This window comes from Glutamicibacter nicotianae, assembly GCF_006539525.1.
In the GTDB taxonomy this organism is placed as follows: Bacteria; Actinomycetota; Actinomycetes; order Actinomycetales; family Micrococcaceae; genus Glutamicibacter; species Glutamicibacter nicotianae.
The window spans coordinates 57,208-152,952 of record NZ_BJNE01000008.1 but is presented as its reverse complement, the minus strand read 5'-3'; the positions used below and the strand labels follow the sequence as shown (position 1 = coordinate 152,952).

Genomic DNA, 95,745 nt, shown 5'->3' with positions numbered 1-95,745 from the left:
ACTGCTTCGCTCCGGAGCAACTTTTCCAACTTACCAGAGTTCCTGATCCGATCAAAATCGGTGGAAAACCTTGAGTGGAAAGTGATTGGCTGCCGGGTAAACATTCGGTAGATTCCGTGGTGTTTCCGTTCCGGCAACAGATAAAAACTATACACAGGTTTTCAGGGCTCCGCAAATCGATCAGGAGCGTTCTAGGTCACATTCATCTCGCTGTTCTAGTCTGGGCTCATGAGCGACCTACAGAAACTTCTTGGATTCCGCGAACCCATCTTCAATGCATCTATGGCTGGCGCCGCCGGAGGAGCCTTGGCTGCCGCTGTATCCAATGCTGGCGGTGTTGGAATGATCGGCTCGCCAGCATCTCCCACAGCGGATTGGGTTGAACAGCAGGCACAATTCGTGGAACCCCTGAGCACTCCATGGGGCGTGGGCTTCATGGCTTGGGCTCTGGAAGCGGATTTGTCCCCGCTGGAGGCTTTCCTGGAGCAAGGACCTTCATTGGTGGTCCTAAGCTTCGGCGATGTTACCCGGGCAGCGGCGGTAGCCCATGAGGCCGGGGTGCTGACTGGCATGCAGGTAGGCAACGCGGCAGATCTGGAACGCGCCATGGCTGATGACATCGACATCATCATTGCCCGTGGGGCAGAAGGTGGCGGACACGGCCGCAATGAAGCTGGAACCCTGCCGTTGCTGCAGCTGGCAACCTCCCAGCACCAGAAGCCGGTGATCGCGGCTGGCGGCATCGGCACCGCGCGGGGTGTCGCCGCGGTGCTTTCAGCTGGCGCCGAAGCCGCCTGGATCGGCACCCGCTTCCTTTCGGCAACAGAAGCCAGCGGGCACGAGAACATGAAGAGCGCAGTGCGCAACGCGGGCCTGGATGGCACTATCTATACGCGTGCCTTCGATATCGCCCAGCAACTGCCGTGGGCACCGGAATTCGGCGGTCGCGCACTGCGCAATGAGTTCAGCGACAAGCACGAGGACCTGTCCGGCTGGGAGCCGACGGAAGCGCTGCGCAAGCAGATGATCCACGCCCGTGCCGAAGCGCTGACGGACATCGCTCCGGTCTACGCCGGCGAGGCAGTGCAGTTCGTGGACGCTGAGCAGCCAGCCGCCGAGGTCATGCGGGAACTGGGCGGCTTCCGCCAGATCCTCGCCGATGCAGCACGGCGCTTTGCCTAGATCGGCTGGTTGTCGATCAGCCGGACATTGCCCACCTTCGCCGCGACAAGGACCAGGCCTTCTCCGGTGAAGGGGGTGTCCTGGCAGTTGAATGCCAGTTCTTGCAGGGTATCCGGGTTGACGACGACGAAGTAGTCGAGCTCCACCAGCGGTTCCATCTGGTACATTCCGATCGCATCTTCGATGTACAGCGGCTCGTTTCGTGCCGCGCGACCTGCAATCAGCTGAATCGAACGGTGCAGCACCAATGCCGCTTCCTTCTCTTCCTCGCTGAGCAATGCATTGCGGCTGGACAGCGCCAGGCCCTTGTCGCTGCGCACGATCGGCACCGCACGCAGCTCTACCGGGTAATCCAGGTCGGCAACCATGCGGCGGATCAGCACCAGCTGCTGGGCATCCTTCTGGCCGAAGTAGGCGCGGTATTCGCCACGGCGCGGGTCTGCCAGGTGCAGCAGCTTGGCAACAACTGCCAGCATTCCATCGAAGTGGCCCGGGCGCGAGGCGCCTTCATACATTTCGCCCAGTGCGCCGGAGTCCAGCTTCACCAACGGCAGGCCGGCGTGGTAGATCTCGGAGGCTTCCGGGGCAAAGACGATATCCACCCCGGCAGCAGCGGCCAGCTGGACATCGGCGTCGAGCTGGCGCGGATACTTCGCGTAGTCGTTGGCATCGTTGAACTGCAGTTCATTGACGAATACTGAAATGACGACGAGTTCATTTTCTTCACGGGCTGCCTTGAACAGCGAAGCGTGGCCGCTGTGCAGGGCTCCCATGGTGGGCACGAAGCCCAGCGACCCCGGGTTGGCTGCGGCCATAGCGGCCTTCAGCTCGGCACGGGTCTTGACAATCTTCGGGGTATTCACGCTATCTATTCTAGAACTCGCAGGAGCTCTTCCAGCGTGCTCTGGGAGATCAGGCCGCGATCGGCCGCGCGCAGTGCCGTCGCCCGCGAGAGGCTCCGGTAGGAATTATTCGTTTCTGCCGGGTCGTCGGCCAACGCCTGCAGGTGCGCGGTCACGGTTCCGCGATCGCCGCGGGCCACCGGGCCGGTCAGCGCGCCGGCTCCGGAACGCAGCGCGTTATCCAGGCTCGCGTACATCAGGGCTCGCAGGGTATTGGATGGCTCTTCCACGCCGATGCGGCGCAGGATATCGGCCGATTGCGCCGTGATGGTGTTCAGGTGGTTTGCCGCATGGGCCAGGGCCGCGTGGTAGCTGACCCGGTCCTGCTCGGCGATCACCACGGGCTCTCCGCGCATCTCCACCACCAGCGCCTGGGCGACCGGCAGGATGGCCTCGTCGGCGGTGACCGCGAAGACGCAGTCGGTCAGCCGCTGCAGATCCATGCTCATCCCGGTGAAGGTCATTGCCGGGTGGATTGCCAAGCCGAAGGCGCCGGCGTCCATGGCCGGCTGCAGGATCGAGGTGCCGTAGCGCCCGGCGGTGTGGGCGACCAGCTGCCCCACGGAGAAATGCCCGCCCGCGGCCAGCCCGGCCACGAGTTCGCCGAGCACATCATCGGGCACCGCAAAGAGCACCAGCTCGCTGCGGCGCAGGATTTCTGCCGGGTCCAGCAATTCCACGCCGGGCAGCAAGGCGTCGGCGCGATCGCGTGAGGCCTCCGAGACTGCATGGATGCCGGTGATCCGGTGCCCGCTGGCCGCCAGCGCCGCACCGAGCACGGTGCCTACCTTGCCGGCCGAGATGATGCCGATTCCCAAGCGTGGTGCGTCCACTTCTACCTTTCAAACCAGGCGCCGGGTCTGCGCCCGGATAAATTCTGCCGCGGTGTCCGCATCAATCTGATGCACGTATCCGGTGATGCTTCCGCCAGCACTGTGCAAGCGGACACCGGCCAGTCTACGGCCTCGCTCCCACGGCCCCTGTATCCAGCTCATGCCCTGCACCCGGTTATGCGGCACGAAACTGGCTTGGCGCGCCAGCCAGCCGTACCGGGAAATCACCGTAGTTCCGGTGGCCAGGAACCCCTGGTGCTTCCATGCCCCGGGCGATAGCGGCTTGGCGCGTTCCGGGGAGCCGATGAAACCGTGCTCGGATCCGGTGCTCACCGCCGTGGCCAGCACCTCGCGCTGGTTCTCGACGCCAAGGTCCGGCAGCAGGATCCCCATGATGCGGGCGACCGACTCGAAGTCGCCCACCGGGAGCACCTGCAGGTTGTCGGCGTCATCGCTCTTGGTGCCCAGCACGTTGACCTCCACCTTGTACCAGCCCAGCATCCGCCAGAAGAAGGGGGCCGTCACCGAAATGGCCTGGACCCGGCCGGAGGGAATGGAGTGCTGGCGGGTGTCGGCCAGACCGTAGCTGATCCGCATGCCGGTGTCCGAGGCACTGGCGGTGAAGTTCCAGCCCTGGTTCAGCTGCTTGTAGAACCAGCTGCCGAAGGCCAGCACCGAGGGCACTAGGCCGGCGATGATTCCCTCGACCCCGGAAATCCACAGCACCAGCATCGACAGGCAGGCCAGCAGGCCGATGATCACCGGCAGCTGCAGGAACAGCGAGGCGATCAGCCGACCGATGGGCACCTTGGCCATCAGCGGCGATGCTTGCATGGCAGGCTGCGGATCGGCAGGCGCGGGCGCATCTGCCGCAGCCTGTTCGGCTTCTGGGGCATGCGCGGGTCGTCCGCCGCGGGCCCGCTGGAGGATGACCTGGCGCAACGCGTGGGCGTCGGCCTTGCGCAGGAAGGAAAGGCGCAGCACCGACTCGGAGGAATCGGCCACGTCGAAGCGCAGCTCGGCAAGTCCCAGCAGCCGGGCAACCAGCGGCTGGGCGATGTCGATGCCCTGCACCTTGTCGATGCGCGCCTGCTTCTGGCTGCGGAAGAGCATCCCTGAATTCACGTACACGTGCGTGCTGGTGAGCTTGTAGCGGGTGAAGTACCAGGAAAGGAAGTAGAAGATGAGCACCACGAGCAGGGCGATGCCGGCGCCCGCGACGGTCCAGATCAGCCTGTCGCCGGAAAAGCGTTCAGCCCAGGACAGTTCGTCGGTGTTCTGCCAGTAGATGTAGACCAGGCCGATGATGGCCAGCCAGCCGTGGACGAAGGGGCTGGCCGGGTGCACCCGCTGCCATGGCTCGGCGCTGTCACCGGCGGCCGGTTCCACGGACTGGCTCATAGCATCTGCTCTTCGCCGGCGGCCACGAGCCGTTCGCGCAATTCCTGGCCTTCGCGCTCGGGCAGCCCGTAGACGTGCGCGGTGGCGCCGGTGCCTGCGGTGTTCAGCGTCAGCTGGCACAGGCCGTAGCGGCGCTCCAGCGGTCCGCTGTTGACCTCGACGTACTGCATCCGGCCGTAGGGAATGACTACCTGCTTGCGCCACATCACACCGGAGCGGACGATGAAGTCTTCCTCGCGTTCGAGGTAGCCCAGTGCGGCGACCTGGCGGCGGATGATGCGCAAGGCCAGCAGCGCCAGCAGCAGCACCAGCAGGATCGGGGCGAGGACCAGCCACAGCGCAATGCCGGCTCCGGTTGCCGCCAGCACGGCAGGAACCAGGGAGGCCAGCAGGATCACGCCCCAGGTGATCGCCCAGGTGGTGAGCTTGACCTTGGCATAGTCCCGGTGGGCTGGGGTGAAGCTACTCGGTGACCACGGAGTCGCTGTTGCCATCGGTATCCTCCGGTGGAAGTTTGCACAGTTGCTGAACAATATACCCAATAACCACCATGAGGAGCCCGGCACCGGCCAGCACCAAGCCGCGGGTCAGGGTGGGGGTCATGCCGGTGGCCGCCCAGAGCATGATGATGGCTGGAACATGCCAGCCGGCGATGACCGCGCCGGCATAGGCCGAGGCCTGCGCCAGCACCAGAGTGCGGGCCGCGGCGATCGGCTCGAAGTCGGCCTTGCCCTGGGTGGAACGCTTCACCCGGATCCCCAGGAACAGCACCACCGCGCAGACTGCGCCCAGCGAGTACAGCGCCGAGTAGTCGAGCACCGGCGCGTACCGGCCTGCCGAGGTGAGCAGGCGCAGCGCAATCCAGCCGGCCGCGGCTCCGAGCCCGGCGCACGCGAACAGCCAGCGCAGCTTCAGCTTCGTCATAGCCGGATGATGTCTTTCGTGTCGGCGGCTTCGGCGGCCAGGCGGGAGACCAGTTGCCCCTCCAGCACCGCGTCCGGATCCATCCAGCTCCACGGGGCCAGCACGAAGCCGCGGATCGCGGCGCGCGGGTGCGGCAGGGTCAGCCGCTCGTCATCAAGGCGCAGCTGGTCGTAGGCGATCAAGTCCAAATCCAGGGTGCGCGCTTCCCAGCGCACCTCGCGGGTGCGGTGGTGCTTGGCTTCGATGGACTGGCACAAATCCAGCAGCTCATGCGGCGAGAGCCGGGTGCGCACCTGGACTACCTGGTTGGTGTAGTCCGGCTGGTCCGGCGGGCCGCCAACCGGCTTGGTGATGGCCAGCGGGGAGACCTTGAGCAGCTCGGTTTCCGCACCGAGTTCCTGCACCGCGGCGGCCAGCGTGGCCTGCGGGTCGCCGAGGTTGGCGCCCAGCGCGATGATCGCGGTGTGCTGCTTCTGGTGCCGGGTCAGCGAGATCGTGACATCGCTGAACGGCACCGGGATCGGTGCCTGCGGCTTGTGCACCACCACGTCGATGGTGGCCACGGACGGGTAGGCGGCGAGGATCGCCTCGGCGATTTCGCTGCCCAGCTTCTCGATCAAGTCCCACGGGCCGGCCTTGATCTGCTCGACCACCAGCTCGCTGACTTCGCCGTAGTGCACGGTGTCCAGCACATTGTCGCTGGCTGCCGCCCGCGTGATGTCCACGTGCAGCACCACGTCGATGATGAATTCCTGGCCGTCGCGCTTCTCATGCTCGAACACGCCATGGTAGCCGGTGGCCGAAATTCCGTAGATGCTAATGCGATCCATAGGCCTGCACGACTTCGATGGCGTCGCGGCTGCCGGCGACATCGTGCACGCGCACCGCCCAGACCTTGTCGCGGGCGCCCAGCACGGTGGTGGCGGCAGTCGCCGCATCGCGTTCCAGCGGCGCCCGGCTCTTGGAGCCCTCGGCCAGCAGCTCGCCCAGGAAGCGCTTGCGGCTGGTGCCGATCAGCACCCGATGGCCCAGCTCTTCGATGGCAGGGACATTGGCCAGCAGCGCCCAGTTGTGCCCGGCATCCTTGGCGAAGCCCAGTCCCGGGTCGATGATGATCTGTTCCGGGGCCACGCCCTTGGCGACGAACTCGTCGCGCAGGCCGCGCAGCTCGCCGATGACCTCTGCGACCACGTCCTGGTAGTTGGCCTCGGCGACCATGTTCTGCGCGGTGCCGCGGCGGTGCATCAGCACGTAGGGGACGCCGGTTTCAGCGATCAGCTCGGGCATGCCCTGCTCGTAGGTCAGGCCCGAGACGTCGTTGATGATGTGCGCGCCGGCTTCGATGGCCGCGCGGGCGGTGGAGACATGCATGGTGTCCACGGAGATCACCGCGCCGGCCTTCACCAGGGCTTCGATGACCGGGATGATGCGCTCCTGCTCGAGGGCTGGATCCACGTCCTTGGCGCCGGGGCGGGTGGATTCGCCGCCCACGTCGATGATGTCCGCGCCGGAGTAGAGCAGCTTCAGGCCCTGGTCGATCGCGGCATCGGTGGACAGGTACTTCCCGCCGTCCGAGAAGGAGTCCTCGGTGACGTTCAGGATGCCCATGACCAGGGTGCGGCCGCTGGGCAGGTCGGCCATCGTCTTCTTCTTGGACTTGCGGATGACGGGCAGGGGGCTGGTGTTCGGGCCGGTGCCCGGGATCGCTCCAAGCGACATGGGGTTCCTACTTTCCGAGGATCAGGCTCATGGCTTCGGCACGGGTGGCAGTCTCGCGCAGCTGGCCGCGCACCGCACTGGTCACGGTCTTCGCTCCGGGCTTCTGCACCCCGCGCATGGACATGCACATGTGCTCGCATTCGACAACGACAATCGCGCCGGCCGGGTTCAGGTGCTCCACCAGCGCATCGACGATCTGGGTGGTCAGGCGTTCCTGGACCTGCGGGCGGCGGGCGTACACCTCGACCAGGCGGGCCAGCTTGGACAGGCCGGTGACCTTGCCGCCCTTGCCCGGGATGTAGCCGATATGCGCCGAACCGTAGAAGGGCACCAGGTGGTGCTCGCAGGTCGAGTAGAACGGGATGTCCTTGACCAGCACCATCTCATCGTGCTCGATGTCGAAGGTGGTGGACAGGTGGTCTGCCGGTTGCTGGTGCAGGCCGGCGAAGAACTCCGCGTAGGCCTTGGCCACCCGCTTCGGGGTGTCGACCAGGCCGTCGCGGTCGGGGTCCTCGCCGATGGCCTCCAGGATCTCGCGCACGGCTGCCGCGATCCGCGGCTGGTCAATCTCTTTCAGTTCACTCACGCTTCGATCCTAGTCGGTCGAGGAAGCTGCGCGCTCCTTGGGGCTTAATATCGGGCCCTCGCTGTGCACCGGACGGGCCTCGTTGCTCAGCCAGACTTCGCGCTTCTCGCGCTTGACCAGGTCGGCGAAGATCTCCGCGATCTCCGCCTGGTTCAGGGTCTCGCGCTCCAGCAGGGCCAGGGCCAGGCGGTCGAGCACATGGCGGTTGGCGGTCAGCGCCTGGTAGGCGTCGTTGTGCGCCTGCTCGATCAGCTCGCGTACCTCCTGGTCCACGAGGTGGGCCATTTCGTCGGAGAATTCGCGGGCGGCGTTGCCCATGCCCTGCTCGGCTGCCGAGCCGGCCAGGCGCACCGCGCCGACCTTCTCGCTCATGCCGTATTCGGTGACCATCTTGCGCGCGGTGGCGGTGGCCTTCTCGATGTCGTTCGATGCTCCGGTGGACGGGTCGTGGAAGACGATCTCCTCGGCGACGCGCCCGCCCATGGCGTAGGCCATCTGGTCCAGCAGCTCGTTGCGGGTGACCGAGTACTTGTCGGATTCCGGAACCACCATGGTGTAGCCCAGCGCGCGGCCGCGCGGCAGGATGGTGATCTTGGTGACCGGTGCGGTCTGGTTCATCGCGGCAGCGACCAGCGCGTGCCCGCCCTCGTGGTAGGCAGTGACCTTGCGCTCGTGCTCGTCCATCAGCCGGGTGCGCTTCTGCGGGCCGGCCATGACGCGGTCGATGGCCTCATCCAGCGCGCGGTCGTCGATCAGGTTCGCGTTGGAGCGTGCGGTGAGCAGCGCGGCCTCGTTGAGCACGTTGGCCAAATCGGCGCCGGTGTAGCCCGGGGTCTTCTTCGCGACGGCGTTCAGATCCACGGTGGCGTCCATCGGCTTGCCCTTGGCGTGCACCGACAGGATCTGCTCGCGGCCCTTCAAGTCCGGTGCCTCCACCGGGATCTGCCGGTCGAAGCGGCCCGGGCGCAGCAGCGCCGGGTCCAGCACGTCGGGACGGTTGGTCGCGGCGATCAGGATGACGTTGGTGGTGGCGTCGAAGCCGTCCATTTCGACGAGCAGCTGGTTCAGGGTCTGCTCGCGCTCGTCGTTGCCGCCGCCGATGCCGGCGCCGCGGTGGCGGCCCACCGCGTCGATTTCGTCGACGAAGATGATCGCCGGGGAGTTGTTCTTGGCCTGTTCGAACAGGTCGCGCACGCGCGAGGCGCCCACGCCGACGAACATCTCGACGAAGTCGGAGCCGGAGATCGAGTAGAACGGGACCTGGGCTTCGCCGGCCACCGCCTTGGCCAGCAGGGTCTTGCCGGTGCCCGGAGGGCCGTAGAGCAGCACGCCCTTGGGGATCTTCGCGCCCAGGGCCTGGAACTTGGCTGGCTCCTGCAGGAATTCCTTGATTTCGTGGAGTTCTTCCACTGCCTCGTCGGCGCCGGCGACGTCCTTGAAGGTCACCTGCGGCATGTCCTTGGTGATCAGCTTCGCCTTGGACTTGCCGAACTGCATGACCTTGGAGCCGCCGCCCTGCGAGCGGGCGAGGATGAACCAGAAGATGCCGGCGATCAGCAGGAACGGGATGATGATCCCGAGCATCGACAGCAGCCAGTTGCTTTCCACCGGCTGGTCGGTGAACTTGCCCAGATTGGCCTTGTTGATCTCATCGACGACCTGTTCGGCGCGGGCGGTGGAGTAGTAGAAGCTCACCGTGGTGCCCTTGTCCACGCCGTCCACCTTCAGGGCGTCGCGCAGCTTCAGGTCGACACGCTGGTCGCCGTCGAACATCTTCGCTTCGGTGACATTGCCGCTGGTCAGCTGGTGCAAGCCGACGGAGGTATCCACCTTGGCAGAATTATTGCCAAAGACCATCGGCAGGAACAGCACCACTGCGACGACGCCGACCAAAACCCAAATGATCCAGCTGTTAAAAAGCTTCTTCGTTTTCATTGATCCGCCAGGCCCCGCGCCTGGCGCATCCCCCTCACGCACTGCTCTGGCGTCCGGGTCACGCCACCTTCGATACTTCTCAACGCCCCAATGGCGCGAAAAGTTCCCTACTGATAAATGTGCGGGGCCAAGGTGCCCACGCAATCCAGGTTGCGGTACTTTTCCGCGTAGTCCAGGCCGTAGCCCACGACGAATTCGTTCGGGATGTCCATGCCGACGTACTTGACGTCGATTTCCACCTTGGCTGCCTCGGGCTTGCGCAGCAGGGTGCAGATTTCCACCGATGCCGGGCCGCGGGATTCCAGGTTGGACTTCAGCCAGGACAAGGTCAGGCCGGAGTCGATGATGTCCTCGACGATCAGCACATGCTTGCCCATCAAGTCGGAATCCAGGTCCTTGAGGATGCGCACCACACCGGAGGACTGGGTACCCGAACCGTAGGATGACACTGCCATCCAGTCCATGGTCAGGTGGGAGTTCAGCGCGCGGACCAGGTCGGCCATGATCATCACGGCGCCCTTGAGCACACCTACCACGAGGATGTCGCGGCCTTCGTAGTCCTTGTCGATCTGCGCGGCGAGTTCCTCCACGCGGGTCTGGATTTCTTCCTTGGTGTACAGAACGTGCGCAAGATCGGCTTTGACTGCATTGGAATCCACGAGAATTCTCCTGATTCTAGAGGTGTGGTACTTACCTAGAGTGCCACATTTGGCGGATTGTTGTTTAGCCGGTTGTGGTGAAAACTATCACCGATTGCCGGCGGAAGGCGCTGATCGCGCCATCGAGCTGCACCGGACCAGCCGATTTGGACTTGGGGACGCCGAATCCGGCCAGCGCGCAGAGCGCCGCTGTTCGCTCATGGCCCACATTCCGGGCACCAGCTTCCATGGCGGCCAGGCGTAATACTCGCGAGCTGACGGCCACCGGCAGCTTGGCCAGTTCCGCGATCCGCAACCCGTGCTCCGCCTTGGCCGCCTGCGCCCAGGAATCCAGTGCCTGGGCATCGGCGGCGGCCAGGCTGGCGGTGCGCGCCAGGGCAACGGGGAGGTGCTCGCCGAGTTCCGCGCGCAGCAAGGGCAGGATCCGGTGGCGGATGAGATTGCGCCGGTAGCCGGTGTCCGTGTTGCTCGGATCTTCCCAGAAGTCCAGGCCCGCTTCCCGGCAGATCTGCTCGGTCTGCTCCCGGGACAGGTCCAGCAGGGGACGCCGGTAGGGTCCGCGGCGGGCCGGGATGCCTGCCAGCGAACGGGTACCCGATCCGCGCAGCAATCCGAGCAGCACCTGTTCGGCCTGGTCGTCGCGGGTATGCGCGAGCATCAGCGTCTGCGCGTTGTGCTGGACGAGGGCCTCCTCGAAGGCCTGGTACCTGGCCTTGCGCGCCGAATCCTCATCTTTCGAGGTCTCGACCCGGATCACCTGCACCGGATCCAGCCCCAGCTCGCGGCACTGCGCGGCGGCGTGCTCGGCCACCTCGGCGCTGCCGGCCTGCAGGCCGTGGTCGATGACCACCGCGCCGAAGGAACCAGGCAGCGTCGCCGCGGCAATGGCCAGGGCCAGCGAGTCGACACCGCCGGAGACCCCGATCAGGTTCAGCCCCGGCGCGCAGCTGGCCTGGATCGCGCCGCGGGCGAGGTGCAGGGCGCGGCTCATCGGGTGCGGGCCAGCCAGCGTTCGGGGTGGTCGAGTTCCTCGGAGCTGGGGAACAGCTCGCGGGCGGTGAAGATCTCGTTGAAGCCTTCATAGCCGATCTCATCGACGATATGACGCACGAATTTCGCCCCGCGCTTGTACTGCAGCGCCTTGGCATCCAGGCCCAGCAGCTTGCCCAGCAGGATCGCCAGGGCCGAGCGGTTCTCGCCGCGGGCTTCGAAGCGGCGGCGGATGGTCTTGATGCTGCGGATCGAGGTGACATCGTTCATCACCACCATGGCATGCCCCTCCAGCACCGACATGATGCTGGTCAGCTCGGAAACCTCGGACTTCATGGACTTCAGGCGTTCGCCCAGTGCGCCCATGGAATTGGTCGTGCCGGCCAGCGGCTCGAAGGCCTCGGCCAGCGTCTGCTTCATGACCTCGGGGATCCAGGGGGCATGCTCGAATTGCAGGCGGTGGGTCTGCTCATGGGTGGCGATCCACAGGTAGAAGTCGCGGGCGCTGACATTCAGTTCGCCGCGGATCTGGGTGATGGTCGGGGCATTGAGCAGCAGCCGGGGTCCGACGAACGGGTCGAATTGGCCCAGCACCCGGGTGCCGAGCACCGAGAGCACTGCGCCGAGTTCGGCGCCGGCGATCAGCGGTACCGCGCCGGGGACATCCTGGCGCATTGACGGGAGCATGGCCGCGAAGTTCTGGCTGACGGCCTTGGCCCAGCCTGAGCGGTCCACCACCAGGGTCTGCGCTGGCGCAGTCGAGGCCAGCCTGGAGACCTTCTCGGCTTCCACCAGGCCTTCGCCGGCGGCGATGCGCAGTTCCTCGACGATCCGGGCGGCATCCTGGGCCTGGATCCTCGGCCCGGCGGGCATCAGGGTTTTCGCGGCCTTGGCCGCCAGCTTCCAATCGACGAACTGGTTCATTTACTGCTCCTGAGCTTTCAGCTCCGGCAGCCACAACCGCGGATGGCGGTGACTGCAGAGTCAATGGTTGGCTTGTGGGGTGCGAGTGCTCCGTTGGGCTGGTTTGCATAGATCGAGAAGGCGAGCAGGCGCCCGTCTTCGGTCATGGTCATGCCGGTCAGCGTGGCCACGCCGGTCAGCGAGCCGGTCTTGGCACGGACCAGACCAAGTGTCGCGGCACCGTCCAGGCGGTGCATCAGGGTGCCGTTGTAGCCGGAGACTGGCAGCGAATAGACGAGCTCGCGCAATTCCGGCTTGCCGCTGGTGGCCGCCGAGCGCAGCACTGCGGTCAGCGCGGCGGGCGAGATCTGGTTCTTGGCGGCCAGGCCGCTGGCGTCCACCAGCGAAAGGCCACTCGCCCCGTGCTCGGCGGCTACCGCGGCGACGGCGGCTCCCGCCTGCTCGGCGGGCATCTGGCGCTTGAGCGCGACCAGCCGTCCCATGGTTTCGGCGATGTAGTTATCCGAGACCAGCAGCATGTGCTTGACGACATCACGCAGCGGCGCTGATTTCACCTCGGTGATCTGCTCGCCGCCGGCATAGGGTCCGCGGCCGCCCTCGGTCACCGTGATGCGCTCGCCCAGGGCCTGGGCGAAGACCTTGCGGACCTGCTGGGCGGCGTCGGACTGGTAGGCGGTGCTGGTGCTCTGCCCGGCACGCCCGGCGTAGTGCGCTATCGGGTAGACCTCGCCAATATTGTTCGAGGTGAACAACGACTTGTCCCAGTCCGGGTTGCTGTGCGCGTCGCCGAACAGCGAGTCGTCCAACCACAGCTCGACCTCGCTGATCCCGCGTTTTTCAAGCTCATCGGCGGTCTGCTTGGCCAAGGTCGCCAGTCCTGCATAGCCCTTGGGGTGCGCCGGGTCGGATTCCCCGTCGCCCAGCAGCACATCGCCCCCGCCGCGCAGGATCAGCGTTCCGCCATCGAGCAGCACGCTGGTGGACAGCTGGGTGCCTCCGCCCAGGGCGTCGAGGGCGGCGATGGCGGTGGCGACCTTCAGGCTGGAGGCCGGGGTGCCGTTTGCGGCGGCATTCTTGTCATACAGGACGTTGCCCGTGGCGACGTCCACCACCTGGGCGCTGAAGGAGGTCCGGTCGGGCTTGTCGGCAAGGATGGCGTCCAGCTTCGCGGCGAGGATCCCGGGGTCCGGCTGCACGGCTTCGGGGTCCAGATCCCGCACGGCGACTGGGGATGGCGCGGCCAGCTGCGCGCTGGCCGGGGTGTAGGAAGCTTCGGGCTCCCCGGTGAAGAATCGCGGGGCCAGGAGCATCGCGACGACGACTGCAACCACGGCAACAATCGCCACCCCCAGCGTTATGGCGCGTCGGGCGGCAGTGTTCATATGGTTACATTCCTCTCGCAGTTTTATCCATCAGGCGCAATGGGGCGATACCCTTATTAGCGGATATCCCTAAGACTAGTTTAGGAGTGTGCTTTTCATGAGCCACGACGTGACCATCGAGATCCCTACCGGATCGCGCGTCAAGTACGAGATCGACCACGAGACCCACCGCCTGCGCCTGGATCGCGTGCTGTTCACCTCGATGCAGTACCCAACCCATTACGGCTACTTCGACGATACCTTGGGCGAAGATGGCGATCCATTGGATGCCATGGTCTACCTCCCGGGTGTCGACCTGATCCCAGGCGTTGTCGTGGAAGCCCGCCCGATTGGCGTCTTCAACATGACCGACGATGGCGGTGGCGATGCCAAGCTGCTGTGCGTTCCTGCCGACAAGCGCTTTGACCACATCAAGGAACTTGAAGACATCGACGAATGGCTGATCAAGGAGATCGAGCACTTCTTCACCCGCTACAAGGATCTGGAGCCAGGCAAGTGGGTCAAGGCCGAGGGCTGGGAAGGCCGCGAGGCTGCCGAGGCCGAGCTGGCTCGCTCCATCGAGCGCTTCAAGGCATAGTCGCTGGACTTGAGCTGGATTGGCGGCGATCCCCATGCGGGGTCGCCGCCATTGCTTTGCGCTGGCGGGGTTAGGGCGCAACTGCATGCTGAACCTTTACTGAACCCTGAAAACATAGCTGAACCAGCGAGAATCTGCGGTTATCCAGACACCCCTGATCACTCCTGCAAACGGTGGCCTAACACTGATACCGGCTATCCAATCGCTCAGTCGAATCCTCCTCAGCGGCAGAAGCTGGGTTGCAACTATGCAAGGTTCAGCCGTAATTAAGATAAGAAGAAATTTCGATAATTCTGCAACATGGGACGGAACGAGGACTCATATGGATATTGCATCGATATTGATCATTTGTGCCGTTGTCGTGTTGTGCGCATTGCCATTCATTATCGGAGCATTCCGAGGATTAGACAGGCGTGCTGACGATTTTGAAGGCTCCGATCCTGAAATTTCTCAAGCGCTCCGAGACGCCAGGAAGAATATCGACCGGGGAAAAGGTTATTACGATCCAAGGTTGTAGATTCGTTGTTCGCTGAACAAAAGTGGTCTGGAACTTCTTTTGAGAAGTTCCAGACCACTTTTCAACACCGGTAAGCAAACAAAGAAGTCTCTAGAAGTACGTTCATCCGGTCTAGGCGTCGGGCAGCAGCGAGCTGAGCACGTCGCCCTGCGCGGCAACTTCCAGGGTCTGTACGTCCTTGAGCTTGCGCTCCACCGCCCGGGTCCGGGTGCCGGCATCGCGCACCGTGTTCTGCGCCGTGGCCAGCTGCTTGCCCAGCTTGTCCCAAACATCTCCGTACTTGCGGAATTCTTCCTTGGCTGCCGAGAGCACCTGCCACACTTCGCTGCTGCGCTTCTCGATGGCCAGGGTGCGGAAGCCCATTTGCAGCGAGTTCAGCAGGCTCATCAGGGTGGTCGGCCCGGTGACCAGCACCCGGTGCTCGGTCTGCAGCTTGCTGGCCAGCCCCGGGCTGCGCACCACCTCGGCGAACAGGCCTTCGGTGGGCAGGTACATGATGGCGAAGTCGGTGCTGTACGGCGGGGCGATGTACTTGCTGGAGATCAGCTTGGCCTGTTCGAGGATTGCCCGGTCCAGTGCCTTGCCGGCCGCGGCGATGGCCGCCTTGTCTCCGTGCTCCTGGGCATCGAGCAGGCGCTCGTAGTCTTCCTGAGGCAGCTTGGAGTCGATCGGCAGGTAGATCGTTCCGGCGTCCCGGCCGGGAAGGATCACCGCGAACTCGACCACCTCGCGGCTGCCAGGGACCACCGCCACGTTCTGCTCGTACTGCTCTGCGGTGAGGATGTCTTCCAGCTGTCGGGCCAGCTGCACTTCTCCCCAGGACCCGCGGCTCTTCACGTTGGTAAGCACGCGTTTGAGCCCGCCGACATCCTGGGCCAGGGACTGCATTTCACCCAGACCCTTCTGGACCATTTCCAGCCGCTTGCTGACCAGTTCGAAGGAATCCCCGAGCCGCTTCTCCAGGGTTCCCTGCAGCTTCTCGTCTACCGTTTCGCGCATCTTCTCGAGCTTGGCTTCATTGCCGGCGCGCAGCTTTTCCATTTCCTGCTGGAGCAGCACCTGGACCTGCAGATGGCGGTTCGCATTGGCTTCGGCCATCGCGGTCAGCTTGGCGTCGAGCTCGGTGCGCACCTCGCCCATGCCCTGGCGCAGTTCGGTGCGCTGGGTTCCCAGTTCCTGCCTCAGCTCCGCATTTCCAGCACGCACCGCGTCCTGGACCTGGGTGCCTTCGGAGCCCGAAGTCCTGCGAATCAGCAGCAGAGCAACACATGCCGTTGCAAGAATATTGAGGATGACGAGGACAAAAACCGCGATTATCATGAGCACCTAGCCAAGATCTGTCGAGCGAACCATTACCCCAGTCCTATCAGCGGACACCGACAGTTTGGGGACATAATGGGTTCATGCACATTCTGGTCACCGGTTTCGAGCCCTTCGGCAATGACGCATTCAATGCCAGCGGCGAGGCGGTCCGCCAGCTGCCAGCTCGACTTGGCGAGCACGAGGTGACCACCGCGATCCTGCCGGTGTCCTTCGCGGCCTCTGGGCAGGTCCTTGCGTCGTTGCTGGCCGAGCATCAGCCCGATGCGCTGATTTGCGTTGGCGAGGCCGGGGGCCGAGCCGCGATTACTCCGGAGCGCTGGGCGGTCAACGAGGATCATGCGCGCATTCCAGACAATGATGGAGAGCAGCCTCGCTCAACAGCGATCAGGGAGAACGCCCCGACGCGCGTGGAGGCGAGCATCAATCCAACGGCGGCCGCCCAGGCCCTGCTGGCCGCCGGCCTTGAGGCCAGCGTGTCCGAGGACGCCGGGCGTTTCGTCTGCAATCACGTTGCCTATGTGGCCTATTCCCAGCCAGTCCCGGCATTGTTCATCCATGTTCCTGCACTGCGCCCGCCAGGCATCTGGGCCACGGTAGGCGCCGAAACCGATGCAACGGCTATCCAGCAGCAGCGCTCAGGCCTGAGCGAGCTGCCACAGGCGCTGGGCATCGCGATACTGGGTGCACTGGGCTGAGTTGGCCCACTTTTCAACGACGCTTTGCCCTTCGTTAACTGGCACCGGGAATATGACCAACTGATACCTGCGGATTACTGTGGCGGTTCGGCGCGAGCTAGCCTTGAATCATCATGACCCTGCACAATCTCACCCCGCTCGATCAGCTGCGCGCCGGGAAGCTCCCGCTGCGCCTGGCAAATCTGTTCATCGGCCTGATGCTTTTTGCGCTGGCCATGGCGCTGCTGATCCGCACCCAGCTCGGCGTGGACCCATGGGATGTGCTGCACCTGGGCCTGGCCAACCACATTCCGCTGTCGCTGGGAACCATCGTGATACTTGTCGGCGTCGTGGTGTTGCTGGCGTGGATTCCGCTGAAGCAGTGGCCGGGGCTGGGGACCATCGCCAATGTGCTGCTTATCGGGCTCGGCCTAGATTTCTTCCTCTGGCTCATCCCCGATGTCCATGGCCTGGGCTGGCAGATCCTGACCCTGGTGGGCGCCATAGTCATCAATGGACTGGGCGGCGCACTGTACATCGGCTGCCATTTCGGGCCCGGGCCGCGCGATGGCCTGATGACCGGGCTGCATCTGCGCACCGGCAAATCGATCCGCCTGCTGCGCACGATCATCGAGGTGTGCGTACTGGGGATCGGCTGGCTGCTCGGCGGTCCGGTGGGCGTGGGCACGGTGGCCTATGCGCTGCTAATCGGCCCCGCCACGCAGTTCTTCTTCCGTTACACCACGGTGCGCCTGGACGCGCAGCGCGCGATCGCGGGCGCCTGAGGGGCGCTTAGCGTGCGGCCCGCTCCAGCACTTCGGCCAGCTGTTCGTGGCCACGGGCCCGGGCGAGCCCTGCCATCTCTGCGAGCACTTCCGGGCTGCCCACCGACCGCAGGTACTCGCTGGCCGCCGCACCCTCCCCCGCTTCCGCCGATCCATGGGTGGCAGTGGCGGCATCGAGCCGCTCGGCCTGCTGGAGCACCGCCTGCAAATCCGCTTCGTCGGATCGGGCTTCGAGCATCATGAGCCGCCCAAGCACCGCCGGATTGCCGATCTTGATCCGCTTGGCTCCCATCAGCTGCGAAAGCATCGGCGCGGAGAGGCCCAGCACCTGGGCCAGCGAGCGCTGGGACAAGGCATACTTTTCCATCACGTGCCCGAAACGCTCCGCCAGGGGGGCGCCATACAGCCTCCGCTGCTGTTCGATAGGACTGTCCATGGAAACAATCTTCGCACGGGGGTTTGCAATTGCAAACAAATGGCCTATATTTGCAATTGCAAACATCACCGCCGGAAGGAAAGCCTGATGCTTCGCCGACATCTACTCGCACCGCTCTTGGCGGTATTGCTGGCCGCCGTACCGCTGGCCGCAGTCCACGCCGATGAGCAAACCACCACCGAACCAGTGGTCGTCGTCATGGACTACTCCAGCTCCATGCTGGATAAGGACGCCGACTCCAAAGGCACCAAGCGGATCGACGCCGCCAAGACCGCGGCCAAGAGCCTGATCGACAATGCCCCGGAAGATGCCACGATGGGCCTGGTCGTCTACGGCTCGAAGTCCCCGGGCAAATGCGACGACATCACCACCGTGCAGAAACCGGGCGCCGTGGACAAGAAGAAACTGTCAAAGAAGATCGATGAGCTCAAGGCCGTGGGCGAAACCCCGATCGGCGCCTCGCTGCTCCATGCGGCCAAGGACCTGGAAGGCATCGAAGGGCCCAAGTCGATCATCCTGGTCTCCGACGGCGAAGAGAACTGCGACAAGCCGCCGGCCTGCGAGGCCGCCAAGGACCTGGCTGGACAGGGCATCGCCCTGACCGTGCACACCATCGGATTCAAGGTCAACGACAAGGCCCGCCAGCAGCTCGAATGCATTTCCGAGACCACCGGCGGAAGCTACGTGGATGTCGACGACGCGCAGTCGCTGGAAGAGGAGCTGACCAGCCGCACGCTGCGCGCCTTCCAGGGATACTCCACGGCCGGCACGCCCATCGAGGGCGGCACCCGCCTGCACGAGGCGCCGCTGATGGTCCCCGGCCAGTACCTCGACGAGCTGGAGAAGGGTGAAACCGACAGCTGGAACTCGAACGACGGCACGACCAAGTACTACAAGATCGGCCCGCTGCAGCCCGGGCAGTATGCTCATTTCTCCGCAACCATGATCCCCGAACAGAAGATCGACGCGGATGACGACGACCCGGCGAAGGTCATCGTCGAACTGGTCAACGGCCAGGGCTCGAAGTGCTCCTCGGGCGACAGCTACACGGTGGGCAGCGACGAGCTCGGCCGTCCGCTGGCCGCCTACACCCGCAGCCCCGAGTTCGTCCAGGACTCCAGCTACGGCTGCTTCGCCGACGGCACCGGCGAACTGTTCGCCAAGGTCACCCGCGAGGGCTCGCTGTTCCACGAGGACCCGAGGCCGTGGAGCTGCGCTATGTGCTGGAGCCTGCGGTGGATGCAGCGCTGCTGGGCGCCCCGGCAAGCGAGGAGGACAAGCCGCAGTCGGTCACCCTCACCGGAACGCCAGAGCCGGTCCTCGGCGGCTCGAGCTTCAACGACGCGCTGCCGGTGAAGTCCGGCACGATCTACTCCGACTCGGTGCTCAGCAGCGAGGCACGGTATTACAAGGTCCACGTGGGCAACGGCCAGAAGCTCAATCTCCGGCTGACCAGCGGGAACAACGAGGATGCCAGCGCCCAGGCCGTGACCATGGGCGTCTACTCCCCGGTGCGGGACGGCGTGGACATGCTCGGCACCGGCCGGCTCCACGAGAGCACCTCCGGGGAAACGATCACCCGGTCCATGCGCACCGCGGTGGACCAGTCGAACTATGACAGCTACATCGGCCGGTCGAACTACCTGGCCGGCGACTACTATGTGGTCATCTACTCGGACACCTGGGTGCAAAAGGCCAACGGCGTGCCCTATGACTACGAGCTGGCCGTCGACGTGACCGGCACCGAGAAGGAGTTCGCCGGTGCCGCCCCGATCTTCGAGGCCAGCGAGCAGCCCTCCGCCTCGCCCGAGGCCGGTGCCACGGAATCGGAAACCGCCACTGAAGCGGAAGCCGCCCCTGCATCATCGGCCGCCCCTTCCCCGTCCGAAAGCGAACCGCAGGCCGAAACCGCCCCGGCAGCCTCCTCGGCACCGTTGTGGCCCTGGTTCACCGGCGGCCTGGTGGGCACCGCCGCCCTGCTGGGCGCGGGAACCTTCCTCTTCCGAAACCGGGCCACGACCGCCCATGAGCACTCCGACGACATCGACCCGACCGTGCCAGGAGGCCGACCATGAGAATCCTTGCCACCCTGCTTTGTGCCGGACTGGCCCTGTCCGCGGCCGCCCCGGCGTTGGCTTCCGAAGCGAAAATCCTGTTGCATGAACCGGTCGGCCAGCAGGTCGACGGCGCACAGGACCAGGGATCAGCCCCGCAGCTGGAGGCCGGCCAGTGGGTCGACGAGCTGCCGACCACCGGCGACGACGCCGCGCTGTACTACCGGCTGCCGCAGATTGCCGACGGCGAACGGCTGCACGTGAGCGCGCAGCTGGTAGTCGATCCATCGCAGCAGCCCACCAGCCAGGAGAGCACCGAACTATCGGCCGCGCTGGTGCAGGCCAACGGGGACTGGTGCGACAGGGGCAGCAATTCCACCTCGCGCCGCAACATCGACAACCTTCCGCTGGTGGCACTGGACTCCCAACCGAAGAAGGCCGAGGGCTACTCGCGCTGCCTGGACCAGAACAACGACGAACTGTACCTGTCCCTGCAGCGCGATGGGCGCTGGCAGGATGATGCGCAGCTGCCGGTGCAGATCGCCGTCGTGGTGCAGCCGGCCCTGGATCCTGCCACGCTCACCGGCACCACCCCAGGTGATCTGCCGCCGGTGTCGGTCACGCTGGATGCCGAGCCGCAGGCAGTATCCGGCGGCAGCGGCTTCTCCACCGCGGCCGAACTGTCCTCCGGCGCCGCCTACTCGGACTCGGTGCTCCCCAATGAGGTGAAGTACTACAAGGTCCATGTGGCGCAGGGGCAACGGCTGAATTACCGGATGACCGTGCTCGACTCCCCCAATGCCAGCGCCAAGGAACTGGTCACCGGCACCTACAACCCGCTGCTGCAAGATGGCATCATGACCGGCACCGCCAAGCAGGAACTATCTGCAGACGATGCCGGCGCCTCGCTGACCCGCAGCCTGGCCACGACGGTGTCCCGCGACCTGCAGGTCGACGGCTCGCATCCGAAGCTGGGCTATCCGGGGGACTACTACATCACCGTGGCCGGCACAGCCTATGAGCCGCGCGGGCTGAACCCGCTGAACTTCGAGCTGGCCATCGAGGTTACCGGTGAGGCCACCGGCACCGATGGCTGGGAACCGGCGGCCCAGGCAGAATCCGGCGGCACTGCGGCGGGATCCGGCAGCTGGCTGCCGGGCAGCGCGCAGCTCGGCGCCCTGGCCGGCGGCGCGGCCGTGGCCCTGGCCGGCTACGCCGGCTTGTGGTTCTGGCGCCGGCGTGCCCAGGCAGCGGGCAAGCAGCGCGTCTAGCCTCCGGGCGGCCAGGCGGCCTCCACGCCAGCCACTGCGGCTGCCGCGGAGGCCGTTGCCGTGTCCGGCGAATGGCCGAAGACGAGCCACAACGAGAGGGCACCGAGCACCAGGGCCAGCAGCAGGGCGATCCACGGCAGCAGCTGGACCGCGGAGCGCGGGCCGCTGCGGGAAGGCTTCGGGGCCGGCGCTGGTGCTGGTTCAGCAGCGGGTTGCGTCTTGGATTGCGCCACGACTCTCGTCTCGGATGGCACCGCTGGTTGCGTCTCGGTGCCAGATGGCTGAGGTGCGTCCTGGGTTAGCTGCGGCGCGAAGTGGTCGAAGACCTCCAGGCGTTCTCCGGAGGCGACCTCGTAGCCGTCCTCGCGGCGCAACCCGGCCAGCGAGTGCGGCGCCCGGGCGGCGGCGGCACTGCGTTGCCGCGGATCACGGGAGAGCAGTCCGTCGAGCACTTCCTCGAGCTCCTTCTCGGCGCAGAAGCCGCCGGCGCGGCACCGTTCGGCCAGGGCATCGCCGCGCAGCTGCGGGTGCAGCAGCTGCACCGCCAGCACGCCCAGCGCATAAAGGTCCTGGAAGGGCTCGGGCTGGTGCCCGTCGGTCAGTTCGGGGGCAATGAACCCCGCGGTGCCCACCACCACGCCGTGCTCGGTCAGCCGCGGCTCGTCGCGGTGCGTGGCGATCCCGAAGTCGGCCAGACGCACCACCGGCACCCCGTCGCCGGTGGATTCGAGCAGGACATTGGCGGGTTTGACATCGCGGTGCACCCAGCCGGATTCGTGCACATGGGACAGCCCGTCCAGCAGCTGCAGCAGGATCTCGGCCACCAGCGGCGCGGAGAAGGCCCCGTAATCCTGCATTGCGGTATGCAGGTTGCCGCCGCGCATCAGCTCGGTGGCGATGACCACCCGGTCATCGACGGCCGCCCAGCCGTAGGGGGTGAGCAGGTGCGGGTGGTCGAATTTCACGCCCTGCTCGCGCACGAAGCGCAGGATCTCGCCGCTGTAGCTCTGCCGCATCAGCTTGGCGGCGCATTGCTGGCCGCGCTGCAGGTCGCGGGCGAGCCACACGGTCCCAGAGCCGCCCCGGGCGATCTGCTCGATGAGTTCGAACCGCCCCGCAATGATTTCGCCCGCCACCAACGCTCCTTCGAAGTTTCCGGTACCAGCTTAGCGGGGCGCGCCGCAGAGCGTCACTTCCTGCATTTGCAGGACAAATGCCTCCGGCACAGGCAATACTTGAAGCATGTTTGTCGTTGCGCTCAGCCCCCGGCCCCGCTCGGTCACCGATGTTGCCGCCGCCAGCGAGCAGCTGTGGCACCAGCTGGAGCAGGTCGACTCGCACGCACCGTTCACCGCGCTCAGCGGCCAGCTGCTGCTCGGGGTGCCTGATGGCCCCGATGCTGCAGTGGACGCGCTGCTGCGCGCGGCACGGCTGAACTTCTGCAATATCGGGCTGGGCATCGGCAGCCTGTATGAGCCGGTGCCCGTGGAGGCCGGCCTGGTCGAAGGCAAGGCGGTGCGGCGCGCGCTCGGCGCCCTGGAAGCCGCCAGCCACCGTGGCGAAAGGGTCCCGATCTGCGTGTCCTCGGGCAACGACGAGATGGACGGCGAGCTCGAAGGCCTGCTGCGCATGCTCGGGCATTGGATCCGCACCCGCACCGAGGCCGAATGGGCGGTTGTCGACCTGCTCACCCCCGGGGTGCGCGGGCAGCAGAAAGCCGTCGCCGAGATCCTGGGCATCACCCCGCAGGCGGTTTCCGCGGCGATCGTGCGCTCGGGCTACAACGACGAGCTGGGTGCGCGGGCGGCGATCGCCCGGCTGCTGGAGTACACCGACCAGCTGTAGCAGCGGCTGCTAGCCGGCCAGCAGACCTTCCAGGACGAGGGCCAGGCCATCGGCGTCAACGTGTTCGGTGACCTCGTCCGCGGCGTCCTTGACCTCATCCGGGGCCTGGCCCATGGCCACGCCGTGGCCGGCCCACTGGAGCATCTCGATGTCATTGCGCCCGTCGCCGACGGCCAGCGTGTCATCGGCGTGGAAATCCAGGACGGCGCGCAAGCGCTCCAGCCCGCTGGCCTTGGTGGTGCCATCGGCTGCAATATCCAGCCAGGCGGTCCAGCCCACCGAGTAGGTCACCCCGGAGAGCCCCAGGCTCTGCACTGCATGCCCGAATTCCTCTGCGGTGTTGTCGGTGGAGAAGACCACCACGCGCACTGCCTTGCTGTTCACCAGCTCGCCGAAATCCACCACCTTGCTCTCGGCGCCGAAGCTCATGTCGCCGAAGGTCTCGCTGGAAAGGAACTCGCCGCGCTCGTTTTCCAGGGCGTACTTGGCGTTGGGAAGCTGTTCGCGCAGCGCGGTGAGCGCTGACGAGGGGTCGAAGATCTCGCGGTGCAGGATCTCGACGCCGTCCTTTGACACCTTTGCGAGCACCCCGCCATTGCTGACCACGACGTAGCCGTGGTCGATGCCCAGTTCTTCCATGATGGGCAGGGCCGCACCCAGGGAGCGGCCGGTGGAGATGATCACTTCGTGGCCCTGGGCCACAACCGCCCGCGCGGCATCGCGCACGCGCTGGCTCATTTCGCCCTGGTGGTTGACGATGGTGCCGTCGACGTCAAGGCAAATCATCAATTTTTGCTTGGTCAGCCGGTCGTCGTTGCCGAGCTTAGTCATAACAGTCATGGCTCAAGTTAACCACCAGCGCAGGTATTTGGCGATGACCCAAGGCACAGCACCAGGTGAACAACCGGTTAAACGCAGGTGCCGGCCGCCCCGCGAGGGGAGGCCGGCACCTGCTCGGCACTGCCTACTTGAGCACTTCGAGTCCGCCGAGGTACGGCTGCAAGGCCTTCGGCACGTTGACCGAACCATCAGGGTTCTGGTGGTTTTCCAGGATCGCGACAATCCAGCGGGTCGTGGCCAGGGTGCCGTTCAGGGTTGCCACCGAACGGGTCTTGCCTGCCTTGCCGTCGACGATCTCGCGTTCGCGGACATTCAGGCGGCGGGCCTGGAAGGTGGTGCAGTTCGAGGTCGAAGTCAGCTCGCGGAAGGTGCCCTGGGTCGGAACCCAGGCTTCGCAGTCGAACTTGCGCGCGGCGCTCATGCCCAGGTCGCCGGCGGCGGTGTCGATGACGCGGTAGGCCAGCTCCATGCGGCCGAGCATGTCCTCTTCCATGGCCAGCAGCTTCTCGTGCTCCGCCTCGGCGTCCTCGACGCTGGCGTAGACGAACATCTCCAGCTTGTTGAACTGGTGCACGCGGATGATGCCGCGGGTGTCCTTGCCCGCCGAACCGGCCTCGCGGCGGTAGCAGGAAGACCAGCCGGCGTAGCGGATCGGGCCGTCGGACAAATCCATGATCTCGTCCGCATGGTAGCCAGCCAGAGCCACCTCGGAAGTGCCGACCAGGTACATGTTGTCGCGCTCGAGCTTGTAGATCTCGTCGTCGTGCTCGACGTCGAAACCGGTGCCCTGCATGGTTTCCGGGCGGACCAGGGTCGGGGTGATCATCGGAATGAAGCCGTGGTCCATGGCCACATCCAGGGCCATGTTCATCATCGCGATTTCCAGGCGGGCGCCGATGCCCTTGAGGAAGTAGAAGCGGGAGCCGGAGACCTTGGCGCCGCGCTCCATGTCGATGGCGTCCAGCTTCTCGGCGATCTGCAGGTGGTCCAGCGGCTCGAAGCCCTCGGCCTTGAAGTCGCGGATGGTTCCCACGTGCTTGACGACGGTGAAGTCGTCTTCGCCGCCGGCGGGGATGCCGTCGATGATCAGGTTGGGGATGGAACGCTGCAGCGCGGTGCACTTGGCGGCGGCCGTATCGGACTCGGCCTGGGCAGACTTGACCGCGGCGGCGAGCTCCTTGACCTCGGCAAGCAGGGCGGCGCGCTCGTCGCCCTTGGCCTTGCCGACCTTCTTGGAGAACGCATTCTGCTCGGCACGCAGGCGCTCGTAGGTGGCGATGGTTTCACGACGTGCCGTGTCAGCTGCCAGCAGCTGGTCGATTAACGACTCGTCGGCACCGCGCGCGCGTTGCGAGGCACGGTACAAATCCGGATTTTCGGTGAGCATTTTCAGGTCGATCACATGTTAAGGGTAGCAATCATGAGTACGATGAGAGCATTATGCAGACAAATCGTGTGATCGTTTTCTCTGCCGTGGTTGCTGCAGCTGCCGCCGCGGCGACCAGTTGGTATTCGGTGCGCAAGCTTTCGAACTACAGCAAGCCATTGGCCAAGCAGCCCGAAGCGGCCGCCCAGTCGGTCGCTGCAAAGGTGGCCCTGGTGATCAATCCTTCCAAGTCAGGTGCTGGCGAAGCGAGGGAAGCGGTGGCCCGTGTCTGCGCCGAGGCAGGACTGGAAGCGCCCCTGGTCCTTGAAACCACCAAGGAGAATCCCGGCCAGGACGCAGCCCGGGAAGCACTCGATGCGCAATGCGACACAATTATTGCCGCCGGCGGCGACGGAACCATCCGCGCCGTCGCAGAAGTGCTCGAAGGCACCGACGCGTCCCTGGGGATCCTGCCGCTGGGCACCGGAAACCTGCTGGCCCGCAACGTGGACATCCCCGTGGATGACCTGCATACCGCGGCGCTGGTCGCGGTACGCGGAATGGTTCGCCGGATCGACGTCGGGCATATGAAGCTGCAGCTGCTGGACGGCAACGAGGCAGACCATGCGTTCCTGGTCATCGCCGGCGTGGGCACCGACGCAGACCTGTTCGACGACACCAATGAAGAGCTGAAATCCAAGGTTGGCTGGCTTGCCTATTCGGAAGCCGGGCTGCGCCAGCTGCCGGGCCGGCGCAAGAAGGTCAGCTTCAAGCTCTCGGAGGACGAGAGCTGGCAGACCCGCAAGGTCCGTTCGGTGCTGTTCGCCAATTGCGGCAAGCTGCAGGGCCTGGATTTCGTGCCGGACGCCAAGATCGACGACGGCGTGCTGGATGCCGTGGTGCTCTCGCCCCGCTCGGCCGCGGGCTGGACGTGGATCCTGCTGAAGACCGCATTCCGCGCCAAGAACAAGATCCCGGTCATGAGCTTCTACCAGACCACTGGCGTGTCGCTGCGCTGCGATGAGCCGATGAATACCCAGATCGATGGGGACCCCACCGGCCAGGTCAATGAACTGCAGGTGTCCGTGAACCCGAGCGCACTGCGCCTGCGCGCCCCATAACTGCTGCTGATCCCCCGGCCGTTTCCCCTCCAGGAGGAACGGCCGGGGGATCACTGTGCCTAGACCCGGTCGCGCAGCGACTGCACCCAGGCGCGGGCCTCGCTGAAGGCCGCGTCGGAATTGTGCGTGTCCACGGATGCTTCCAGGCCTTGAGCCGCCGGGTAGGAACCGAGGAAGCGAAGCTTCGGGGACAGCCGGTGCAGCCCCGACAGCGCGGCGGCAACGCGTTCCTCGGCCACATGGCCTTCGATATCCACGGAGAAGAAGTACTCCCCCAGGCTCTTGCCGGTAGGCCGGGATTCAATGCGCGACAGGTTCACGCCGCGTGCGGTGAATTGCTCCAGGAGTTCCATCAGCGCACCGGGACGGTCTTCTGGAAGCGGCAGGATCAGCGTTGACTTGTCCACACCGGTCGGCTGCGGAATCCTTCCCGGGCGGGTGACCAGGATGAATCGGGTGACCGCTCCGACGTTGTCCTCGACGCCGCTCACCAGCACCTTCAAGCCGCGTTCCTGGGCCACCAGCGGAGAGCAGATCGCCGCATCATGCGGAGGATCCGCCTCTTCGAGGGCCAGGGCGCCGGCGGCTGTGGAGGAGGCCGGAGTGAATGCGGCACCGGGAATATTTGCTTCGGCCCACAAGCGGCACTGTGCCCAGGCATGCCCATGGGTGGAGATCTGCTTGATCTGCTCCAGCGAGTCGATGCCGGGGCGCACCGCCAGCACGAAGGTGATCGGAACCAGGATCTCGGAGACAATCTGCAGCGATTCGCCCTGGGCAATCGCGTCCAGGGTGGCCGAAACGCCGCCTTCTACCGAGTTCTCGATCGGCACCATCGCCGCATCTGCGGCACCTTCGCGCACCATGGACAGCGCCACGTTGACGTTGGAGGCGGGAATCCGCTGCGCATCGGCAGCCCCGGGAACCTGCAGGAGGGCCGACTCGGTGAAGGTGCCCGCAGGTCCCAGATAGGCATAGTTCATCGTACGGTTGGCTCCTGGCCGTTGTCCGCTTCCATTGGCAGGCCCGCTTCGATCCACGCATCCGAGCCGCCGGCAACATTGAAGGCGGTGTAGCCCATGGCGGTGAGCCACGAGGCGGCCTGGGCCGAACGGCCGCCAGTACGGCAGATGACGTAGGTGTCTACATCCGGGTCAAGCTCCGATACCTTCTCCGGCAGGGTGCCCAGGGGAATATGGGTGGCTCCGGCGGCACGGCCGGCTTCCCATTCGAAGTCTTCGCGCACATCGAGGATGAAGGCGTCCTTCGGGACATCATTGACCTGGACAGTCTCAAAATCGCTCACGGCTAGCATTCCTCTCACATAGGGTGTTTGCTTATAAGACTAGTCATTTCCTGCGTCGAAAGCCGACATGTTTCCCTCAAGCGCCCTGAAATTGCGAGACGAGCTGGCCCGCGGCGAGCGTTCAAGCCGCGAGGTGACCGAGCACTACCTCAAGCGCATCGAAGAGCAGGCGGACCTCGGTGCTTTCGTCCACGTGGCGGAGAATGCGATGGAGGCCGCGGCAGCGGCCGACGAGGCGCATGCCCGCGGGGAGATTGGCCGGTTGCATGGTCTTCCCACCGCGTTCAAGGACCTGAACGATGTGGCGGGGATGCCTACCACCTACGGCACCGCGGCCATGCCAGCGGCGGTGGCCGGACGCGACCACTCCTTGGTGGCCAGGCTTCGCGCCGAGGGCGTGGTGATCCTGGGCAAGACCCAGGTCCCGGAGTTCGGGCTGAGCAGCTATTCCGAGAACCTCATCGCTCCCCCTTCGCGCAATCCCTTCGATCCAACGCGCACTTCGGGCGGTTCCTCCGGCGGGCAGGCCGCGGCGATTGCCGCCGGCATGATTCCGCTGGGCCCGGGCTCCGATGGCGGCGGCTCGGTCCGCATCCCGGCGGCGGCCTGCGGACTGGTGGGGCTGAAGCCTTCCTTGGGGCGCATCCCCAGCGACATCCTCGATGGCTACACCGACCCCATGGGTGCGCCGAAATTAGCCGTCAGCGGACCGCTGGCCCATGATGCCCTGGATGCGGCTTTGCTGCTGGACGCCATGCGCGGGAAGGACCACTACCTGCCGTTGCTGCAGGGCAGCTACCCCCAGCGCCTGGATGGCCTGAAAATCGGGTACAGCACCCACTCGCCTTTTGAACCCGTCTATGAGATTGAGCTGTCGCAGGAAGCCCGGGCGGCCTTCGCCCAGGGGCTTGAACGCCTGGGCGAACGCCATCGCGTCCAGCCGGCGAACCTGCACTATGCCACCGACTATCCGGAAACCTTCGCGGCAGTGTGGACCAACGGGCTGAAATCCGTTCAGGTCTCGGATGATTCGCTGCTGGGAGAACTGGCAAGGGACTTCCGCCGGCGCGCCGCCGAGCGCTCCCTGGAGCAGAGCCTGCAGGCCGGGTCGCGGTTGAAGCAGATAGCGGCTGACTTCGTGCGCCAATGGTCCGCCTTCGATGTGGTGGCTACCCCTGCCATGGCGTCAATCCCGCCGAAGATCGGGTACTATACACAATCCACGGCAGATGTGGATTATATGTTGCAGTGCCAGTACACCCCCTACACGTCCATGGTGAACGTCGCCTCGGTAGCTGCCATCACCGTTCCGGTGGGCCGCTCCAATGAGGGGTTACCCATGAGTATTCAGCTGATTTCCCCGCGTTCCGACGAAGGCCTGCTGCTCGCGCTGGCCGCTCAGATGCAGTTGTGAGCTTTCCCATATAAGTAGGTACTCGCGTAGGCAAAAGCGAAAAATGTTACGTATGTCTACTGCAACAACGAGCACCAAATCTTCCGGGAAGACCTTCTTCGGTCATCCCGGTGCGCTCGCAAGCCTGTTCAGCGTCGAAATGTGGGAGCGATTCTCCTTCTACGGCATGCAGGGCTTGCTGGCCTACTACATGTACTACTCGGTCACCGACGGCGGCTTGGGCATGGACCAGGGCCTGGCCCTGTCGCTGGTCGGCGCCTACGGCGGCGCCGTATACCTGTCCACCATCCTGGGCGCCTGGCTCTCCGACCGCCTGTTCGGCTCGGAACGCGTCCTGTTCTTCTCGGCCATCGCGATCATGCTCGGCCACATCGGCCTGGCCCTGTTGCCCGGCTATGTGGGCCTAGTCGTCGGACTGGTCCTCGTTGCCATCGGCTCCGGCGGCCTGAAGGCCAACGCCGTAGCCCTGGTCGGCTCCCTGTACTCCAAGGATGATCCGCGCATCGATGCAGGCTTCTCCCTGTTCTACATGGGCGTGAACATCGGCGGCCTGCTCGGCCCGCTGCTCACCGGCTGGCTGCAGGTCAAGTACGGTTTCCACATCGGCTTCGCGGCCGCAGCTGTCGGCATGGCCATCGGCCTGGCGATCTACGCCATGGGCCGCAAGAAGCTGCCGGAATCCGGCCGCATCCCGAGCAACCCTTTGCCGGCCGCCGAGCGCAACCGCTACGTGGTCATCTTCGTCGCCGTGATCGTCCTGATCATTGCCGCATTCGCGTCCAAGATCGTGACCCCGCAGAATCTGGCAAGCACCATCGCCTACGTGGTGATCGCCGCGTCGATCGTGTACTTCGCATTGATCCTGCGCAGCAAGAAGGTCAACGCCACCGAACGCAAGCAGGTCTGGGCCTTCATTCCGTTCTACATCGGTTCGGCTGCCTTCTGGGCCCTGTTCCAGCAGCAGTTCACCTTCATCGCCGCCTACTCGGACCAGCGGCTGGACCGCCACCTGGGCAGCTGGGAAATGCCGCCGAGCTGGGTCACCTCGATCAACCCGGTCTTCATCATCATCTTCGCCGGCATCTTCGCCGCCCTGTGGACCAAGCTGGGCAAGCGCCAGCCACGCACCTCGATGAAGTTCGGACTGTCGCTGGTGGTTGTGGGCGCGGCCTTCCTGCTGTTCATCCCGCTGGAATCCTTCGTGAAGACTCCGCTGCTGGCGCTGGTCGGCATCCTGCTGCTGTGCACCTTTGCCGAGCTGCTGCTCTCGCCGGTGGGCCAGGCAATTGCCACCAAGCTGGCGCCGGCCGCCTTCGGCACCCAGATGATCGCCTTGTTCTTCCTCTCGGTTTCGCTGGGCACCACCCTGTCGGGTGTGCTGGCCGGCTACTACACCGAAGGCAATGAGATCCCGTACTTCATCGGCATGGGCGGCACCGCCGTCGTCCTGGGTATCGCCATGATGGCAGCTACCCCGGCCTTGAAGAAGCTGATGGGCTCGATCCACTAGGCATTCGGGCATGGAGAAAGCGGTTGGTTCAGATATGAGCCAACCGCTTTTTCATGCCCTGGAACTAGTGGAGGAACCCGAGGGAGAAGATCACGTCGTCGTAATACGAGCCGTAGCCGAATCCGGTGGACATCGCCCAGAAGAACCAGATGGCCAGCGCATATCCGAGTATGGCTAGGGCTAATCCGATCCATGAGGTGATCAGCCCGGCCAGGCACAAGCCCCGGGAAGCAGGTTCGCGCCGGTAGGCCAGGTGTCCGGTAATGACTCCGGCCAGCGGAACAAGGATAATGACAGAGAAGCCCAGCAACGACAAGATGCCGAGCACCAAGGAAGCCGTCGAGAGGCCGGCGGATTCTGGCGGTCGTTGGTAGGGGTTCTGCGGATACTGGTAGTAGCTCATTTGACTACCATTCTTCTACGAAACCGCGATAAGCGCATCAATCTGAAAGGCAATCTGTGGCACACCTCCGAGCTGGCCAGCCAGCCCAAGAATCGGACCTGATCAATCTGCAGGAGGTGCTCGATGCCTACAGCACCCTGGTTCCATCCAGCACCAACCCCGACCAGGCAGTCATCTTCGGCACCTCGGGACACCGCGGAAGCTCGCTGAACACCACCTTCAACGAAGCGCATATCGCCGCGATCACCCAGGCCGTGGTCGATTACCGCAACAGCGCGGGCATCACTGGGCCAATGTACGTGGGCAAGGACAGCCATGCGCTCTCCGAGCCGGCATACGGCACCGCACTGGAAGTGCTGGCAGGCAACGGCGTCAGAGTGCTGGCCGATGACGGGCTGACTCCCACTCCAGCGGTCAGCCACGCAATCCTGGTGCATAACGCCAGCGGCGGCGAGCAGGCCGATGGCCTGATCATCACGCCCTCGCATAACCCGCCGACCGACGGCGGCATCAAGTACAACCCGCCGCATGGCGGACCGGCCGAATCCGAAATCACCGGGCCCATCGCCGCACGGGCCAACGAGCTGCTGGCCAGCGGGCAGATCAAGCGCGGCGAGCCCAATGCCCAGCCATTCGACTTCCGCGAACTGTACATCGCCGATTTGGCGGAAGTGATCGATTTCAAGGCCATCGCGGATTCCGGAATTTCCATTGGCGCAGATCCGCTGGGTGGCGCTTCGGTGCACTACTGGGGCGAAATCGCCCGGCGCTATAACCTGAACCTCGAAGTGGTCAACGAGTCCGTGGATCCGCGCTTCGGCTTCATGACCCTGGACAAGGACGGGAAGATCCGCATGGATTGCTCTTCCGCCCATGCCATGGCCTCGCTGGTGGCCAACCGCGAGAAGTACGACATCGCGACCGGCAACGATGCCGACGCCGACCGCCACGGCATTGTCACCCCGGATGCCGGCCTGATGAACCCGAACCACTTCCTGGCCGTGGCCATCGACTACCTGCTCACCCACCGCCCGCAGTGGCCCGCCGATGCCCAGATCGGCAAGACGCTGGTCTCCTCGGTGCTTATCGACAAGGTGGTGGCCTCCCACGGCCGGGTGCTGCGCGAGGTTCCGGTGGGCTTCAAGTACTTCGTTGAGCCGCTGGCTTCGGGCAGGGTCGCCTTCTGCGGCGAGGAATCGGCTGGGGCAAGCTTCCTGGACTTCTCCGGCAAGGCGTTCAGCACCGACAAGGACGGCCTGATGCTGGCCCTGCTGGCCAGCGAGATCCGCGCGGTAACTGGCAAGAGCCCCAGCCAGCTGCATGCCGAGCTGGTCGAGCGCCATGGTCCCAGCTTCTACGACCGCTTCGATGCGCCGGCAAACCGCGAGCAGAAGGCCATCCTGGGCAAGCTGGATCCCTCGATGGTCACCGCCACCGAGCTGGCTTCGGATCCGATTACCGCCAAGGCCACGCAAGCGGCCGGCTTCCCAATTGGCGGTCTGAAGGTTTCCAGCGAGCACGCATGGTTTGCCGCGCGCCCGTCAGGCACCGAAGACATCTACAAGATCTATGCAGAATCGACAAAATCACCCGAACATCTGCAGCAGGTGCTGGCAGAGGCCCGGGTGATTGTCGATGCCGCCCTAGCTGGCTAATTCAGCTTCGCGGTCCATGGGTCGATTTCCACGGCTGGCTGCTTGCGGGTAGCCAGCCAGTGGCCCAGCCACAGCAGCAGGAAGATCGGCAGGCCGATGTAGCTGGAAGCCATCTGCAGCAGGTTTCCATCCAGGATGGCCTGGTAGTTCTGGCCGGCGATCACCACGATCAGGATCACGAAGGCAAGGATCGGGCCCAGCGGGAACAGCGGCGCCTTGTACGGGAGCTTCGCCAGATCCTGTCCGCTGGCAATATATGCCTTGCGGAACTTGTAGTGGCACACCGCGATGCCCACCCACGCGATGAACCCGGACAGGCCCGAGACGTTCAGCAGCCAGGTATAGGCCGAACCCTGCCCGATGATCGCGGTCAGGAAGCCGAAGAGGCCCACCGATGCGGTCATCAGCATGGCCGGCATGGGCACGCCGCGCTTGTTCAAGCGGGCGAAGATCTTTGGCGCCTTGCCGTCCAGCGCCATCGAATAAAGCATGCGCGCAGAGGCATATAGGCCGGAGTTGCCCGCCGAGAGGATGGCCGAGAGGATCACCGCATTCATCAAGGCCGCGGCGAAGGCCACGCCTGCCCGCTCGAAGACGAGGGTGAAGGGCGAGGTGGTGATATCCGATGCCTCGGAGGAGAGCAGCGAAGGATCCAGGTACGGGATCAGCATGCCAATCACGAAGATCGCGCCGATGTAGAACAGCATGATCCGCCAGAAGATCGCCTTGATGGCCCGAGGGATGTCGCGCTTGGGGTTCTCTGCCTCTCCGGCGGCCACGCCGATCAGCTCCGTTCCCTGGAAGGAGAAGCCGGCAATCATGAACACCGAGACGATCGACAGCCAGCCGCCAACGAATGGCGCCTCGCCCTCGGTCCAGTTGCTGAAACCTGGCGTGGAGTCGCCCAGGATGCCGAAGATCATTGCGACACCGCAGATCAAGAAGACCACTACGGTGATGACCTTGATCGCGGCCAGCCAGTACTCGCCCTCGCCAAAGGCCTTGGCGGACAACGCGTTCAGACCGGTGAGCAGCGCCAGGAAGACGGCAGCCCAGATCCATCCCGGAGTATCCGGGAACCAATAGGACATGATGATCCCGGCGGCTACCAGTTCGGCAGCCACGGTGATTGCCCAGTTGAACCAGTAGTTCCAGCCGATCGCGAAGCCGAAGTGGCGGTTAACGAAGACCGTCGCGTAGGTCTGGAAGGACCCGGCGACCGGAAGGCGGGCGCTCATTTCCCCCAGTGACTGCATCAGGAGCAGCACCATCAGGCCAATCAGCGCATAGGCCACCAGCGAACCACCGGGTCCTGCTTGCGCAATGGTGCCGCCGGACGCGACGAAAAGTCCGGTACCAATCGAGCCGCCAATGGCAATCATCTGCATATGGCGAGCTTTGAGGCCACGCTTCAGACCGTCTTGGGACGGTGCGGGCTCAGTCATGCGTTACATCTCCTGATGCTTGAAAATTTCCAACCTATCAATCCAAGCACCCTGACAAGCCACAACGCTATGAACCGCGCTACAGTAAGCGATCAATAATCTTTCGCTTAGCCCATGAATACGGAGGATATATTGCGCTCAGGGTGTCAACTACCGTCGTTTTGTTGAGTTCAGAGCGCATCTGCGAAAGCCGCTCGAATCCGTGCCTGCCATGGTAGGCCCCCATCCCGCTCGGTCCGATGCCGCCAAAAGGCAGGGTTGGAACGACCATCTGGACCAGCGGGGCATTATGCACGATTGAGCCGGCGCGCACCCGGTCGGAGAAGATCGACTGCAGCCGCGGGCTTTCGCTCATCAGGTAGGCAGCCAGCGGAGACGGCCTCCGGGCGATGAATTCGAGGGCCTCCTCGAAGCTTTCCACCTCGATCACTGGAAGAATTGGACCGAATATCTCCTCGGTCATCAAGCTTCCTTCAAGATCTGGATTGCGCATGATGCTCGGTGCGATGCGCAGTGTTTCCTCGTCATATTCGCCCCCGAAAACCACCTCGCCCTGCTCGAACATCGACAACAGCCGGTCGAAGTGCTTGCGGCTGACGATGCGGCCGTAGTCCGGGTGGGTCAACGGCTCCTTGCCGTAGAAGCTGGTGATGGCCTGGCCCAGGCGCTGGATGAGCTCAGTGGAGTCCCCAATGCTCAAGACATAATCCGGGGCCACGCAGGTCTGACCGGAATTCATGAATTTGGCATAGGCGAGGCGCTTTGCCGAAGCCAGCGAATCGTTTTCCACCACGGCCGGCGATTTTCCGCCCAATTCCAAAGTGGTTGGCGTCAGGTGCTTTGCCGCCGCGGCAGCCACGATCTTGGCCACGCGTTCACCGCCGGTGTAGAAGATGTGATCCCAGCGGGCGGCAAGCAGCTCGGTGGAGGTGTCCACTCCTCCCTCAACGACCGCATAAACACGTTCATCCAGGTAGACCGGGAGGAACTTGGCCAAGACGCCCGAGGTGGCCGGAGCCAGCTCGGATGGCTTGATCACCGCGGCGTTGCCGGCGGCAATGGCCGCGACCAGCGGTGCGAGTACCAGCTGGACCGGGTAGTTCCAGGCGCCGATAATCAGCACGACACCCAGCGGACGCGGCTCAACCTTGGCCATGGCCGGCTGCAGGGCCAGCGGAACTTTGACGCTGGTGGAATCCATCCATTCAGCGAGGTGGCGTTGGGCGAAATCTATTTCTGCGCGCACCACGTCGATCTCGGAGAACTTGGCCTCGGTGGCACTCTTGCCCAAGTCCTCGGCCAGGGCCTGGACGAAGTCTTCCAGATGCTCGTCGAGCATCTTTTCCAGGGCCTTGAGCTGTTGCAGGCGGAAGCGTCGCGGATGCGTGATCCGGGTGTCAGCAGAACGCCGCAAATGGCTCAGAACTGTTGCAATGCGCGATGGATGCTCGTCCACCGGAGGCGCGGAATCGCCGACCGGTTCGGGCAACGGCGTGGAAGTAAACAGACCCATGTTTTGAGCGTACGGCAACGAAGTGGATATTCACTGATTAATTCGCGAAGGGATTCAATATGTATCAAATAGTTGATACATTAATGGCCATGAGCCAGATCCCGGCGAGCGCCATATCCATCGCTTTCGTTGGCGCAGTCATATACCTGTGGTTGCGCTCCGTGGCGCATCGGCGTGAGGCACCGGCTATCGTCCGCGCCCAGTCGCACTCATTCTGGTGCGCATTGATCGCATTCTTCGCTTCGACTTCGTGGGATCTGCCTGAGACGTGGCGCATTCCCATGAACGGGACCGATTCGAGTTCGGTTTTCGCTGCAGCTCTCTCGCCGGGAATCTGGATTCTTCTCGTTTACCTCATTGGCTTGTTCACCTGGCCCAAGGAACTCCAGCCGGTGCGCACCGCCTCACTGGAGGCGCGCACCCTGGCGACGCCGTTCCCGAAGTCCCTGGGGATTTTCGTCGCGCTGTTGCTGCTGGCCGGGGTGGGATTGCTGTGGCCTGCTTCCCGCGTCGAAGGGAGCGTTGGCATCCCGGAGTCGGAAACCACTATGTTCGATTCTGATGGCAGCTACTCCTACACCTCTGCGGGCCCAACCGATGGCCTGCTGCCCGGAAACCAAATGCTCCCGGTCTTCATCGTGGCTCTGGCAGGTACCGTCGTGGCCGCCGGGGTGATTGCAGCAGTGATCCTGAACCGGCGCCCCTTGGCCGGCATCACCGCCGAAGACAACCAGGCCTTGCGCACGGTATGGCTCAACCGGTTGCTGCGCAATACCGGTATCGTGCTGCTGGCATTTTGCGTATCGGTGGCCAATTACTCGCAAGGCTATTCAACCGGTGGACCGTACGAGTTATTGAACTATGGCGCCCTTGCGGTGGCTCTTACGCTGTTCTTCTGGGGTCCGCGCACCACATTCTCGGCTCACTCCACCACCAGGGAACGGACCGCCTTCTCGCGCTTGCGAGATCAGCTCTTCGCATTGCAATACACCACGGCTACCCTTGCATTGCTCGCCGTTGCCATCGGCTGGTCATTCCTGCCCGTGGATGAGGAATTCCGGATGCCGACCAATGAACGAACTACGTGGATCCTGGTGCTCTTTGCCGGTGCGGCATTGCTCTACATCGTGCTCAATACGCTGTATCTGGGCTACGCCAGCAAGGTGGCTCGGCAGGCGAGTGCAGCACCAAAGCATCATGCACCCCTGCCCTTGTGGTCCTACATCGCCGCTGGCTTGCTGGTTGCCATCTGCGCTTACCTGCTATTGGATCCACCGCTGGAGACGCTTTGGGAGTTCGCTCCTCCGAACCGGGGACTAGTCATCGGGCTGTTGCTGCTGCTTGCGGCGGCGCATATGGGCTTCATCTGGTCCTGCCGCCGGGCGACTATTCCCTGGGCCGTCTCGCCAGCTGAAGAAATCTGGTATCGGCGGGTTCTGGAGCTGCGGTCGATGCGCGTTGCCACCAGCGCTGTGCTTGCCATGCTGCTGATCGGCTACGGCTTCCCTGCAGGCCTGGGGCTGTTTGCACTTCTGGTCTTCGTTGTCCCAGCGGTGATTTTCCTGGAGCGTCCTGGTACCGCGATGGTGCGTGCACAGCAGCCGACAGCAGCATCATGAGCACGCAAATCAGTGTCGACCTCGCGGCGGCCACTGCACCCTACGAGCAGATCCGCTTGCAGATCGCCTCGCTGATCACCCTGGGAGAATTGCCCGCAGGCAGCAAGCTGCCCACCGTGCGCGCACTGGCCACCGACCTCGGCGTTGCTGCCGGAACGGTAGCCCGCGCCTACAAGGAACTGGAAGCCGAAGGTCTGATCACCTCCCGGCGACGAGCCGGCACAGTGGTCAACGAACGGCTTCGGCCGGTAGATGCCAGCGAAGACTTGCTGGCCGCGGTGGATCACCTCTGGGCGCTGGCAGCCGCCCAGCAGGTCGATGCGGCCACGCTCAAGGCCTTGGTGGCGCGGCGCGAGCGTAAGTAACTTGTCCTTGGAACCGCTTGTGCGTACGCTCTATGGCAGTGACACGGGGTGTCGGAACAACCGACTGAGATGAGACCCGTTGAACCTGATCTAGTTCACGCTAGCGGAGGGATGTCGCATGGCTTTGCATGCAGTTGCCCAAGAATACCGGCAACAATCACCTTTGGTTTTCTGCCTGACCAACACCGTCGTAGCAAATTTCACCGCCAATGTCCTGCTGGCATCCGGCGCGTCCCCGGCCATGACGGATCTGCCCGGAGAGGCCGGCCCCTTCGCAAAGGCGGCTTCCGCCGTCTTGGTGAATCTGGGAACTCCAAGCACCGAGCAGCTGGCCGCCATGGAAGAAGCCGTGCAATCGGCGAGCGCAGCAGGCACCCCGTGGATCCTTGATCCGGTAGCGGTCGGCGCCCTGCCGGTGCGCACGGATTTTGCGCGGCGCATTGCCACCCAACGCCCGGCCCTGATTCGCGGCAACGCCTCGGAAATCCTGGCACTGGCCGGACGGCAATCGGCTTCACGCGGTGTCGATGCCTTGGATGACGTCTCTGCCGCCTTGGCGGCTGGACGCGATCTGGCCCAGCAGCATGACTGCGTGGTGGCCATTTCCGGCCAGTCCGATGCCATCATCGATGCCACGCGGACAGTCCTGGTGCACACCAACGGCATCGGCTTGACGCGGATCACCGGCGGCGGCTGCGCGTTGGGCGCGTTCTGCGCCGGCATGATTGCGGTCCACGATGACCCGTTCGAGGCCGCCATCGCGGCCCACGGCTTCTACGGGCTGGCCGCTGAAAAGGCCCTGGAGAACAGCACAGGTCCGGGCAGCTTCGCCGTCGCATTCATTGATGCGCTGTCCGCAACCGATCCAGAAGAACTTAAGACTTTGAAGCACGAGGAACTGAACCATGCATGATTACGGAGCCTACCTGGTAGCCAATACTGCCAGTTGCACCCCGCGCAGCACCCTGGAAGTGATCGAAGGCGCCGTCGCCGGAGGAATCCAGTGGATCCAGCTGCGCGCCAAGGATGAAACCGCCCGGGAATTCTTCGAGCTGGCCTGCGCGGCCGCCAAGCTCACCGAGGGCAAGGCCCAGTTGCTGATCAATGACCGCATCGACGTCTACCTCGCGGCGCGGGCTGCCGGTGCAGCCGTGAACGGCATCCATATCGGGCAGAAGGATGTGCCGGTGCAGTTGGCCCGGCAGATCATCGGCGAAGGCGTCATCGGACTGAGCGCTTCCAGCGATGAGCAACTGTCCCAGGCGAACAAGGACGCCGCGGTCATCGACTATCTCGGTGTGGGGGCCGTCCGCGCCACCCCGACGAAGAAGGACCATCCCACTCCCCTGGGCCTCGACGGCTTTGCGCGTGCCACGACGTTGGCCTCGCTGCCCTGCGTGGCAATCGGCGCCATTACCCACGAGGACGCGGCAGCCATCCGTGCCGGCGGCGGAGCGGGCATGGCAGTGGTCCGCGCCATCTGCAATGCAGAGGATCCGCAGCAGGCCAGCGCGCAGCTCGTTTCGGCATGGGAGGCCGCCAAATGAACATCTTGTCCATTGCAGGATCCGATCCTTCCGGTGGCGCCGGAATCCAGGCGGATCTGAAGGCCATTGCCGCCAACGGCGGCTACGGAATGTGCGTGATCACCGCCTTGACCGCGCAGAACACCCATGGGGTGTCCGGGGTGCAGGCGATCAGCGGCGATTTCGTCCTCGCCCAGCTTGAAGCCATCAGCGCGGATATCCGCATCGATGCAATCAAGATCGGGATGCTCGCCAACGCCGAGGTGATCCGCGCAGTCACCGGCTGGCTGGACACCGTGGATGCTCCGGTAGTCCTGGACCCGGTCATGGTGGCCACCAGCGGGGACCGCCTGCTGGATGGCGAAGCGGCGCTCGATTCGCTGCTGGACCGGGCCACGGTGATCACCCCGAACCTGCTGGAACTGGCCAGCCTGCTGCGCGAGCCGGTAGCCGCATCATGGGACGAGGTGCTGCGCCAGGCCCAGCGCCTGGCGGCCAAGCACGAGGCCCTGGTGCTGGCCAAGGGCGGGCATCTGGCCGGGGCGGACTGCCCCGACGCGCTGGTAGCAGCGGACGGGGTGCTCTGCGAGCTGCACGGTGCGCGCCATGCCACCAAGAACACCCACGGCACCGGCTGCACCCTCTCCAGCGCCCTGGCCACCCGCTTCGCGGCCACCGGAGACTGGACCGCCGCGTTGGAGCAGTCCAAGGCGTATCTGTCGGCGGCAATTGCGGCGGCCGACCAGCTGCAGGTGGGCAGCGGGCACGGCCCGGTCAACCACTTCGCCGGGTTCTTCGCCGGCGCTGATCCGATGGCCGGCTGGTGGGAGGACATCGCGGGCCTGCGTGCGGGCATCGACGAGCTGGCGTTCATCATGCAGCTGGCCGACGGCAGCCTGGAACGCGAGAAGTTCGAGTACTACCTTGCCCAGGACGCCCTGTACCTGCAGCGCTACGCCCAGGTGCTGGCGCAGGCCAGCGCGCTGGCCCCGGACCTGGATGCGCAGCGCTTCTGGGCCAAGGGCGCCGGCCAGATCCTCGAGGGCGAGCTGCAGCTGCACCGCAGCCACCTGGTGGAAGGGCTGGCGAACCCTTCGGCGACCACGCTGAACTACGTGAACCACCTGTCCTCCTGCACCGGGAGCTATGCGGAGCTGATCGCCGCAATCCTGCCGTGCTACTGGCTCTACCAGGACATCGGCAAGCGGCTGGCGGCGGCCAACCATGCCGGGCACCCCTACGGCGACTGGCTGGAGACCTATTCCTCCCCGGAATTCGACGAGGCCACCGCCCAGGCGATCGAGATGGTGCGCACCGCGTGGACGCTGGCCGACCCGGCGCTGCGCGAGAAAATGCGCCAGGCGTTCCTGCGTTCCAGCGAGCACGAGCTGGCGTTCTTCGCGCAGGCCCACGAGAACCGAGTAGAATTCTCTACGGCCTGAAACCCGCAGGGCCGGGAAGAGGAATCATGAGTTGGAGCATCCACGGCAACGGCAAGACCATCACCGAAGGCGAGGTAGTTGCCCCGGATGAGCGGCTGCATTGGCCGCAGACCGTTTCCATCGGCGCCCAGCACATCCTGGCGATGTTCGGCGCCACCATCCTGGTTCCGACGCTGACCGGATTCCCGGTCACCACCACCTTGCTGTTCACCGGCTTGGCCACCATCATCTTCCTGCTGATGACCAGGAACAAGGTGCCCAGCTACCTGGGTTCCTCCTTTGCCCTGATCGCCCCGGTGGTCGCGACCACCGGGTCGCACAGCATGTCCGGCGCCCTGGGCGGCATCGTGATGACCGGCGTGCTGCTGTTCATCGTCGGGCTGATCGTGCAGAAGACCGGCACCGGCTGGATCCACGCGCTGATGCCGCCGGTGGTCATGGGCACCATTGTTGCGCTGATCGGCCTGAACCTGGCCAGCGCCACCCTGGCCCCGATGAAGGACTTCCCGCTGACCACCTTCCTCACGGTGCTCTTCACCGTGGTGGCCACGGTGGCCTTCAAGGGCCTGCTGGGCCGGCTCTCGATCCTTGTCGGCTTGGTCTGCGGCTACCTGGTGGCGCTGGCCCAGGGCCAGGTGGACTTCTCCAAGGTGGGCGACGCCGCATGGTTCGGCCTGCCCGAGTTCCACACCCCGACCTTCCATTTCGATACCGCGCTGATGTTCCTGCCTGCGGTCTTCGTGCTGATCGCCGAGAATATCGGCCATGTGCGCACCGTGGGCGTGATGACCGGCCGCGACCTGTCGGCGTTCAACGGACGGGCGCTGATGGCTGATGGTGCCGCCAGCGTGCTCGCCGGCTTCGGCGGCGGCTCGGCGACCACCACCTACGCCGAGAACATCGGCGTCATGGCCGCCTCGCGCGTGTACTCCACCGCCGCCTACTGGATCGCCGCGATCGTGGCCATGTCCCTGGCCTTCCTGCCGAAGTTCGGCGCCTTGATCGGCACCATTCCGGTGGGCGTGATCGGCGGCCTGGGCATCGTGCTCTACGGCATGATCGGCATCGTCGGCGCGCGCCTGTGGATCGAGGCCAAGGTGGACTTCGGCAATCCGATCAACCTGATGACCGCCGGCACCGGCCTGATCATCGCGATCGCGGTGACCAGCGAAATCGCTTTCGGCCAGTTCCAGCTCGGCGGCATCGCCCTGGGCTCGATCGCCACGCTGGTGGTCTTCCACCTGATGAGTGCCGTGGCCAAGCTGCGCGGCAACGACTTGGCCGACGCGCAGAAGAGCGCGGAAATCTAGCAAGAAATATTTCGGCAGGCCGGCAGTGCGCGTTAGCGCACTGCCGGCCTGCTTTTTTGTACGGGAATTTCCGGGCTGGTCAGGCGTGAAGCAAAACGGTTGTTCAGGCCACGCAAATCGTTAAAGTAAGGAATCCTTCCAAATTGTGATTGATCTCCCAAGAAAATTCGGAAAATCTGGATTCTGCGGCGCTCGAATCCGATAGCATGGCACATTGTGACTGCGACAACACCAGACGGAAAACTCTCCGCGCGACTCATCTTCATCGCCCTCGGGGCGGCCTTGGGCGGGTTCGTTTTCGGATATGACTCATCAATCGTCAACGGCACCGTGGACGCCGTCGAGCACGAATTCGGGCTCAACGCGGTAACCATCGGCTTCACCGTTTCCTGCGCCCTGCTCGGCGCGGCACTGGGAGCATGGGTGGCCGGCCTGGTCTCCGAACGCGTGGGACGCGTGCGCACCATGCTCATCGCCTCCATCCTGCTGGCAGCATCGGCCCTCGGCTGCGGCCTGTGCTTCGGCGTGGCCGACCTGATCATCTGGCGCATCGTCGGCGGCATCGGCGTGGGCTTCGCCTCGGTGATCGCCCCTGCCTACATCGCCGAGGTCTCCCCCGCCGCGCACCGCGGACGCCTTGGCACCATGCAGCAGATGGCCATCGTGCTGGGCATCTTCGTGGCCTTCCTGGTCAGCGCGCTGCTGGTCTTCGTGATGGGCTCGGCAGATGCCGTCGGCCTATTCGGCTTGGCCGCCTGGCGCTGGATGTACCTGTCGCTGCTGGTTCCTGCGGCGCTCTACGGCCTGCTCTCGCTGCGGCTTCCGGAATCCCCGCGCTATCTGGTCGAGCGCGGCCGCTATGTCGAGGCCGCTGCCGTGCTGACCCGCGATATGGGCATGAAGGCCGGAGCCGATACCGAGAAGAAGATCGAGGAGATCCGCGCCACCGTGCACATCGAGCGGCGCCAGGCTTTCAAGGACCTGCTGGGACGCTTCGGCTTCCACCCGCTGGTGTGGGTCGGCATCCTGCTCTCGGTCTTCCAGCAGTTCGTCGGCATCAACGTGATCTTCTACTACTCCACCACGCTGTGGAAGTCCGTCGGCTTTGCCGAATCGGACTCCTTCACGATTTCGCTGATCACCTCGGTGACCAACGTGGTGGCAACAATCGTGGCGGTGCTGCTGATCGACGTGCTGGGACGCAAGCTGCTGCTCGCCATCGGCTCGGCCATCATGACCTTGTCGCTGGGCATGATGGCGGTGGCCTTCGCCCAGTCGGTCACCATCGACGGCGCCGTGTCGCTGCCGGGCAGCTGGGGCATTATCGCCCTGGTCTCGGCGAACCTGTTCGTCGTCGGCTTCGGCGCCACCTGGGGTCCGGCCGTATGGGTCTTGCTCGGCGAGATCTTCCCTAACTCGATCCGCGCCATGGCCCTGGGCGTGGCAGCCGCGGCGCAGTGGATCGCCAACTTCGCGGTCTCAACCACCTTTCCCGCGCTGGCCGAGGCTGGCCTGGCACTGGCCTACGGAATCTACGCAGGATTCGCGCTGCTGTCGCTGATCTTCGTGATCTTCCTGGTCAAGGAAACCAAGGGGCGCCAGCTGGAGGAGATGACCCTCTAGCGGCTGGCAGCACTTCACCGAAAAGGAGGCGCCGAACCGGCAACGGTTCGACGCCTCCTTGGCGTTTTAGCGCCTATTGCGCCGTGTAGCCACCGTCAACGGCCCAGACTGCACCGGTGACCAGACTGGACTCAGGCGAAGCCAGAAACCCGATGACGTTCGCGACTTCCTGCGGGGTACCGACCCTCCCCAACGGCTGGCGGCTGATCATTTGGGAACTTACTTCCGGCGGCAGCCGCCGGATAAGTTCGGTATCCACGTATCCTGGTGCCACGGCATTGACCCGGATCCCCTGGGCGGCGTAAGTCAGCGCCGTGGAGCGTACCAGGTTCGCCACCCCTGCCTTCGCTGCCGAATAGGCCGCTGAATTCGCCTGGCCGACCAATCCGAGGATCGATGAGATTGCCACGATGGAACCGGCGCCCTGCGGAACCATATGGCGCAGCGCATACTTCATGCTCAGCGCCGTACCTCCAAGGTTGATGTCCAGCACCCGGTTCCAGGCGGAACCGTCCAGCTCATGCAGCGGCCCCTTAGTTTCGGCGATGCCGGCGTTGGCGACCACTACCTGCACCGACCCGAGATCCCGCGCTGATACGAAAAGCCCAGCCACTGAATCTTCATCGGAGACGTCGCAGCGGACCGCCAGCGCTTGATGCCCTTCAGACCTGATTTCATCGGCGACACCCTCGGCCCTGCCGTCGATGTCCCCTATGACCACGCGATGCCCGCGCGAGGCAAGCAGCCTCGCGGTGGCGGCCCCGATGCCGGTTGCCGCCCCGGTAATTACTGCGATCCCGGCACTCACGGCTGGCGCACCTTGCGGGTTTCATCGGCCAGCTGGAGGATGTCGCGACCCAGCCGATAGCCGAATACCAGCGCAGGGCCGATGTGCGAACCATACCCCGGGTACCCTCCGCCGAAGACTGATACCGCGGTGGCGCCTACGGAGTACAGGCCTTCGATGCGGCTTCCGTCAGCGCGGACTACCCGGGAGCTCTCGTCCACATCGATGCCCGCGAACGTTCCGATGTCCCCCATCTGCACCTTTGCGGCGTAGAAAGGGCCCTTGGCCAGCGGGGCGAGGTTCGGGTTGGGCTTGTGCTCCATGTCGCCGCGGAAGTGGTTGTAGGCTGTGGAGCCACGTCCGAATTCGGTGTCATTGCCGGCGAGTGCGTCGCGGTTGAAGCGCTCAATGGTCTGTTCCAACCCCTTGGGGTCCACGCCGATCTGCTGCGCGAGGTCCGCGACAGTGCGGCCCTTGTTCAAGTATCCGATCCGGCGGAAGAAGCCGCGCGGAACCGGCCACGGCTTGGCGTAACCGATGCCGTACTTGTCCATGAGCCTCTTATCGCCGATGATCCAGGCGTAGACGTCTTGCTCGTTGGAGTGGTGGTCCAGCATCTGCCGGCCGAAGTCGTGGTAGCTCAACGCCTCGTTGCCAAAGCGCTTGCCGTCGCGGTCCACGGTGATCATGCCCGGCAGGCCAATCTGCCGCAGATGGGGGAAGAGCCGCTGCCCGCCGCCACGCAGATACTTGAAGACCGTGACCGGGGCCCAGGATGCTACCGAGGAAACGCTGTTGTTAATCCTGCCGCCAACGTCCATGGCCATGCGGGCCGAGGAACCGTCGTGTCCCTGGGTGGGGGTGAAGTGCTGCCCGCCGAGGGTGTCATGCGCAAAGTACTTCTGGCGCAGCTCGTCATCGGCTGAGAATCCGCCGCCGGCCAACACCACACCCAGTTTGGCGTTGACGATTCCCGCATGCTTGCCACCGAGCACCGCACCGGTGACCGAGCCGTCCGCAGCAGTGCACAGCTCCTGCACCGGGGTGCCAGTCCAGACGCGCACCCCGGCGTCCAGCGCAGAGCGGACCATGCGGACCATCAGCGCCGAACCGTTGGTGCGCTTGATCGGTTGGCCGTGCAGCGCGATGTCCGCCCAGGTTTTCAGCAGCTTGGCGGCAACATAGGTGAAGGACTTCGGGGACTGGTTGGCGTGCAAGAACTGGTTCAGGTCCGGACCCACCTGCGGCATGTAGCCGAAAACGGTGTAGGAGCTGAGGTAGGGCTGGATTTCCTTGCGCCGCTCGCCCAGCATGCGCACGTCGGCGTCGGAGGGCAGGATCGCCCGGCCGCCCAACTTCGCCCCGGGCAGGTCCATTTGGTAGTCCGGCGCCTTTTCCGGGTAGGAGAAGACCACGTCGGTGTCGTTTTCGAAGAAGTCGATGGCCTCGGGCACGGTGTCCAAGAAGCCTTCAACGCCCTTGGCGTTGTAGCTGTCCGGGGCCAGGGCCTTGAGGTATTCTTCCGCCTCGGCACGGGTATCGCCGGTAGCGGCAGCGCCTTTCCGATTACCGGGTACCCAGGACCAGCCTGCGGATAAGGCGGTGGTGCCGCCGAAGTGAGGAGATTTCTCCGCAACGATGACGTTCAACCCGTCGTGGGCGGCACGGATGGCGGTGGCCATGCCGGCCACACCGGATCCGACGATCAGCAGGTCGCAGTTGTAGGTGGTAGGCATATGTTGCTCCTATCGTTCGGAACCGACGGCCCGCAGGTAGGGCTCGCCGAGCTCGGCAATATTCGTGTGGGCGGTTTCGCGGGCGGACAAGGCTGCTATGGCGGCCAGCAGGGCGCAAACCGTTCCGAAGACGGCGACCGGAACCCAGCCGAACGCCCCTTCGGTCAACAGCAGGCCGCCGATCATCGGGCCGAATCCGGCCACGAGCAGTCCGAGCTGGTTTCCCATGGCCATGCCGCTATAGCGCACCGGGGTGGCGAACAGCTCGGCGAAGAATGACGGCCAGATCCCGTTGAATCCGGAGTAGAACACCGTCATGAACAGGAAGCTCGCCCCGAAGACCAGCCAGAGGTTTCCGGTGCCCAGTGCCAGGAAGTACAGGTAAAGGCTCACCGTGCTGCCGATCATTGCGGCCAGCATCAGCGGGCGGCGCCCGATCTTGTCCGATAGCCGGCCGCACAGCGGCATCGCCACCATTGACAGGCCGATGGCCACCGCATTGACCGTCAGGATCGAGGTGCGCTCGATTCCGCCATGCTGCACCGCATACGACAGGCCGAAGACCGTGAAGATGGTCTGCATGACCGAGAAAATCGACATCAGGAACACGCGCAGCACATCTGAACGCTGATAGCGCAGCACCTCGCGCGAGGGCAGCTTGCGCGGCTCGTCCTCAACGACCTGCTCTTCGAAGGCCGGGGTTTCCTCCAGCCTGGTCCGCACCCAGAAGGCCAGTGCCAGCACGAACACCGAGAGCAGGAACGGGATGCGCCAGCCCCAGCTCATCAGCTGTTCCTGGGGCAGGGCGGTGACCGGGATGAACACTAGCGTGGAGAGCACCATTCCGGAGGCGTAGCCTGTCATCACGAACGAGGTGAAGAAGCCGCGGCGGTCTTCCGGGGAGTGCTCCAGGGTCAACGAGGAGGCACCGGCCGACTCTGCGCCGGCAGAGAAGCCCTGAGCCAGGCGGGCAATCACGAGAAGGACCGTGGCCCATACCCCGATCTGCTCGTAGGTCGGCAACAGCCCGATACCTAGCGAAGCCATGCCCATCAGCATCAGCGTGAAGAGCAGGACATTCTTGCGCCCCAGCTTGTCGCCGAAGTGCCCCATGACCAGTCCGCCCAGCGGACGGGCGACATAGGCGACGCCGAAGGTCGCGAAGGCCGCGATGGTGGAGATGGCCGGGTTGCCCGCTGGGAAGAACAGCTGCGGGAAAACCAGGGCGGCGGCGGTGCCGTAGATGAAGAAGTCGTAGTACTCCAGAGTCGAGCCCAGGAAGGAGGCCAGCGCGGCCTTGACCGGGGTGCGCCGCGGCACGGACCGGCCGGGCTCGGTGTGTGGATGTTGCGCCACGTCGGGTGAGGTACTCATGATGTGTCCTTAGCTGTGCGATGGGAGAATCGAGGAATCCAGCTCGAAATCGACGTAGGCCAGATCCAGTACATTCGGCAAGGACAGCGGCTTGATCGCTTCGTGCAGCGGGTGGGTGTTGTAGACGGCGATGTCGCTGGCACTGTGGAAGTCCGCGACGATCACGTGGTCCCAGGAACGGTCGGTTTTCATGACATCGGGTCCGTGAACCAGGTTCAGCATGCCGGGGATGTTTCCCTTCATGGCGTCCAGGCCCGAAATCCAGCGTTCGCGGATCTGCGGGGTGAATCCCTCGGCGAAACGGAACATCACAATATGGCGGATCATCGGGCCACCGCGCTCAGATCCCGCGCGGAGTACTCGGCCGGTTGCCCGGCGAGGGCCCGTCCGGCCAGGTAGGCCAGGGTCATCAGCGGCCCGAGGGTCGCTCCTGCGCCAGGGTAACCGGCGGCGTAGGCGCTCTCGGTGGTGTTGCCCGCGGCATACAGGCCTTCGATCGGGAACCCGTCGACATCCAGCACCTGGCCGTTGCCGCCGGTGCCGATTCCGCCGCAGGTGCCGAAGGCGCCGTTGACAACTTCCATCGCGTAGTACGGTCCGTATTGCAGCGGGCCGAGGGAAGGATTGGGCCACCGGTTGTCGGAATCTCCCCAGTAGCGGTCGTAGGCCGAGGAGCCGCGGCCGAAGTCCGGGTCCTCGCCAAGCACCGCATGCTGGTTGAAACGCTCGACGGTGGCCGCCAGATTTGCGGCGGGGACGCCGATCTTCGCAGCAAGTTCCTCCAGGGTGTCTGCCTGGATCAGGTAATCCGGGGTCGGTTTGCCGGCACGGTGGTCCAGAATTCCATACCGCTGAAGGTAGGACTGGTCGAAGACGACGTGAGCCGGGGTATTCAGCGTCTGGTTGTTCGGCGAATCCCAAGACTGCAACACGCGAGCCAGGTCGTTGTAGTTCTGCGCCTCGTTGGCGAAGCGCTGTCCGTGGCGGTTGACCATGATGGATCCCGGGCCCTGGCGCTCGAAACGCAGCAGGGAACCCACCGGCTCGCCGTCGCGCAAAGTTCCGGTGACCGACATCGGAGCCCACCATGCTTCGCGGGTACCGCGGGTCATCGCACCGATGCGCTGGGCCATTTTCATCCCGTCACCGGTGTTCGTGGGCGGCGAGCACATGGTGTACAGGCGGGACGCCAGCAGCGAATCGGCCAGCGGCTTGTCCCATTCGAAACCTCCAGTTCCCAGCATCACGCCATGCGCGGCGTCGATGCTGGTGCCATCCTGCAGGCGCACCCCGGATACGCGGCCTTCATTGGTTTCCAGCCCGGCCACGGCGGCCTCCACGGCCAAGGTCACACCATTGTCCAGGCAAGCCTTGAGCAACATGGAGACCAGTGCGTGGCCTTTGGCGGCAATGCCGGCATCCTGCCGCGCAGACAGTTCGTCCCAAGGGAATTTGGTGAAAGCTCCCCAGTCCTCGTATTCCTGCATGGTGTAGGGGTGGCGCCCGTCGGTGCGCACGTGCGAGGCCAGCGTGCCGAGCGCTTCGCGGAAATTGAAAAGTTCCGGTTCGACGGTGCGTCCGCCGGATACCGCGCCGGGCAGGTCTTGGCGATAGTCAGGAAAGTTGTCAAGGAAAATGAACTTCACGCCGAGCTCGGTTTCGGCGAACTGCAGCATCGCATCACCGTAGTCCAGCGCGGCATCCAGCAGTTCGGGGCGTCCGCGTCCGCGGGCTACTGCCTGCACGTACTCGCGTCCCGCCTGCTTGGAATCCTCGATCCCCGCTTCGCGCGCATGATGGTTGTCGACTACCCAGAGCATGCCACCGGAAACTGCCGAGGTGCCGCCAAGCAGATCGCTCTTTTCCAGGACGATGACCGAACGGCCGGCCTTCGCGGCGGTGGCTGCGGTGGTCAGCGCGCCGGCACCGGAGCCGACGACGACCACATCGTAGCCGGGGAGTGGTTGCCGGATTTCCGGGTTAAGAATACGCATGGAGTGATCCCCTTCGATCGAATGCATTGCTGGAATGCAGACGATCATGACATGGGTCACACCAGGTGTTGTGCGGCATGTTTCATTCAACAGAGCACCATGCTCTGTTGAATGAAACACTTAGAAGGTTGCAGGCGTGCTACGGCGCTGGATCTCGCGCCCAGAGGGTTCGTAGCCCAGTCGGCGCGTTATGGCACTGGAAGCGATTTTCAGGTGCGGAACAATCAGGTTCAGGGACTCCGCTCCGCGCGGCACGATGGCCGACAGGGTGGCCACCGCATGGTTCTTTTCAGTGAAGATCGGCACCGATATGCCGCTGGACTCCGGGACGATGATGCCTTGCATGCTCACGTACCCGCGGCCGCGGATCTCGGCCAGAATGGCGCGCAGCCTCTCAGGTTCGGTGACGGTATCCTCCGTCAGCTTTTCCAGCCGGCGCGACAGGAACATCTCCTGCACTGCATCCTGCGCGTAGGCCATGAAAACCAGACCGGCCGAGCACCCGTGCACTGGTAGTCGCCCAGCGATCTTGGTGATGTTCACGGTAGCGTCATCCGCTGCCAAGCGCTCGATGTACAGCACATCGTTGCCCTCCAGGACACCCAGGGAGACGTGGTTGAGCCCATGGTTGATCAAGTCCTCCATGGACGGCAACGCAGCTTCGCGCAACGAGGATGCACGGGATCCGCGGGAGGCCAGCTCCCACAGCCGGTGCCCGTGGCGCAATTGGCCGCTAGCGTCACGCACCAGCAGCCCTTCTATCTCCAGCTCGCTGACCAGCCGATAGACCGTGGATACCGGCAGGTCGATCAAGCGGGAAAGCTCGCGCAGCCCCAAGGCTGGGGATTGCTCTCCGAAGGCGGACAAGATCCGCACTACGCGGTGGATTACCGATTCTCCGGATGGCGAGTTCGCCATGACGCACCTGCCTCTCTGCCTGCAACGAACCAAAATATACCGTTGAACGGAACATCGTGTCCCGTGGGCCGCACCGGCTCGTAGCCTGAGTCGCATGAACGCACAGATTTCTTCCGGCCGTGCCGCCGGCAAAGTAGTACTTATTTCGGGAGCCGCTCAGGGCATGGGTGCGTCCCACGCCCGGGTGTTGGCAAGCCACGGGGCGAGCGTCGTCATCGGCGACTTGCAGGAACAGGTCGGGCGCGAGCTCGCTGTCTCGATCAACGAGGAGACCGGGCGCCAGGCCGCGGTCTTCGCGCCACTGAATGTCACCAAGCTCGAGGACTGGGAAGAGGCGGTGCGCACCGCGGTGGAAGCCTTCGGCCGCCTCGACGTACTCGTGAATAACGCCGGTATCTACACTCCCGGATCGGTTGAAAGCGCCACCCTCGATGACTGGCACCGCACCCTTGACATCGATCTGAACGGCACCTTCTACGGCATGCGCGCGGCGGTGCCCGAATTGCGCAAGCAGGACACCTCATCCATTATCAACATCTCCTCCATAGCGGGGCTGACCGGATTCAAGAACCGGGCCGCATATTCCGCCGCAAAGTGGGCAATTCAGGGACTGACCAAGACCTCGGCGCTGGACTTTGGCCCGGACGGCATCCGGGTGAACTCGATCCACCCCGGCAGCGTGCAGACACCGCTGACCTCCGGTCTCCAGCGCGGCTTCGGCCAGGTGCCTGCAGGACGCGCCGCGCAGGTCGAGGAGATCAGCTCCCTGGTTCTCTATCTGGCCAGCGACGAATCGCGATTCGTCTCCGGCTCGTCGATCGCCATCGACGGCGGTGAGACCGCGGGCAACAACCTGCGCCAGGATTCCTAGACTCCGCCTACCAGGCCTTGTCGGGCACCTCCGCGCCGGCCTCCCGTTGCAGCGAGAGCACATGCTCCAGGCTTGGCCTGCCTTCCAGCAGCGGGCCCTGTCCGGCGAGCGCAACGCTGATAGCTTGCCCCGGCTGCAGGTCGACCTGCTGGCCGCGCACCCAGATCGGACGCGAGAATTCCCCATGCAGGGTGAACTCGATGGCTTCGGGGCGCAAGCACACGGAAATCCGCATGCCCCGCCACCCCAGGTTGAAACGCAGGGCCCGGAATCTCTCCGGGAGCCGCGGATCGAAGCACAGCCGGTCGTCATCGTCGCGCAGCCCGGCAAAGCCGTAGACCAGCGCCGACCAGACCCCGCCGGTCGACGCCACGTGCACGCCGTCAGCGGTGTTGCCGTGCAGGTTCTGGAGATCCACGTTCAGCGCATGCTCGAAGTACTCCCAGGCGAGATCCCGGTACCCCACCTCCGCGGCGAGGATCGACTGCACCGTGGCAGAGAGCGTCGAGTCTCCCGTGGTCAGCGGATCGTAGTAGTTGAAGTCGGCGAGCTTCTGCTCGTCAGTGAAATCGCTGGACCGCAGCCAGAGCGCCAGCACCGCGTCGGCCTGCTTGATCACCTGGAAGCGGTAGATCACCAACGGGTGGTAGTGCAGCAGCAACGGCCGCTTATCCGCACCGGTATTAGCCAGGTCCCAGACCTCGCGGTTCAGGAAGTGCTCGTCCTGCGGGTGGATTCCGACAGCTTCCGAATACGGGATGTGCATGCAGTCAGCAGCCTTGAGCCACAGCGCGAGCTCCTCGTCTTCCAGCGCGTGCCGGCTGGCCAGTTCCGCGTACTCGCGCGGATGCTCCTGGGCCATTTCGGAGAGCAGCTGGGCGCTGCGGCGCAGATTGAAGCGCGCCATGACATTGGTGTAGAGGTTGTCGTTGACCACCGCCGTGTACTCATCGGGCCCGGTGACCCCATGGATGTGGAAGCGCTCGTTGCCCGGCTCGCCGCGCCAGAACCCCAGCGAAGCCCACATGCGCGCGGTGCCCACGAGGATCTCGGCCCCGCCGGCCAGCAGGAATTCGTCGTCCTCCATGACCCCGAGGTACCGGTTGAGCGAATACACCACGTCGGCGTTGATATGGTACTGCGCCGTACCCGCCGGATAATAGGCGCTGGCTTCCTCGCCGTTGATCGTGCGCCAGGGGAAGAGCAGGCCTTCCTCGTTCATGGTCCGCGCCCGCCGGGTCGCTGCCGGAATCATCGAGACCCTGGCGCGCAGCGTATTGCGCGCCCATTGCTGGTTCGTGTAGGTCAAGAACGGCATCACATAGATCTCGGTATCCCAGAAGTAATGCCCGGAATAGCCGTTGCCGCTCACGCCCTTGGCGCTGATGCCCAGTCCGTCGGCCCGGCCGGCGGCCTGGGCGAGCTGGAACAGGTTCCAGCGGATCTTGCGCTGCAGCTCGGGCTCATCGGTATCCACCTGCACATCGCTGCGTTCCCAGTAATCAGCCATGAAGCGGCGCTGGGCGCGGAAGTGCTCATCGATCCCCAACGGCACCAGATGCTCCAAGGCCCGCTCCGAACGCAAGAGCATCTCCTGGGCCGGATGGCGCCGCGAGGAGTGGTAGACCGCGAACTTGGAAACGCGCACGCCTTGCCCGGCGTCCAGCCTGGCGCTGATCACTTCATCCGCGCGGTCATCGCGTACCTTGCGGTCCACGGACAGTTCTGCCTGCGTCCCGCCGGTGGCTGACACCTCGTGCTGGACCATTGCCGCTACCGACATCCCCGATCCGAGGACCTCGTAGGAGATGCCCAGCCGCGGCCCATCGCTGTGGATGCCGGCAGGGTGCAGCGGATTGGCACTCACCGCCTCGCTCTTGCGCGGGTCAACGGGGCCCAAGGCATCGGCTTCCTGCGGGGAAGCCACCTGCCGGCTGGAAGGATACCCGATCACCGAGGACTGGATCAGCACCTGGGCCGGGGCATCAAGCAGGCGCACATGCACGTCCTGCAGCGCCAGATGGCGATCGGTGAAGGAGATCATCGAGCGCGCGGTGACGGCCACGCGGTGGCCTTCTGCGGTTCGCCACAGGGTGTGCGCGGTCAGCGTCCCGTCAAGGAAATCCAGGCGCAGTTCGTCACGGACCATCTCGGTGCGGCCGACTTCCAGGGCCTCGTTATTGATGAAGACGCGCATGGTGCGGAAATCTGGGGCGCTGATCATGGTCTGGCCGGTTTCGGCCAGCCCGAAGGCGCTCTCGGCATGGCGTATTTCCCAGGTCTCATGCAGCCCGTTGATGAAGGTGCCGCCGGCCTGGTCCCCCAAGCCCAGTTGCGCCGCCCGCGCGCCAAGGAAGCCGTTGCCCAGGGAGAACACCGTGTCCTCGGCGCCGCCGCTTTCGCGCTGGTTCCCGCGCCACAGCGACCAGGAGTCTTCTTCCCAGGCCTTGGCGTCATGCTCGGAGACCAGCTCGGACAGGTCATGGACCACGAAATGGGCGCCGGCGTCCATCAGGGCCGCCTCGTTGTCTTCACGGGCCACGCCGATGACGCCGAAGCCTCCGGCACGCGCCGCGCTCACCCCGCTGGTGGCGTCCTCGATGACTGCGCATTCCTCCGGACGCCAGCCCAGATCCGCGGCGGCGGCCAGGAACGTGTCCGGGGCCGGCTTGCCTGCAAGCTGGCGTGCAGCGGCTTCCTGCCCGCCCATCACCAGGGGGAAATGGCCAGCCAATCCGGCGGCAGCCAGAACCATCCGCGCATTGCGCGAGGAAGACACCACCGCGACGTCCAGCCCGGCCTCCAGCACCTGCTGCAGGAAGGCCACGGAACCGGCGTAGGGGTCGATCCCGTCGCGTTGCAGCACCTGCGTGAACTTCTCATTCTTCATGTTCCCCAGGGCGCAGATGCTGTCCTCGCCGGGCTGATCGCTTTCCTCGCCGCGCGGCAACTGGATGCCGCGGGATTCGAGGATGGCGGCCACCGCGTCATAGCGCGGACGGCCGTCAAGCAGGTTGAAGTAGTCCGCGGTCGTGTACGGTGCCACGCCCGGGTGCTTGTCGAAAAAGCCGGTGAAAAGTTCTTCCCACGCCTTGCGATGCAGCAGCGCGGTCGGGGTGATCACGCCATCCAGATCGAAGAGGACGGCCTTGTAATCACGATGTCGGTACTGAGGACGAAAAGCGTTCACAATCGAAATCCTTCGAAAGAGGAGCGTATTACTGGCCGTAGTCCTTACCGTAGCAACTCAACGCGCTTGCTTCGACATACTACGATAAGAATGTGGCTCAGTGGATAGATGCATGGAATAGCGATGACTGGCGTGAGGCTACCGCCGAATGGATCGACGCTGCGTGCGAGGCCTACGGCATCGCGCGCACCGCAGGACCTGACTTCTGGCCTGCCGATCTGCACCAGATCCAGGCAACGGTGCAGACCGATGCCGCCGACCTGATCTTCAGCGCCAACGCTCCGGGGCTGGCCTCCGAGCCGGCCACCACGGTCGTTGCCGGCCAGCTGCTGCCCGACCGCGTGGTGATGCCGTTGGCCATCGACCGGATCGCCGGGTACATGCTCAGCCCGGACTACGGGCACACCCTGGCGGACCTGGGCGATTCGGTGGAGAACTGGGAGCTGGCCATGGCCTCGCTCGGCTCCTTCCAGGTCGCGCTGATGGGCCACGAGGACGAATTCTTCGATTCCGGGGTCACCGTGGTTGACCCGCAGTTCCTGCCCGAGCAGTACGAGCAGGCGCTGATGATGCACGTGTCATTGGACCCCTCCCACCCGCTGTATCTGGATGGTTCCAGCGCGGATAACCTGGTCTCGCATCTGGGTGCGCTGAAGAAGGCCACCGACGCCCTGCATGCCGGTGCGGTGCCGCTGAGCATCGAGCACGGCAACTTCGACTTGTCGCAGGTCGTGGTGCCAAGCGAAACCGGAGAGCACGGCCGCATCCTGAATCTGGGCTCCGCGCATTGGGCGCACCCCTTCTCCTCGCTGAACACTCCGCTGGCCGCCATGTGCGAAGCGTGGGATTGCGAAACCGGCGACGAGCGCGTGATGAAGGTGCTCTTCGCGTACCTGGACCAGTTCTCCGACTACGGCTCGCCCGATGAGCTCTACGACCTGATCAATCCGGCCTGCCTGGTTGCGCCGCTCTCGCAGCACGAGACCTGGCTGCGCCTGCTCTTGGATGCCAGCGACGATCACCTGCAGGAGCATGCCCCGGCCGTGCTGGGTACCCTGGATATCTCCTAGGGCATATTTCGCAGGCTCGGTTCAGGAGCCGAGAACCCGTACCAGCAAGGCCGCGTCATCGCTCATGATGGCGTCGGCCTTGCGGTCCATCAGCAGCCGCATTGTCGGCTCGTCATCGATGACCCAGACATGCACCTGCGCGCCGGCGCGGTGGACCGCCTTGATGAAGCGGCGCGTCGCCACCGGCAAGATGCCCTGCTTCAGCGGCACCTGGACTGCCCAGTAGCCCGCCAGCAGGCGCTTCGGAACCCAGCCCAGCAGGTGGGCGCACAGCCAGATGGCAACCATTTCGCGTTGCCCCGGCGAGCGCCGGATCGGCGCGGAGAGCAGGTGGCCCACCGCGGCGCTGCGTGCCGTGGAGAAGGATGCCAGGGCAATCTGCCCGTGGGCTTTCCGTCGCTCGATGAGCTCGGCCAGCGGCCCGATCACGTGCTCGTCCTTGACGTCCAGGTTCAGCGTGGCGTGCCCAAAGGCATCAAGCAGCTCGTCAAGCGTGCACAGCGGCTGCCCGCCGGCGCGGACCTCTGCCAGCTGTGCGTCGGTGAAGCCGTTGAAATTCCCGCTGGCGTCGGTGACCCGATCCAGGGTGTGGTCGTGGAAGAGGTAGACGGTGCCATCCGCCGAGGCGTGCACGTCCGATTCGAAGTGGGTGATGCCCAGTTCCGCGGCGCGCTGGAAGGCGAGCAGCGTATTCTCCTCGTTCCCTGTGCGCACCCCTCGGTGCGAAAAGGCGTAGGTCATTTCAGCAGGTCCTCGATGACTTGGGCTACCCCGTCCTCGGCCAGCGAGGGCGCGCGGAATCGGGCGGAGGCCAGCGTGGTGGGGTGCCCGGAGGACATCGCGTAGCCGTGGCCCGCGTATTCGAGCATTTCGATGTCATTGGGCATGTCGCCGAAGGCCATCACCTCGTCGGCGGCAATGCCCAGGCGCTGGCAGTACTCATGCAGCGTGGTGGCCTTGTGGATATCCACATGCGCCATTTCCAGCAGGGACACGTCGAAGGCCGAATGGGTCACCGAAACCAGTTGGGCCAGCTGCGGCCCGGCCGAGGCATAGAACTTGTCGATCGGCAGGTGCGGGGAGCGGGCAAGGAACTTCACGATGCCCTCGGAATCAATGGAGTCGCTGGTCAGATCCAGCACCGCCTGCACGCCGAAGTTGTGGTGGCGGTCGGCGAATCCTTCGCCCAGGTGCAGCCCCTTGGTGGTCTCCGCGGCGAAGGCCGCCTTCGGTTCCAGCTCCAGGATGATTTCGCTCGCCTTGCGCGCGGTGGCCGCGCTGAGCGTGCGCGACCAGATCACCTCATCCTGCTCCAGGTCGTAGAGCACCGCGCCATTGGAGCAGATGACCTTGCCCATCCCGCCGAAGGCATCGATGATCGGGGTGAGATAGCGGAAGGGGCGTCCGGTGACGAAGACAATCTGGATGCCGGACTCGCGGGCCTCGATGAAAGCGCGCTTGGTCCGCTCGGAAATGGTGCCGTCCTTGGCGACGATGGTGCCGTCGAGGTCCGACGCGATCAGCTTGATCATCTACAGCTCCTGGCGGCGCGGCGGATTCGCTCCGGCACGCTGCACGGTCACCGCGGCGGCCATGGCCGCGAATTCCAGGGCCTGGGACAACTCGCCAATCTGCAGCTGGTTCAGCTTCTCCCGGTTGGCCGCGCCAATCAGTCCGTGCTCGGCCAGCCAGCACAGCAGCGCCGCGGTGAACGTGTCGCCGGCCCCCACAGTATCGGTCACCTCGACCGAGGGAGCAGTGAATTCGGCGTCGCCGGCGCGGACCACTCCCCAGGAGCCGCGCGAGCCTGCGGTGGAAACCACGATCGCCGGACCCATGTCCAGCCAGGCCCGAGCCGAGTCCTGGACCGAGCGCATCGGGTACAGCCACTTCAAATCGATGCCGGAAACCCGCACCACGTCGGCCTGGCCGACGAAGCGCTCGACCTCGGCGACGGTCTGCGCATGGTTGGTCACCAGCGACGGGCGCAGGTTCGGGTCGTAGCTGATGGTGGCGTGGGTGCGCGCCGCCGAGAGCAGCGGGAGCAGCTCTTCGGGGCTGAACAGGGTGGCGATGGAGCCGGTGTGCACCAGCTCGGCGTCCTGGGCCAGCTCCGGACCGATGGTCGGCATCTGCCAGTAGGCATTGAACGCGAAGGCCGCGCCGCCGGCCGGGTCGAGGATGCCGTGGGCGATGACGGTGGCCTGGTCGTCGGCCCCGCCCAGGTAGGCCACGTTGTTCTCCTGCAGGTACTGCTCGATCTTCCGGCCCTTGTCATCGGCGCCCCAGCGGGAGATCAGGGTCCCCGGGTAGCCCAGCCGGGAGAGCGCCACCGCGACGTTCAGCGGGCTGCCCCCGACGAACTCCTGGGCTGGGGCAATGCCGGAGGCCAGGACGTCAACGAGGGCCTCGCCGATCACCGTCGGGTTCATGCTGCTCCTTCAGTAGTGCAGTGGGGACAGGGCCCGCACGCAGGCAGCCCATTGGCTGCTGTGCGGATCGATCCAGGTGTAGTGGTCGCCGTCGAACAGCGAGAAGCTGTGCTCCTGTCCGAGCGCAGCCGCTTTCTGGGCCGCGATGCGGGCAATTCTTGGCGGAACATCGCCATCGTCCCGTCCATGAAAGATTACGACACGGGCAGGCATTGGCCATAATTCCACCGGATTGCAGGCGCCCAGTGGCGCACCGCCGAGCATCTCCTCCACCGCGCTGTCGCTGAGCTTCAGCCGCTGGGCGGTTTCCAGGTCCAGCACCCCGGCCTGGCTGATCACCTGGGAGACCCGCTGGTCATGGGCTGCCAGCACGCAGGCCAGCTGGGCCCCGGCCGAATGGCCGATGAGCGTGATCGGCCCTTCTTCCTTGACCAGGCCCAGGGCGAGCCGGGCATCGGCCAGCATTTTCGCCGCACTGCCCGGCCCGCGCCGGTATTCGAGGTTGTAGGCGGGAATCCCGCGGGCAGCGAGATCCTGCGCCAAGGGCACGCCGAGGCTGGCCGTGTACTTCTCACGCCAGTATCCGCCGTGGATGATCATCACCGCTCCGCGGGCGGTGATGCGTTCGGGCTCGTAGAACTGGACGTACTGGTCCCGGTGCGCCCCGTAGTGCATGGCTGGCCGCCCGGCTAGTTGCCCGGGAAGACCGGCGAGCGCTTCTCGACGAAGGCGGACCGGCCTTCCACCGAGTCGGCGGTGTGGTAAGCCTGGAGGAACGCGTCGACTTCGCGACCCAGCCCCTGATGCGTGTCCAGCCCGTCCATCGAAACCATGGCGCGCTTGGCAATGGAGATAGCGGTGGGAGAGACCGCCGCGGCTTCTTCGATGGCCGCCACGGCGACGTCGAGCAGCTGCTCAGCGGGGACCACCCGGTTGGCCAGGCCGATGCGCAATGCTTCCTCGGCCTTGATGCGCCGCCCGGTGAAGATCAGCTCGCGGGCCATCGCGTTGCCCACGCGGCGCGGCAGGCGCACCATGCCGCCAAAGCCGGGCACCAGGCCCAGGTTGACTTCCGGCTGGCCGAAGCTGGCCCGCTCGGAGGCGTAGATGAAATCGCAGGCCAGCGCCAGCTCGCAGCCACCGCCCAGGGCGAAGCCATTGACTGCGGCAATGACCGGGACGTGCAGCGACTCCAGGCGCTCGGTCACGGCGTGCATCTGCTTGGCGTAAGCGGTGAACGTGGCCTCGTCCATGGAGTTCATCTGGACGATATTCGCCCCGGCGACAAAGGACTTCTCCCCGGCGCCGGTGATGATCAGTCCGCGGTATTCGTATCCGGTGGTCTCGAACCAGTCCAGGAAGGATTCAAGGTCGTTGACAACCTCTTTTGCCAGTGCGTTCAGCGACTTTGGCTGGTCTACGGTCAGGATGAGGGCCGAGCCTTGGGTGCTCAGGGTGAGGGTATCGAATTGCTTCATACCCCTAACTCTCTCACGTAACCTGCGTCACGTGATGGATTGTCAGTGGCGCTTGCGTGGCTTGGCCTTGGCCCCTTGCGGCTTCTTGGATGGGCTCTTGGCCTGCTGTTTTGCCTTGGCTTTGGCCCTTTCCTTGGCTTTCTTCTGCTCGTTGATGCGCTTGGCCTTCTGCTCCTGGTTGCGCACCGAATTCTGCCGCGAGGAGCTGGCGGTGCGTCCGCGCACGATGCCGATGAATTCCTCGAGCACTGCAGTGTCCTCAGTGGCGGTCGGCCAGGCGATGCCGACCTGGGTTGGCGAGCCGTCTTCGATGAGGCGCACCACCACGTCCTTGCGGGCGAAGAGCCGGGCGATTGACTGCGTGGTGCGCAGCACCTGGGCTCCAGAGGCCACGACCTCCATCGCTACCGGAATGCCGCCCACGGATTGAGGGTAATCGGCCAGGTCCAGTTGCGGAAACGACTCGACGATGTCCAGCGGCACTGATTCCTCGTAGTACTCCACATCGTGGTCCTTGCCCGCGCAGACCACTTCGAGCTCCTCATAGAGCGGGATGACGTGGCGCGTCGCGTCCTTGGGCGAATCCCCGCGGTAGCGCACGAACACCGCGTCGGCCTCGCCGGTGGCCAGCAGGTCCAGGATTTCCCCCTCATCAAGGCGCCAGGCTTTCAGCTCGATGGCCGGATAGCGCTCCTGGAAGCGGTCCATCCATTTGCCGGGGGTGACGCCGGTGACGTAGGCGATTCGAAGTTTCTGCACGGGTTAAGCCTACGCGCTGCCGGGTTAAATGGTGCAGGCGGGCACCGGTGCACCGGTGCCCGCCTGCGCTTGCGCAAGCTTGGAGGCCTACTTGTCGGTCTTCACGACCAGCACGTCGCATGGTGCCGAGTGGGCGACCGAGGAAGCAACGGAACCGAGCACGCGGCCCAGGCCCTTCATGCCGACGTTGCCGACGACGATCATCGAAGCCTTGCGGTCCTCGGCGTCGGAGATCAGCACGTCGCCTGGCTTGCCGTGTCCGGCAGCAGCGCTGATCTTCACGCCTGGTACGGCGTTCTTCACGTCGTTGGCCACGCGCTGGGCGAGCTTGCGGGCCTGCTCGGCGTCGTCCAGGATCCAGGTATCGGAACCGATGGAAACGACCTCGGTGTTATCCGATGCGTGAGCGGTGATGACCACCAGGTCAGCGTCCAGCTTGACGGCGAGTTCTGCGGCGCGGCGGGCTGCGCGCTGTGCGGTTTCGGAACCGTCGACGCCTACGATGATGGTTTCAGACATATTGTTCTCCTTCACATGAGTGATGTTTTAAGTGATGTAAGACACTTTATGGCCTTCAGGCCACTTTAGCCTGCAAAAAGTCCACGGCGCGCTGCCATGCGACGGCTGCCTGCTGCGGATCGTAGTTGCCGGCAGGGTTCTCGTCGTTGTGGAAGGCATGATTGGCGTCGTAGTAGAAGTACTGGACTTCCGCGCCTGATTCCCGGCGGATCTGCTCTTCCTGGGCCCTTGCCTGCTCTGGTGGATACATCTGGTCCAGGTTCGCGTAGTGGCCCTGGATGGCGGCGCGGACACCGGAAAAATCGTTGGGAACGCCCTGGCCGACACCGTAGAAAGGAACGGCCGCGGCAATTTTCTCGCCTTGCTGGGCTGCCATCTGCAGCACGAATCCGCCGCCCATGCAGAAGCCGATGACGCCGAGCTTCTGGCTGGTGACATGCTCATTGGCCAGCAGGTAGTCCACCGCGCCGCCCAGCAGCTGGGCACCGACTGCTTCCGGGAGCTGCGACATCATCTGCCCGGCTTCCTCGCCATCATGGGTGATCCAGCCGCCATAGAGGTCAGGGGCCAGCGCTACGAAACCCTGCGCAGCCAGCCGGTCTGCCACGTCGCGGATATGGTCGGTCAGCCCCCACCATTCCTGGATCACGATCACTCCGGGCCCCTTGCCGGACTCGGGCAATGCGAGATAGCCGTGCGCTTGCGTACCTGAAGAAGGGAAAGTCACGTTCTGGTGCGGGGTTTTTTCCGCCATGGTGCCTCCTGCTCTGCGATTTCCTCCAGTTTATGCAGGTCTAGGCGCGATTGGCATTGACCTGCCCCACATTGCGCAAAGTTGTTCTATTTTCCGAGCGTGACCTCGCCGATACGTTCCAGCGCGTCTACCACCAGATTCCAGAAGCCTTCGTGGTCCAGGTCCACTGCCACCGAGGTATTGCAGTCGGCGGAAGCCGGCGCACGGAAGTCCGTGACGGTCATTCCCAAGGTCAGCTCGCCACGCAGCTCGACGCTCACCGGCGCCTTGACGGTACGCACCACATCCGGGTCGATCACGTAGGCCACGGCGCACGGGTCATGCACCGGCGGCGCGTCGAAGCCCTGGTGGTCGCGGTAGGCCTGGGCGAAGAAGTCCATCAGCTCGCTCACGAAGGTCGATGGCCCGGTGCCGATCTTCTCGATGCGCTCGACCACCTCGGTGGTGGCCAGCGCCTGGTGGGTCAGGTCCAAGCCGACCATGACTACCGGCCAGGCCTCGTTGAAGACGATGTGCGCTGCCTCGGGGTCGATCTTGATATTGAATTCAGCCACCGCCGACCAGTTGCCGGTGTGGTAGCCGCCGCCCATCAGCACCACTTCGCGCACGCGTTCGACGATGCGCGGTTCCTTCCGGGCGGCCAAGGCGATATTGGTCAAGGCGCCGGTGGGCACCAGGGTGATTTCACCGGGTTCATGGCTCATCACCAGATCGATGATGACGTCCACTGCGTGGCGTTCATCAAGCTCGATGCTCGATTCCGGCTGCGCTGGTCCGTCCATCCCGGAATCCCCGTGGACCTCTCCGGCGGTTTCCACCTCGCGCACCAGCGGGCGGGCGCAGCCTGCCGCGAAGGGAATGCCGGTGATCCCGGCGATGGTGCCGACGGCCAGCGCGTTGGCAGTGACCTTGTCCAGGGTCTGGTTGCCGGCCACGGTGGTCACCGCCAGCAGCTCGATTTTTGGATTGCCATGGGCAAGAATCATTGCCACGGCGTCGTCATGGCCCGGGTCGCAGTCCAAAATGATCTTGCGCGGGGCATTGCTGTCCTGGGTCATGGATTCTTCTTTCGCTCTGCCGGCTGACGGCCGGCAGCTAAGTCGTGGAGGGCGGATAGTCATCCATTGATAATTCTTTCGCGCCCGCGCACTTTCGTCAAGCGCTTAACTAAAAGCGGTGGCGCACCGCGATTCCGACTACGATGGAGCCATGAAGAATGGTGAAAAGTCCGGCAACTCGCGCGCTCCGCGCCGCGTCACCGCAGCAATGGTCGCCGAACACGCCGGCGTTTCCACCGCAACGGTCTCACTTGTTGCCAACGGAAAATCAGCGGGCCGGGTATCGGCCGCGAATGAACAGCGCGTGCGCGAGTCAATTCGCGAGCTGGGCTACTTCGTCGACAGCATCGGCAGCTCGCTGGCCAAGGGCGTCAGCTCGCTGGTCGTCCTGGTGGCCCCGGACATCTCCAACCCGTTCTTCGCCAAGGTCATCGCCGGCGTGCGCTCGGTCCTGGCCAGCGACTACCAGCTACTGCTCTCGGTCACCGATGCCGGAGTCTCCCCCAGTGCCAGCGAGACCAGGAAGATCATGGGTCTTCGCCCGGCCGGGCTGCTGGTCCATGCCCCGAGCCAGGACTTCCTCGAAGAAATCTCCAGCACCCTTCCCCTGGTGGCCCTGGATGCCCCGGGCATCGATCCGGCGATTCCCGCAGTGAATATGGATGTCGCCCAGGGCGCGCGGGATGTCGCAGCCCATTTCGCCGCACAGGGACACACCAGGGCCGCCTACCTGGATGCGAGCACCGGCACCGAGACCTTGGCCGTGCGCCGCGAAGCGTTCTTGGCAGCGGCCAAGGAATACGGCATCGAGGTCCTGCCTGCTTCTGTCGCCAGCTCGATGATCGACGTCGCCGCGGCTTCGGCGGCTTTCAGCCAGCACTGGCCCACGTGGCGGGAAGCCGGCGTAACCGCGCTGGGATGCGCAACCGACAACCACGCGTTCGGCGTGCTGCATGCCTCCCGCCAGCTTGGCCTCAGCATCCCGCAGCAGCTTGCGGTGGCCGGATTCGACGATCTGCCCTACTCGGCGACTTCCAACCCATCCATCACCACCGTGGAACTCAATGCCCAGGAAGTCGGGCGCCAAGCCGCACTGAAACTGCGTGCGCTGCTCGATGGGAAATCCCCTGATCCACTGCAGACCACGCTGCCAAGTTCACTGGTTGTCCGCGGATCGACACTGGAAAACGCAGGAGGCTAACCGATGAACATGCGCAAATGGCCCGCCAAGGTCACGGCAATCATCGCCCTGCTCGTTGCCCTGGGCCTGATCGTCATGTCCAGCGGAGTGCTCAGCCTCTTTACCGGCCCGCCACCCCCTCCGGGGTCCGGCATCGAATCTGCCGCACGAAGCCTTCCGCTACTGGATGAGCTTTCCGCTCTTTGACACCCCGGGATCGGTGCACGAGGACAAGTCGAAGCAGCACGGGCGGCGCTTGCCATCGCGCAGCTTGGAAATGCTGACATCCACTCGGCGTTCACGCGTGGAAGGGTTCTTGGTCGCTTCGACCCAGCGGACCCATTCCCAGCGGGCCATCGGGGTGAGCCCCGCCCATACCTCTTCCAGATCATCGGCGTCATCCAGGGCGCCGGCCAAGTCCTGCGGGATCCTTGCTTCCGGCCAGGTTCCGGCAACGCGAGCCGCCAATTGCACTTGCTCCCCTGCGTCGGCCGATAGCTGCGGCATCCCCTGGCTATCGAGAGCCAGCCAGTGGCCACGGCGCCCGTCGGGATCAATCACGACCGTATGCCCCTCATGCGCCTGGAGAAGTTCTACCGCGACCTGTCCTCGGCTTGGCAACTTGTCGCTTGATTCCTGGTCGAATCGGAGAATTTTCCGGTCATTGACCAGATCTACAGTTCCCTGCAGTTCGAGGATTTCATTGGATGCTGGCACCAGAATCAGCCCTTTCAGTTGCTCAAGGGCAGTCTATGGCACAGCCGCATCCAACTTCCACGCGGCTAGACTGCTGTCATGATCCAACGCCCGGTGCTCGTCAGTTCCTGCCTTGCTGGCATCCCTTGCCGCTATAACGGCAAGGCCAAGGCCAACCCGGCGATCGTCGAAGCTGTGGCACGAGGAGATGCTGTTGCTGCCTGCGCCGAGGAATTAGGCGAACTGAGCACCCCGCGCCCGCCAGCAGAGATTTCCGGCGGCGATGGCAACGACGTGCTCGAAGGGCGGGCCGCCGTTCTCGATGTCAACGGCGAGGATGTCAGCCGGCAGTTCGTGGCTGGAGCCCAGAAGGTCGCAGATTTGGTCCAGCGCGAGGGCATCACCGAAGCGATTTTGCAGGATCGCAGCCCTTCCTGCGGCTGCGGGAGCATCTACGATGGCTCGCATTCCGGAAAACTTGTTGCAGGCGATGGGGTGCTGGCTGCGTTGCTGAAGCGCCGGGGCATCAAGGTCAGTGGATCTCCAGCAACCTGACACACCTTGGAAGATAACGATTCAGTTGCGCTTTTAATCAAGAAAATAACCCTCGATCCGAAGATCGAGGGTTATTTTCCATTTGTGCGCGAGGGGGGACTTGAACCCCCACGACCTTGCGATCACTGGCACCTGAAGCCAGCGCGTCTACCAATTCCGCCACTCGCGCTTATTCTGTTTTCGTTGCCTTCGTTCTTTGCAACAAGAAATAGCTTACACACACATTTTCCGTTCACCTAATCGAAACCCCCATTTGTGGCTAGCGACACATGGGAAACCTTTTTAGTGCCTTTATCGTTGATACTGACGCACTTGAGCCGTTCAAGGATTTTTCGGCATTTGCACAGCTGAAAACAGTAAGATCGAATATGAAGTTCTGCGTTCATAGCTCGGAAAGGATGACCGCAGGCTCGTAATAACCAGCCATGGACCCTAAGGAAGGAGCACGAATAATGGGCTTTCTCGACAATGTCGAACGCGGCTTAGAGAAGGTCGTCACTAGCTTCTTTCGTGGCACCAGCACCGCAGATCTAAAGCCAGTCGAACTGACTACCGCGCTACGCAATGACATGGACCGCGGAATCATGCCGATTAGCGAAGGCCGCAGCCTTGCGGCCAATGACTTCGTAGTCTCGCTGAGCACCAAGGACTACAACACCGCCAAGGGCTGGGGCCAGGGCGTCGTCAATGAAATGGCAAAGGTTACCGCCGAGCATGCCGCCACCCAGGACTATTCAGTTCATGGCGACATCATGATCCATTTCGTCTCCAATGATGATTTCAAGCCCGGTGAGATGGAAATCTCCAGCTCGGTCAAGGAATCCAGCTCACGCCCAGCGGCTTCGGCACCGGTCAAGGAGCGGGCATCCGCGCCAGCGGCACCGGCAGCTCCATCAGCAACCCCTCCAACCACCGCGCAGCCACGCCCAACGGTGCGTCCGATTGCAGAGATCCCCAAGAGGCCCGTGCAGAAGCAGGCCATCCTTGAGGTTGCCGGTCAGAGGTACGCCCTGCATCACCACTCGATCGTGCTGGGCCGTTCGGCCAGCACCGATATTCCGGTGGACGACTCCGGCGTTTCCCGGCAGCACGCTCGTGTCGAAACCCGTGGCAAGACCAGTTTCGTCGTCACCGATCTGGGTTCAACCAACGGAACCTACGTGGACGGCAAGAAGATTTCGGAAGAAACCCGTATATTTGACGGTTCGGTCATTACTATCGGACAGACGAAAATCGTCTTCCGGCTGATTACCTCGAACAACGGAGGCCGCGCGTGAACGATCTGGTTCTAAGCCTGTTCCGATTGGGCTTTTTGGTCCTCATCTGGCTGCTCGTTTTAAGCGTTGTCGGATCGATGCGCCGCGACTTGGCTATCGGTTCACGGGCCCGCACCGGCAAGCCCAGCGCTCGTGAACTGAAGAAGAACCCGGAACTGGCGGAACCAGAAGTCCCCGCGCGCAAGGCGGCCACCTCATTGGAAGTCGTCGAGGGCCCGCTGGCTGGCAGCAGCATTCCGCTACGCGGCCAGCCGATCATGTTCGGCCGCGCCCAGGATGCCACCGTAGTTCTCGATGACGACTACGCTTCGGGACGCCATGCCCGCCTGTTCCCCCAGGGATCACGCTGGTTCATCGAGGATCTCGGTTCAACCAACGGCACCTTCGTGGGTGACAACCAGCTCTCACGCGCCCAGGCAGTAGAGCCCGGCCAGCGAATCCGCATCGGGAAGACTGTCCTGGAATTGAAGGCCTAGCCTATGGCCCTCAAACTCAAATTTGCGGCGAAATCCGATGTTGGCCGGGTGCGCAAGAAGAATGACGACTCGGCCTATGCCGGCGAGTACCTGGCGGTCCTTGCCGACGGCATGGGCGGACACGTCGGCGGCGACGTCGCTTCGGCCTCTACCGTGCTCGATCTGGTGCATCTGGACCACGAAGCCACCGCGGATCCGCAGAATGCGTTGCCGGACGAAATCCAGGCCGCCAATCTGGTGCTCAATGAACTCGTCGGCGCCAATCCGAAGCTGTCGGGCATGGGCACGACCGTCACTTCCCTGCTGCTCTCGGGCGACACCCTGCACATGGCGCACATCGGCGACTCCCGCGCCTACCGCTTGAAGCACGGTGAGTTCGAGCAGATCAGCAAGGACCACACCTTTGTCCAGCGGCTCGTCGACGAAGGCCGAATCAAGCCGGCCGAAGCCGAGGTCCACCCGCATAAGAATGTGCTTTTGCGCGTGCTCGGCGACTCGGACGCGTCCCCCGAGCTGGATGTCGAGAAATTCACGGCAGAACCGGGCGAACGCTGGATGCTGTGCTCCGACGGACTCACCGACGCGGTGCCGGTTCCGGTGATCGAGCAGATCATCCGCACCACCGCCGACATGGATGAAGCGGTCAACGACCTGGTTGCCATCACGCTGAAGAATGGCGCGCCGGATAATGTCACCGTGGTGATGTTCGAGGTCATCGAGAACTCCGCCCTTGACGGCGAGGCGCCGGCCGAGCCGGAGCCCGCGCCGGATACCGGCCAGCTCACCATCGCCGCCGAAGGAGATGTCGAAGCCAGCGCATCGCTGCTTCGCCATGAGATTTCCCAGCGCCCCCACCTGCTGGTGGGCGCTGCCCAGCTGGCAACGCAGACCGGGCAAATCCCGGTGGTTACCCAGCACACCGGCGAACGACGCGCTGCAGCCTTGCTGACCCACCGTTCCCCGGCTGCCGGCGAGGTGCTCGATCCGCTGGAAGCTCCGGTGCAGCATCGACGCTGGCTGATGCCGATCCTGCTGACCCTCACGGCCTTCCTCGTCGTAGCCCTGGCCGTCTGGGGCTACATGTGGACCCAAACCCAGTACTTCGTGGGCGCCGTCGATGGCAAGGTCGCCATCTACAAGGGCGTCCCGCAAGAACTTGGGCCGATCTCGCTCTCCGAAGTCGACACCGTCAGCAAGGTGCCGCTGGAAGCCCTGCCGGAGTATTCGCGCCAGCGCGTTGAGTCGACCATCTCGGCCGAGAACCAGCAGCATGCCCAGATGATCATCCAGGAACTTCTGGTCACCGCGAAGCAGAACTGCCCGGTCACCGTTCCTGGATCCTCGGATTCCGCCAGCCAGCTCGAACTGCCCGCCTACTGCCAGGAGATAATGCAATGACCGAAGTGCAAACCGCACCGGTGCCTCGGCGCAATCTCGAGCTGCTGCTGGTACTTCTTGCCCTGTGCGTCGGAGGTGCCGCGTTCTATCTTGTCGGCAGCTCCACCGAGGACGTCGACAATACCGATTTCTACGTGCAGATGAGCATCCTGGCGGGGCTGTCCCTCACGGTCCACGTGCTGCTGCGCATCTTCGCAAAATATGCTGACCCGGTAATACTTCCGATCACGATTGCGTTGAACTCCCTTGGCCTAGCCATGATTCACCGCATTGACTTGGCAAAAGGAACTTCACAGTCGGCTCGCCAGCTGCTGTGGACAGCCATTGCAATCGTCATTGCATCGGTAGTCCTCTGGGCCATCAAGGATCACCGGATACTGCGGCGCTTCACCTATATCGCCCTGCTGGCATCCATTGTCCTGCTCTTGCTTCCGCTGATTCCAGGGCTCGGCGTAACCATTAACGGCGCCCGAATCTGGATCCGCATGGGAATGTTCTCCTTGCAGCCAGGCGAACTCGCGAAGATCACCCTGTCGATCTTCTTCGCCGGGTATCTCTCGTCGAACCGCGACTTGATCCTGATGGCCGGACGCAAATTAGGGCCGCTGCAGCTGCCTCGCCTGCGCGACATGGCTCCGATGGTGATTGCCTGGCTGCTGTCCATCGGCGTGCTCGTGGTGCAGCGCGACCTCGGCTCCGCGATCCTCTTCTTCGGCCTGTTCATCGTGATGATCTATGTGGCCACTGCCCGGATCTCCTGGGTGCTCATTGGCGCCTTGATGGTTGTCGCCGGCGGCGTGGTCGCGGGCCTGACCATGGGCCACGTGACCCGCCGCCTGGACGTGTGGCTAAATGCCTTCGACCCTGAGATCTACCAGGCCACAGGTGGCAGCATGCAGATCGTCGAGGGCCTGTTCGGCATGGCCGACGGCGGCCTGTTCGGCACCGGCCTGGGCGCTGGTTCGCCATACCGGGTGCCGCTGGCCAACTCGGACATGATCATTGCCTCCTTCGGGGAGGAAATCGGCCTGATCGGCGTGTCAGCGATCATCCTGCTCTACATGCTGCTGATCTCCCGCGGCCTGCGTGCCGCCCTGGGGTCTGCCGATACCTTCGGCAAGCTGCTGGCTGCCGGGTTGTCCTTCACCCTGGGCCTGCAGTGCATCGTGATCATCGGCGGCGTTACCCGGCTGATCCCGCTGACCGGCCTGGCCACGCCATTCATGGCAGCTGGCGGCTCCTCACTGCTGGCGAACTGGATCATCATCTCGCTGCTGCTATTGATCTCCCACAACTCGCGCCGCCCGAAGACCGGCGGCGTAGGACCAACCGATGAATTCGCATCTGCGAGCACGACCCTTACCTCAAGCACCAAGGCGGTGACGAAGAAGTGAATCATGCAATCAAGCGCGTTTGGGTTGCGCTAACCGTCCTGTTCGTCATCTGCCTGGGCGGTTTGAGCTATATCCAGTTCTTCGACGCCGAGTCGCTCTCGGAGAATGCGCTGAACAAGCGTGAGCTCTACCGCGAGTTCGACCTGCCCCGCGGGGCGATCCTGGTTGACGGCAAGCCGATTGCCGAATCGGTACCGACCGATGACGGCCAATTCGAATTCCAGCGCGTGTACAACGACGCGGAAACCTACGCCCACCTGACTGGCTACTATTCGCTGGCCAACGGCACCACTCAGCTCGAATCGCAGTTGAATGACTGGTTGACCGGCACGAGCTCGGATCTGCTCTTCGACCGGCTCTCTGCCATGTTCACCGGCACCCGTTCCGAGGGCGCCTCGGTCGAGCTGACCATTGACGGCCAGCTGCAGAAGACTGCCTTCGAAGCGATCCCTGAGGGCCTGAAGGCCACGATCATCGTGACCAATCCGAAGACCGGCGACATCCTGGCGATGGCTTCCAAGCCTAGCTATAACACGAACCGGCTGGCGGTGCACTCGACCGCCAAGGCGGCCGAGAACCTGAAGGAAATCAGCGACATCGATGGCCTGAGCCCCTACCGGAATCCGGCCATCAGCAGCTTGATCACTCCCGGATCATCGTTCAAGATCATCAGCACCGTCGCGGCGCTGGAATCCGGCAAGTTCGACATGGACACCCCCATCGACAACCCGGTATCGAAGAATTATCCGCATACGAACAAGCCATTGAACAACTTCAGCGAGGGCATCTGCGCGCGTGACACCCGCGCCAAGCTCGAGTTCATCTTCGCGCAGAGCTGCAACACCCCGTTCATCGAGATCAGCCAGACAGTCGGCAAGGATGCCTTCACCGAGGTGGCCGAGCGCTTCGGCTACGGCCAGCAGCTGAACATCCCGCAGAATGTCGTGCCGAGCGAGTTCCCGTCGGCCGAGGCATCTGAAGCACAGATGGCGCAGATGGCCATCGGTGAATGGGAAAACAAGGCTACCCCGCTGCAGATGAACATGGTTGCCATGGCCATCGCCAACGATGGCGTGATCATGAAGCCGAACCTGATCGACAAGGTCATTGCGCCGGATCTGCGGGTGATTGAGGATCCGAAGCCGGAGAAGTTCTCCACGGCCACCACCCCGGAAGTTGCCGAACAGCTCACCGAGCTGATGGAAGGCCCGGTGCTGCGCGGTACAGCGATGAACGCCCGGGTTCCCGGCGTGGATTTCCGTGCCAAGACCGGCACCTCGCAGCGACCCTCAGTGGACGGAGTCCGCATGGTGAATTCCTGGATGACCGGTTTCGCGCCGGCCGATGACCCGCAGGTGGCCATCACGGTCAATATCCAAGACGTAGATTACGACACCGGCCACAACACGGTTGGTGCACTGATGAAGACGATGTTAGAGGCGGTGTTCAACAAGTGAGGCCAGTAACCGGCACCACCTTGGGCGGTCGTTACAAGCTGACCGATCGCATTGCGATCGGCGGCATGGGCGAAGTTTGGAAGGCGCGAGACCAGGTCCTTGGACGTCTGGTCGCGATCAAGATCCTCAAAGAGGAATACACCGACAACGAGAGCTTCCTGACGCGTTTCCGCGTGGAAGCACGCCACACCGCGCTGCTGAACCACCCCGGCATCGCTGGTGTCTTCGACTACGGCGAGGAACAGGGCTCCGCCTATCTGGTGATGGAGCTCGTTCCCGGCCCGCCGCTGTCCACCATCATCGAACGCGAGCGCAAGCTCGAGGTGGACCGCACGCTCTCGCTGATCGCGCAGACCGCCCGCGCGCTAGCAGCAGCCCACGAGCACGGCCTGGTGCACCGCGATGTGAAGCCGGGCAACATCCTGGTGATGCCTTCGGGCGTCGTCAAGATCACCGACTTCGGCATTGCCCGCCTTGCCGACCAGGTTCCGCTGACCGCCACCGGACAGGTCATGGGCACCGCCCAGTACTTGGCTCCGGAACAGGCCACCGGCCAGATTGCCACCGGCAGCTCCGACATCTACGCCTTGGGCGTCATCGGCTACGAGTGCCTGGCAGGACGGCGTCCGTTCACCGGCGAATCGCAGATCGCCATTGCCCTGGCACAGGTCAACGACGCTCCCCCTGCCCTGCCCGACACCATCCCTGCCCCGGTTCGCCAGCTGATCATGTCGATGCTGGCCAAGAACCCGTCGGAACGCCCGAAGGATGCAACCGCACTGGCGAAGGCCGCAGATGCGCTGCGCGCCGGCGACACCAATACCGCTACCTTGGCGGTTCCCGGCATGCTGGCCACCGGTATCGCCACCGACGCGACCCAAGTGGTCAACATGGATGACGATGCCACCCAGGCGGTGCCGCAGGCCGATTCCGCCCCGACCATGACCAATGCCATGCCCACCGTGGTGGAACCTGCCCGCAATGCCAGCGGCTTCTCCGCTTCCAGCGCCGCTGCCGGCGGATTCGACGACGAGGACGTGGATACCCAGGATCCTGCTCGCGAGGCTGGCGCCAAGCGCAGCCCGTGGCTGGTCCCGCTGATCGTGATCATCGCGCTGGCTGCGGTGATCGCCTTGCTGGCATGGCTGATCCCTGCCATGAGCAGCGACAATGACAATCCGCCGACGTCGTCGCCGACGCAGAGCACCGAGCTGTCCGATTCCTCGTCTCCATCCGAGGAATCGACCGAGCCGACCGAGGAAACCACCGAAGCCTCGGAGACCTCCGACTCCCCATCGCCGACCCCGAGTGAAACCGTCACCTATGTAGATGTTCCGGCGTCGCTGATCGGCCAGGATATCGACACTGTGACCGCGGAACTCGAGGGCAAGGGCCTGGTCGTTGACGCGACCCCGCAGGAAACCAGCGAGTACGAGCCGCGCGAAGTGATTTCCCTGAACCCTACCGGCAGTGTTGCACAAGGCGAAACCGTTTCGGTGACCTATGCAATGGCCCCTGAAACCGTTGGCGTGCCATCGGTGACCGGCATGAGCTTCGAAGCCGCGCAGAAGCGCATCCAAGACGCTGGACTGGCCGTGGCCAAGGGCGAGGAACGCCCCGACCCATCCGTCGCCGGCACCGTGCTTGCGCAGGACGTTCCCGCCGGCAGCGAAGTCGAGCCGGGCACCACGATCACCCTGGATATTTCCACCGGTCCAGAAGAAACCGAGCCAACCGGGTCCGCCACCGAGTCGGCATCTGAATCTCCAGAAGCCGCAGAGCCGGAGCAAAGCGAAGCGCCATGAGTGAAGTCGAAGCTTTGCCTCCTGGCTTGCCGCGAATGATCAACGACCGCTATGAGATCGAATCGCTGATTGGCCGTGGCGGCATGGCGGATGTGTATCTCGCCACCGACCACGTGCTGTCGCGCAAGGTGGCGGTCAAGGTGCTGCGCCCGGATACCGCCGGCAACCCCATGGTGGTCAATAGATTCCGCCGTGAGGCCAAGGCCGTCGCTGGCCTGAGCCACCCGAATATCGTTGCCGTGTACGACACTGGCGAGCTGCCGGCCACCGAGTACAACCGTGAACGCCTGCCATTCATGGTGATGGAATACGTGACCGGACGTACCCTGAAGCAGGTGATCGCTGCGGGCGATGTCGATGGCTCCGTGGCAGTGCACATCACCCGCGGCGTTTGCGATGCCCTGGATCATTCGCACAACAACAACGTCGTCCACCGCGATATCAAGCCGGCCAATGTGATGGTGACCGATTCCGGCCACGTGAAGCTGATGGATTTCGGCATTGCCCGTGCCTTGGATACGTCGGCAACCATGACGCAGACCGCTGCCGTAGTGGGGACAGCCCAGTATTTCTCGCCCGAGCAGGCCCGCGGTGAACAGGTCGATTTCCGTTCGGACATCTACTCGGTTGGCTGCCTGTTCTACGAGCTGGTGACCCACCAGCCTCCATTTACCGGCGATTCGCCGGTCTCGGTCGCCTACCAGCACGTTGGCGAGATTCCCTCGGCGCCAAGCGAGGTCAAGCACGGCGTCGACCCGATCTTCGACCCAATCGTCGCCAAGGTCCTCTCCAAGGAACGCGACGACCGGTTCCAGAGCGCCGGAGCTTTCGCCTCGGCGTTGGAGGATGCGCTGAACGGCATCGAATTCCATGATGACGAGCCGGAGCCATCCACCTACACCTTGCCGATTTACGGCACCCACCATGAGGCTGAAACCGGCTTCATCGCGCAGTCTGCGCCACGAACGAGCCAGCACCCGGTCTTCGTGGAAGACGAGGCACCTGAGCCGCCTGCTCGGCACAAGTCCAACCGCGGCCTGATCATCTTGCTGACCGTCATCGCCCTGATTGCCGTGGGCATCGCCAGCTTCCTGGTGATCCGCTCGATCCAGGCGGAAGCTGAAAAGCGTGCCCCGATCGCAGTACCCGAGGTCCTTGAAATGTCCGAGGACGACGCAAGGGAATTGCTGCGCGATAACACCTTCCAGGTGCGTGTAGAGCGCGAATTCAGCGATGACGTAGAACAGGGCAAGGCGACCCGTACCGATCCGGAAGCAGGATCCATGGTCGCCAAGGAGTCCACGGTCGCCCTGTACATCTCCGACGGCTCAGAGCAGCGCACGATTCCCGAGGATCTGGCGAACCAGTCCGAGACAGCTGCCCGCGATGCCCTGCGCGAAGCAGGCCTGGAAGTTGGCGAAGTCAGCCGGGAGAACTCTGCAACGGTTCCCACCGACTGGGTCATCGGCACCAGCCCTGAGCTGGGGTCCAAGGTGAAGGCCGGCAGCGAAGTCGATTTGATCCTGTCTACCGGCATGGTGACCGTTCCGGTGGTGACCGAGATGAGCCGCGAGGAAGCTGAAGAAAAGCTCTCGGCAGATGATGTCGGGCTGGAAGTCCAGTTCATTGAGGTGGAAACCGATGACTACGCCGAGGGAACACTGTTCAAGCAGTCCCCCGAAGCCTCCGAGGACGTGCCCCAGGGAAGCCTGGTGAAGATTTCCGTGGCCAAGGCACCGCCAGCGCCCGAGCCTTCCGAAGAACCATCGTCTAGCGAGTCCGAATCATCGGATCCATCCGAATCCGATGATCCAACCGAGGATGCTTCGCCAACCAGCGATTCCCCGGCTCCTCCCAACGGGAATGGCCGGCCAGACCGGACCGGACCACCACGGGAAAATGACTGAGACTAGCCGTCAGCCAGTTATTCTCCGCTGAATAGCGGGCTCAGGGCAGCGGCCTTCTTGGCCGCGCCCTGCAGTCCTACGAACTCCAGCCAGTTGCCCAGCATCTGGTAACCCTGTTCGGTCAGCACCGACTCCGGATGGTACTGCAGGCCCCACAGCGGCGCTTCGCGGTGCGCCAAGCCCATGATGACTCCACCGGCGGTCGCCGCAATGATCTCCAGCTCAGCCGGGATGCTCTCGCGTACCGCTGCCAGGGAATGGTAGCGCGTCGCGGTGAACGGGTTGGCTACCTGGTTGAAGACCGGGTGGTTCTCGTGGTTGACCAGCGAGGTCTTCCCGTGCATCAGCTCTTCCGCGTGCGTGACCGTTCCGCCATAGGCCTCGGCGAGCGCCTGGTGCCCGAGGCAGACGCCGAGCATCGGCTTGCGCTGCGCTCCGCACCACTTGATCAGATCGATGCTGACGCCAGCTCCTGCAGGCTCTCCGGGCCCTGGGGAAATCAGCACGCCGTCGTAGTCTGCGGCCAGCTTGGTCGCTTCCTCAACGCTCAGATCGTCGTTGCGGTAAACGGCGGTTTCCGCGCCCAGCTCCTGCAAGTAGCCTACGAGGGTGTACACAAAGCTGTCGTAATTGTCGATCACAAGGATCTTGGTGCTGCTCACGGTGTGCTCTGGCCAATCGTTGAATCGGTAAATGGGCTGATGTACTGGTTCAGCCATGGGAAAACGTACATCATCAGTAATAGCACGATCGCGGCAATGAGAATCAATGCTTCAAGAATACGAAGCCACAAAGGGCCGGGCAGGTTTCTGAATATCCAGGCGTACATTTCTTCTCCTAGCTCGTTGCGTCAATGACCATGTCGCGGATTTCCTGCGGCGGTCCCGCGTCCAGGGGGCGCCAGTCGGTGAGTTCCGAGTAAGCGATCATGCGTTGCTGGGTCGAGTACTTCGGATGGCAGGTGGTCATGGTCAGGATCGACTTCGTTGGCTCCACTCCCCACTGGTGCGGGGTGGGCAACAGGACATCTCCGTTGGAGGGAGCCACAATCTCGGTAGCGTACCAGGTATAGGTGTAATACCCTTCGGCGGTCTGCAGATAGATCTTGTCGCCATCCTGCAGCTTGTCGATGTCCCAGAAGACCTGGCCATGGGTCTGGCGGTGGGCCGCGACAGCGAAGTTGCCCAGCTCCCCTGGCTGCTGCGTAGTCGGATAATGCCCGATGCCGAGGTTGTCGATCACGTGGTCTTCCACACCGTAGGTCACCGGGTGGTGCGAACCGTTAGCGCCGAAGCGCGGGAAGTACATGATGCCGAAGGTTTCTCCGGGAACCAATTCCGTGACCGGAGCCGGACCGTAGTCCTTCTCCTCTTCTTCTTCCTCATTGATTTCCGGCACCTTCACGTCGCCGAGTTCCTGCACGAGATTTGCGGTGACTTCCTTCTGGGCCTGTGCCGAGTCGATGTTCGTCCACCACAGTTCCCACACCACGTAGAGCATCAGCAGGATGCCAAGGGTAATCAGCAGCTCACCAAAGAACCCGGCGATACGGTTCCCTGCCGACGGTTGTCTACGCTGCATGCGACGACCCTGCGCTGTGGCGGTTCGGTTCACGGCGGTCTGGCTCCTTAGGCAAAAGAAATGCGCGAATCAGGTCAACTAACGTGGGCCGATGCTGGCCAAAACCCAGAGTTCCAGCGGGTAACGGCTAGTATTGAAGCTACGTAGGAATGCACTAAGCAGTTCTCAGCATTCTTGCACCCAAGCCTACCGGGAAGACCTGAAGGTCACCCACATTTACTACATTAAGCAGATGAAGCCGAGGGAGCATTCGAGTGCCGGAGTCAAAGCCACGACGCAAGAAGAATTCACAGCCGCAGGAGACGCGCCAGAACTCCCATGCCATCGATAAGCCGATGCCGGGCTGGTACAAGCCAGTCATGTTCGGACTGATGCTTCTGGGCCTGCTGTGGATCATCGTTTATTACGTTTCGCAGACCCTGTACCCGATTCCGAATATCGGCGGATGGAACATCGTCGTCGGCTTCGGAATCGCCATGGTCGGATTCTTCATGACAACAGGCTGGAAATAGGCCTATCGCCGGTCCCCTTGATGAAAGGGACCGGCGAAGCTGATTAATGGCGGCCGTTGCTATTAGTGGCTGACGGCTTTCAATCCGATGATGCAGCCGACGAGGCCGAGAATGAAGACCATCTTCAGCACGCTGAATGCTTCCTGCCCGGTGGCCATCGAGTAGATGACGGCAAGCGAGGCTCCAATGCCCACCCAAACGGCATACGCGGTGCCCACGGGGATCTCTTTCATTGCGTAGGCCAGTCCGCCCATGGAGATAACCAGACCAACGAAGAAGACGATGGTCGGAACGAGTTTAGAGAAACCCTCGCTCATGCCAAGAGCGACGGCCCATACCGCTTCAAACAGTCCAGAGACGATCAAAACTATCCAATGCATGCCAGATACTTTCTGGCCGTCTTGTCGCGTTCCGGGTACGGCTCCCTCGTCCGGGTCCAAGCAGTTATTGCTGGTGACCACCTCAGGCTAGCAAATGCAGGTCATGCTGTCTTGCGGCTGTGACCAATATGCCACCTATCCGCCTGAGGATTGGCGAATCCACCGCCCAGCGCTGAAAAAACAGTGGCACATCGATAAACCATTGCTCGTTGAGCACCTGCAGCCCCTTGGCTTTCTGCAGCTGCGGCTCCGGTACCATCCCCCATCCCATCCCTGCTTCGATGGCCGCAACAAATTGCACGGAGTCCGGTACATGGTGGATCTGTCCCGCCGGGCGCGCCTTGGCTCCGGCGGCCCGCTCGAGCATGAGGTGCTGCAAAGGATCCTCGCGATCAAAGACCACCATAGGGGTGCGAATCAGTTCATCCGCGCTCCCGGTGGGTACATGGCGTTGGGCCACCGTAGCTTTAGCTGCCGCGCGGTAGCGCATTGCCCCCAGCTTCTCGCTGATGCATCCCTGGATGTTCTCTTCAGAATTCGTGACCACTGCACTGACACGGCCTGTCCGAAGCAGCTCCAGTCCCCTGTTTTCATCCGTTCGCACAATTTCGCAGGAAAGGTCCTCAAATTTGGCGAGCTCGGAGAATACCGGACCGAACCATGTGGAAAGCGAATCCGCGTTGACTCCGATCGCGATCTGGACTGGTTTCTCCGAGGCGATCTCGTTTGAGAACTCTGCACTGAGCAAGGACATCTGACGCGCATAGCGCAGTACTTTGGTTCCTTGCTCGGTGGCAGCAACCGGTCGACTGCGAACTAGCAGAATTGCCCCCAAACGATTCTCCAGCGCTTTGATGCGCTGGCTGACCGCCGAGGCGGTAATCCCCAGATCAATTGAGGCATCATCGAAACTTCCCGCATCCACAACTGCCAGCAGGGTTTCAAGTTGTTCCACATCCATATTCACATAAGGAACTCTAATGTAGATTCAGGAACTTAAGTTCGACGCAGTTTAAGGATTTTCTTACAGTTTTTACATGTTCTCTGGACCCTTGTTCTTCGGCTTCACCACGGGCTTGTCCCTCATCATCGCCATTGGTGCGCAAAACGCTTTCGTCTTGCGCCAAGGAATACGGAAAGAACATGTTTTCATCACTGCGCTGGTGTGTTCGTTGTCAGACGCAGTATTGATTGCCGCCGGCGCCAGTGGCATGGGAGCACTGGTCGAGCGAGCGCCTTGGCTATTGATGATTGCGCGAATTGGCGGTTTCATCTTCTTGGCAAGCTACGCGATTTTCGCTTTCCGCCGGGCGTTGAAGCCCGAAGCGCTGAAGGTCTCTGCACTGCCTGGCGCAACATCGGTCGCTTCAATCGTCGGGACGACTTTGGCCCTCACCTGGCTGAACCCGCATGTGTATATCGATACGGTTCTGCTTCTGGGGTCAATGGCCACTTCCCAAGCCGCGGGCGCACCTCACTTCGCCATTGGTGCCATCCTTGCCAGCTTTACCTGGTTCTTCGCACTCGCCTATGGCGCGCGGTTCCTGGCCCCGCTCTTCGCAAAGCCGAAAGCGTGGCAAGTACTGGATATAGCCATCGGTTTCGTCATGCTCATCTTCGCGAGCATGCTGATCCTTCCAGTCTTCACCAAGTAATCCACAGGCTAGAACTTTTATCCACAGTCTTTGTGCACAACTTTAATGAACAGTTGTTCACAAAGTTATCCACAGCTGGGGAAAAATGGGGGATACTGAGTGGATTTCTTCAAGGCTACCAAGTCAAGTGCGCTTCCAGGGCGTGAAATCACATGCTTGTAAGTTATTAACACTGTGGATTTCCATTGTGGATAAGGCTTGGGTTCGCCATTTGCGCCGCGATTTGCCAGATTCGTTTAAACTTTCGAACCCAAAGTTATTAACAGACTTGGGGTTCGTATATGCACTATCTACAGGGGTTGTTTAAAAGTTATCCACAGTTGGGGACAAAGCTGTGAGTATTGCGTGCTTGAAGGCGAATACCCTTGATATCAAGGGGGAGCAGAGGTGTTAATAACCTTTATGCGCAGAGAGTTACATGCTTGTAAGTTATTAACAGTGTGGATAAGCAGTGTGGATAAACGGTTCGTCGTTTTTCGAATTACCCCAAGGGCCACTTCACAGCTTCGGTGGAAATGTAGACCGCGGCTAGCAACGCAATCGATAGGGCAGTGAGCAAAAGTATCTGCGTTCGCGCACGTTGTGGATTACTTCTCGGGATAAGCACGATGCAGCAGGCTCCGAGAATACCCAAAATCGCGCCGCCCAGGTGTCCCTGCCACGAGATACCGGAAATCACGAAGCCCAGAGCCACATTCAAGGCAAGGATGATTCCCATGGAGCGAAGTGCTTGCTTATTGGATCGGAACACGACGAAAGTCGCGAGGAATAGTCCCGCCAATGCGCCTGAAGCTCCGAGCGTGGCGCTGAGCGGATCGCTCAGCAGGAGAACTCCCAGTGAGCCGCCAAAGGCACTGAGCAGGTATAGCCAGGTGAAGCGCAGCCGCCCCATTCGCGGCTCTAGCATGGTCCCGAAGATGTAGACACCGTACATGTTCATGGCCAGGTGCAGGAAGGAACTCGTGGAGTGGGCAAAGGCGCTGGTTATCAGGCGCCATGGCTCATAGGCAGCCAGAGCGGGGGCGAGTACAAGCTGATTAGTGAATCCGGGGATGATCCACTGCAGCAGATACACCAGCACGTTCAGGCCGATGAACGTGTACGTGACAACAGGGGCGCCGGAGCGGGCCCGGCCACCGAACTGGGTTTTCTGCTGTGGCAGGTTCTTATTGGCTTGCGCTACGCAGTCCACACAGTGCACACCCACGGGTGCAGAGACCTGGCACTGCGGGCAGATCGGGCGCCCACAGCGGTTGCACGAAACATAAGACACCGTCTGCGGATGCCGAAAGCACGTAGGAGCAGCTTGGCCCTCTGGGGAAACCTGTCCGAAGGACATCGGTACCTGCCTTGCGTTGGGGGAGTAAGGATTAAATGCCCGAGGCCCCGGCAATGCCTGCTAGGAATCGCCGGAGCCTCGTGGTGGTGCGCCTGTGCTGTTACAGGGTCTCGATGTCGACCGAGTTGATGACGACGTCTTCCAGTGGCTTGTCACGGCCATCGGTAGCAACGGCGTTCAATGCGTCAACGACCTTGCGGGAATCTGCATCGACAACTTCACCGAAGATGGTGTGCTTGCCCTGCAGCCAGGTGGTAGGAACGGTGGTGATGAAGAACTGCGAACCGTTGGTTCCACGACCCATGCGGATACCCGCATTGGCCATAGCCAGCTTGTAAGGCTCGTTGAAGTTCAGTTCTGGGTGGATCTCATCATCGAACTGGTAGCCTGGGCCGCCGAAGCCCTGGCCCAGTGGGTCGCCACCCTGAATCATGAAATCGGAAATGATGCGGTGGAAGATGGTTCCGCTGTACAGCGGGGTGTTGGACTTCTTGTCACCGGATTCTGGGTGTACCCACTCCTGCTCACCGGTCGACAGGCCAACGAAGTTCTTTACGGTCTTCGGTGCGTGGTTGCCGAAGAGCTCGACAACGATATCGCCCAAAGTAGTGTGAATCGTGGCTTTATGAGTTGCGTTTGCGGTCATGCCCTCATTCTTCCATGATCTATGCTCGACCCGCTAAATACTGACGTACGCGTTGAGTGAAAATTTGGATGACTTTCAGGCTGCTATTCCGCTTATGCTGGCTACTTGGCATGGAACTGCCTACTCTTGAACTGTCGGTTAGTGTGAATTTCTTCGGATCGGGAGCAATGCATGAGCAAGAAGAGCAAAGCAGGAAAAGTACTAGCCGTTGGCTTGATTGCGGGACTTGTCGCGGTGCTGGTTGCCGTGTGGAAAGCCTCGAAGCCTATTGAGGATCCATGGGAGAACGAGCCGCTTCCTGCACAGCCGCACCAGCCTGCTGAATCAAGGGAAGCAAGCGTGGAAGAAATCCGCGAAATCCTCGAAGATGACAAGTAATCCTGGCTAGGCTTTAATTTTTGGTTGGGCTTGCCCTCGGATCACGAGGGCAAGCCCTACGAGTATCACCGCCAACCCGGCATAGGTAGCGATAGAAACTACCTGGCCTAAGAACAATGCCGCCAGGATTGCTGCTCCAGGGATCTCAAGCAGAATCAGCGTCGAAACGGTCAGCGGACCGAGCACGCTCAGCAAGTGATTCATGGCGGTATGGCCGAAGATCTGGGCGCAAAGCGTCAGCAGAATGATCCCTATCCATCCTCGAGCGTCAAAACCCCAGATAGGGGTCCCAGTCACGAGGCACAGGATCAATAGCACGACGGCGGTAAACGCATAGCAGCTCGAGGCATATGTTGCAGTTCCCAAGGTCCTTCGTGCCACGGATCCGGCCAGCGTGTATACCGCGGCCAGGATTCCGCCGGCCAAGGCCAGCAGATCGCCAATGATGGCGTCCCACCCCAGTCCCATATCGAAACCCGTGATGATGATGGCACCAAGCAGCGCAACGCCCATGCCAAGGAAAACCTGGGTCCGGTATTTGGTGCCGCGCAGAACCTGGTAAATCGCGATCCAGACACCTTGGATGCACACCAGCGCCGTACCGGCAGCCACACTGGTCAGCCGCATCGAATACATGAAGCATACGAAATGCAATGCAAGAGCCACGCCGGCAATCCCGGTGAAGAACCATTCCCGCCCGGTCATCTGCAGATAGGCTTTTGAATTTTTGCGCAGCGCCGGTGCGCTGAGCACAGCCGCGGCAGCACCATTGCGCCAGAAGGCCATGGAGAGAACCGGGACACCCGGGAAGGCAGCGATTATGGGGCCGGATGCCGAAATACCGAGGATTCCGACCAGGGCAAGCAAGATGGTCACCAACCCAGATTACAGTTTCCGAACGCAGGGGCTTCATTCATATGCCGAAGCCGGCGAAACCGGCGATTCCGTGGAAGAGTCAAAATATGCACAATTTGGCATATGAACTGCAAAACGCCATATTTTCTGTCTATTTTACCAGTTTTCTCCGCCAGTATGCAGCGATCAATGCGCCGGACAAGTTATGCCAAACAGAGAATACGGCACCCGGCAGCGCCGCCTCCGGCGAGAAGTATTGCTTCGCCAGCCCTCCGGCAAGACCCGAGTTCTGCATGCCGACTTCGATGGCAATCGTGCGCCGGGAATCCTCGGGAACCCGCAGGAGGATGCCGATGGCATATCCCAATGCCAGGCCCAGTGCGTTATGCAAGACTACCGCCACCAAGACCAGCAGCCCGGCCGTCACGATTGTCTGCGCGCTGCCCGCGACGATGACCGTCACCACGAATGTAATGGCCAGCACCGACAGCCATGGCAGCGCACCGCTGACCTTGTCCACGAACCGATTGAACAGCATGCGCAGGAAGATGCCCAGCACCACCGGGATCAAGACGATCTGGACAACACTGATTGCCATGGATCCCGCATCGACCGGCATGTACTGGCCAGCGAGCCACAAGGCCAGCGCTGGAGTCAGCAAAGGTGCGAGCAGGGTCGACACCGAAGTCATGGCGACGGACAGAGCAACATTGCCGCGAGCCAAGTACGAAACCACGTTGGAAGCCGTGCCTCCGGGAGCGCAGCCAACCAGAATCAGGCCGGCTGCCAATGCCGGTTCAAGTTGCAGCATCGTGGCTACCAGCCAGCCCATCGAAGGCATGATGATGAACTGCGCTGCGACACCGCCCAGTACCGGCAAGGGATTCTTGAACACCAACGCGAAATCCGGCATGGTCAAGGTCAGCCCCATGCAGAACATGATCACCATCAGCAGCGGATTGATCCAACTGGAAAGTCCCAAGAACGCTTGGGGCATGAGCATTCCGCATAATCCGCCGAGCAATATCAGCACAGGGAAGAGCAGTACCGCAATGCGGGAGTTTCTTTCGGTTTCTTTGGCGTTCGCCTCGACGGTGAAAGGGCTGGGCTGTTCATTTGGCACCTAGGTAGTCTGCCACTAATGAGGTGCCGCCACAACGAGACAACTGAAGTTAATCCTTTGCCCTAGCCATATTAACTTGGGTGTCACTGGCAATCCTCATGCTGGAGACGTGAAGGTAGCAATTGTCGCTGAATCGTTCCTTCCCCATTTCAATGGGGTGACCAACTCAATCCTCAAGACCTTGGACCACCTGAGGCAGACGGGCCGTGAAGCCGTCGTCATCACCCCCGCAGGCTCGCTGGCAGGGGAGTTGTCGGGCCACGGCGTGCCAAAGCTCTACCAGGGCTTCAAGATCCTCACGGTTCCTTCCATGCCGTTGGCCAGTTATCCGGAGGTGCGGGTCGCTACTACCAGCGTTAGCCGGCTGCGCAAATTGCTGGCTCGAGAGAGAGTAGATGTCGTTCATCTGGCTAGCCCGTTCATCCTGGGCTGGCAGGCGCTTCGCGCCGCACAACAGCTGGACTTGCCCACGGTGGCGCTGTATCAGACCGAGGTTCCAAGCTACGCGGCACGCTATAAGATGCCATGGCTTACCCAAAGGCTCTGGGAGCACGTCAGAGCGATCCACACCGGTGCGGACCTGACGCTGGTGCCAAGTACGTTTTCCTACCAGCAGCTCGAATCCCTGGGCGTCCAGCGCCTGGCCATTTCAGGCAGGGGAGTCGATACAGCCCAGTTCACGCCACGACGGCGCAGCGAGCACTTCAGACAGGCGGTCGCCCCGAATGAGGAGGTGGTCATTGGCTATGTCGGCCGGCTGGCGGCAGAGAAGCAGGTTGCCGACCTGCAGGCCTTGGCTGACCTTGAGAATACCCGCCTGGTGATTGTCGGTTCCGGCCCGCTCGAGGACGAACTGCGCAGCCTGCTCCCCAATGCCCACTTCACCGGTTTCCTTTCAGGGGAGCGCTTGGGCGAGGTCATGGCCTCGATGGACATTTTCGTCCATCCCGGAGCCTCGGAGACCTTCTGCCAGACCATTCAGGAAGCGATGGCCTGCGGCGTGCCTGTGGTAGCCGTAGGACGTGGGGGACCGCTGGATCTGGTGGATTCCTCGCGCACCGGTTGGCTCTACCAGCCGGGGAATCTTGATGAACTGCGCAGCCGCGTCAGCGACTTGGCGTACGACGATGCAAAACGCCTGGCTTTTGCCAGCGCCGCGCTGAGCAGTGTCCAGGATCGTTCTTGGCACGGCATTGGCCAGCAGCTGCTTGGGCACTATGAGCAGGTCCGGATGGCCAGGATCCGGCACTAGCTGGACAGAAAAGTCTTTCAGATGCGCAAAAGGCGGAAAGCTGTCGCTTTCCGCCTTTTGGCAAATGTGGAGCCTAGGAGAATCGAACTCCTGACATTCTGCTTGCAAAGCAGACGCTCTACCAACTGAGCTAAGGCCCCGTATTCAATTTTGAAGCTTCCGCCCCGTGATCAATTCAGCTGAACCAATCAAAAAGAATTAGCGGAAAGTTTTCACTTTCCGCCACTTTCTTTTGTGGAGCCTAGGAGAATCGAACTCCTGACATTCTGCTTGCAAAGCAGACGCTCTACCAACTGAGCTAAGGCCCCAAAAGCTTTAGGAAACTTTATCGGCTACCTGATGCCAGGTTTCCTTTGTTTCCGACGAAGCCTTCGCCTTCTTGACCAAGACTACTGCAGCAGTCGCGATCGATGCGAGAACCAGGAACTTTTTCATTGCTTCCTCTTTCTCTCCAGCAAGGTTTCCGTGGGCGTACCAAGACTTGAACTTGGGACCTCTTCGTTATCAGCGAAGCGCTCTAACCGCCTGAGCTATACGCCCTTGCTTTTGTTTTGTTCCCTTCGGAACGAAATAAAACTTTACCAGTGTTCCCCGAAAGATACAAATCGAGCCCGGGTGTCATGCATCACAGCACGAATCCCGGGCTCGACAAGGGGTGTTCCTAGTCGTCGGTGAGGGTAACCCCGGCGCCGCCGACCAGCGAAGCTGCAATGTTGTACAGCACCGCGCCAAGCATGGAGACCACGGAAATCACCACAACGTTCACCACGGCGATGATTGTCGCGTAGGAAGCCACCTGGCCCAGCGACATGGTGTCGCGCAGGTCGAAGTTTCCGTCGGCGCCGATGGCGTCGCGCATCAGCTGGTTGAACGAATCAAAGGTTCCGGTCAAGTCCAGTACGGCCCAGATGCCTACGGCTGCAACCACGGTGATCACGCCAAAGGCGACCGAGAGCAGGAAGGCCAGCTTAAGTACCGAGAAGGGTTCCACCTTGGATACCAGCAGGCGGGCCTTGCGGACCTTGGCCTTGGGGGCTGGGCGAACCAGGCGTTCCTGGCCATTGGCTGGACGCTGCTGGCCGGTTGGGCGCTGGCCTGCAGGGCGCTGCGGCGATCCCGCCGGGCGCTGGCCTGCTGGACGCGACTGTCCTGCCGCTGGTCGTGCACCGGCGCTAGCCGGGCGGGAGCCTGTACCGGTCGGAGCCGGACGCTTTACCTGGGTAGGTCGCGGCGCTGCGCTCTTCGGGGCACCGCCGCTGGGGCGTGGCGTCGAGGGCGTGCTCATGCGTTACCTCCGTTAGTGTTGTCTTCGTTTTCGGCGCCGGAATCAGTTTCTGGCGCAGCCGATGACTCGTCGATCGTGTTTTCTGCGTCCAACGTTACGGCATTTTCCTCCGAGTTCTCCTCGAGCCCGGTCTCAGAGTTCTTGGCAACGGCGAGGATGCGGTCCTTCTTGTCCGGCTTGGCGAAGATGACGCCCATCGTGTCGCGGCCCTTGGAAGGAACCTGCGAAACTGCGGAGCGGACCACCTTGCCCGAGCCCATCACCACCAAGACCTCATCGGTCTCGTCGACGATCAGCGCGCCAACCAGCTCGCCGCGTTCCTCATTGAGCTTGGCCACCTTAATGCCCAAGCCACCACGGGATTGCACGCGGTATTCCTCGACCGTTGTGCGCTTTGCGTAGCCTTCGTTGGTCACGGTGAACACGAAGGATCCCTCGCGGACCACGTCCGCTGCCAGCAGCTCATCCCCGTCGCGGAACTTCATGCCGGTGACGCCGCTGGTGGCGCGGCCCATTGGGCGCAGGGCGGTATCGGTGGCGGTGAAGCGGACCGACTGGCCCAGGCGTGAGACGAGCATCACATCGTCGGATTCGCTGACCAGCTGCGCGGAGACCAGTTCATCGCCGTCGCGCAGGTTGATCGCGATGACGCCGGCGGTGCGGTTGGTGTCGTAGTCCTCCAGTCGGGTCTTCTTCACCAGGCCGTTGCTGGTGGCCAGCATCAGGTAGGCGGCATCCTGGTAGGTGCGCAGATCCAGCACCTGGGCGATGTGCTCATCGGGCTGGAAGGCCATCACATTGGCCACGTGCTGGCCCTTGGCGTCGCTGCCGGCTTCGGCCAGCTCGTAGCACTTGGTGCGGTAGACCCGGCCGTGGTTGGTGAAGAACAGCAGCCAGTTGTGGGTCGAGGTGACGAAGAAGTGCTCCACCACGTCGTCCCCGCGCAGGTTCGCGCCCTTGATGCCCTTGCCGCCGCGGGCCTGCGAGCGGTAGTTGTCGATGCGGGTGCGCTTGACGTAGCCGCCGCGGGTGATGGTGACGACCATTTCCTCTTCCGGGATCAGGTCTTCGACGCTCATGTCGCCGTCGTAGCCCATCAGCACCTTGGTGCGGCGGTCGTCGCCGTGCTTGTCGACAATTTCCTGCAGCTCTTCGGAGACGATCTCGCGCTGGCGGGCTGGGGAAGCGATGATTGCCTGGAATTCGGCGATCATGCGCTCGAGCTCGGCGTGGCGGTCCTGGATCTTCTGGCGCTCGAGAGCGGCCAGGCGGCGCAGCTGCATGTCGAGGATGGCGCGGGCCTGATCCTCGTCGATGCTCAGCAGTTCCATCAGGCCATCGCGGGCGGCCTCGGTGGTGGCCGAGCGGCGAATCAGCGCGATGACCTCGTCCAGGGCGTCCAGTGCCTTGAGCAGGCCACGCAGGATGTGGGCTTCTTCTTCGGCCTTCTTCAAGCGGTACTCGGTGCGTCGGACGATCACTTCGATCTGGTGGGTGACCCAGTGGCGGATGAATCCGTCCAGCGGCAGGGTGCGCGGCACGCCGTCGACGATCGCCAGCATGTTGGCGGAGAAGTTCGACTGCAGCTCGGTGTGCTTGTACAGGTTGTTCAGCACCACCTTGGCCACGGCGTCGCGCTTGAGCACGATGACCAGGCGCTGGCCGGTGCGGCCGGAGGTCTCATCGCGCATGTCGGCGATGCCGGAGATCTTGCCGTCACGCACCAGCTCGGCGATCTTCACCGCGAGGTTGTCCGGGTTGGCCATGTACGGCAGCTCGGTGACCACCAGGCAGGTGCGTCCCTGGATTTCCTCGACGTTGACCACGGCGCGCATGGTGATCGAGCCGCGGCCGGTGCGGTAGGCGTCGGCGATGCCCTTGGTGCCCAGGATCATCGCGCCGGACGGGAAGTCCGGGCCCTTCACGCGCAGCATCAGCTCGGCGAGCAGCTCTTCGCGGGAGACGTCAGGGTTCTTCAGGTACCACTGCACGCCCTCGGCGACCTCGCGCAGGTTGTGCGGCGGGATGTTGGTGGCCATGCCCACGGCGATGCCGGAGGAGCCGTTGACCAGCAGGTTCGGGAAGCGGGCCGGCAGGACCGTGGGTTCCTGGTTCTTGCCGTCGTAGTTGTCCTGGAAATCAACGGTGTTCTCGTTGATATCGCGGACCATTTCCATGGCCAGCGGGGCCATCTTGGTTTCGGTGTAACGCTGGGCGGCGGCGCCGTCGTTGCCCGGCGAGCCGAAGTTGCCCTGGCCCAGGGCCAGCGGGTAGCGCATGACCCAGTCCTGGATCAGGCGCACCAGCGCATCGTAGATCGCGGTGTCGCCGTGCGGGTGGTACTGGCCCATGACTTCGCCGACCACGCGGGCGCACTTGTTGTAGGCGCGCTCCGGGCGGTAGCCGCCGTCGTACATCGCGTAGAGCACGCGGCGGTGCACCGGCTTCAGTCCGTCGCGCACATCCGGCAGCGCACGGCCGACGATGACTGCCATGGCGTAGTCGAGGTAGGACCGCTGCATTTCGGTCTGCAGGTCGATCTGGTCGATGCGGCCGCCGTCGTGGACCGCATCGATGATCTCGCCGTCCATTGGCGCGTCCTGTGGGGTTTGCTCGTCGCTCAATTTCTTCCCTTACAAGTCAAAAAGTCTTCGGTGGATATCTGTGGTGGCTGCGGCCGATCAGATATCCAGGAAGCGCACGTCCTTGGCGTTCTGCTGGATGAAGTTTCGGCGGGACTCGACGTCCTCGCCCATCAGCACGGAGAAGACTTCGTCGGCGGCTGCCGCGTCGTCCATGGTGACCTGGCGCAGCGTGCGGTGCTCCGGATCCATGGTGGTGTCCCACAGTTCCGAATAGTCCATCTCGCCCAGGCCCTTGTAGCGCTGGATGCCGTTGTCCTTGGGCAGGCGCTTATTGGCGGCCTGGCCGGCGAGCAGCGCGTCGTCGCGTTCCTTGTCGGAGAAGACGTAGTCGTGGGCGGCGTTGGACCACTTGATGCGGTACAGCGGAGGTGCTGCCAGGAAAACGTAGCCGTGCTCGATCAGCGGACGCATGAAGCGGAAGATCAGGGTCAGCAGCAACGTGGTGATGTGCTGGCCGTCCACGTCGGCGTCGGCCATCAGCACGATCTTGTGGTAGCGCAGCTTGGCCATGTCGAATTCTTCGCCGATGCCGGTGCCGAAGGCGGTGATCATCGCCTGCACTTCGGCGTTGCCCAGCGCGCGGTCCAGGCGGGCGCGCTCCACGTTCAGGATCTTGCCGCGCAGCGGCAGGATGGCCTGGGTGTGCGGGTCGCGGCCGCGCTTGGCGGAGCCGCCTGCGGAGTCGCCCTCCACGATGAACACTTCGCACTCGGAAGGGTTCTTTGAGGAGCAGTCCGAGAGCTTGCCCGGCATGCCGAAGGATTCCATCGGGGACTTGCGGCGGGCGTTGTCGCGGGCCTTGCGGGCGGCCAGGCGCGCCTGCGACGCCAGCTGGGCCTTGCGGATGATGTCGCGGGCCACGTTCGGGTTGCGCTCGAACCAGTCGCCCAGCTCCTCGTTGACCACGCCCTGGACGAAGCCGCGGGCGATCGAGTTGCCCAGCTTGGTCTTGGTCTGGCCTTCGAACTGGGGCTCGGAGAGCTTGACCGAGATGACTGCGGTCAACCCTTCGCGGGCATCTTCGCCGGTGAGGTTGTCATCCTTCTCGCGCAGGATCTTGTTATCGCGCGCGTAGCGGTTGAGCAGGCCGGTCAGTGCGGCGCGGAAGCCCTCTTCGTGGGTGCCGCCTTCATGGGTGTTGATGGTGTTCGCGTAGGTGTGCACGGATTCGGCGTAGGCGCTGGTCCACTGCATCGCGATTTCCAGGCTGATGCCTCGTGCTGCATCTTCGGATTCGAAGGCGATAACCTCGTCGTGGACCAGCTCGATCTTCTTCGCCGCGTTCAGGTGCTTGACGTAGTCCAGCAGACCGTCCTTGTACAGGTAGTCCACGGTGCGCGGCTTGACTACTTGGTTCTCGATTTCCTCTTCGACTTCGGCCTCAGGCTCTTCGATCTCCTGGACGCGCTCGTCAGTGAGGGTGATGCGCAGGCCCTTGTTCAGGAAGGCCATCTGCTGGAAGCGGGCGCGCAACGTCTCGAAATCGAATTCGGTGGTCTCGAAGATTTCCGGATCCGGGTAGAAGGTCTGGCTGGTGCCGGTCAGCTCGGTTTCCTCGCCCTTGGTCAGCTCCTGGACGGTGTGGCCGCCGTTGGCGAAACCGATGCGCCATGCGTGGCCCTGGCGGCGCACGATGGTGTTGACCTTCTCGGACAGCGCGTTCACCACGGAGATGCCCACGCCGTGCAGGCCGCCGGAGACCGCGTAGCCGCCGCCGCCGAATTTGCCGCCGGCATGCAGGATGGTCATGACGACCTCGACGGTTGGCTTGCCCTCGGTGGGGTGGATGTCTACCGGAATGCCGCGGCCGTTGTCCTCGCAGCGTACGCCGCCATCGGCCTGCAGCGTGACGTTGATGGTGTCGCAGTAGCCTGCCAGCGCCTCATCGACGGAGTTGTCGACGACTTCGTAGACCAAGTGGTGCAGGCCTCGCGGGCCGGTGGAACCGATGTACATGCCCGGGCGTTTGCGTACCGCTTCGAGTCCTTCGAGGACGGTAATATCCTGGGCGCCATATGTGTGTTCGACTTTGGAAGTCATCGATTCCGCGGGAGCCTGGCTTTCAGCCGGTTCCTGCGGTGAAGCATTTTCGGTAGACACGGGTGCTACGAACTCCTCGAATTTAGCGCGCGATGGCCCTCTGCGACGGATTCTGCGCGTCGGGCAATCATGGTCTGGAGGGACTCCGGCGCGGGCCTTGCCCGCAACGGAGTCAATTCACTACCTCTAATTCTACCGCGTAGACCAAAATAAACGGTGACTTTGAGGCCTAAATCGCCCACCAAAAGCTGGTAATTGACGTTCTGAGGCAGTTGCGGCGATCAAGTGAGGGGGGATCCAGCCTCCGGGTCCGTGAGTGCGCCATATGCCATGCCAGCAATTTCTATCCGTAGGTGTCGCGCGGCCCCCGGCCGGCCACCGAACGCATGCCGTGGCGCCAGGAGGGAGCGTTGGGACCCAGCACCTTGAGCACGGTGACGATCCCGGGCCCCAGCTCGGCATCGAATTTCTTCAAGATGTCGTGGGTGAGCAGGCGCATCTGTGCTGCTCGCGCTGTCGTATCGCAGCGCATCACCACCACGGTGTCCTCGAAGGATTCAGGTTTGCAGTGCTTCGCGTTCTCCACGCCGATGATGTCCTCCCAGCGTCCGAGCACCGAGCCCACAGCGACCTGGGTGTTCCAGCCGCGCGACTTGGACAGCCGGGAGACCACTTCGCCAATGGCGCGCGGGTCGCGAACCGCTCCCTCGGCAGATTCCGGCCTTTCCTCGGCGAATCCGCGGCGGGCGGCCTTGCGCTTGCGCACCCTTTCCATGCGGGCGGCATCGATGCGCCGCTCGCCGCGTTCCTCGGCGAGCTTGCGCATGCGGTTGAGCAGCGCCTTGGCCGCATCGATCTCTGGATCGAAGCGGTGTTCATCTCGTTCCGATGGCTCATGCATCGACAACCTGGCCAGGTGAAACCTGGAAGAAATGTCCCTTCAGCGCTTCGGGGACATCTTCCACAACGGCGGCGGTCACCAGCACCTGCTCGGCTCCGGCAACGATGTGCGCCAAGCGATCACGGCGGGTGGTGTCGAGCTCGGCAAAGACATCATCCAGGATCAGGATGGGGCCTGATCCAGGACGCGGATCGTCATCGCCGAAAACACGGTAGGCGGCCAGGCGCAAGGCCAAGGCAAAGGACCAGGTTTCCCCGTGCGAGGCATAGCCCTTGGCAGGAGTTGGGCCCAGGATCAGGGTCAGATCGTCGCGGTGCGGTCCGAACAGCGAAATTCCGCGGTCGACTTCACGGCTGCGATTCGCTTCGATGGCGTTCAGCAGCAGTTCCTGGATCTCTTCTTGCTCCAGGGACTCAAGATCATCCGCTGGCAGGCTGTTCTCGTCGAGTTCACCCTCGAGCGAGGAACGGTAGATGGCGCGCGCTTCCTTGGCGCCATCTGCCAGATCTGCGTAGGCGGCCTGCATGTACGGGCGGATCAAGGCCAAGACGTCCAGGCGTCCGCGCATCAGCCGAGCGCCGGCCAATGCCAGTTGCAGATCCCAGGCCTTGAGCGTGTTCTCCTGCGAGGGGCTCAGGGTGGACTTGCCGCGAATGGACTTGAGCAGGGCATTGCGCTGCTTCACGATGCGCTCGTAGTCGTTCTTGGTGCCGGCCTCCACCGGGCGCAGGGTTACCAGAAGCTCGTCCAGGAACTTGCGGCGGTTGGACGGATCGCCCTTGATAAGAGCCAAGTCCTCGGGGGCGAAGAGTACAGTGCGCACCATGCCAAGGATCTCCCGTGCGCGAACCGGGTTAGCCCGGTTGATGCGCGCCCGGTTGATCTTGCCGCTGGTGATCTCGACCTCGAGCACCGTGGTCTGCGGGCCATGATGCACAGTGCCCCGGATCAGCGCGCGCTCGGAACCGAAATTCAGCAGGGGCGCGTCATTGCTGACTCGATGCGACGAAAGGTTGGCCAGATAGCCGATGGACTCAACGATATTGGTCTTGCCGACCCCGTTGGGGCCGATCAAGACGTTGATCCCCGGGGCTAGGTGCACGTCGGCCTGCGCATACGAGCGGAAGCTCGTGAGTGAAAGCTGCGAGATATACACCGGGGTCCTGACAGAAACGAGGTGGCTGATGGCCGGAGCCATCGACCACGAATTGGCTTAGTTCGAGTTTGGCAATCGAACCGGCATCACGAGGTAGCGATACTGGTCCTGGTCTTCCTCATCCAGCTTTTTCTGTCCGGTCAGCATGGCCGGCTTCGGTGCACTGGTGAAGGAGAAGCGCACGAAATCGGTGTTGAAGGAGTTCAGGCCCTCGGACAGGAAAGTCGGGTTGAAGGCAACCACGATGTCTTCGCCGCGAAGCGAGGCGACGATGGCTTCTTCAGCCTGCGCGTCTTCGCCGGTGCCAGCATCCAAGGTCAGCTGGCCATCGGTGAAGGCCATGCGAACTGGGGTATTGCGTTCGGCGACTACCGATACGCGGCGTACAGCCTCCATCAGCTCGCTGGTTCGGACGGTTGCATGAATTGGCGTATCGCTCGGGAACAGCGAGCGGATCTTCGGGTATTCGCCGTTGATCAGCAGCGAGGTGGTCCGGCGGTTGGAGCTTTCGAAGCCAACCATCTCACCGTTCTCGCTCATGGCAAGCTTCAGTTCGCCGGAGCTCGAGAGAGTCTTGGCAACTTCGCTGAGCGTCTTCGCCTTGATCAGGAAGGACGTCGAGATTTCTGCCTGGATCGGGGTCCAGTTGAGTTCACGCAGAGCCAGACGGTAGCGGTCCGTGGCCAAGAAGGTGATCAGATCATTTTCGATCTCAACCTTGATGCCGGTGAGTACCGGCAAGGTGTCGTCCTTGGAAGCGGCGACAATAACCTGCGAAACAGCTTCGGAGAATGCCTGGCCATCGATGGTGCCGGCGATAGCTGGGAGTTCAGGCAGGGTTGGGTATTCGTCTACTGGCATGGTGGCCAAGTGGAATCGTGAACGGCCGCAGGTCAGCGAGATCTTCGAGCCATCGGTTTCCAGGGTGACGGTGGAGTTGGGCAGAGAGCGGGTAATTTCTGCCAAGAGCTTGCCGGATACCAGGATCGAGCCCTGCTCGGAAATATCTGCAGGGATCTCGATATGCGAGGAAATCTCATAGTCGAATCCCTCGAGGCGAACAAGGCCTTCGTGGGTCGTGATGAGGATGCCTGCCAAAACAGGTGATGGTGGTCGCTGCGCCAGGGACCGGGCAGTCCAGGATACGGCGTCCGCCAATACATCCTTTTCAACGCTGAACTTCACGAAAAATCCGCCTTTCGGAACCCATAAGTCTTAAGTCAGGCCAAGAAGGTAGTTCCCTCGCCAAGTTCTTAAGCATAGAGCAGGTAGTTGCACGTTCTATCCATCTAATCTTGCCACGCCCTGATAGCGCAACGTCAGCTCAGTGAACGAAGTGTGGACGATGCAACAAAAAATCTGTTCTGCACAAGTTTTGGCTCGAGGGTGAACAGTGGACTCGTTATTTGGAGGATTAAGGATTTAAAGGAGAAGTGTTAATAACCCTTGTGGATACTGTGGATAAGGCCCATTACCCTAGATCTTCCGGCAATTGTGCATGTGAACAATCTGTGGTTGAACGTGAGACTCGGTTTCATCAACTTGTTGATACTCAGTTTCACGATTTTTAACGTCCACATGGTTCGTGAACTTATCCGCAATCCTTCACCAGATCATCCACAGTTTTATCCACACCTGTGATTTCTCTGCTTCAGTGCTCCCGCTGGCTCTGCTTAATTCTGTTTGTCAGCTCGGTGACCTGATTGAATATCGCTCGACGCTCAGCCATCAGTTCGCGGATCTTGCGATCGGCATGAATTACGGTGGTGTGGTCGCGGCCGCCAAGTTCTGCACCAATCTTCGGCAATGACATGTCGGTCAGCTCACGCAGCAAGTACATGGCGATCTGGCGTGCCGTGACCAAAGTACGAGTACGGGATTTGCTGTTCAGCTCATCAATGCTCAGCCCGAAGTACTCGGCGGTCTGCTTGATGATGGTCGACGGCGTAATTTCTTGTGCGCCGTCTTCGCTGATCAAGTCCTTGAGCACGGTTTCGGCCAAGGCCAGGTCCACCGGCTGGTTATTCAGCGACGCGAAAGCGGTGACGCGGATCAGCGCACCTTCGAGCTCGCGGATGTTCGTGGAAATGCGTGAAGCGATGTACTCCATGACGTCGCTTGGCGCCGAAAGGTTCTCGGCGTCCGCCTTCTTACGCAGAATTGCGATACGGGTCTCGAGCTCTGGCGGCTGGATATCGGTCAGCAGGCCCCACTCGAAGCGCGAACGCATGCGATCTTCGAAGCCCTGCAGCTGCTTGGGAGGCAGATCCGAGGTGATGACCACCTGCTTGTTGTGGTTATGCAGCGCATTGAAGGTGTGGAAGAACTCTTCCTGGGTAGCATCCTTGTTGGCCAAGAACTGGATGTCGTCAATGAGCAGAATATCGACGTTGCGGTACGTCTGCTTGAAGCTTGCACCCTCGTCGTCGCGGATCGAGTTGATGAAATCGTTGGTGAACTCTTCAGAATTCACGTAGCGCACGCGGATGCCTTTGTAGAGATGGCGTGCGTAGTGCCCGATGGCGTGCAGCAGGTGGGTCTTGCCCAGACCGGAATCGCCGTAGATGAACAGCGGGTTGTAGGCCTTGGCCGGCGCTTCTGCAACAGCGACGGCTGCCGCATGGGCAAAGCGGTTCGACGAACCGATCACGAAGGTATCGAAGATGTACTTCGGGTTCAGGCGGCCGAACTCCTGAGAGTTCGATGGCGGAGTCGGCTGCGGTGCCGGCTGCGGGCGAGGACCAGGAGTCTCGACAACCGCCGGAGCGGACGGCGCAGCAGGCTTGGCCTCAGGCTCCTCTTCTTCCAGCTCATCCGACAGCGAGAGATCAACGCTGACGGCGCAGCGGATATCATCCTGGAATACTTCCCGCAATGCGTCATCCAGCGGCTCGCGCAACTGGGTCTGCAGGATATCGCGCGTGAGGTCATTGGGCACCGCAACCAAGAGCGTGGTGCCGATGAGACCTTGCGGTTTAGCCAGCGATACGAAGGCGCGGTAACGCGCCTTGACCCGGTCATCATCTTCGATCTTCCGGATGACTTGGCGCCAAGAGCTACCAATGCTATTGGTCTCGTCGCTGCTCACTAAGGGCGCCCCGCTTCCGTTCGAATGCAATCTTGGTCACAAGAATCCCGTTCCCAGGCTTCCTAAACGTCGTTTTTCGGACCACGTCTGCATTGATTCTATCCATCATCCACACAGTTATGCACAGCTGCGTGGAAAATCAGGGTGTTATTACTGTGGAAAACAGGTTTTCCCATGAAATCAAGCGTTTTTCCTCGCGAGATGACTAGCTGTTTTGTGGAAATATGTGAAGTTTCTTTCGTTATGCACAGCCGTAATCCACAACTTTGAGGTAGATTATTCACAGGCTGGCACCCGAGCAGGGGAGCCGGGGCTAAAGTTGCGCGCCAATTTGACCCAGGGCGCATATTTTTCTATTGTTATTCAGTCCTATGCGCACCTTTTTGCGACTTGCTCATTTTGGAAGAGCCCGCGAGAAAGCGCATTTTATAAGAAAACACGAGCGTC

92 protein-coding genes, 4 tRNA genes and 2 riboswitches are annotated in these 95,745 nt (G+C 63.0%); of the genes, 35 read left to right on the top strand and 61 right to left on the bottom strand.

The genetic code is table 11. From position 1 onward, the window contains the following. Positions 1 to 228 precede the first annotated feature (228 nt). Complete coding sequence (locus ANI01nite_RS11010) at positions 229 to 1,182, top strand: NAD(P)H-dependent flavin oxidoreductase (protein ID WP_141357980.1); 954 nt, start codon at positions 229 to 231, stop codon at positions 1,180 to 1,182. On the opposite strand, the gene panC is transcribed toward ANI01nite_RS11010, so the two are convergent. From panC to dacB, 13 genes are all read right to left on the bottom strand, one after another. Next, a complete protein-coding gene (gene panC / locus ANI01nite_RS11005; RefSeq protein WP_141357979.1) occupies positions 1,179 to 2,045 on the bottom strand; it encodes a pantoate--beta-alanine ligase in 867 nt (288 codons plus the stop codon). The two genes, ANI01nite_RS11010 and panC, sit on opposite strands and share 4 nt — an antisense overlap. 5 nt (positions 2,046 to 2,050) lie before the next feature. Further along, entirely contained in the window at positions 2,051 to 2,917 is an 867-nt protein-coding gene (locus ANI01nite_RS11000) for a Rossmann-like and DUF2520 domain-containing protein (RefSeq protein ID WP_038992645.1), read from the bottom strand. A gap of 9 nt (positions 2,918 to 2,926) precedes the next feature. Next, positions 2,927 to 4,318 (bottom strand): PH domain-containing protein, encoded by a 1,392-nt coding sequence (locus tag ANI01nite_RS10995; protein ID WP_038992646.1) that lies wholly within the window; start codon positions 4,316 to 4,318, stop codon positions 2,927 to 2,929. Beyond that, positions 4,315 to 4,812, bottom strand: a complete 498-nt coding sequence (locus tag ANI01nite_RS10990) for a PH domain-containing protein (protein ID WP_066142588.1) — start codon at positions 4,810 to 4,812, stop codon at positions 4,315 to 4,317. Before ANI01nite_RS10990 ends, ANI01nite_RS10995 begins: the two co-directional genes overlap by 4 nt. Continuing rightward, positions 4,781 to 5,242, bottom strand: a complete 462-nt coding sequence (locus ANI01nite_RS10985; RefSeq protein ID WP_066142591.1) for a DUF3180 domain-containing protein — start codon at positions 5,240 to 5,242, stop codon at positions 4,781 to 4,783. Before ANI01nite_RS10985 ends, ANI01nite_RS10990 begins: the two co-directional genes overlap by 32 nt. After that, positions 5,239 to 6,072, bottom strand: coding sequence for a 2-amino-4-hydroxy-6-hydroxymethyldihydropteridine diphosphokinase (gene folK, locus ANI01nite_RS17010; protein WP_073707226.1), 834 nt, complete (start codon positions 6,070 to 6,072; stop codon positions 5,239 to 5,241). Before folK ends, ANI01nite_RS10985 begins: the two co-directional genes overlap by 4 nt. Beyond that, the gene (gene folP, locus ANI01nite_RS10975; protein WP_073707225.1) at positions 6,059 to 6,961 is read right to left on the bottom strand and encodes a dihydropteroate synthase; all 903 of its coding nucleotides are present in this window, start codon (positions 6,959 to 6,961) and stop codon (positions 6,059 to 6,061) included. Before folP ends, folK begins: the two co-directional genes overlap by 14 nt. Before the next feature lie 7 nt (positions 6,962 to 6,968). Continuing rightward, complete coding sequence (folE, locus tag ANI01nite_RS10970; protein ID WP_141357977.1) at positions 6,969 to 7,547, bottom strand: GTP cyclohydrolase I FolE; 579 nt, start codon at positions 7,545 to 7,547, stop codon at positions 6,969 to 6,971. A 9-nt stretch (positions 7,548 to 7,556) separates the two neighbouring features. Continuing rightward, positions 7,557 to 9,482, bottom strand: a complete 1,926-nt coding sequence (ftsH, locus tag ANI01nite_RS10965) for an ATP-dependent zinc metalloprotease FtsH (RefSeq protein ID WP_038992651.1) — start codon at positions 9,480 to 9,482, stop codon at positions 7,557 to 7,559. Between the two features lie 107 nt (positions 9,483 to 9,589). After that, positions 9,590 to 10,141, bottom strand: a complete 552-nt coding sequence (hpt, locus tag ANI01nite_RS10960) for a hypoxanthine phosphoribosyltransferase (RefSeq protein ID WP_128470811.1) — start codon at positions 10,139 to 10,141, stop codon at positions 9,590 to 9,592. A gap of 64 nt (positions 10,142 to 10,205) precedes the next feature. Beyond that, complete coding sequence (tilS, locus tag ANI01nite_RS10955) at positions 10,206 to 11,132, bottom strand: tRNA lysidine(34) synthetase TilS (RefSeq protein ID WP_255314505.1); 927 nt, start codon at positions 11,130 to 11,132, stop codon at positions 10,206 to 10,208. Further along, positions 11,129 to 12,055 carry a zinc-dependent metalloprotease gene (locus ANI01nite_RS10950; protein ID WP_141357975.1) on the bottom strand — a complete coding sequence of 309 codons (927 nt, stop codon included), beginning with the start codon at positions 12,053 to 12,055 and terminating at the stop codon, positions 11,129 to 11,131. Before ANI01nite_RS10950 ends, tilS begins: the two co-directional genes overlap by 4 nt. A gap of 17 nt (positions 12,056 to 12,072) precedes the next feature. Further along, positions 12,073 to 13,437, bottom strand: a complete 1,365-nt coding sequence (dacB, locus tag ANI01nite_RS10945) for a D-alanyl-D-alanine carboxypeptidase/D-alanyl-D-alanine endopeptidase (protein ID WP_141357973.1) — start codon at positions 13,435 to 13,437, stop codon at positions 12,073 to 12,075. Between the two features lie 97 nt (positions 13,438 to 13,534). Between dacB and ANI01nite_RS10940 the strand changes: the two genes are divergently transcribed. Together ANI01nite_RS10940 and ANI01nite_RS10935 are read left to right on the top strand one after the other, a co-directional pair. Then, positions 13,535 to 14,014, top strand: a complete 480-nt coding sequence (locus ANI01nite_RS10940) for an inorganic diphosphatase (RefSeq protein ID WP_038992659.1) — start codon at positions 13,535 to 13,537, stop codon at positions 14,012 to 14,014. Positions 14,015 to 14,336: 322 nt separating this feature from the next. Next, complete coding sequence (locus ANI01nite_RS10935) at positions 14,337 to 14,531, top strand: hypothetical protein (protein ID WP_141357971.1); 195 nt, start codon at positions 14,337 to 14,339, stop codon at positions 14,529 to 14,531. 111 nt (positions 14,532 to 14,642) lie between these two features. On the opposite strand, the gene ANI01nite_RS10930 is transcribed toward ANI01nite_RS10935, so the two are convergent. Beyond that, a complete protein-coding gene (locus ANI01nite_RS10930) occupies positions 14,643 to 15,851 on the bottom strand; it encodes a DNA recombination protein RmuC (RefSeq protein ID WP_141357969.1) in 1,209 nt (402 codons plus the stop codon). An 83-nt stretch (positions 15,852 to 15,934) separates the two neighbouring features. Here ANI01nite_RS10930 and ANI01nite_RS10925 point away from each other — a divergent pair, with 83 nt between their 5' ends. Both ANI01nite_RS10925 and yczE read left to right on the top strand, forming a co-directional pair. Then, complete coding sequence (locus ANI01nite_RS10925; protein ID WP_141357967.1) at positions 15,935 to 16,549, top strand: pyroglutamyl-peptidase I; 615 nt, start codon at positions 15,935 to 15,937, stop codon at positions 16,547 to 16,549. 113 nt (positions 16,550 to 16,662) lie between these two features. After that, complete coding sequence (gene yczE, locus ANI01nite_RS10920) at positions 16,663 to 17,313, top strand: membrane protein YczE (RefSeq protein ID WP_141357965.1); 651 nt, start codon at positions 16,663 to 16,665, stop codon at positions 17,311 to 17,313. A gap of 7 nt (positions 17,314 to 17,320) precedes the next feature. Here the strand turns inward: yczE and ANI01nite_RS10915 are convergent, their stop codons facing one another. Beyond that, the gene (locus tag ANI01nite_RS10915; protein ID WP_141357963.1) at positions 17,321 to 17,749 is read right to left on the bottom strand and encodes a DNA-binding protein; all 429 of its coding nucleotides are present in this window, start codon (positions 17,747 to 17,749) and stop codon (positions 17,321 to 17,323) included. Between the two features lie 87 nt (positions 17,750 to 17,836). Between ANI01nite_RS10915 and ANI01nite_RS10910 the strand changes: the two genes are divergently transcribed. Together ANI01nite_RS10910 and ANI01nite_RS10905 are read left to right on the top strand one after the other, a co-directional pair. Then, positions 17,837 to 19,105 (top strand): vWA domain-containing protein, encoded by a 1,269-nt coding sequence (locus tag ANI01nite_RS10910; protein WP_170214628.1) that lies wholly within the window; start codon positions 17,837 to 17,839, stop codon positions 19,103 to 19,105. A gap of 715 nt (positions 19,106 to 19,820) precedes the next feature. After that, the gene (locus ANI01nite_RS10905; protein ID WP_141357959.1) at positions 19,821 to 21,074 is read left to right on the top strand and encodes a hypothetical protein; all 1,254 of its coding nucleotides are present in this window, start codon (positions 19,821 to 19,823) and stop codon (positions 21,072 to 21,074) included. Here the strand turns inward: ANI01nite_RS10905 and ANI01nite_RS10900 are convergent. Further along, on the bottom strand, positions 21,071 to 22,210 hold the full coding sequence (locus ANI01nite_RS10900; protein WP_170214627.1) for a serine/threonine-protein kinase: 1,140 nt from the start codon (positions 22,208 to 22,210) through the stop codon (positions 21,071 to 21,073). The genes ANI01nite_RS10905 and ANI01nite_RS10900 overlap by 4 nt on opposite strands. Positions 22,211 to 22,316: 106 nt before the next feature. On the opposite strand from ANI01nite_RS10900, the gene ANI01nite_RS10895 reads away from it, so the two are divergent. Then, positions 22,317 to 22,919, top strand: a complete 603-nt coding sequence (locus tag ANI01nite_RS10895; protein ID WP_141357956.1) for a hypothetical protein — start codon at positions 22,317 to 22,319, stop codon at positions 22,917 to 22,919. 9 nt (positions 22,920 to 22,928) lie between these two features. Here ANI01nite_RS10895 and ANI01nite_RS10890 read toward each other — a convergent pair whose 3' ends face one another. Next, on the bottom strand, positions 22,929 to 23,759 hold the full coding sequence (locus tag ANI01nite_RS10890) for an HAD family hydrolase (RefSeq protein ID WP_141357954.1): 831 nt from the start codon (positions 23,757 to 23,759) through the stop codon (positions 22,929 to 22,931). A gap of 124 nt (positions 23,760 to 23,883) precedes the next feature. Next, a complete protein-coding gene (serS, locus tag ANI01nite_RS10885) occupies positions 23,884 to 25,161 on the bottom strand; it encodes a serine--tRNA ligase (RefSeq protein WP_038992670.1) in 1,278 nt (425 codons plus the stop codon). 38 nt (positions 25,162 to 25,199) lie between these two features. Here serS and ANI01nite_RS10880 point away from each other — a divergent pair, with 38 nt between their 5' ends. Next, positions 25,200 to 26,246, top strand: a complete 1,047-nt coding sequence (locus tag ANI01nite_RS10880; protein WP_038992672.1) for a diacylglycerol/lipid kinase family protein — start codon at positions 25,200 to 25,202, stop codon at positions 26,244 to 26,246. Between the two features lie 59 nt (positions 26,247 to 26,305). Here ANI01nite_RS10880 and pheA read toward each other — a convergent pair whose 3' ends face one another. Both pheA and ANI01nite_RS10870 read right to left on the bottom strand, forming a co-directional pair. After that, positions 26,306 to 27,229, bottom strand: a complete 924-nt coding sequence (gene pheA / locus ANI01nite_RS10875; protein WP_038992673.1) for a prephenate dehydratase — start codon at positions 27,227 to 27,229, stop codon at positions 26,306 to 26,308. Then, on the bottom strand, positions 27,226 to 27,552 hold the full coding sequence (locus tag ANI01nite_RS10870) for a rhodanese-like domain-containing protein (protein WP_038993350.1): 327 nt from the start codon (positions 27,550 to 27,552) through the stop codon (positions 27,226 to 27,228). The genes pheA and ANI01nite_RS10870 overlap by 4 nt, the downstream gene beginning before the upstream one ends. Before the next feature lie 67 nt (positions 27,553 to 27,619). Between ANI01nite_RS10870 and ANI01nite_RS10865 the strand changes: the two genes are divergently transcribed. Both ANI01nite_RS10865 and ANI01nite_RS10860 read left to right on the top strand, forming a co-directional pair. Beyond that, entirely contained in the window at positions 27,620 to 28,966 is a 1,347-nt protein-coding gene (locus ANI01nite_RS10865; RefSeq protein WP_141357952.1) for an amidase, read from the top strand. Between the two features lie 52 nt (positions 28,967 to 29,018). Then, entirely contained in the window at positions 29,019 to 30,476 is a 1,458-nt protein-coding gene (locus tag ANI01nite_RS10860; protein WP_121865899.1) for a peptide MFS transporter, read from the top strand. Positions 30,477 to 30,540: 64 nt separating this feature from the next. Here the strand turns inward: ANI01nite_RS10860 and ANI01nite_RS10855 are convergent, their stop codons facing one another. Continuing rightward, positions 30,541 to 30,879 carry a DUF4190 domain-containing protein gene (locus tag ANI01nite_RS10855; RefSeq protein WP_066142647.1) on the bottom strand — a complete coding sequence of 113 codons (339 nt, stop codon included), beginning with the start codon at positions 30,877 to 30,879 and terminating at the stop codon, positions 30,541 to 30,543. 56 nt (positions 30,880 to 30,935) lie between these two features. Here ANI01nite_RS10855 and pgm point away from each other — a divergent pair, with 56 nt between their 5' ends. Continuing rightward, positions 30,936 to 32,534 carry a phosphoglucomutase (alpha-D-glucose-1,6-bisphosphate-dependent) gene (gene pgm, locus ANI01nite_RS10850; RefSeq protein WP_141357950.1) on the top strand — a complete coding sequence of 533 codons (1,599 nt, stop codon included), beginning with the start codon at positions 30,936 to 30,938 and terminating at the stop codon, positions 32,532 to 32,534. On the opposite strand, the gene ANI01nite_RS10845 is transcribed toward pgm, so the two are convergent. Both ANI01nite_RS10845 and ANI01nite_RS10840 read right to left on the bottom strand, forming a co-directional pair. After that, entirely contained in the window at positions 32,531 to 33,979 is a 1,449-nt protein-coding gene (locus ANI01nite_RS10845) for an amino acid permease (protein WP_038992683.1), read from the bottom strand. The genes pgm and ANI01nite_RS10845 overlap by 4 nt on opposite strands. Positions 33,980 to 34,058: 79 nt before the next feature. Further along, the gene (locus ANI01nite_RS10840) at positions 34,059 to 35,492 is read right to left on the bottom strand and encodes an aldehyde dehydrogenase family protein (RefSeq protein ID WP_141357948.1); all 1,434 of its coding nucleotides are present in this window, start codon (positions 35,490 to 35,492) and stop codon (positions 34,059 to 34,061) included. An 89-nt stretch (positions 35,493 to 35,581) separates the two neighbouring features. Here ANI01nite_RS10840 and ANI01nite_RS10835 point away from each other — a divergent pair, with 89 nt between their 5' ends. From ANI01nite_RS10835 to ANI01nite_RS10805, 7 genes are all read left to right on the top strand, one after another. Then, positions 35,582 to 37,111, top strand: coding sequence for a hypothetical protein (locus tag ANI01nite_RS10835; protein ID WP_141357946.1), 1,530 nt, complete (start codon positions 35,582 to 35,584; stop codon positions 37,109 to 37,111). Beyond that, complete coding sequence (locus ANI01nite_RS10830) at positions 37,108 to 37,476, top strand: GntR family transcriptional regulator (protein ID WP_038992686.1); 369 nt, start codon at positions 37,108 to 37,110, stop codon at positions 37,474 to 37,476. The genes ANI01nite_RS10835 and ANI01nite_RS10830 overlap by 4 nt, the downstream gene beginning before the upstream one ends. A gap of 34 nt (positions 37,477 to 37,510) precedes the next feature. Further along, positions 37,511 to 37,605, top strand: a riboswitch (TPP riboswitch). After that, positions 37,595 to 38,389, top strand: coding sequence for a hydroxyethylthiazole kinase (gene thiM, locus ANI01nite_RS10825; protein WP_141357944.1), 795 nt, complete (start codon positions 37,595 to 37,597; stop codon positions 38,387 to 38,389). It overlaps the preceding riboswitch by 11 nt. After that, positions 38,382 to 39,023: a thiamine phosphate synthase gene (gene thiE, locus ANI01nite_RS10820; RefSeq protein ID WP_038992688.1), complete on the top strand. Its 642-nt coding sequence runs from the start codon at positions 38,382 to 38,384 to the stop codon at positions 39,021 to 39,023. Before thiM ends, thiE begins: the two co-directional genes overlap by 8 nt. Next, the gene (thiD, locus tag ANI01nite_RS10815) at positions 39,020 to 40,444 is read left to right on the top strand and encodes a bifunctional hydroxymethylpyrimidine kinase/phosphomethylpyrimidine kinase (protein WP_038993353.1); all 1,425 of its coding nucleotides are present in this window, start codon (positions 39,020 to 39,022) and stop codon (positions 40,442 to 40,444) included. The genes thiE and thiD overlap by 4 nt, the downstream gene beginning before the upstream one ends. A gap of 26 nt (positions 40,445 to 40,470) precedes the next feature. After that, positions 40,471 to 41,754 carry a uracil-xanthine permease family protein gene (locus tag ANI01nite_RS10810; RefSeq protein WP_038992689.1) on the top strand — a complete coding sequence of 428 codons (1,284 nt, stop codon included), beginning with the start codon at positions 40,471 to 40,473 and terminating at the stop codon, positions 41,752 to 41,754. A 216-nt stretch (positions 41,755 to 41,970) separates the two neighbouring features. Then, positions 41,971 to 43,377 (top strand): sugar porter family MFS transporter, encoded by a 1,407-nt coding sequence (locus tag ANI01nite_RS10805; protein ID WP_038992690.1) that lies wholly within the window; start codon positions 41,971 to 41,973, stop codon positions 43,375 to 43,377. Between the two features lie 73 nt (positions 43,378 to 43,450). Here the strand turns inward: ANI01nite_RS10805 and chcB2 are convergent, their stop codons facing one another. From chcB2 to ANI01nite_RS10775, 6 genes are all read right to left on the bottom strand, one after another. Continuing rightward, on the bottom strand, positions 43,451 to 44,185 hold the full coding sequence (gene chcB2, locus ANI01nite_RS10800) for a cis-4-hydroxycyclohexanecarboxylate dehydrogenase (protein WP_141357942.1): 735 nt from the start codon (positions 44,183 to 44,185) through the stop codon (positions 43,451 to 43,453). Next, positions 44,182 to 45,900, bottom strand: coding sequence for a 4-oxocyclohex-2-ene-1-carboxylate 5-dehydrogenase (gene chcC2 / locus ANI01nite_RS10795; RefSeq protein ID WP_141357940.1), 1,719 nt, complete (start codon positions 45,898 to 45,900; stop codon positions 44,182 to 44,184). Before chcC2 ends, chcB2 begins: the two co-directional genes overlap by 4 nt. Before the next feature lie 9 nt (positions 45,901 to 45,909). Continuing rightward, positions 45,910 to 47,274 carry an MFS transporter gene (locus ANI01nite_RS10790; protein WP_170214626.1) on the bottom strand — a complete coding sequence of 455 codons (1,365 nt, stop codon included), beginning with the start codon at positions 47,272 to 47,274 and terminating at the stop codon, positions 45,910 to 45,912. Positions 47,275 to 47,283: 9 nt separating this feature from the next. Beyond that, positions 47,284 to 47,601 (bottom strand): Dabb family protein, encoded by a 318-nt coding sequence (locus ANI01nite_RS10785; protein ID WP_141357938.1) that lies wholly within the window; start codon positions 47,599 to 47,601, stop codon positions 47,284 to 47,286. Next, on the bottom strand, positions 47,598 to 49,268 hold the full coding sequence (gene chcC1, locus ANI01nite_RS10780) for a 4-oxocyclohexanecarboxylate 2-dehydrogenase (protein WP_141357936.1): 1,671 nt from the start codon (positions 49,266 to 49,268) through the stop codon (positions 47,598 to 47,600). The genes ANI01nite_RS10785 and chcC1 overlap by 4 nt, the downstream gene beginning before the upstream one ends. 120 nt (positions 49,269 to 49,388) lie before the next feature. Further along, complete coding sequence (locus ANI01nite_RS10775; protein ID WP_141357934.1) at positions 49,389 to 50,186, bottom strand: IclR family transcriptional regulator; 798 nt, start codon at positions 50,184 to 50,186, stop codon at positions 49,389 to 49,391. Positions 50,187 to 50,280: 94 nt separating this feature from the next. Here ANI01nite_RS10775 and chcB1 point away from each other — a divergent pair, with 94 nt between their 5' ends. After that, positions 50,281 to 51,057, top strand: a complete 777-nt coding sequence (chcB1, locus tag ANI01nite_RS10770) for a trans-4-hydroxycyclohexanecarboxylate dehydrogenase (protein ID WP_141357932.1) — start codon at positions 50,281 to 50,283, stop codon at positions 51,055 to 51,057. Between the two features lie 7 nt (positions 51,058 to 51,064). Here chcB1 and ANI01nite_RS10765 read toward each other — a convergent pair whose 3' ends face one another. Then, positions 51,065 to 54,247 (bottom strand): HAD-IA family hydrolase, encoded by a 3,183-nt coding sequence (locus ANI01nite_RS10765; RefSeq protein ID WP_141357930.1) that lies wholly within the window; start codon positions 54,245 to 54,247, stop codon positions 51,065 to 51,067. A gap of 92 nt (positions 54,248 to 54,339) precedes the next feature. Between ANI01nite_RS10765 and ANI01nite_RS10760 the strand changes: the two genes are divergently transcribed. Further along, complete coding sequence (locus tag ANI01nite_RS10760; protein WP_038992692.1) at positions 54,340 to 55,317, top strand: hypothetical protein; 978 nt, start codon at positions 54,340 to 54,342, stop codon at positions 55,315 to 55,317. Positions 55,318 to 55,338: 21 nt separating this feature from the next. Here the strand turns inward: ANI01nite_RS10760 and ANI01nite_RS10755 are convergent, their stop codons facing one another. The 9 genes from ANI01nite_RS10755 to uriH form a co-directional block, all read right to left on the bottom strand. After that, positions 55,339 to 56,058: a glycerophosphodiester phosphodiesterase family protein gene (locus tag ANI01nite_RS10755; protein ID WP_038992693.1), complete on the bottom strand. Its 720-nt coding sequence runs from the start codon at positions 56,056 to 56,058 to the stop codon at positions 55,339 to 55,341. Next, a complete protein-coding gene (locus tag ANI01nite_RS10750) occupies positions 56,055 to 56,849 on the bottom strand; it encodes an HAD family hydrolase (protein ID WP_141357928.1) in 795 nt (264 codons plus the stop codon). Before ANI01nite_RS10750 ends, ANI01nite_RS10755 begins: the two co-directional genes overlap by 4 nt. Beyond that, positions 56,850 to 57,749 (bottom strand): PfkB family carbohydrate kinase, encoded by a 900-nt coding sequence (locus ANI01nite_RS10745; RefSeq protein WP_038992695.1) that lies wholly within the window; start codon positions 57,747 to 57,749, stop codon positions 56,850 to 56,852. A gap of 9 nt (positions 57,750 to 57,758) precedes the next feature. Then, the gene (locus ANI01nite_RS10740; RefSeq protein ID WP_052253932.1) at positions 57,759 to 58,424 is read right to left on the bottom strand and encodes an alpha/beta hydrolase; all 666 of its coding nucleotides are present in this window, start codon (positions 58,422 to 58,424) and stop codon (positions 57,759 to 57,761) included. A 14-nt stretch (positions 58,425 to 58,438) separates the two neighbouring features. Continuing rightward, the gene (locus ANI01nite_RS10735; RefSeq protein ID WP_052253933.1) at positions 58,439 to 59,227 is read right to left on the bottom strand and encodes an enoyl-CoA hydratase/isomerase family protein; all 789 of its coding nucleotides are present in this window, start codon (positions 59,225 to 59,227) and stop codon (positions 58,439 to 58,441) included. Between the two features lie 42 nt (positions 59,228 to 59,269). Then, the gene (locus ANI01nite_RS10730) at positions 59,270 to 59,986 is read right to left on the bottom strand and encodes a LysR substrate-binding domain-containing protein (RefSeq protein ID WP_141357926.1); all 717 of its coding nucleotides are present in this window, start codon (positions 59,984 to 59,986) and stop codon (positions 59,270 to 59,272) included. Between the two features lie 87 nt (positions 59,987 to 60,073). Then, a complete protein-coding gene (locus ANI01nite_RS10725) occupies positions 60,074 to 60,505 on the bottom strand; it encodes a universal stress protein (protein WP_141357924.1) in 432 nt (143 codons plus the stop codon). Between the two features lie 55 nt (positions 60,506 to 60,560). After that, entirely contained in the window at positions 60,561 to 61,259 is a 699-nt protein-coding gene (locus tag ANI01nite_RS10720; RefSeq protein WP_141357922.1) for a dienelactone hydrolase family protein, read from the bottom strand. Between the two features lie 86 nt (positions 61,260 to 61,345). Then, positions 61,346 to 62,317: a uridine-preferring nucleoside hydrolase UriH gene (uriH, locus tag ANI01nite_RS10715; protein ID WP_141357920.1), complete on the bottom strand. Its 972-nt coding sequence runs from the start codon at positions 62,315 to 62,317 to the stop codon at positions 61,346 to 61,348. Positions 62,318 to 62,468: 151 nt separating this feature from the next. On the opposite strand from uriH, the gene ANI01nite_RS10710 reads away from it, so the two are divergent. Beyond that, complete coding sequence (locus ANI01nite_RS10710) at positions 62,469 to 63,518, top strand: LacI family DNA-binding transcriptional regulator (protein WP_141357918.1); 1,050 nt, start codon at positions 62,469 to 62,471, stop codon at positions 63,516 to 63,518. A 3-nt stretch (positions 63,519 to 63,521) separates the two neighbouring features. Then, entirely contained in the window at positions 63,522 to 63,704 is a 183-nt protein-coding gene (locus tag ANI01nite_RS10705) for a hypothetical protein (protein WP_038992701.1), read from the top strand. On the opposite strand, the gene ANI01nite_RS10700 is transcribed toward ANI01nite_RS10705, so the two are convergent. Further along, positions 63,678 to 64,214, bottom strand: a complete 537-nt coding sequence (locus ANI01nite_RS10700; protein WP_073707196.1) for a YdeI/OmpD-associated family protein — start codon at positions 64,212 to 64,214, stop codon at positions 63,678 to 63,680. The genes ANI01nite_RS10705 and ANI01nite_RS10700 overlap by 27 nt on opposite strands. A gap of 78 nt (positions 64,215 to 64,292) precedes the next feature. On the opposite strand from ANI01nite_RS10700, the gene ANI01nite_RS10695 reads away from it, so the two are divergent. Beyond that, positions 64,293 to 64,748: a 2-thiouracil desulfurase family protein gene (locus tag ANI01nite_RS10695; protein ID WP_141357916.1), complete on the top strand. Its 456-nt coding sequence runs from the start codon at positions 64,293 to 64,295 to the stop codon at positions 64,746 to 64,748. A gap of 85 nt (positions 64,749 to 64,833) precedes the next feature. Here ANI01nite_RS10695 and ANI01nite_RS10690 read toward each other — a convergent pair. Further along, positions 64,834 to 64,917, bottom strand: a tRNA-Leu gene (locus ANI01nite_RS10690). A gap of 283 nt (positions 64,918 to 65,200) precedes the next feature. On the opposite strand from ANI01nite_RS10690, the gene ANI01nite_RS10685 reads away from it, so the two are divergent. The 7 genes from ANI01nite_RS10685 to pknB are packed head-to-tail and all read left to right on the top strand — an operon-like array spanning position 65,201 to position 74,462. Beyond that, on the top strand, positions 65,201 to 66,025 hold the full coding sequence (locus ANI01nite_RS10685; protein ID WP_038992705.1) for an FHA domain-containing protein: 825 nt from the start codon (positions 65,201 to 65,203) through the stop codon (positions 66,023 to 66,025). Further along, positions 66,022 to 66,501, top strand: coding sequence for an FHA domain-containing protein FhaB/FipA (locus ANI01nite_RS10680; RefSeq protein WP_038992707.1), 480 nt, complete (start codon positions 66,022 to 66,024; stop codon positions 66,499 to 66,501). The genes ANI01nite_RS10685 and ANI01nite_RS10680 overlap by 4 nt, the downstream gene beginning before the upstream one ends. A 3-nt stretch (positions 66,502 to 66,504) precedes the next feature. Beyond that, complete coding sequence (locus ANI01nite_RS10675) at positions 66,505 to 67,899, top strand: PP2C family protein-serine/threonine phosphatase (RefSeq protein WP_066142719.1); 1,395 nt, start codon at positions 66,505 to 66,507, stop codon at positions 67,897 to 67,899. Continuing rightward, positions 67,896 to 69,293, top strand: a complete 1,398-nt coding sequence (locus ANI01nite_RS10670; RefSeq protein WP_141357914.1) for an FtsW/RodA/SpoVE family cell cycle protein — start codon at positions 67,896 to 67,898, stop codon at positions 69,291 to 69,293. Before ANI01nite_RS10675 ends, ANI01nite_RS10670 begins: the two co-directional genes overlap by 4 nt. Then, positions 69,290 to 70,750: a peptidoglycan D,D-transpeptidase FtsI family protein gene (locus ANI01nite_RS10665; RefSeq protein ID WP_141357912.1), complete on the top strand. Its 1,461-nt coding sequence runs from the start codon at positions 69,290 to 69,292 to the stop codon at positions 70,748 to 70,750. The genes ANI01nite_RS10670 and ANI01nite_RS10665 overlap by 4 nt, the downstream gene beginning before the upstream one ends. Further along, entirely contained in the window at positions 70,747 to 72,555 is a 1,809-nt protein-coding gene (locus ANI01nite_RS10660) for a protein kinase domain-containing protein (protein ID WP_141357910.1), read from the top strand. The genes ANI01nite_RS10665 and ANI01nite_RS10660 overlap by 4 nt, the downstream gene beginning before the upstream one ends. Further along, positions 72,552 to 74,462 (top strand): Stk1 family PASTA domain-containing Ser/Thr kinase, encoded by a 1,911-nt coding sequence (gene pknB / locus ANI01nite_RS10655; protein ID WP_141357908.1) that lies wholly within the window; start codon positions 72,552 to 72,554, stop codon positions 74,460 to 74,462. Before ANI01nite_RS10660 ends, pknB begins: the two co-directional genes overlap by 4 nt. Before the next feature lie 17 nt (positions 74,463 to 74,479). Here pknB and ANI01nite_RS10650 read toward each other — a convergent pair whose 3' ends face one another. The 3 genes from ANI01nite_RS10650 to ANI01nite_RS10645 are packed head-to-tail and all read right to left on the bottom strand — an operon-like array spanning position 74,480 to position 76,043. Beyond that, entirely contained in the window at positions 74,480 to 75,124 is a 645-nt protein-coding gene (locus ANI01nite_RS10650; RefSeq protein WP_141357906.1) for an anthranilate synthase component II, read from the bottom strand. Continuing rightward, positions 75,121 to 75,291, bottom strand: coding sequence for a hypothetical protein (locus ANI01nite_RS16705; protein WP_038992718.1), 171 nt, complete (start codon positions 75,289 to 75,291; stop codon positions 75,121 to 75,123). The genes ANI01nite_RS10650 and ANI01nite_RS16705 overlap by 4 nt, the downstream gene beginning before the upstream one ends. 8 nt (positions 75,292 to 75,299) lie before the next feature. Continuing rightward, positions 75,300 to 76,043: a class E sortase gene (locus ANI01nite_RS10645; protein ID WP_255314502.1), complete on the bottom strand. Its 744-nt coding sequence runs from the start codon at positions 76,041 to 76,043 to the stop codon at positions 75,300 to 75,302. 254 nt (positions 76,044 to 76,297) lie between these two features. Between ANI01nite_RS10645 and ANI01nite_RS10640 the strand changes: the two genes are divergently transcribed. Further along, positions 76,298 to 76,555: a cell division protein CrgA gene (locus tag ANI01nite_RS10640; RefSeq protein ID WP_038992721.1), complete on the top strand. Its 258-nt coding sequence runs from the start codon at positions 76,298 to 76,300 to the stop codon at positions 76,553 to 76,555. Positions 76,556 to 76,617: 62 nt separating this feature from the next. Here the strand turns inward: ANI01nite_RS10640 and ANI01nite_RS10635 are convergent, their stop codons facing one another. Together ANI01nite_RS10635 and ANI01nite_RS10630 are read right to left on the bottom strand one after the other, a co-directional pair. Then, positions 76,618 to 76,935, bottom strand: coding sequence for a DMT family transporter (locus ANI01nite_RS10635; protein WP_038992722.1), 318 nt, complete (start codon positions 76,933 to 76,935; stop codon positions 76,618 to 76,620). An 11-nt stretch (positions 76,936 to 76,946) separates the two neighbouring features. After that, positions 76,947 to 77,014, bottom strand: a riboswitch (guanidine-III (ykkC-III) riboswitch). A gap of 3 nt (positions 77,015 to 77,017) precedes the next feature. After that, positions 77,018 to 77,896, bottom strand: coding sequence for an ArgP/LysG family DNA-binding transcriptional regulator (locus ANI01nite_RS10630; RefSeq protein WP_255314508.1), 879 nt, complete (start codon positions 77,894 to 77,896; stop codon positions 77,018 to 77,020). Between the two features lie 91 nt (positions 77,897 to 77,987). On the opposite strand from ANI01nite_RS10630, the gene ANI01nite_RS10625 reads away from it, so the two are divergent. Beyond that, positions 77,988 to 78,590, top strand: a complete 603-nt coding sequence (locus ANI01nite_RS10625) for a LysE/ArgO family amino acid transporter (RefSeq protein WP_038992724.1) — start codon at positions 77,988 to 77,990, stop codon at positions 78,588 to 78,590. A gap of 481 nt (positions 78,591 to 79,071) precedes the next feature. Here the strand turns inward: ANI01nite_RS10625 and ANI01nite_RS10620 are convergent, their stop codons facing one another. Together ANI01nite_RS10620 and ANI01nite_RS10615 are read right to left on the bottom strand one after the other, a co-directional pair. Then, complete coding sequence (locus tag ANI01nite_RS10620) at positions 79,072 to 79,797, bottom strand: rhomboid family intramembrane serine protease (RefSeq protein WP_066142746.1); 726 nt, start codon at positions 79,795 to 79,797, stop codon at positions 79,072 to 79,074. A gap of 232 nt (positions 79,798 to 80,029) precedes the next feature. After that, complete coding sequence (locus tag ANI01nite_RS10615) at positions 80,030 to 80,575, bottom strand: peptidylprolyl isomerase (protein ID WP_038992728.1); 546 nt, start codon at positions 80,573 to 80,575, stop codon at positions 80,030 to 80,032. 171 nt (positions 80,576 to 80,746) lie between these two features. Between ANI01nite_RS10615 and ANI01nite_RS10610 the strand changes: the two genes are divergently transcribed. Then, complete coding sequence (locus tag ANI01nite_RS10610) at positions 80,747 to 80,953, top strand: hypothetical protein (protein WP_128470857.1); 207 nt, start codon at positions 80,747 to 80,749, stop codon at positions 80,951 to 80,953. 6 nt (positions 80,954 to 80,959) lie between these two features. Here ANI01nite_RS10610 and ANI01nite_RS10605 read toward each other — a convergent pair whose 3' ends face one another. Both ANI01nite_RS10605 and ANI01nite_RS10600 read right to left on the bottom strand, forming a co-directional pair. Beyond that, positions 80,960 to 81,829, bottom strand: coding sequence for a DMT family transporter (locus ANI01nite_RS10605; protein WP_141357898.1), 870 nt, complete (start codon positions 81,827 to 81,829; stop codon positions 80,960 to 80,962). A gap of 130 nt (positions 81,830 to 81,959) precedes the next feature. After that, positions 81,960 to 82,931 (bottom strand): bile acid:sodium symporter family protein, encoded by a 972-nt coding sequence (locus ANI01nite_RS10600; protein WP_141357896.1) that lies wholly within the window; start codon positions 82,929 to 82,931, stop codon positions 81,960 to 81,962. 109 nt (positions 82,932 to 83,040) lie between these two features. On the opposite strand from ANI01nite_RS10600, the gene ANI01nite_RS10595 reads away from it, so the two are divergent. Continuing rightward, positions 83,041 to 84,183: a glycosyltransferase family 4 protein gene (locus ANI01nite_RS10595; protein ID WP_170214625.1), complete on the top strand. Its 1,143-nt coding sequence runs from the start codon at positions 83,041 to 83,043 to the stop codon at positions 84,181 to 84,183. A 67-nt stretch (positions 84,184 to 84,250) separates the two neighbouring features. On the opposite strand, the gene ANI01nite_RS10590 is transcribed toward ANI01nite_RS10595, so the two are convergent. The 11 genes from ANI01nite_RS10590 to dnaA form a co-directional block, all read right to left on the bottom strand. Beyond that, a tRNA-Ala gene (locus ANI01nite_RS10590) sits at positions 84,251 to 84,323 on the bottom strand. A 95-nt stretch (positions 84,324 to 84,418) separates the two neighbouring features. Beyond that, positions 84,419 to 84,491 (bottom strand) — tRNA-Ala (locus ANI01nite_RS10585). 7 nt (positions 84,492 to 84,498) lie between these two features. Continuing rightward, positions 84,499 to 84,618 (bottom strand): DLW-39 family protein, encoded by a 120-nt coding sequence (locus ANI01nite_RS17210; RefSeq protein WP_211286071.1) that lies wholly within the window; start codon positions 84,616 to 84,618, stop codon positions 84,499 to 84,501. 31 nt (positions 84,619 to 84,649) lie between these two features. Then, a tRNA-Ile gene (locus ANI01nite_RS10580) sits at positions 84,650 to 84,723 on the bottom strand. Positions 84,724 to 84,844: 121 nt separating this feature from the next. After that, entirely contained in the window at positions 84,845 to 85,468 is a 624-nt protein-coding gene (locus ANI01nite_RS10575) for a DUF3566 domain-containing protein (RefSeq protein WP_038992733.1), read from the bottom strand. Next, a complete protein-coding gene (gene gyrA, locus ANI01nite_RS10570) occupies positions 85,465 to 88,092 on the bottom strand; it encodes a DNA gyrase subunit A (protein WP_141357892.1) in 2,628 nt (875 codons plus the stop codon). Before gyrA ends, ANI01nite_RS10575 begins: the two co-directional genes overlap by 4 nt. Positions 88,093 to 88,149: 57 nt before the next feature. Then, positions 88,150 to 90,153, bottom strand: a complete 2,004-nt coding sequence (gyrB, locus tag ANI01nite_RS10565; protein ID WP_218024319.1) for a DNA topoisomerase (ATP-hydrolyzing) subunit B — start codon at positions 90,151 to 90,153, stop codon at positions 88,150 to 88,152. A gap of 343 nt (positions 90,154 to 90,496) precedes the next feature. Continuing rightward, complete coding sequence (locus tag ANI01nite_RS10560; protein WP_038992736.1) at positions 90,497 to 91,054, bottom strand: DciA family protein; 558 nt, start codon at positions 91,052 to 91,054, stop codon at positions 90,497 to 90,499. After that, positions 91,047 to 92,210 (bottom strand): DNA replication/repair protein RecF, encoded by a 1,164-nt coding sequence (gene recF / locus ANI01nite_RS10555; RefSeq protein WP_038992737.1) that lies wholly within the window; start codon positions 92,208 to 92,210, stop codon positions 91,047 to 91,049. Before recF ends, ANI01nite_RS10560 begins: the two co-directional genes overlap by 8 nt. A 57-nt stretch (positions 92,211 to 92,267) precedes the next feature. Next, a complete protein-coding gene (dnaN, locus tag ANI01nite_RS10550) occupies positions 92,268 to 93,395 on the bottom strand; it encodes a DNA polymerase III subunit beta (RefSeq protein WP_038992738.1) in 1,128 nt (375 codons plus the stop codon). Between the two features lie 466 nt (positions 93,396 to 93,861). Further along, on the bottom strand, positions 93,862 to 95,298 hold the full coding sequence (dnaA, locus tag ANI01nite_RS10545) for a chromosomal replication initiator protein DnaA (RefSeq protein ID WP_038992740.1): 1,437 nt from the start codon (positions 95,296 to 95,298) through the stop codon (positions 93,862 to 93,864). Positions 95,299 to 95,745 lie beyond the last annotated feature (447 nt).

What these genes read in the sequence shown, in the direction of transcription:
- ANI01nite_RS11010 (WP_141357980.1), top strand. Translation starts at nt 229, where the DNA reads ATGAGCGACCTACAGAAACTTCTTGGATTCCGCGAACCCATCTTCAAT.
- ANI01nite_RS10995 (WP_038992646.1), bottom strand. Translation starts at nt 4,318, where the DNA reads ATGAGCCAGTCCGTGGAACCGGCCGCCGGTGACAGCGCCGAGCCATGG.
- ANI01nite_RS10990 (WP_066142588.1), bottom strand. Translation starts at nt 4,812, where the DNA reads ATGGCAACAGCGACTCCGTGGTCACCGAGTAGCTTCACCCCAGCCCAC.
- ANI01nite_RS10985 (WP_066142591.1), bottom strand. Translation starts at nt 5,242, where the DNA reads ATGACGAAGCTGAAGCTGCGCTGGCTGTTCGCGTGCGCCGGGCTCGGA.
- folK (WP_073707226.1), bottom strand. Translation starts at nt 6,072, where the DNA reads ATGGATCGCATTAGCATCTACGGAATTTCGGCCACCGGCTACCATGGC.
- folP (WP_073707225.1), bottom strand. Translation starts at nt 6,961, where the DNA reads ATGTCGCTTGGAGCGATCCCGGGCACCGGCCCGAACACCAGCCCCCTG.
- ftsH (WP_038992651.1), bottom strand. Translation starts at nt 9,482, where the DNA reads ATGAAAACGAAGAAGCTTTTTAACAGCTGGATCATTTGGGTTTTGGTC.
- tilS (WP_255314505.1), bottom strand. Translation starts at nt 11,132, where the DNA reads ATGAGCCGCGCCCTGCACCTCGCCCGCGGCGCGATCCAGGCCAGCTGC.
- ANI01nite_RS10950 (WP_141357975.1), bottom strand. Translation starts at nt 12,055, where the DNA reads ATGAACCAGTTCGTCGATTGGAAGCTGGCGGCCAAGGCCGCGAAAACC.
- dacB (WP_141357973.1), bottom strand. Translation starts at nt 13,437, where the DNA reads ATGAACACTGCCGCCCGACGCGCCATAACGCTGGGGGTGGCGATTGTT.
- ANI01nite_RS10940 (WP_038992659.1), top strand. Translation starts at nt 13,535, where the DNA reads ATGAGCCACGACGTGACCATCGAGATCCCTACCGGATCGCGCGTCAAG.
- ANI01nite_RS10935 (WP_141357971.1), top strand. Translation starts at nt 14,337, where the DNA reads ATGGATATTGCATCGATATTGATCATTTGTGCCGTTGTCGTGTTGTGC.
- ANI01nite_RS10930 (WP_141357969.1), bottom strand. Translation starts at nt 15,851, where the DNA reads ATGATAATCGCGGTTTTTGTCCTCGTCATCCTCAATATTCTTGCAACG.
- ANI01nite_RS10925 (WP_141357967.1), top strand. Translation starts at nt 15,935, where the DNA reads ATGCACATTCTGGTCACCGGTTTCGAGCCCTTCGGCAATGACGCATTC.
- yczE (WP_141357965.1), top strand. Translation starts at nt 16,663, where the DNA reads ATGACCCTGCACAATCTCACCCCGCTCGATCAGCTGCGCGCCGGGAAG.
- ANI01nite_RS10915 (WP_141357963.1), bottom strand. Translation starts at nt 17,749, where the DNA reads ATGGACAGTCCTATCGAACAGCAGCGGAGGCTGTATGGCGCCCCCCTG.
- ANI01nite_RS10910 (WP_170214628.1), top strand. Translation starts at nt 17,837, where the DNA reads ATGCTTCGCCGACATCTACTCGCACCGCTCTTGGCGGTATTGCTGGCC.
- ANI01nite_RS10905 (WP_141357959.1), top strand. Translation starts at nt 19,821, where the DNA reads ATGAGAATCCTTGCCACCCTGCTTTGTGCCGGACTGGCCCTGTCCGCG.
- ANI01nite_RS10895 (WP_141357956.1), top strand. Translation starts at nt 22,317, where the DNA reads ATGTTTGTCGTTGCGCTCAGCCCCCGGCCCCGCTCGGTCACCGATGTT.
- ANI01nite_RS10890 (WP_141357954.1), bottom strand. Translation starts at nt 23,759, where the DNA reads ATGACTGTTATGACTAAGCTCGGCAACGACGACCGGCTGACCAAGCAA.
- ANI01nite_RS10880 (WP_038992672.1), top strand. Translation starts at nt 25,200, where the DNA reads ATGCAGACAAATCGTGTGATCGTTTTCTCTGCCGTGGTTGCTGCAGCT.
- pheA (WP_038992673.1), bottom strand. Translation starts at nt 27,229, where the DNA reads ATGAACTATGCCTATCTGGGACCTGCGGGCACCTTCACCGAGTCGGCC.
- ANI01nite_RS10865 (WP_141357952.1), top strand. Translation starts at nt 27,620, where the DNA reads ATGTTTCCCTCAAGCGCCCTGAAATTGCGAGACGAGCTGGCCCGCGGC.
- ANI01nite_RS10860 (WP_121865899.1), top strand. Translation starts at nt 29,019, where the DNA reads ATGTCTACTGCAACAACGAGCACCAAATCTTCCGGGAAGACCTTCTTC.
- ANI01nite_RS10855 (WP_066142647.1), bottom strand. Translation starts at nt 30,879, where the DNA reads ATGAGCTACTACCAGTATCCGCAGAACCCCTACCAACGACCGCCAGAA.
- ANI01nite_RS10845 (WP_038992683.1), bottom strand. Translation starts at nt 33,979, where the DNA reads ATGACTGAGCCCGCACCGTCCCAAGACGGTCTGAAGCGTGGCCTCAAA.
- ANI01nite_RS10840 (WP_141357948.1), bottom strand. Translation starts at nt 35,492, where the DNA reads ATGGGTCTGTTTACTTCCACGCCGTTGCCCGAACCGGTCGGCGATTCC.
- ANI01nite_RS10835 (WP_141357946.1), top strand. Translation starts at nt 35,582, where the DNA reads ATGAGCCAGATCCCGGCGAGCGCCATATCCATCGCTTTCGTTGGCGCA.
- ANI01nite_RS10830 (WP_038992686.1), top strand. Translation starts at nt 37,108, where the DNA reads ATGAGCACGCAAATCAGTGTCGACCTCGCGGCGGCCACTGCACCCTAC.
- thiM (WP_141357944.1), top strand. Translation starts at nt 37,595, where the DNA reads ATGGCTTTGCATGCAGTTGCCCAAGAATACCGGCAACAATCACCTTTG.
- thiE (WP_038992688.1), top strand. Translation starts at nt 38,382, where the DNA reads ATGCATGATTACGGAGCCTACCTGGTAGCCAATACTGCCAGTTGCACC.
- thiD (WP_038993353.1), top strand. Translation starts at nt 39,020, where the DNA reads ATGAACATCTTGTCCATTGCAGGATCCGATCCTTCCGGTGGCGCCGGA.
- ANI01nite_RS10810 (WP_038992689.1), top strand. Translation starts at nt 40,471, where the DNA reads ATGAGTTGGAGCATCCACGGCAACGGCAAGACCATCACCGAAGGCGAG.
- chcC2 (WP_141357940.1), bottom strand. Translation starts at nt 45,900, where the DNA reads ATGCCTACCACCTACAACTGCGACCTGCTGATCGTCGGATCCGGTGTG.
- ANI01nite_RS10790 (WP_170214626.1), bottom strand. Translation starts at nt 47,274, where the DNA reads ATGAGTACCTCACCCGACGTGGCGCAACATCCACACACCGAGCCCGGC.
- ANI01nite_RS10785 (WP_141357938.1), bottom strand. Translation starts at nt 47,601, where the DNA reads ATGATCCGCCATATTGTGATGTTCCGTTTCGCCGAGGGATTCACCCCG.
- chcC1 (WP_141357936.1), bottom strand. Translation starts at nt 49,268, where the DNA reads ATGCGTATTCTTAACCCGGAAATCCGGCAACCACTCCCCGGCTACGAT.
- ANI01nite_RS10775 (WP_141357934.1), bottom strand. Translation starts at nt 50,186, where the DNA reads ATGGCGAACTCGCCATCCGGAGAATCGGTAATCCACCGCGTAGTGCGG.
- chcB1 (WP_141357932.1), top strand. Translation starts at nt 50,281, where the DNA reads ATGAACGCACAGATTTCTTCCGGCCGTGCCGCCGGCAAAGTAGTACTT.
- ANI01nite_RS10755 (WP_038992693.1), bottom strand. Translation starts at nt 56,058, where the DNA reads ATGACCTACGCCTTTTCGCACCGAGGGGTGCGCACAGGGAACGAGGAG.
- ANI01nite_RS10750 (WP_141357928.1), bottom strand. Translation starts at nt 56,849, where the DNA reads ATGATCAAGCTGATCGCGTCGGACCTCGACGGCACCATCGTCGCCAAG.
- ANI01nite_RS10745 (WP_038992695.1), bottom strand. Translation starts at nt 57,749, where the DNA reads ATGAACCCGACGGTGATCGGCGAGGCCCTCGTTGACGTCCTGGCCTCC.
- ANI01nite_RS10740 (WP_052253932.1), bottom strand. Translation starts at nt 58,424, where the DNA reads ATGCACTACGGGGCGCACCGGGACCAGTACGTCCAGTTCTACGAGCCC.
- ANI01nite_RS10735 (WP_052253933.1), bottom strand. Translation starts at nt 59,227, where the DNA reads ATGAAGCAATTCGATACCCTCACCCTGAGCACCCAAGGCTCGGCCCTC.
- ANI01nite_RS10725 (WP_141357924.1), bottom strand. Translation starts at nt 60,505, where the DNA reads ATGTCTGAAACCATCATCGTAGGCGTCGACGGTTCCGAAACCGCACAG.
- ANI01nite_RS10720 (WP_141357922.1), bottom strand. Translation starts at nt 61,259, where the DNA reads ATGGCGGAAAAAACCCCGCACCAGAACGTGACTTTCCCTTCTTCAGGT.
- uriH (WP_141357920.1), bottom strand. Translation starts at nt 62,317, where the DNA reads ATGACCCAGGACAGCAATGCCCCGCGCAAGATCATTTTGGACTGCGAC.
- ANI01nite_RS10710 (WP_141357918.1), top strand. Translation starts at nt 62,469, where the DNA reads ATGAAGAATGGTGAAAAGTCCGGCAACTCGCGCGCTCCGCGCCGCGTC.
- ANI01nite_RS10705 (WP_038992701.1), top strand. Translation starts at nt 63,522, where the DNA reads ATGAACATGCGCAAATGGCCCGCCAAGGTCACGGCAATCATCGCCCTG.
- ANI01nite_RS10695 (WP_141357916.1), top strand. Translation starts at nt 64,293, where the DNA reads ATGATCCAACGCCCGGTGCTCGTCAGTTCCTGCCTTGCTGGCATCCCT.
- ANI01nite_RS10685 (WP_038992705.1), top strand. Translation starts at nt 65,201, where the DNA reads ATGGGCTTTCTCGACAATGTCGAACGCGGCTTAGAGAAGGTCGTCACT.
- ANI01nite_RS10675 (WP_066142719.1), top strand. Translation starts at nt 66,505, where the DNA reads ATGGCCCTCAAACTCAAATTTGCGGCGAAATCCGATGTTGGCCGGGTG.
- ANI01nite_RS10670 (WP_141357914.1), top strand. Translation starts at nt 67,896, where the DNA reads ATGACCGAAGTGCAAACCGCACCGGTGCCTCGGCGCAATCTCGAGCTG.
- pknB (WP_141357908.1), top strand. Translation starts at nt 72,552, where the DNA reads ATGAGTGAAGTCGAAGCTTTGCCTCCTGGCTTGCCGCGAATGATCAAC.
- ANI01nite_RS16705 (WP_038992718.1), bottom strand. Translation starts at nt 75,291, where the DNA reads ATGTACGCCTGGATATTCAGAAACCTGCCCGGCCCTTTGTGGCTTCGT.
- ANI01nite_RS10645 (WP_255314502.1), bottom strand. Translation starts at nt 76,043, where the DNA reads ATGCAGCGTAGACAACCGTCGGCAGGGAACCGTATCGCCGGGTTCTTT.
- ANI01nite_RS10635 (WP_038992722.1), bottom strand. Translation starts at nt 76,935, where the DNA reads ATGCATTGGATAGTTTTGATCGTCTCTGGACTGTTTGAAGCGGTATGG.
- ANI01nite_RS10630 (WP_255314508.1), bottom strand. Translation starts at nt 77,896, where the DNA reads ATGGATGTGGAACAACTTGAAACCCTGCTGGCAGTTGTGGATGCGGGA.
- ANI01nite_RS10615 (WP_038992728.1), bottom strand. Translation starts at nt 80,575, where the DNA reads ATGACCGCAAACGCAACTCATAAAGCCACGATTCACACTACTTTGGGC.
- ANI01nite_RS10610 (WP_128470857.1), top strand. Translation starts at nt 80,747, where the DNA reads ATGAGCAAGAAGAGCAAAGCAGGAAAAGTACTAGCCGTTGGCTTGATT.
- ANI01nite_RS17210 (WP_211286071.1), bottom strand. Translation starts at nt 84,618, where the DNA reads ATGAAAAAGTTCCTGGTTCTCGCATCGATCGCGACTGCTGCAGTAGTC.
- ANI01nite_RS10575 (WP_038992733.1), bottom strand. Translation starts at nt 85,468, where the DNA reads ATGAGCACGCCCTCGACGCCACGCCCCAGCGGCGGTGCCCCGAAGAGC.
- gyrB (WP_218024319.1), bottom strand. Translation starts at nt 90,153, where the DNA reads ATGACTTCCAAAGTCGAACACACATATGGCGCCCAGGATATTACCGTC.
- ANI01nite_RS10560 (WP_038992736.1), bottom strand. Translation starts at nt 91,054, where the DNA reads ATGCATGAGCCATCGGAACGAGATGAACACCGCTTCGATCCAGAGATC.